The 112,362-nt window shown below is 71.4% G+C and carries 106 protein-coding genes (1 of these 106 only partly in view); 53 read left to right on the top strand and 53 right to left on the bottom strand.

What is annotated here, in order from left to right:
- A protein-coding gene (locus ACZ45E_RS13730) for a hypothetical protein (protein ID WP_468220281.1) crosses the window boundary here: on the bottom strand, positions 1-94 show its start. The gene continues 845 nt to the left of window position 1, outside the view; only the first 94 of its 939 coding nucleotides appear in the window; the start codon lies at positions 92-94; its stop codon lies off the left edge, out of view.
- A gap of 285 nt (positions 95-379) precedes the next feature.
- Between ACZ45E_RS13730 and ACZ45E_RS13725 the strand changes: the two genes are divergently transcribed.
- From ACZ45E_RS13725 to ACZ45E_RS13705, 5 genes are all read left to right on the top strand, one after another.
- Positions 380-1,372, top strand: a complete 993-nt coding sequence (locus ACZ45E_RS13725) for a chitinase (RefSeq protein WP_468220280.1) — start codon at positions 380-382, stop codon at positions 1,370-1,372.
- Between the two features lie 452 nt (positions 1,373-1,824).
- Positions 1,825-1,980 carry a hypothetical protein gene (locus ACZ45E_RS13720; RefSeq protein ID WP_468220277.1) on the top strand — a complete coding sequence of 52 codons (156 nt, stop codon included), beginning with the start codon at positions 1,825-1,827 and terminating at the stop codon, positions 1,978-1,980.
- Positions 1,977-2,672 (top strand): hypothetical protein, encoded by a 696-nt coding sequence (locus ACZ45E_RS13715; protein ID WP_468220276.1) that lies wholly within the window; start codon positions 1,977-1,979, stop codon positions 2,670-2,672. The genes ACZ45E_RS13720 and ACZ45E_RS13715 overlap by 4 nt, the downstream gene beginning before the upstream one ends.
- A complete protein-coding gene (locus ACZ45E_RS13710) occupies positions 2,672-7,444 on the top strand; it encodes a putative T7SS-secreted protein (RefSeq protein WP_468220274.1) in 4,773 nt (1,590 codons plus the stop codon). The genes ACZ45E_RS13715 and ACZ45E_RS13710 overlap by 1 nt, the downstream gene beginning before the upstream one ends.
- 16 nt (positions 7,445-7,460) lie before the next feature.
- The gene (locus ACZ45E_RS13705; protein WP_468220271.1) at positions 7,461-7,739 is read left to right on the top strand and encodes a hypothetical protein; all 279 of its coding nucleotides are present in this window, start codon (positions 7,461-7,463) and stop codon (positions 7,737-7,739) included.
- Positions 7,740-7,763: 24 nt separating this feature from the next.
- Here ACZ45E_RS13705 and ACZ45E_RS13700 read toward each other — a convergent pair whose 3' ends face one another.
- Positions 7,764-9,095: an Nramp family divalent metal transporter gene (locus ACZ45E_RS13700; protein WP_468220269.1), complete on the bottom strand. Its 1,332-nt coding sequence runs from the start codon at positions 9,093-9,095 to the stop codon at positions 7,764-7,766.
- A gap of 173 nt (positions 9,096-9,268) precedes the next feature.
- Here ACZ45E_RS13700 and ACZ45E_RS13695 point away from each other — a divergent pair, with 173 nt between their 5' ends.
- Entirely contained in the window at positions 9,269-10,555 is a 1,287-nt protein-coding gene (locus ACZ45E_RS13695) for a DUF1266 domain-containing protein (protein WP_468220267.1), read from the top strand.
- Between the two features lie 90 nt (positions 10,556-10,645).
- Here the strand turns inward: ACZ45E_RS13695 and ACZ45E_RS13690 are convergent, their stop codons facing one another.
- Positions 10,646-11,224 carry a hypothetical protein gene (locus tag ACZ45E_RS13690; RefSeq protein WP_468220266.1) on the bottom strand — a complete coding sequence of 193 codons (579 nt, stop codon included), beginning with the start codon at positions 11,222-11,224 and terminating at the stop codon, positions 10,646-10,648.
- A 154-nt stretch (positions 11,225-11,378) separates the two neighbouring features.
- Between ACZ45E_RS13690 and ACZ45E_RS13685 the strand changes: the two genes are divergently transcribed.
- The 3 genes from ACZ45E_RS13685 to ACZ45E_RS13675 are packed head-to-tail and all read left to right on the top strand — an operon-like array spanning position 11,379 to position 13,460.
- Complete coding sequence (locus tag ACZ45E_RS13685) at positions 11,379-11,825, top strand: hypothetical protein (protein ID WP_468220263.1); 447 nt, start codon at positions 11,379-11,381, stop codon at positions 11,823-11,825.
- Position 11,826: 1 nt separating this feature from the next.
- A complete protein-coding gene (locus ACZ45E_RS13680; RefSeq protein WP_468220261.1) occupies positions 11,827-13,089 on the top strand; it encodes an amidase domain-containing protein in 1,263 nt (420 codons plus the stop codon).
- Positions 13,089-13,460 carry a hypothetical protein gene (locus ACZ45E_RS13675; RefSeq protein WP_468220259.1) on the top strand — a complete coding sequence of 124 codons (372 nt, stop codon included), beginning with the start codon at positions 13,089-13,091 and terminating at the stop codon, positions 13,458-13,460. Before ACZ45E_RS13680 ends, ACZ45E_RS13675 begins: the two co-directional genes overlap by 1 nt.
- 72 nt (positions 13,461-13,532) lie before the next feature.
- On the opposite strand, the gene ACZ45E_RS13670 is transcribed toward ACZ45E_RS13675, so the two are convergent.
- The 4 genes from ACZ45E_RS13670 to ACZ45E_RS13655 all read right to left on the bottom strand — a co-directional run bounded on the left by ACZ45E_RS13670 (position 13,533) and on the right by ACZ45E_RS13655 (position 17,401).
- Complete coding sequence (locus ACZ45E_RS13670; protein WP_468220257.1) at positions 13,533-15,023, bottom strand: GntP family permease; 1,491 nt, start codon at positions 15,021-15,023, stop codon at positions 13,533-13,535.
- A 106-nt stretch (positions 15,024-15,129) separates the two neighbouring features.
- A complete protein-coding gene (locus ACZ45E_RS13665) occupies positions 15,130-15,540 on the bottom strand; it encodes a RidA family protein (protein ID WP_468220255.1) in 411 nt (136 codons plus the stop codon).
- A complete protein-coding gene (locus tag ACZ45E_RS13660) occupies positions 15,537-16,340 on the bottom strand; it encodes an IclR family transcriptional regulator (protein WP_468220253.1) in 804 nt (267 codons plus the stop codon). The genes ACZ45E_RS13665 and ACZ45E_RS13660 overlap by 4 nt, the downstream gene beginning before the upstream one ends.
- Positions 16,337-17,401, bottom strand: coding sequence for a sugar kinase (locus tag ACZ45E_RS13655; RefSeq protein ID WP_468220250.1), 1,065 nt, complete (start codon positions 17,399-17,401; stop codon positions 16,337-16,339). Before ACZ45E_RS13655 ends, ACZ45E_RS13660 begins: the two co-directional genes overlap by 4 nt.
- Positions 17,402-17,460: 59 nt before the next feature.
- On the opposite strand from ACZ45E_RS13655, the gene ACZ45E_RS13650 reads away from it, so the two are divergent.
- Together ACZ45E_RS13650 and ACZ45E_RS13645 are read left to right on the top strand one after the other, a co-directional pair.
- Positions 17,461-18,849: an amino acid deaminase gene (locus ACZ45E_RS13650; RefSeq protein ID WP_468220248.1), complete on the top strand. Its 1,389-nt coding sequence runs from the start codon at positions 17,461-17,463 to the stop codon at positions 18,847-18,849.
- A gap of 159 nt (positions 18,850-19,008) precedes the next feature.
- Positions 19,009-20,613, top strand: coding sequence for an N-acyl-D-amino-acid deacylase family protein (locus ACZ45E_RS13645; RefSeq protein ID WP_468220245.1), 1,605 nt, complete (start codon positions 19,009-19,011; stop codon positions 20,611-20,613).
- Between the two features lie 140 nt (positions 20,614-20,753).
- Here ACZ45E_RS13645 and ACZ45E_RS13640 read toward each other — a convergent pair whose 3' ends face one another.
- Positions 20,754-21,374: an alpha-ketoglutarate-dependent dioxygenase AlkB gene (locus ACZ45E_RS13640; protein ID WP_468220243.1), complete on the bottom strand. Its 621-nt coding sequence runs from the start codon at positions 21,372-21,374 to the stop codon at positions 20,754-20,756.
- 282 nt (positions 21,375-21,656) lie between these two features.
- On the opposite strand from ACZ45E_RS13640, the gene ACZ45E_RS13635 reads away from it, so the two are divergent.
- Together ACZ45E_RS13635 and ACZ45E_RS13630 are read left to right on the top strand one after the other, a co-directional pair.
- Positions 21,657-22,868 carry a pyridoxal phosphate-dependent aminotransferase gene (locus ACZ45E_RS13635; protein ID WP_468220240.1) on the top strand — a complete coding sequence of 404 codons (1,212 nt, stop codon included), beginning with the start codon at positions 21,657-21,659 and terminating at the stop codon, positions 22,866-22,868.
- Between the two features lie 109 nt (positions 22,869-22,977).
- Positions 22,978-23,385, top strand: a complete 408-nt coding sequence (locus ACZ45E_RS13630; protein WP_468220239.1) for an SCO4983 family protein — start codon at positions 22,978-22,980, stop codon at positions 23,383-23,385.
- A gap of 54 nt (positions 23,386-23,439) precedes the next feature.
- Here the strand turns inward: ACZ45E_RS13630 and ACZ45E_RS13625 are convergent, their stop codons facing one another.
- On the bottom strand, positions 23,440-25,299 hold the full coding sequence (locus ACZ45E_RS13625) for a phosphoenolpyruvate carboxykinase (GTP) (protein WP_468220238.1): 1,860 nt from the start codon (positions 25,297-25,299) through the stop codon (positions 23,440-23,442).
- 287 nt (positions 25,300-25,586) lie between these two features.
- Here ACZ45E_RS13625 and trhA point away from each other — a divergent pair, with 287 nt between their 5' ends.
- From trhA to ACZ45E_RS13610, 3 genes are all read left to right on the top strand, one after another.
- Positions 25,587-26,270, top strand: a complete 684-nt coding sequence (trhA, locus tag ACZ45E_RS13620) for a PAQR family membrane homeostasis protein TrhA (protein WP_468220235.1) — start codon at positions 25,587-25,589, stop codon at positions 26,268-26,270.
- 121 nt (positions 26,271-26,391) lie between these two features.
- Positions 26,392-27,957: a DHA2 family efflux MFS transporter permease subunit gene (locus ACZ45E_RS13615; protein WP_468220234.1), complete on the top strand. Its 1,566-nt coding sequence runs from the start codon at positions 26,392-26,394 to the stop codon at positions 27,955-27,957.
- Between the two features lie 5 nt (positions 27,958-27,962).
- Positions 27,963-28,571 carry a TetR/AcrR family transcriptional regulator gene (locus ACZ45E_RS13610; protein ID WP_468220232.1) on the top strand — a complete coding sequence of 203 codons (609 nt, stop codon included), beginning with the start codon at positions 27,963-27,965 and terminating at the stop codon, positions 28,569-28,571.
- A gap of 11 nt (positions 28,572-28,582) precedes the next feature.
- Here the strand turns inward: ACZ45E_RS13610 and ACZ45E_RS13605 are convergent, their stop codons facing one another.
- Positions 28,583-30,628 carry a thioredoxin domain-containing protein gene (locus ACZ45E_RS13605; RefSeq protein WP_468220230.1) on the bottom strand — a complete coding sequence of 682 codons (2,046 nt, stop codon included), beginning with the start codon at positions 30,626-30,628 and terminating at the stop codon, positions 28,583-28,585.
- Positions 30,629-30,848: 220 nt separating this feature from the next.
- Between ACZ45E_RS13605 and ACZ45E_RS13600 the strand changes: the two genes are divergently transcribed.
- Positions 30,849-34,058 carry a tetratricopeptide repeat protein gene (locus ACZ45E_RS13600; RefSeq protein WP_468220228.1) on the top strand — a complete coding sequence of 1,070 codons (3,210 nt, stop codon included), beginning with the start codon at positions 30,849-30,851 and terminating at the stop codon, positions 34,056-34,058.
- A gap of 9 nt (positions 34,059-34,067) precedes the next feature.
- On the opposite strand, the gene ACZ45E_RS13595 is transcribed toward ACZ45E_RS13600, so the two are convergent.
- From ACZ45E_RS13595 to mca, 3 genes are all read right to left on the bottom strand, one after another.
- On the bottom strand, positions 34,068-34,658 hold the full coding sequence (locus tag ACZ45E_RS13595) for a dihydrofolate reductase family protein (protein WP_468220761.1): 591 nt from the start codon (positions 34,656-34,658) through the stop codon (positions 34,068-34,070).
- 123 nt (positions 34,659-34,781) lie between these two features.
- Complete coding sequence (locus tag ACZ45E_RS13590) at positions 34,782-35,021, bottom strand: hypothetical protein (protein WP_404217141.1); 240 nt, start codon at positions 35,019-35,021, stop codon at positions 34,782-34,784.
- Positions 35,014-35,895, bottom strand: coding sequence for a mycothiol conjugate amidase Mca (mca, locus tag ACZ45E_RS13585; protein ID WP_468220225.1), 882 nt, complete (start codon positions 35,893-35,895; stop codon positions 35,014-35,016). The genes ACZ45E_RS13590 and mca overlap by 8 nt, the downstream gene beginning before the upstream one ends.
- 130 nt (positions 35,896-36,025) lie before the next feature.
- On the opposite strand from mca, the gene ACZ45E_RS13580 reads away from it, so the two are divergent.
- The gene (locus tag ACZ45E_RS13580) at positions 36,026-36,427 is read left to right on the top strand and encodes a DUF4307 domain-containing protein (protein WP_468220223.1); all 402 of its coding nucleotides are present in this window, start codon (positions 36,026-36,028) and stop codon (positions 36,425-36,427) included.
- Positions 36,428-36,605: 178 nt separating this feature from the next.
- Positions 36,606-37,103 carry a transcription elongation factor GreA gene (gene greA, locus ACZ45E_RS13575; RefSeq protein WP_468220221.1) on the top strand — a complete coding sequence of 166 codons (498 nt, stop codon included), beginning with the start codon at positions 36,606-36,608 and terminating at the stop codon, positions 37,101-37,103.
- 68 nt (positions 37,104-37,171) lie between these two features.
- Here the strand turns inward: greA and ACZ45E_RS13570 are convergent, their stop codons facing one another.
- The 3 genes from ACZ45E_RS13570 to ilvA all read right to left on the bottom strand — a co-directional run bounded on the left by ACZ45E_RS13570 (position 37,172) and on the right by ilvA (position 40,538).
- On the bottom strand, positions 37,172-38,029 hold the full coding sequence (locus ACZ45E_RS13570; protein ID WP_468220218.1) for an ABC transporter permease: 858 nt from the start codon (positions 38,027-38,029) through the stop codon (positions 37,172-37,174).
- Entirely contained in the window at positions 38,026-39,015 is a 990-nt protein-coding gene (locus ACZ45E_RS13565; protein WP_468220216.1) for an ATP-binding cassette domain-containing protein, read from the bottom strand. Before ACZ45E_RS13565 ends, ACZ45E_RS13570 begins: the two co-directional genes overlap by 4 nt.
- Before the next feature lie 278 nt (positions 39,016-39,293).
- On the bottom strand, positions 39,294-40,538 hold the full coding sequence (gene ilvA, locus ACZ45E_RS13560; protein ID WP_468220213.1) for a threonine ammonia-lyase: 1,245 nt from the start codon (positions 40,536-40,538) through the stop codon (positions 39,294-39,296).
- Positions 40,539-40,713: 175 nt separating this feature from the next.
- Here ilvA and ACZ45E_RS13555 point away from each other — a divergent pair, with 175 nt between their 5' ends.
- The 3 genes from ACZ45E_RS13555 to ACZ45E_RS13545 all read left to right on the top strand — a co-directional run bounded on the left by ACZ45E_RS13555 (position 40,714) and on the right by ACZ45E_RS13545 (position 42,022).
- On the top strand, positions 40,714-41,202 hold the full coding sequence (locus tag ACZ45E_RS13555) for a MarR family winged helix-turn-helix transcriptional regulator (RefSeq protein ID WP_468220211.1): 489 nt from the start codon (positions 40,714-40,716) through the stop codon (positions 41,200-41,202).
- Positions 41,203-41,279: 77 nt separating this feature from the next.
- A complete protein-coding gene (locus ACZ45E_RS13550) occupies positions 41,280-41,771 on the top strand; it encodes a sigma factor-like helix-turn-helix DNA-binding protein (RefSeq protein ID WP_468220208.1) in 492 nt (163 codons plus the stop codon).
- Complete coding sequence (locus ACZ45E_RS13545) at positions 41,768-42,022, top strand: hypothetical protein (protein ID WP_468220206.1); 255 nt, start codon at positions 41,768-41,770, stop codon at positions 42,020-42,022. Before ACZ45E_RS13550 ends, ACZ45E_RS13545 begins: the two co-directional genes overlap by 4 nt.
- A gap of 22 nt (positions 42,023-42,044) precedes the next feature.
- Here the strand turns inward: ACZ45E_RS13545 and ACZ45E_RS13540 are convergent, their stop codons facing one another.
- Positions 42,045-43,217 carry a cystathionine gamma-synthase gene (locus tag ACZ45E_RS13540; protein ID WP_468220205.1) on the bottom strand — a complete coding sequence of 391 codons (1,173 nt, stop codon included), beginning with the start codon at positions 43,215-43,217 and terminating at the stop codon, positions 42,045-42,047.
- A 57-nt stretch (positions 43,218-43,274) separates the two neighbouring features.
- Between ACZ45E_RS13540 and ACZ45E_RS13535 the strand changes: the two genes are divergently transcribed.
- Positions 43,275-44,375 carry a hypothetical protein gene (locus ACZ45E_RS13535; RefSeq protein ID WP_468220202.1) on the top strand — a complete coding sequence of 367 codons (1,101 nt, stop codon included), beginning with the start codon at positions 43,275-43,277 and terminating at the stop codon, positions 44,373-44,375.
- 141 nt (positions 44,376-44,516) lie between these two features.
- On the opposite strand, the gene ACZ45E_RS13530 is transcribed toward ACZ45E_RS13535, so the two are convergent.
- The 3 genes from ACZ45E_RS13530 to ACZ45E_RS13520 are packed head-to-tail and all read right to left on the bottom strand — an operon-like array spanning position 44,517 to position 45,762.
- The gene (locus tag ACZ45E_RS13530; protein WP_468220201.1) at positions 44,517-44,660 is read right to left on the bottom strand and encodes a hypothetical protein; all 144 of its coding nucleotides are present in this window, start codon (positions 44,658-44,660) and stop codon (positions 44,517-44,519) included.
- A gap of 33 nt (positions 44,661-44,693) precedes the next feature.
- Positions 44,694-44,909 (bottom strand): DUF397 domain-containing protein, encoded by a 216-nt coding sequence (locus ACZ45E_RS13525; RefSeq protein ID WP_468220200.1) that lies wholly within the window; start codon positions 44,907-44,909, stop codon positions 44,694-44,696.
- Position 44,910: 1 nt separating this feature from the next.
- Positions 44,911-45,762, bottom strand: a complete 852-nt coding sequence (locus ACZ45E_RS13520) for a helix-turn-helix domain-containing protein (RefSeq protein ID WP_468220197.1) — start codon at positions 45,760-45,762, stop codon at positions 44,911-44,913.
- Positions 45,763-45,888: 126 nt separating this feature from the next.
- Between ACZ45E_RS13520 and ACZ45E_RS13515 the strand changes: the two genes are divergently transcribed.
- Entirely contained in the window at positions 45,889-46,266 is a 378-nt protein-coding gene (locus ACZ45E_RS13515) for an ATP-binding protein (protein WP_468220196.1), read from the top strand.
- A 54-nt stretch (positions 46,267-46,320) separates the two neighbouring features.
- Here the strand turns inward: ACZ45E_RS13515 and ACZ45E_RS13510 are convergent, their stop codons facing one another.
- Positions 46,321-47,352 (bottom strand): GlxA family transcriptional regulator, encoded by a 1,032-nt coding sequence (locus ACZ45E_RS13510; protein WP_468220193.1) that lies wholly within the window; start codon positions 47,350-47,352, stop codon positions 46,321-46,323.
- Between the two features lie 129 nt (positions 47,353-47,481).
- Here ACZ45E_RS13510 and ACZ45E_RS13505 point away from each other — a divergent pair, with 129 nt between their 5' ends.
- On the top strand, positions 47,482-48,420 hold the full coding sequence (locus tag ACZ45E_RS13505) for an alpha/beta hydrolase (RefSeq protein WP_468220191.1): 939 nt from the start codon (positions 47,482-47,484) through the stop codon (positions 48,418-48,420).
- A gap of 81 nt (positions 48,421-48,501) precedes the next feature.
- Here ACZ45E_RS13505 and ACZ45E_RS13500 read toward each other — a convergent pair whose 3' ends face one another.
- A complete protein-coding gene (locus ACZ45E_RS13500) occupies positions 48,502-49,317 on the bottom strand; it encodes an SCO6745 family protein (protein WP_468220189.1) in 816 nt (271 codons plus the stop codon).
- Positions 49,318-49,496: 179 nt separating this feature from the next.
- Here ACZ45E_RS13500 and ACZ45E_RS13495 point away from each other — a divergent pair, with 179 nt between their 5' ends.
- Positions 49,497-50,189: a GntR family transcriptional regulator gene (locus tag ACZ45E_RS13495; RefSeq protein WP_468220186.1), complete on the top strand. Its 693-nt coding sequence runs from the start codon at positions 49,497-49,499 to the stop codon at positions 50,187-50,189.
- Positions 50,190-50,429: 240 nt separating this feature from the next.
- On the top strand, positions 50,430-53,279 hold the full coding sequence (locus ACZ45E_RS13490) for a family 43 glycosylhydrolase (RefSeq protein WP_468220184.1): 2,850 nt from the start codon (positions 50,430-50,432) through the stop codon (positions 53,277-53,279).
- 39 nt (positions 53,280-53,318) lie between these two features.
- Here ACZ45E_RS13490 and ACZ45E_RS13485 read toward each other — a convergent pair whose 3' ends face one another.
- Positions 53,319-53,660 (bottom strand): DUF1330 domain-containing protein, encoded by a 342-nt coding sequence (locus ACZ45E_RS13485; RefSeq protein ID WP_468220182.1) that lies wholly within the window; start codon positions 53,658-53,660, stop codon positions 53,319-53,321.
- Between the two features lie 89 nt (positions 53,661-53,749).
- Positions 53,750-54,793, bottom strand: coding sequence for an NAD(P)-dependent alcohol dehydrogenase (locus ACZ45E_RS13480; RefSeq protein WP_468220180.1), 1,044 nt, complete (start codon positions 54,791-54,793; stop codon positions 53,750-53,752).
- A gap of 118 nt (positions 54,794-54,911) precedes the next feature.
- Between ACZ45E_RS13480 and ACZ45E_RS13475 the strand changes: the two genes are divergently transcribed.
- On the top strand, positions 54,912-55,844 hold the full coding sequence (locus ACZ45E_RS13475; RefSeq protein WP_468220178.1) for a helix-turn-helix domain-containing protein: 933 nt from the start codon (positions 54,912-54,914) through the stop codon (positions 55,842-55,844).
- Between the two features lie 35 nt (positions 55,845-55,879).
- Here the strand turns inward: ACZ45E_RS13475 and ACZ45E_RS13470 are convergent, their stop codons facing one another.
- The 6 genes from ACZ45E_RS13470 to ACZ45E_RS13445 all read right to left on the bottom strand — a co-directional run bounded on the left by ACZ45E_RS13470 (position 55,880) and on the right by ACZ45E_RS13445 (position 64,466).
- The gene (locus ACZ45E_RS13470; RefSeq protein WP_468220176.1) at positions 55,880-56,650 is read right to left on the bottom strand and encodes a globin domain-containing protein; all 771 of its coding nucleotides are present in this window, start codon (positions 56,648-56,650) and stop codon (positions 55,880-55,882) included.
- A 93-nt stretch (positions 56,651-56,743) separates the two neighbouring features.
- A complete protein-coding gene (locus ACZ45E_RS13465; RefSeq protein ID WP_468220174.1) occupies positions 56,744-60,124 on the bottom strand; it encodes a S8 family peptidase in 3,381 nt (1,126 codons plus the stop codon).
- Positions 60,125-60,227: 103 nt separating this feature from the next.
- A complete protein-coding gene (locus ACZ45E_RS13460; RefSeq protein WP_468220172.1) occupies positions 60,228-60,914 on the bottom strand; it encodes an ABC transporter ATP-binding protein in 687 nt (228 codons plus the stop codon).
- A 53-nt stretch (positions 60,915-60,967) separates the two neighbouring features.
- Positions 60,968-62,437 (bottom strand): ABC transporter permease, encoded by a 1,470-nt coding sequence (locus tag ACZ45E_RS13455; protein WP_468220169.1) that lies wholly within the window; start codon positions 62,435-62,437, stop codon positions 60,968-60,970.
- A gap of 193 nt (positions 62,438-62,630) precedes the next feature.
- Positions 62,631-63,899, bottom strand: coding sequence for a L,D-transpeptidase (locus ACZ45E_RS13450; protein ID WP_468220168.1), 1,269 nt, complete (start codon positions 63,897-63,899; stop codon positions 62,631-62,633).
- Positions 63,900-64,094: 195 nt separating this feature from the next.
- The gene (locus ACZ45E_RS13445) at positions 64,095-64,466 is read right to left on the bottom strand and encodes a hypothetical protein (protein ID WP_468220166.1); all 372 of its coding nucleotides are present in this window, start codon (positions 64,464-64,466) and stop codon (positions 64,095-64,097) included.
- 109 nt (positions 64,467-64,575) lie between these two features.
- Between ACZ45E_RS13445 and ACZ45E_RS13440 the strand changes: the two genes are divergently transcribed.
- A complete protein-coding gene (locus ACZ45E_RS13440) occupies positions 64,576-64,878 on the top strand; it encodes a hypothetical protein (RefSeq protein ID WP_468220163.1) in 303 nt (100 codons plus the stop codon).
- A 52-nt stretch (positions 64,879-64,930) separates the two neighbouring features.
- Here the strand turns inward: ACZ45E_RS13440 and hutH are convergent, their stop codons facing one another.
- The 5 genes from hutH to ACZ45E_RS13415 form a co-directional block, all read right to left on the bottom strand.
- Positions 64,931-66,481 carry a histidine ammonia-lyase gene (gene hutH, locus ACZ45E_RS13435; RefSeq protein ID WP_468220758.1) on the bottom strand — a complete coding sequence of 517 codons (1,551 nt, stop codon included), beginning with the start codon at positions 66,479-66,481 and terminating at the stop codon, positions 64,931-64,933.
- A 141-nt stretch (positions 66,482-66,622) separates the two neighbouring features.
- Positions 66,623-67,780, bottom strand: a complete 1,158-nt coding sequence (locus ACZ45E_RS13430) for a GGDEF domain-containing protein (RefSeq protein ID WP_468220161.1) — start codon at positions 67,778-67,780, stop codon at positions 66,623-66,625.
- Between the two features lie 79 nt (positions 67,781-67,859).
- Positions 67,860-68,666, bottom strand: coding sequence for an enoyl-CoA hydratase/isomerase family protein (locus ACZ45E_RS13425; RefSeq protein WP_468220159.1), 807 nt, complete (start codon positions 68,664-68,666; stop codon positions 67,860-67,862).
- Positions 68,667-68,708: 42 nt separating this feature from the next.
- Positions 68,709-69,836 carry an adenylate/guanylate cyclase domain-containing protein gene (locus ACZ45E_RS13420; protein WP_468220158.1) on the bottom strand — a complete coding sequence of 376 codons (1,128 nt, stop codon included), beginning with the start codon at positions 69,834-69,836 and terminating at the stop codon, positions 68,709-68,711.
- Between the two features lie 323 nt (positions 69,837-70,159).
- Positions 70,160-71,032: a biotin--[acetyl-CoA-carboxylase] ligase gene (locus ACZ45E_RS13415; protein WP_468220156.1), complete on the bottom strand. Its 873-nt coding sequence runs from the start codon at positions 71,030-71,032 to the stop codon at positions 70,160-70,162.
- Positions 71,033-71,198: 166 nt separating this feature from the next.
- Here ACZ45E_RS13415 and ACZ45E_RS13410 point away from each other — a divergent pair, with 166 nt between their 5' ends.
- The 4 genes from ACZ45E_RS13410 to ACZ45E_RS13395 all read left to right on the top strand — a co-directional run bounded on the left by ACZ45E_RS13410 (position 71,199) and on the right by ACZ45E_RS13395 (position 73,884).
- Positions 71,199-72,785 (top strand): acyl-CoA carboxylase subunit beta, encoded by a 1,587-nt coding sequence (locus ACZ45E_RS13410; protein WP_468220153.1) that lies wholly within the window; start codon positions 71,199-71,201, stop codon positions 72,783-72,785.
- A gap of 26 nt (positions 72,786-72,811) precedes the next feature.
- Entirely contained in the window at positions 72,812-73,021 is a 210-nt protein-coding gene (locus tag ACZ45E_RS13405; RefSeq protein WP_468220151.1) for an acyl-CoA carboxylase epsilon subunit, read from the top strand.
- Positions 73,022-73,094: 73 nt separating this feature from the next.
- A complete protein-coding gene (mmpB, locus tag ACZ45E_RS13400; protein ID WP_468220149.1) occupies positions 73,095-73,229 on the top strand; it encodes a morphogenic membrane protein MmpB in 135 nt (44 codons plus the stop codon).
- A 43-nt stretch (positions 73,230-73,272) separates the two neighbouring features.
- Entirely contained in the window at positions 73,273-73,884 is a 612-nt protein-coding gene (locus ACZ45E_RS13395) for a nucleoside triphosphate pyrophosphatase (RefSeq protein WP_468220146.1), read from the top strand.
- Here the strand turns inward: ACZ45E_RS13395 and ACZ45E_RS13390 are convergent.
- On the bottom strand, positions 73,856-74,341 hold the full coding sequence (locus tag ACZ45E_RS13390) for a hypothetical protein (protein ID WP_468220145.1): 486 nt from the start codon (positions 74,339-74,341) through the stop codon (positions 73,856-73,858). The two genes, ACZ45E_RS13395 and ACZ45E_RS13390, sit on opposite strands and share 29 nt — an antisense overlap.
- Positions 74,342-74,693: 352 nt before the next feature.
- Between ACZ45E_RS13390 and ACZ45E_RS13385 the strand changes: the two genes are divergently transcribed.
- Both ACZ45E_RS13385 and ACZ45E_RS13380 read left to right on the top strand, forming a co-directional pair.
- Positions 74,694-76,466: an acetyl/propionyl/methylcrotonyl-CoA carboxylase subunit alpha gene (locus ACZ45E_RS13385; RefSeq protein WP_468220144.1), complete on the top strand. Its 1,773-nt coding sequence runs from the start codon at positions 74,694-74,696 to the stop codon at positions 76,464-76,466.
- Positions 76,467-76,604: 138 nt separating this feature from the next.
- Positions 76,605-77,186, top strand: a complete 582-nt coding sequence (locus ACZ45E_RS13380; RefSeq protein WP_468220141.1) for a TetR/AcrR family transcriptional regulator — start codon at positions 76,605-76,607, stop codon at positions 77,184-77,186.
- Positions 77,187-77,281: 95 nt separating this feature from the next.
- Here the strand turns inward: ACZ45E_RS13380 and ACZ45E_RS13375 are convergent, their stop codons facing one another.
- Both ACZ45E_RS13375 and ACZ45E_RS13370 read right to left on the bottom strand, forming a co-directional pair.
- Positions 77,282-78,241 (bottom strand): DeoR/GlpR family DNA-binding transcription regulator, encoded by a 960-nt coding sequence (locus ACZ45E_RS13375; RefSeq protein WP_468220139.1) that lies wholly within the window; start codon positions 78,239-78,241, stop codon positions 77,282-77,284.
- A gap of 187 nt (positions 78,242-78,428) precedes the next feature.
- The gene (locus ACZ45E_RS13370) at positions 78,429-79,877 is read right to left on the bottom strand and encodes an NAD(P)H-quinone dehydrogenase (RefSeq protein WP_468220137.1); all 1,449 of its coding nucleotides are present in this window, start codon (positions 79,875-79,877) and stop codon (positions 78,429-78,431) included.
- A gap of 104 nt (positions 79,878-79,981) precedes the next feature.
- Between ACZ45E_RS13370 and ACZ45E_RS13365 the strand changes: the two genes are divergently transcribed.
- From ACZ45E_RS13365 to ACZ45E_RS13350, 4 genes are all read left to right on the top strand, one after another.
- The gene (locus ACZ45E_RS13365; protein ID WP_468220135.1) at positions 79,982-80,419 is read left to right on the top strand and encodes a gamma-glutamylcyclotransferase family protein; all 438 of its coding nucleotides are present in this window, start codon (positions 79,982-79,984) and stop codon (positions 80,417-80,419) included.
- A gap of 109 nt (positions 80,420-80,528) precedes the next feature.
- Entirely contained in the window at positions 80,529-81,365 is an 837-nt protein-coding gene (locus tag ACZ45E_RS13360) for a purine-nucleoside phosphorylase (RefSeq protein WP_468220133.1), read from the top strand.
- 55 nt (positions 81,366-81,420) lie between these two features.
- A complete protein-coding gene (locus ACZ45E_RS13355) occupies positions 81,421-83,085 on the top strand; it encodes a phospho-sugar mutase (RefSeq protein WP_468220131.1) in 1,665 nt (554 codons plus the stop codon).
- Positions 83,086-83,232: 147 nt separating this feature from the next.
- Complete coding sequence (locus ACZ45E_RS13350) at positions 83,233-84,429, top strand: hypothetical protein (protein ID WP_468220129.1); 1,197 nt, start codon at positions 83,233-83,235, stop codon at positions 84,427-84,429.
- Between the two features lie 9 nt (positions 84,430-84,438).
- Here ACZ45E_RS13350 and ACZ45E_RS13345 read toward each other — a convergent pair whose 3' ends face one another.
- Positions 84,439-85,056 carry a PH domain-containing protein gene (locus tag ACZ45E_RS13345; protein WP_468220126.1) on the bottom strand — a complete coding sequence of 206 codons (618 nt, stop codon included), beginning with the start codon at positions 85,054-85,056 and terminating at the stop codon, positions 84,439-84,441.
- Between the two features lie 237 nt (positions 85,057-85,293).
- On the opposite strand from ACZ45E_RS13345, the gene deoC reads away from it, so the two are divergent.
- Genes deoC through ACZ45E_RS13330 form a run of 3 tightly spaced genes read left to right on the top strand, consistent with a single transcriptional unit; the run spans position 85,294 to position 88,597 of the window.
- On the top strand, positions 85,294-86,256 hold the full coding sequence (gene deoC / locus ACZ45E_RS13340; protein ID WP_468220756.1) for a deoxyribose-phosphate aldolase: 963 nt from the start codon (positions 85,294-85,296) through the stop codon (positions 86,254-86,256).
- A 6-nt stretch (positions 86,257-86,262) separates the two neighbouring features.
- Positions 86,263-87,699 carry an aldehyde dehydrogenase family protein gene (locus ACZ45E_RS13335; RefSeq protein WP_468220125.1) on the top strand — a complete coding sequence of 479 codons (1,437 nt, stop codon included), beginning with the start codon at positions 86,263-86,265 and terminating at the stop codon, positions 87,697-87,699.
- Positions 87,692-88,597 carry an aldehyde dehydrogenase family protein gene (locus ACZ45E_RS13330; protein ID WP_468220123.1) on the top strand — a complete coding sequence of 302 codons (906 nt, stop codon included), beginning with the start codon at positions 87,692-87,694 and terminating at the stop codon, positions 88,595-88,597. Before ACZ45E_RS13335 ends, ACZ45E_RS13330 begins: the two co-directional genes overlap by 8 nt.
- A 79-nt stretch (positions 88,598-88,676) precedes the next feature.
- Here the strand turns inward: ACZ45E_RS13330 and ACZ45E_RS13325 are convergent, their stop codons facing one another.
- Positions 88,677-89,435: a TetR/AcrR family transcriptional regulator gene (locus ACZ45E_RS13325; RefSeq protein WP_468220120.1), complete on the bottom strand. Its 759-nt coding sequence runs from the start codon at positions 89,433-89,435 to the stop codon at positions 88,677-88,679.
- A gap of 113 nt (positions 89,436-89,548) precedes the next feature.
- Between ACZ45E_RS13325 and ACZ45E_RS13320 the strand changes: the two genes are divergently transcribed.
- Together ACZ45E_RS13320 and ACZ45E_RS13315 are read left to right on the top strand one after the other, a co-directional pair.
- A complete protein-coding gene (locus tag ACZ45E_RS13320) occupies positions 89,549-90,142 on the top strand; it encodes an NADPH-dependent FMN reductase (RefSeq protein WP_468220118.1) in 594 nt (197 codons plus the stop codon).
- A gap of 38 nt (positions 90,143-90,180) precedes the next feature.
- Positions 90,181-91,650, top strand: a complete 1,470-nt coding sequence (locus ACZ45E_RS13315) for an MDR family MFS transporter (protein ID WP_468220116.1) — start codon at positions 90,181-90,183, stop codon at positions 91,648-91,650.
- Positions 91,651-91,657: 7 nt separating this feature from the next.
- Here ACZ45E_RS13315 and ACZ45E_RS13310 read toward each other — a convergent pair whose 3' ends face one another.
- On the bottom strand, positions 91,658-92,059 hold the full coding sequence (locus ACZ45E_RS13310) for a hypothetical protein (protein WP_468220113.1): 402 nt from the start codon (positions 92,057-92,059) through the stop codon (positions 91,658-91,660).
- Positions 92,060-92,204: 145 nt separating this feature from the next.
- Here ACZ45E_RS13310 and ACZ45E_RS13305 point away from each other — a divergent pair, with 145 nt between their 5' ends.
- Entirely contained in the window at positions 92,205-92,840 is a 636-nt protein-coding gene (locus ACZ45E_RS13305; protein ID WP_468220111.1) for an ATP-binding protein, read from the top strand.
- A 165-nt stretch (positions 92,841-93,005) separates the two neighbouring features.
- Here the strand turns inward: ACZ45E_RS13305 and ACZ45E_RS13300 are convergent, their stop codons facing one another.
- On the bottom strand, positions 93,006-93,764 hold the full coding sequence (locus ACZ45E_RS13300) for a SigE family RNA polymerase sigma factor (RefSeq protein WP_468220108.1): 759 nt from the start codon (positions 93,762-93,764) through the stop codon (positions 93,006-93,008).
- 215 nt (positions 93,765-93,979) lie between these two features.
- Here ACZ45E_RS13300 and afsQ1 point away from each other — a divergent pair, with 215 nt between their 5' ends.
- From afsQ1 to ACZ45E_RS13275, 5 genes are all read left to right on the top strand, one after another.
- A complete protein-coding gene (gene afsQ1, locus ACZ45E_RS13295; protein ID WP_161300939.1) occupies positions 93,980-94,657 on the top strand; it encodes a two-component system response regulator AfsQ1 in 678 nt (225 codons plus the stop codon).
- Positions 94,654-96,288, top strand: a complete 1,635-nt coding sequence (locus tag ACZ45E_RS13290) for an ATP-binding protein (RefSeq protein ID WP_468220106.1) — start codon at positions 94,654-94,656, stop codon at positions 96,286-96,288. Before afsQ1 ends, ACZ45E_RS13290 begins: the two co-directional genes overlap by 4 nt.
- Positions 96,285-96,887, top strand: coding sequence for a hypothetical protein (locus ACZ45E_RS13285; protein ID WP_468220105.1), 603 nt, complete (start codon positions 96,285-96,287; stop codon positions 96,885-96,887). The genes ACZ45E_RS13290 and ACZ45E_RS13285 overlap by 4 nt, the downstream gene beginning before the upstream one ends.
- 83 nt (positions 96,888-96,970) lie before the next feature.
- On the top strand, positions 96,971-97,513 hold the full coding sequence (locus ACZ45E_RS13280; RefSeq protein ID WP_468220103.1) for a VanZ family protein: 543 nt from the start codon (positions 96,971-96,973) through the stop codon (positions 97,511-97,513).
- 91 nt (positions 97,514-97,604) lie between these two features.
- Entirely contained in the window at positions 97,605-97,805 is a 201-nt protein-coding gene (locus ACZ45E_RS13275) for a PspC domain-containing protein (RefSeq protein WP_468220100.1), read from the top strand.
- A gap of 73 nt (positions 97,806-97,878) precedes the next feature.
- Here ACZ45E_RS13275 and ACZ45E_RS13270 read toward each other — a convergent pair whose 3' ends face one another.
- Positions 97,879-98,238: an ATP-binding protein gene (locus ACZ45E_RS13270; protein WP_468220098.1), complete on the bottom strand. Its 360-nt coding sequence runs from the start codon at positions 98,236-98,238 to the stop codon at positions 97,879-97,881.
- Between the two features lie 210 nt (positions 98,239-98,448).
- Positions 98,449-99,582, bottom strand: coding sequence for an adenosine deaminase (locus tag ACZ45E_RS13265; RefSeq protein ID WP_468220096.1), 1,134 nt, complete (start codon positions 99,580-99,582; stop codon positions 98,449-98,451).
- A gap of 124 nt (positions 99,583-99,706) precedes the next feature.
- Here ACZ45E_RS13265 and ACZ45E_RS13260 point away from each other — a divergent pair, with 124 nt between their 5' ends.
- Positions 99,707-100,465, top strand: a complete 759-nt coding sequence (locus tag ACZ45E_RS13260; RefSeq protein WP_468220094.1) for an alpha/beta fold hydrolase — start codon at positions 99,707-99,709, stop codon at positions 100,463-100,465.
- Between the two features lie 45 nt (positions 100,466-100,510).
- On the opposite strand, the gene ACZ45E_RS13255 is transcribed toward ACZ45E_RS13260, so the two are convergent.
- Entirely contained in the window at positions 100,511-101,494 is a 984-nt protein-coding gene (locus ACZ45E_RS13255) for a LysR family transcriptional regulator (protein WP_468220091.1), read from the bottom strand.
- A gap of 62 nt (positions 101,495-101,556) precedes the next feature.
- On the opposite strand from ACZ45E_RS13255, the gene ACZ45E_RS13250 reads away from it, so the two are divergent.
- On the top strand, positions 101,557-102,891 hold the full coding sequence (locus tag ACZ45E_RS13250; protein ID WP_468220090.1) for an MFS transporter: 1,335 nt from the start codon (positions 101,557-101,559) through the stop codon (positions 102,889-102,891).
- A gap of 171 nt (positions 102,892-103,062) precedes the next feature.
- Positions 103,063-104,043, top strand: a complete 981-nt coding sequence (locus tag ACZ45E_RS13245; protein WP_468220088.1) for a sigma-70 family RNA polymerase sigma factor — start codon at positions 103,063-103,065, stop codon at positions 104,041-104,043.
- Here the strand turns inward: ACZ45E_RS13245 and ACZ45E_RS13240 are convergent.
- From ACZ45E_RS13240 to ACZ45E_RS13205, 8 genes are all read right to left on the bottom strand, one after another.
- Entirely contained in the window at positions 103,951-104,334 is a 384-nt protein-coding gene (locus tag ACZ45E_RS13240; protein ID WP_468220085.1) for an STAS domain-containing protein, read from the bottom strand. The two genes, ACZ45E_RS13245 and ACZ45E_RS13240, sit on opposite strands and share 93 nt — an antisense overlap.
- A gap of 116 nt (positions 104,335-104,450) precedes the next feature.
- The gene (locus ACZ45E_RS13235) at positions 104,451-105,035 is read right to left on the bottom strand and encodes a Uma2 family endonuclease (RefSeq protein ID WP_468220083.1); all 585 of its coding nucleotides are present in this window, start codon (positions 105,033-105,035) and stop codon (positions 104,451-104,453) included.
- Between the two features lie 96 nt (positions 105,036-105,131).
- Positions 105,132-106,409 (bottom strand): thymidine phosphorylase, encoded by a 1,278-nt coding sequence (locus ACZ45E_RS13230; RefSeq protein WP_468220080.1) that lies wholly within the window; start codon positions 106,407-106,409, stop codon positions 105,132-105,134.
- 51 nt (positions 106,410-106,460) lie between these two features.
- A complete protein-coding gene (locus ACZ45E_RS13225; protein ID WP_468220754.1) occupies positions 106,461-106,850 on the bottom strand; it encodes a cytidine deaminase in 390 nt (129 codons plus the stop codon).
- Positions 106,850-108,115, bottom strand: a complete 1,266-nt coding sequence (locus ACZ45E_RS13220; RefSeq protein ID WP_468220078.1) for an ABC transporter permease — start codon at positions 108,113-108,115, stop codon at positions 106,850-106,852. Before ACZ45E_RS13220 ends, ACZ45E_RS13225 begins: the two co-directional genes overlap by 1 nt.
- On the bottom strand, positions 108,112-109,239 hold the full coding sequence (locus ACZ45E_RS13215) for an ABC transporter permease (RefSeq protein ID WP_468220077.1): 1,128 nt from the start codon (positions 109,237-109,239) through the stop codon (positions 108,112-108,114). Before ACZ45E_RS13215 ends, ACZ45E_RS13220 begins: the two co-directional genes overlap by 4 nt.
- 5 nt (positions 109,240-109,244) lie before the next feature.
- Positions 109,245-110,828 carry an ABC transporter ATP-binding protein gene (locus ACZ45E_RS13210; protein ID WP_468220752.1) on the bottom strand — a complete coding sequence of 528 codons (1,584 nt, stop codon included), beginning with the start codon at positions 110,826-110,828 and terminating at the stop codon, positions 109,245-109,247.
- A 224-nt stretch (positions 110,829-111,052) separates the two neighbouring features.
- The gene (locus tag ACZ45E_RS13205) at positions 111,053-112,108 is read right to left on the bottom strand and encodes a BMP family lipoprotein (RefSeq protein WP_468220074.1); all 1,056 of its coding nucleotides are present in this window, start codon (positions 112,106-112,108) and stop codon (positions 111,053-111,055) included.
- Positions 112,109-112,362: the final 254 nt, after the last annotated feature.

The following is a 112,362-nucleotide window of genomic DNA, read 5'->3' as shown; positions in this document are numbered from 1 at the left end:
CCCCGCCCACGGGCAGCACGACGGCGGTCGGCGTGTGCCGGTCGGGTGAGGCGAGCACCAGGTCGGGGTCGGTCACGGCTATGGCGGTCGGCACGCGTGAACCCCCCGGTCGCTCTGCGCTCCTCCAGACACTGCAGTGCTCCTGCCTGCAGCAGTTCCTGCCTGAGCACCATATCCACGCGGGCGCCCGGCAACACCCCACTTCGCACTGTTCACGGAGCGCTGCCCACGAGTTGGCGGGGAAGCGGCGGCTCAAACCCTTGACATCCCTATTGGTCTGGACCAGTTTTGTCGTCCAGCAGCTGCTTCCCCCTCTTCCTCTCTCTCCCCGCCGCCCCCACGCCGGTGCGGGAGACCTCCCCCCACATGGAGGCAGAAAATGAAGCGATTCGGCGCGCTCATAGGCGCGTTCACGGCGGCGACGCTGGCCGTGACCGGGCTCCTCGCGACGACGGGCACGGCCGACGCGGCCCCGGCCGGGGCCACCGCGGTCCCGGCCCACGCGGTGACCGGCTACTGGCAGAACTTCGACAACGGCGCCACCGTCCAGAAGCTCGGCGACGTCCCCGCCGCCTACGACATCATCGCGGTCGCCTTCGCGGACGCCACGACAACGCCGGGAGCGGTCGACTTCACGCTCGACTCGGCGGGCCTGGGCGGTTACACGGAGGACGCGTTCAAGGCGGACATCAAGGCGAAGCAGGCCGCGGGCAAGTCGGTGGTCATCTCCATCGGCGGCCAGAACGGCACGGTGTCGGTCAGCGACTCCGCCTCGGCGACGAACTTCGCGGACTCGGTCCACGGCCTCATGCAGGAGTACGGCTTCGACGGCGTCGACATCGACCTGGAGAACGGCCTCAACTCCACGTACATGTCACAGGCGTTGGAGTCCCTCGCGTCGAAGGCGGGCAGCGGCTTCGTGCTGACGATGGCGCCGCAGACGATCGACATGCAGTCCACGTCTGCGGAGTACTTCAAGACGGCACTCGCGGTGAAGGACATCCTCACGGTCGTCAACATGCAGTACTACAACAGCGGTTCGATGCTCGGCTGCGACGGCAAGGTCTACAGCCAGGGCTCGGTGGACTTCCTCACGGCGCTCGCCTGCATCCAGCTGGAGGGCGGCCTCGACCCGTCGCAGGTCGGCATCGGCGCCCCCGCGTCGGCCGCGGCGGCGGGCAGCGGCTACGTGGCCCCCTCGGTCGTGAACGCCGCCCTGGACTGCCTCACCAAGGGCACGGACTGCGGCTCGTTCAAGCCCTCGAAGACGTATCCCGGGCTGCGTGGCGCGATGACCTGGTCCACGAACTGGGACGCGACGTCCAGCAACGCCTGGTCCTCGGCGGTGGGCCCGCACGTCCACGCCCTCTGACCCGGCCCCCTCAGTACCGGCAGCGCCGCCGCTCCCCCGGCGGCGCTGCCCGCGCGTCGGCTCGCGGGGCCGCTCTATCGAGGCAGGCGCGGCGGACCCCCTGCTTCGAGCCAGTTCCGGCATCAATGACAGACGTGTGACACAACGGGCGTTGCGATGAGCAATGTGCGGTTGTGATGATGGAACGCATGTCTGAAAACGGGGGCGGGGTCGCGGACCAGCCAGAGGCACCCAGATTACGGCTGACCGAGTACGCGGAAATGAGCGACCGCCGGTCGCCGGCCGGGTCCGGAGGCAGGCCGGTGCGGGAAGGGCCTGTGCAGGACGGGCCGACGCGGGACGAGTCGCGGCCGCCAGAGACCCGGGCGGCGCCACAAGAAACGGCGGCCTCCCACGCTGGAGCGGCCGAACGGCGGCACGCATGCGCGGCGCTACTGGGTGACGGCGCGAAGTTGCTGGACGTCGCGGTACCGGCCGCGGGTGTCCCGCGCGGGGTGGCTCTGGACTGCGCGGGCGGGCCCGACGAGATGGTGTTCCCGCCGGCGAAGGGCATGGTGCCGGGCGCGGTGGCCGTCGACCGTGACGAGCGCGAGGGGGTGGCGGCGTGACCGGCGGAGGCGGCAGCGGCGGCGGCGGCGGCAAGGATCTACAGGCCGAGGGGTTGGGCCTGGTCGCGAAAGGGTTGACCGACGCGTTGGGAGAGCTGAAGGAGCTCGGCATGGTCGGCGCGGCCGGTGCGGGCCGGGGTTTCAGCGACATAGGTCTGTCCGGACTCGAACTGGGTCATGAGGGCGTGACGGAACGCTTCAAGTCGTTCTGCGAGCGGTGGGAATGGGGCGTGCGCGCGCTCATCCACGAGGGAAACGAATTCGCCAAAGGTGTGGGCCTGTCGGCGGGCATGTATTACGAGACCGATCAGTACGTGCAGGGTGCGTTCAAGGTCGGTGTGAACTCCCTCATGGGCAATCCGTACGCCACCGAGGAGGAAGTCACCCAGAAGGACTGGGGGCAGGTCTTCTCCGAGAACCCGCTCTCGATGTGGCAGAACCGGGACTACAGCGCGGAGTCCTGGGACGAGGCGAACGCGAACGTGGAGCAGGGTCTCAAGGACACCGGCCGCGACCTCATGACCTCGAAGGGCCTGACCTCGCTGGGGCTCAGCCCGAACAACCTGCACGGCGCCGCCGGTATCTCGGACGGCGAGTACGACCAATGGCTGGACGACACCTTCGGCCCCTCCCCCGAGGAGCGCGCCCGGGCGGCCGGGCAGCAGGGCGGCCAGGCCGGAGGTGACCAGTAGTGGGCGGCATCCTCGGAGACCTCGGTGACGGCCTCAACGCCGGCCTCAAGGCCGGCGGCGACCTCATCGACTCGGGCAAGAAGAAGCTCGGCGAGGCCGTCGACTACGGCAGCGACAAGCTCGGCGACGGACTCGACTACGTCGGTCTGGACAAGGCGGGCGACGTCGTCCACGACGTCGGCGACCGCGTGGCCGCGGGCCTGGGCGCCACCCCCACCGAACAGGGCCTCGGCCACACCGACGATCCCACCCAGCTCGTCCACGGAAACCCTGGCAAGATCCGCGAGTCCGCCAAGCACCTGAAGGACTTCCACAAGGCCTTCGACAGGGTCGGCGACGGCTTGCGGAAGGTCGACGCCTCCGGGTGGAAGGGCGAGGCCAAAGACGCCTTCCACCGCAAGATCTCCATTCACCCCACCAAGTGGGCGCAGGCCGCCGAGGCGTGCGGCACGGCCGCCGAGGCCCTGGACTCCTACGCGGACACGATCAAGTGGGCGCAGGGCAAGGCGCAGGACGCCATCGACGCCTACAAACGCGGGCAGCGCGCCAGTGAGACGTCCGCGAAGGCGTACAACTCCAAGGTCGACGCCTACAACACCAAGGTCGACGCGGGCGAGGACCCGGGCCCCCGGCCCGACCCCTGGAAGGACCCCGGCGAGGCGGACCGCGCGAAAGCCGAGCACATACTCGAAGACGCCCGCAGGGCGCGCAACGAGGCCGCCGCACATGCGGACGCGGCGTTGGCGAGGGCGCTGGCCCACGCCCCCGCCGAACCCCCGCCGCTGACCCAGCTGGGCAACAACCTCGGCGACCTCAGCGACGCGGTCGACACCGAACTGACGCACGTGGTCGGCGGAGTCGTCAAAGGCGGCGCGGGCCTGATCAACTTCGCCCGCGGCCTGAACCCCACCGATCCCTACAACCTCACGCATCCGGCCGCGTACTACCAGAACGTCACCATGACGCTCGCCGGCCTCGCCTCCACCGCCGCCCATCCCGAGCGCATCGTCACCGCCGCCATCGACGGTTTCAAGAACGACCCGTCGGAATTCATCGGCCGCCTCATCCCGGAGGCGCTCGGCACCAAGGGGGCGGGGTTGGCCAAGTCCGGGGTGCGGCTGGGACTCCGTACCGGCGAGAAGGCAGCGGTGCGGGAGGGCGAGAGCGCGGCGCGCAAGGCTCTGCGCAAGGACCCCGACGGCCCGACGGAGAACCCGAAGCACAAGGCCGAGGACGACAACACCGACCCCATCGACCTGGTCACCGGCAAGATGTACCTGCCGCAGACCGACATCGTCCTGCCCGGCACCCTCCCCCTGGTCTTCACCCGGCGCGTGGAGTCCGGCTCCCGGCTCGGCCGCTGGTTCGGCCCGTCCTGGACCTCGACCCTCGACCAGCGCCTGGAGATCGACACCGAGGGCGTCGTCTTCGTCACCGAGGACGGCCTGCTCCTCAGCTACCCTCACCCGGCCCCGGGCGTCCCGACTCTGCCCACCCACGGCAGCCGCCGCTGGCCGCTGGACCGGGTGGACGGCGGCTACACGATCACGGACCCGCGCGCCGGGCACACCTGGCACTTCGCCGACCATGGCGAGGACCGGGCGGTGCTGGAACAGATCGACGACCGCAACGGCAACTGGCTCACCTTCGAGTACGACACCGAAGGCACCCCGCTCGGCATCGCGTCATCCGGCGGCTACCACCTCAGGATCACCGCACAGGACGACCGCGTCACGGGCCTGCTCCTGGCCGGCGGAGGACCGGACGGCACCGACCAGGAGATCAAGCGCTACGGCTACTGCCCCGACGGTCACCTGACCCAGGTCATCAACTCGTCCGGCCTGCCGCTGCGGTTCACGTACGACGAGCGCGGCCGTGTCACCTCGTGGACCGACACGAACGACCGCTCGTACACGTACGAGTACGACGACCAGGACCGCTGCGTCGCCGAGGGCGGCACGGACGGGCACATGACCCTGCGGGTGTCCTACGACGGCATCGACGAGGCCACCGGCCATCGCGTCACCACGACGACCACCGGCGAGGGCCACACCCGGCGTTACCTCGTCAACGACGCCGGGCAGGTGGTCACCGAAGTCGACCCGTCGGGCGCGGCCACCCACTTCGTACGGGACCGCCACAACCGTCTGCTGTCCCGCACCGACGCACTCGGCCACGCCACCACTTACCGCTATGACGACGCGGGCAACCCGGTGTCCGTGGTGCGTCCGGACGGCCGCGAGTCCACAGCCGACCACAACGAGTTCGGCCTCCCCACACGCGTCCGGGGTACCGACGGCAACGCGAGTCGTCACAGCTACGACGAGCGCGGCAATCGCACCTCGGTGACGGGCCCTGCCGGCCAGGTCACCACCTTCGCGTACGACGAGGCGGACCGTCTCGTATCGGTGACGGACCCGCTCGGCCACGTGACAGCGGTCCGCTGCGACCGGGCGGGCCTGCCGGTCGAGATCACGGACCCGCTGGGCGCCGTCACGCAGTACGAACGCGACGCCTTCGGCCGCCCGGTGGCCCTCACCGACCCCACCGGTGCGACGACCCGACTGCGCTGGACCGTCGAGGGCCGGCTCGCTCACCACATCGCGCCGGACGGCACCACCGAATCCTGGACCTACGACGGTGAGGGCAACTGCACCAGCCACACCGACCCGCTCGGCGGTGTCACCCGCTTCGCCTACACACACTTCGACCTGCTCACCGCCCGTGTCACACCTGACGGGGTGCGGTACGAGTTCGCCCACGACAGTGAGCTGCGCCTGACCCGGGTCACCAATCCCCAGGGGCTGACGTGGGACTACACCTACGACGCGGCCGGCCGACTCATATCCGAGACAGACTTCGACGACCGCGCGCTCACCTACACGCACGACGCGTCCGGCCGACTCGTCAGTCGCACCGACGCACTCGGCCGGACCACCGTCTTCGAACGCAACGCCCTCGGCCAGATCACGCGCAAGGAGACCGAGGGCCAGGTCACGACGTTCGCGTACGACCTCACGGACCAACTCGCCCGGGCCATCGCCCCGGACGGCACGGAACTGACGATCCTGCGCGACCAGTACGGCAGGGTCCGCACGGAGACGGTCGACGGCCGGGAGTTGACGTACAGCTACGACGAGCTGGGACGCCGCACGGGTCGCAGGACCCCCGCCGGGGCGGTGACGACCTGGACGTACGACGCTGCGGGCCGCCGCACCGACCTGGTCGCGTCGGGCCGTTCCATCGACGTCACGTACGACGCGGCCGGCCGCGAACTGAGCCGGCACATCGGCGACGCCATCACGCTGGCCCACACCTTCGACCCGCTGGGCCGCCTGACCACCCAGTCGGTCACAGGCCCGGCGGGCGTCACCCTGCAACACCGGGCCTACTCGTACCGCGCCGACGGCAACCTCACCGCCATCGACGACCTCCTCAACGGTCCGCGCCACTTCGACCTCGACGCGGTCGGGCGCGTCACCGCGGTGCACGCCGCGAACTGGACGGAGACCTACACCTACGACGACGCGGGCAACCAGACCTCGGCGTCCTGGCCCGCCGACCACCCCGGCCATGAAGCCACCGGCGACCGGGCCTACACCGGTACCCGCCTCGAACGCGCCGGACGCGTCCGGTACGAACACGACGCCCTCGGCCGCATCACGCTGCGCAGCAAGACCCGCCTGTCCCGCAAGCCGGACACCTGGCGGTACGTCTGGGACGCGGAGGATCGCCTCACCCAGGTCACCACGCCGGACGGCACGCTGTGGCGCTACAGGTACGACCCGCTGGGCCGCCGGACGGCGAAGCTCCGTTACGCCTCCGACAGCGAGACGGTCATCGAGCGCACGGTCTTCACCTGGGACGGCACCCAGCTCTGCGAACAGACCACAACAGCGCCGGAGTTGCCTCACCCGGTAGCCCTCACCTGGGACCACCAGGGCCTACGCCCGATAGCCCAGACCGAACGCATCCTGACGCCGGACTCCGCCCAGGACGAGGTCGACTCCCGCTTCTTCGCCATCGTCACCGACCTCGTAGGCACCCCGAACGAACTCATCGCCGAAACCGGCGAGATCGCCTACCGCACCCGCGCCACGCTCTGGGGCACCACAGCCTGGAACACGGATGCCACGACCTACACCCCGCTCCGGTTCCCCGGCCAGTACTACGACCCTGAGACGGGCCTGCACTACAACTACTTCCGGCATTACGACCCGGAGACCGGGCGATATCTGACAGCGGACCCCCTTGGCCTGTACCCGTCTCCAAACCCCGTCGGGTACGTTTCGAACCCCGCCACTTCTTCCGACCCCTTGGGACTAGCGCCCACAGGATGCCCCGAAGAGGAGCACCTGTTCCGAGGAACAACCAAGGGTTACGATGCCAGCAGTGGAACGCAAGCGAGCGGCTTCACACCGACTTCGACCGATCCCGGCGTAGCTGCCACATTCGCCAGGCATTCCGAGCAATTCGGTGAAGCCGTGGTGCACCTTATTCCACGGAGCGCCTTGGAAGATGTAGCAACGGCTCCTGGGTACATTGCTGCGGAGGCCGAAGTAGGAGTTGAGCTGTCAGCGTCTGCTCTGGCCCAGCGCGCCAGCATCGAGCTGCCCATAGAGACGGCCCGTAAAATTCTTGAGGACATAGGAATTCACATACCTAAGGTGAACTCCTACGGCGGAATATCAGATGCACTGGAATGGGACGTCCCGAAACTTTCACCGGATCAGATATCCCAATTCGTCAGAGAGGCATACAGGCATGGTTGAACCGCACAGCAGCAGGATGCAGATCATCGCGGTGGAGTCCCGTGGAGATGGTGAGGCTGTCTGTGTGGCACGCTGCGTAGGCGGGACAGCTCGGATCGGTCAGCGCTTCTCGCTCGCGTCGGACGAATTGGCGGAGGAGGGAACCCGCGATCTTTCTTGGCGCTTGACAAGGATCGACCGATACGGACGCGAAGTCGAGTTCTTCGATCCCCCGCATGGCGCCAAGGTGTATCTGTCGGGCGGCGACGTGAACCATCTGCGGGACCGCGTCACGTTGATGTCGCTCGAGTCCTGAGAGAACAGGACCCGAGCCGACGCGTCAGAAGAACTCCGACCAAGGCTGGTCCCACACCTGCTTCACGCACAGGACCACGAACAACAACCCCGCCACCACCAGCATCCCGTTGCTCACCCACCCGTTCCGCCACTGCGACGGCGTTCGGGGCGTGTTGAGGAGCCAGATCAGGGTCAGCGCCAGGAACGGCATGAACGCCGCGCCCAGGACGCCGTAGAGGATGACCAGGCGGAACGGCTGGCCCTGGAAGAGGAGGATGATCGGGGGGAAGGTCAGCCACAGGAGGTACGCGCGGAAGGGCCAGCCGCGTTGGCGGTCGCCGCTGGCCACCTCCTCGCCCGTGACGCGCTCCCGGCGATACCGCTCGACGAAGTCCGCGAACATCAGGCTCACCCCGTGCCACACGCCGATGAGCGACGTGAAGGACGTGGCGAAGAAGCCGATCAGGAAGAGTTTGGCCGTCGCCGTGCCGTACTGGGCGTCGAGGATCTCCGTCAGGTCCAGGAGACCCTTGTCGCCGCTGGCGATCGACGTGTGCGAGGCGTGCAGCAGCTCCGCGCCGACGAAGAGCATCGCCACCACGAAGACGCCCGTCGTGATGTACGCGACCCGGTTGTCCAGGCGCATCACCTTCATCCAGGAAGCGTTCGCCCAGCCCTTCGCGTTGATCCAGTAGCCGTACGCGGCAAGGGTGATGGTGCCGCCTACGCCGCCGATCAGGCCGAGCGTGTTGAGGACCGAGTCCTTCTCGTCGGGCAGGACCGGGAGCAGGCCCGCGAAGGCGGCACCGAGGTTCGGGGTGACGCGGATCGCGAGGTAGACCGTGACGGCGAACATGACGCCCACCAGGACCGTCATGACCTTCTCGAAGACGGCGTACTTGTTGAACCAGACGAAGACCAGGCCGACGAGCCCGCAGAGGATCGCCCACGGCTTGATCGACCAGTCCGCCGGGAACACGTCAGGGAAGAGGGCTTGCAGCGGCAGCGCGCTCGAACTCATCGCCGCCGCGCCGTAGACGAAGCCCCAGATGACCACGTAGATCACGAAGAACCACGTCGTCCAGCGGCCCAGGCTCGCCCAGCCGTCGAAGAGCGTGCGGCCCGTGGCCAGGTGCCAGCGGCCCGCCGCCTCGGCCAGGCTGATCTTGACGAGGCAGCCGAGGACCGCCGCCCACAGCAGGGTGTAGCCGAAGTTGCTGCCCGCGACGAGCGTCGCGACGAGGTCGCCGGCGCCGACACCGGTCGCGGCGACGACGATGCCGGGGCCGATGTACTTCCAGCTGGATTTGCGCGGGTGGTCGGAGTCGAGGGGGGTGGGGTGGGTGCCCGTGCTGTTGCCCGTGGTGTCCGCCATGAGTAACAAGAGTGCGGACAAGAGGCGGATGAGCAAGGGGGCGTGCGCGACCACGACCGGTTCGGACCCCGTCCAGGGGCGTCCACCGGCCTGAATTAGCCTGACCTCGCCCCGCCGACCCACAGCCCCGCCAGCTACGCCGCCCCGAGCCGAGGAAGCCGAGGAAACCACCCATGACGTTCGGTCCGCCGCCCGCCGAGTTCGGCTCGCCCCCTGTCGACTTCGGCCCGCCCGCGCCGCCCGCCTGGACCGCGCCCTCGCCCCTGGAACGGCAGTTGTACGAGGCCCGGCAGCGCGGCGACTGGACGGCGTACTACGAACTGATCGCCTCGGTCGAGCTGTACGTCGAGCTGCGGCCGGACAAGGCCGACGTGCCCGACTCCGTCCACCCCCTCTTCCACCGCGACCCGCGCACCGGCGGCGAGTGGCTGGAGCTGTACACGACCGGCATGCTGCCCGTGCCCGAACCGCACCGGCTCTTCGAGTGGCAGTCCCTCGACTGGTTCGCCACCGCGTCCTGGGCGACCGGCACCCACCCGGTGACCATGGTCATCAACCCGCGCACCCCGTGCGAGGCCGTACTCCCGCCGCTGCCGCCGCACGACGCGGCCTGGAAGCAGGCCGCCGCCCGCGCCGGAACTCCCCACATCCACCAGCGACTTCGGGCCCTGCATGTGGGCGGCGCGCTGCACGGGCCGGTCGCGCACGGGCTCGCGCTCGGCGCGCTGCTCTCCGTGAACAACGGCGAGTTCTGGAACACCATGGCCCACCACGGCGAGGGGTACCGCACCGAACGGCGCCGGCTGCGCGAGTGGTGGGATGTGAGTGACCGCGCGGGCTGGCTGGAGCAGGTGCGGCTGCTGCTCGCCGCCGAGAACCACAGCACCGTATGGGAGTTCGCGCTCGGCCTGCGGCACAGCATCGCCCGCGACTTCGGCGGCCATGTCGACACCGCGTACTGGAAGCAGGCCGTGAGCAAAGTGCTGCGGGCCCGCGGCGAGGCCCGCACCGTGCTCACCGAGGAGGGCGTGACCACCACCGAGCCGCGCCCCGCCGACGAGATCGCCGCGCAGACCGAGGGGGTGCACCGGCTCATCGGGCGCATCACCCGGTACGAGGCCCGGATGCGCGCCGACGGCGTACTCGCCGAGGGGCGGTACGTGACCTCCGTGGACGCCTGGGACCTGGGGCGTGCCCCGAACATGGCGCGCTGGGGGCTCGCCTCCCGGTACGGCACCCTGGAGGAGGCCGAGTCGGCGGTGCGCGCGGCCGGTGCGGCCGCCGCCCGTTCCTACCGGTCCTGGCAGGACTTCTCCGCCGCCTACGTCCTCGGCCGGTGCCTGCACTTCGACGACGAGGAGTTCGGCAGCTGGTACGGGGACATGGTCGACGCCCACCGGATCCTGATGAGCGAGGAGGGCAGCCCCTGGCTCAACCTGCCGTTCCGGCCCACCACTTGAGCCGCCCGCACCGGAGGATCAGCCCTCGAAGCCTGAACCGCCCGCGCCGGCGGATCAGCCCTCGAAGCCCGAACCGCCCGCGCCGGCGGATCAGTCCTCGAAGTACGCGTCCAGCGCCTTGTCCAGCTGCTCGGTCCACTGCGTGAGGCGGGACTTGTCCGGGGCCTCGACGTCGTTGGGGTACCAGCGGCTGTTGGGGGTGTGGACGGTCACCGTGAGGCGCTTGCGGGACGTGCCGTACTCGACGGCGCTGATCTCGTCCCAGGTGAAGTCGGCCTCCTGGTCGTCGAGCGTGAACCGGACCCCGGTCGCGTCGACGGTGATCGAGCCCCGGCGGTCCTTCGCCTCGAGGACCGGGCCGTCCGCACCGCCCTTGCCGGCCCCGGCATCGGCGTCGTCACCGGCCCCGGCGTCGTCACCGGCCTCACCCGGCACGGGCTTCCCGACAGAGACCCCGGCGTCCTCGGCCTCCGTCGCGACCTCGTCGTCCGAGGTCACGGCCCCCTCCGGCCCGGCCTCGGGTTCCTTCCGCGTCACCTCCCGTGCCGGCTCGTCGGTATCCGTGACCGCGTCCTCGGCAACCGCCTCCGGGCCGGGAGACGTCAGGCCGGGAACGTACGCCGGGTCGAAACCGGCACCGGTGACGGGCGTGACCTTCTGACTCTCCATACGCTGCTCCACGGGCGGAAGTATGGCGGACGAGGCTGTGCGGCGCCTCCCCCGGGCCCCTGCGAGCTGTATCTAATTCGGATCATCTGCTTGACGTGACCCTTACCAACCCCTGTTACCTTCGGGAGAAATCACGCGACACGGGGGTGTACGCATGGCGTGGGACGAGTGGGAACAGCTCAAGGCCGCGGCGGCCGAGCGCCGCCGCGACGGGACCGGCGGACCGGCGCCCATGCGGTTGAACCAGCTGGCGCCCGACGGCGGCGGGGGCGGCGGCGCGCCGGACATCGACATCAGGACCAAGGGTGTCCATGGCGCCGCGGACGACACCGAGACGCTGTCGCGCCAGGCCATGACGCGCCTGAGCCACTCGCTCGACGGCAGTGACGCGGTGTACGGCGCACATCTGGGCAACGGGTGGCTGAGCCCCGTCCAGCTTCAGGTCTGCGCCCTGAACTGGGAGGAGCACTTGGTCGGGCTCGTCCGGCAACTGGGTCGGCTGAGCGCCGAGTTGAAGGATTCGGCGCACGGCTACGACAGTGCGGACGCCGAGGCCGAGGCCCGGCTGCGTGCGGCCGTCCAGGATCTCGGGAAGGCGTGACATGGTCTCCTACGAGGGCATCAACAGCGCCAGCCCGGCCACGTGGAAGTCGGCGTCCGACGAGTGGCACGCGCTGGCCAAGTACGCCCTGGACGCCGCGAAGGACCTGCGGGACTACGGGGTCAAGCCGCTCGCGGAGAACTGGACCGACGAGGTCGGCAAGGCGGCCGCGGGCAAGTTCGAGAAGCTTGCGAACCAGTTCGAGGTGGCCTACGACATCCTGCTCGCCGTCGACATGATCACCGACGGGGTGACCACCGCCATCGAGACCGCCCACAGCACCATGCGGGAGGCGCGGGAACTCGCCGGTCACTACGGGCTGACGATCGGCGCGGACGGGACGATCACCGGGCCGCCCGTGCGCAACCGTACGGAGGCCGAGGAGATGGGCCCCTACCGCACGCAGGTGAAGGACCTCATCGACCAGGCCGTCGCGCAGGTGACGACCGCCGACAAACTGGCCGCGTCGAAGTTCGCCGAGCTGGCCGGGCAGACCGGGCTCACCGACCCCGACAAGGCGCTCAACGAGTTCCAGACGGGGGCTTCGCACGCCCAGATGCAGATGCTGGCCGCCGACATCCCGACCGGCCAGGACCCGGCGACCGTACGGCAGTGGTGGGACGGGCTGACGCCGCAGCAGCGCAAGGACATGATGCTGGCCCAGCCGGTCCTCGTCGCCAACCTCGACGGCATTCCGGAGGATGTCCGCACGGAGCTGCGCGGCAACGGTAAGTACGACCGGGTGAAGCTGGTGCAGTACGCCCTGGACAACTGGGACAAGGCCGACCCCACCGACTTCGGCAACAACTGCACCAACTTCGTCTCCAACGCGCTGCTCGCGTCGGGGATGAAGGAGAAGGAGTCGTTCTGGCTCGGCACCACGGACGACGACAGCTGGATGATCGGCAACCGGACGGGGGTGGACGCGGTCGACAAGCGCCTCGCGTACTCCGACAACTGGGCCGCCGCCGAGAACAACCAGAACTTCATGCTGAACCACGGCGGGCACGAGGTCGCGCGCGCCGACGTGAAGCCCGGCGACATCATCTACTACGAGCAGTCCGGCCCCAACGACTCGATCGGGAAGGGCAACACGCACCACGCGGCGATCGTCACCGGGGTGATGCCGGACGGTGAGATCAAGTACACCCAGCACAGCGACTCGTACCAGAACGTGAGTCTGGAAGGGCGCATCACCGCCACCGAGAAGCACGAGGGTGCCCAGAACCTCCGTATTGTCCGTCCCGACCCCGACTGGTACTGATGGCAACGATGAACCGCACCACCCCGGCCCCCGCCCGAGGCGGCCTCCTGGTCGCCGCCGCCGTGCTGGCCGTCGTCTCGGCCGGGCTGCTGGCCGCCCATTTCTCCTTCGACGGGGACACGTTCCAGGACTGCGCGTACCTGGGGCCCTCGACGCGGATGTACGTGACCGCGTGGGCGGGGCCGCTGTGCAGCGTCGCCGCGCTGGTGCTGACCTGGCGCCGCGGCCGCCGTTTCACCGGCGTCCAGGTGGCGCTCGTGTGCGTGGTGGCGCTGCTGCTGCTCGTCCAGCTCTCCGCGCTGTACTGGGTGTACGCGCCCGACCCGGCCGGGGGCACCGGCTGTTCGGGGCTCTCCCTGCTCGCCCCCTGAGACGCCTGCGTACGAGGGCGTCGGGCCGGAGAACACCTCCCGGCCCGGCGCCCGTCCGCGTGCGGAGTCCCGCTAGACGAAGAGGCTGACCACGCCCGCCACCACGAACCCGGCCACCGAGAGGACCGACTCCAGGATCGTCCAGGTCCGCAGGGTGTCCCGCTCGGAGATGCCGAAGTACTTGGCGACCATCCAGAAGCCGCCGTCGTTGACGTGCGAGGCGAAGATGGAGCCCGCCGAGATCGCCATGATGACCAGGGCGGTGAACGCCTGGGAGTAGTCGCCCTCGGAGAGCAGGGGGGCCACGATGCCCGCCGTGGTGACGATGGCGACGGTCGCCGAGCCCTGGGCGACGCGGAGCACCAGCGAGATCAGGTAGGCGAGGACGATCACCGGGAGGCCGACGTCGTTGAACGTGTCGGCGAGGGCCTGGGCGATGCCGCTGGCCTTGAGGACGGCGCCGAAGATGCCGCCCGCGCCGACGACCAGCAGGATGTTGCCGACCGGCTTCAGGGACGCGGTCGACACCGTCTCCAGCGACTTGCGGGACCAGCCGCGCCGGATGCCGAGCAGGTAGTAGGCGAGGAGCAGGGCGATGGTGAGCGCCACGAAGGGGTGGCCGAAGAACTCGATGACCGAGCGGCCCGTGGAGGGGTCGAAGGCGATCGAGGAGAAGGTCGCGAGGAGGATCAGGACGAGCGGCGTGCCGATGATGGCGAAGACGACGCCGAGGGCGACCGGCTTCTCGGTCGGGGTGACGCCGGAGGCGCGCTGCTCGGCCGTGAGGGCGGCCTTGGCCTCCTCCGCTGCCTCGACCATGTCCTGCGGTACGGGCACGAAGATCCGCTTGCCGATCCAGGCGGCCCAGCCCCAGGCGGCGAGCACGGCGGGGATGCCGCAGACGATGCCCATGAGGATGACCCAGCCGAGGTCGACGTGGAGGAGACCGGCGGCGGCGACGGGGCCCGGGTGCGGGGGCAGGAAGGCGTGGGTCATCGACAGGCCGGCGAGGAGCGGCATGCAGTAGAGGACGATCGACTTGCCGCCGCGCTTGGCCGCCGCGTAGACGATCGGCGCGAGGACGAAGATGCCGACGTCGAAGAAGACGGGGATGCCGAAGATGAGGCCGGTGAGGCCCATCGCGAGGGGGGCGCGCTTCTCACCGAAGAGGTTCAGGAGGCGGGATGCCAGGACCTCGGCGCCGCCGGAGACTTCGAGGACCGCGCCGAGCATGGTCCCGAGTCCGATGATGATCGCGACGTGGCCGAGGGTGCCGCCCATGCCGGACTCGATGGTGGAGACGGCGTCGGACTTCTGGACGGTGCCGAAGAGTTCGGTGACGGAGAGGCCCGCGCCGAGGCCGACCGCGATGGAGACCGCGAGGAGGGCCACGAAGGGCTGGAGCCGCGCCTTGATGATCAGGAAGAGGAGCAGGACGATGCCGAGCGCGGCGATCGTCAGCAGTCCGGCGGTGCCGTCGATGATCGTGAGGATGCCGCCGGTGTGGGGTGGTGGCTCGGTGGCGGCGGCCGCGAGCGGGGCGGCGGTGGATATGGGGAGCATGGTGGTCCTCTTAAGAGCATGAATGTTTCTGGGCAGGGGGGATCACGGTGCGGCGCGTTCGTGGGGCGCGCCGCACCGTGCCGACGTACGGAGGGAGGGACGGTGCTCAGCTCAGGACGGCGAGCGCGTCGATCTCGATGAGCAGGCCCGCCGGGAGGCCGACGTAGACCGTGGTGCGGGCGGAGGCGGGGGCCTTGAGGCCCTGCTCCTCGAAGTACTCGTTGTAGATCTTGTTCATCTCGGCGAAGTGGTCGACGTCAGTGAGGTAGACGCGCATCATCATGACGTCGTCCCAGGTGGCGCCGCCCTCTTCGAGGATCGCCTTGACGTTGGCGAACGTCTGGAGGGTCTGCTCGCGCAGGGTCGGGCCCGCGGGGGTGGGGGCCTTGCCCTCCTCGGCGGGGAGGAAGCCGACCTGGCCGGCGACCTGGAGGAGGTTGCCCTTCTTGACGCCGTGCGAGAACTTCGCGGGCGGGGTGGTGTGCGTGGCGGGGGTGAGGGCGATCTTCTCGGTCATCGTGAACTTGCTTCCTTCGTGGGGGTGTTACCAGGGGTGTTAGCAGGGGTGTTGCCGGGACCCGTGCCTGAGTAGTCCCGGCTGATGGCTTCCGCCGTGCGGCGCACCAGCGGGAGCAGGGTGAGGAGTTCCTCGGCGGTGACGACGACGTTCGGCGCGGAGACCGACATGGCGGCGACGACGCGGCCGTCCGCGCCGCGGACGGGGGCCCCGACGCAGTTGATGGACTCCTCGTGGCCACCGAGGTCGGTGGCCCAGCCCTGTTCGCCCACTTTCTCCAACTCCCGCAGGAACGCGGTGGAGTTGGGGGTCGAACGGGACGTGTACAGGGGGTAGTCGAGCCGCTCGGCGACGGCGCGGCGCTCGGCCTCGGGCAGGTCGGCGAGGAGCAGTTTGGCGACGGCGGCGACGGTGATGGCGACCGGCTTGCCGATGCGCGAGTACATGCGCACGGGGTAGCGGCTCTCGACCTTGTCGATGTAGAGGACCTCGTGCTCCTCGTAGACGGCGAGGTGGACCGTGTGGCCGCACTTCTCGTTGAGGCCGACGAGGTGGGGGTGGGCGATCTCGCGGACGTCGAGGTTCTCGACGGCTTCCTGGGCGAGCGCGAAGAGGCGGGCGCCGAGCCGGTAGCGCTGGTCGGACTGGCGGTGGACGAGTCCGTGTTCGTGCAGGGTGCGCAGCAGGCGCAGGGCGGTGGACTTGTGGACGCCGAGCCGGTCGGCGACCTGGCCCAGGTCGGCGGGTCCCTCGGCGAGCAGCGGCAGGATGCTGAGCGCGCGGTCGACGGTCTGGCTCATGGCGTACGTACCTCCTCGGCGGCCTCGGGCGTGGCTGAGGTCCACCCGGGGCCGAGGTGCAGTGTCCCCCACGCGGCGGCGTCGAGGGCGACCAGCCGGTCGGCGTGGGCGCGGCTCGGGGGTGCGGCGAGGTCGCCGGGGACGGTGAGGGCGGCGGCGGCCCAGAGGTGGCCGTGGCGCAGCCGGTCGGCGGCGGGCAGGCCGCGCAGGGTCGCGGAGAGGAACCCGGCGGCGAAGGCGTCGCCCGCGCCGACGGCGGCGACGACGTCGACGCGGGGGGCGGGTTCGAAGTGCCGGCCGCCGTCCCGGTCGTAAGCGAGGGCGCCGTCGGCTCCGCGCTTGACGACGAGCAGGTCAGGCTCGGGCAGCGCGGCGCGGACCGCGTCGGGGCCGCCGGTGACGCCGAAGGCGTCCTCGGCCTCGTCCTCGCCGACGAAGACCAGGTCCGCGTGGCGGGCGAGGTCGAGCAGGACGCGGGCTTCCCCGGGCGTGGCCCACAGGCCGGGGCGGTGGTTGACGTCGAAGGAGACGAGCGGCCCATCGGGTTCCCCGGGCATGAGCGTCCGGAGAAGGCCGAGGCAGTCCGCGGAGAGGGCGGCGGTGATGCCGGACAGGTGCAGGATGCGGCCTGCGCGGAGCGCGTCCAGGTCCATGGTCGCGGGGGACATGGCGGAGGCGGCGGACCCGGCGCGGTAGTAGGCGACCTCGTGGGCGTCGGTGGCCCGGTCGCCCGCGGTGCGGAAGTAGATGCCGGTGGGGCGGGCGGGGTCGCGGCGTACGCCGGAGACGTCGACGCCGTACGCGCCGATGGCCTCGACGAGGTGGTCGCCGAAGCCGTCGGCGCCGAGCCGGCTGATCCAGCGGGCGCGGTGCCCGCCGGCGGCGAGGACGCAGGCCAGGTTGGACTCGGCGCCGCCGATGCCGCGCTCGAAGGAGGGCACGTCGGCGAGGCGCCCCGGGGCGGAGGGGACGAACGTGACCATGGACTCGCCGAGCGCGACGACGTCGGGTGCGACGACCTCGGGTGCGCTGTGCGGGGCTGCGGGTCCGGTGACGGTCACGGGGGTCGGTCTCCTCACGGCTGGGGGTCAACAGCTCCGTTGACCCGGCGTTGGCTCGGATGTTAGACAGCAGTAAGCGACATACGCAATGGCCGTTGCACATATTGCAACCGCCCGGAGGAGGCACCGTGACCGCCAGGAACGCCGACAACGCCGTCGAGCGCCGCGAGGACCGTCCTGCCCGTTCGGAGGAGCTCGCGCGCGAGCGGGTGGACTTCCGCTTCAAGGGCCTGCCGCCCCAGGCCGAGGGGCTGACCGTCGCCGAACTGGCCGAGCGCCGCCTGAACCTCTTCACGGACGGCTTCACCACCCCGGTCCTCGCCCTCTCCGCCGAGCGCCTGGAGCACAATCTCGCGCTGATGGAGACGTACGCCACGCGGCACGGCCTCGCCTTCGCGCCGCACGGCAAGACGTCGATGGCCCCGCAACTCTTCCAGCGGCAGATCGAGCACGGCGCGTGGGGCATCACCCTCGCCGTGCCCCACCAGGTGCGCGTGGCACGGGAGTTCGGCATCGACCGGATCTTCCTGGCGAACGAGCTCGTCGACGCGGCCGCGCTGCGGTGGCTCGCCTCCGAGCTGAACGCCTCGGCCGGCTTCCGCTTCATCTGCTACGTCGATTCCGTACGCGGCGTCGAGCTGATGGACGCCGCGCTGCGCGAGGCCGGCGCGGGGCGGCCCGTCGACGTGGTCGTGGAGCTGGGCGCGGGCGAGGGCGCGCGCACCGGCGCCCGGACGGAGGCACAGTGCGCGGCCGTGGCCGACGCGGTGGCCGCCACCTCGACGCTGCGGCTCGTCGGTGTCGCCGGGTACGAGGGCGAGGTCCCCGAGGCCGACGGCGAGCGGGTCCGCGCCTGGCTGCGCCGCCTCGTGGCGCTCGCGGCCGGCTTCGACGCGGCCGGGCGGTTCGCGGGGCTCGACGAGATCGTGGTGAGCGCGGGCGGCAGCGCGTGGTTCGACGCGGTGGCCGACGTGTTCGCGCGGATCCCCGAACTGAGCGCGCCCGTCCTGAAGTTGCTGCGCTCCGGCGCCTATGTCTCGCACGACGACGGGCACTACCGCCACCTGACCCCGTTCAACCGGGTCCCGGAGGAGGGCGCGCTGCACCCGGCGTTCCGGCTGTGGGCGCAGGTCGTGTCGCGGCCGACGCCGGAGCAGGCGTTCACCAACGCGGGCAAGCGGGACGCCGCCTACGACCTGGACCTGCCCGAGGCGCAGGTCGTGCGGGACGCGCGTACGGGGGCGGTGCGGGACGCGGCCGGGGTCACGGTGACGGGGCTCTCGGACCAGCACGGGTGGGTGCGTACGGAGCCCGGCACGGACCTGGAGGTCGGCGACTGGCTCGGCATGGGGCTCTCCCACCCCTGCACCTCCTTCGACAAGTGGCAGCTGATCCCGGTGGTGGAGGCGGACGGCACGGTCGTGGAGTACGTACGGACGTTCTTCTAGGCGCCGCAGCTACGCCGGTCCGCCTTCCGAGCGCGGGCTGGTCGCGCCCCGATGGAGCTGCGGCGGAGCCGCATGCTTCAGGGGCGCGGGGAACTGCGCGACCAGCCACGACGCCATCCGCACCCGACGAGAACCCATCCGCCAGAGAGGCACCCCGCAATGGACCTGGTCATCAAGGACACCCGCGTCATCGACGGCACCGGAGGCGCCTCGTACCGCGCCGACGTGAGGATCGACGACGGCCGGATCGCCGAGATCACCCGCGAGGGGGAGGGCCCGCGCCCCACGGGCCCCCGGACCCTGGACGGCGCGGGCCTCGCCCTCTCCCCCGGTTTCATCGACATGCACGCGCACAGCGACCTCGCCCTGCTCCGCGACCCGGACCACAGCGCGAAGGCCGCCCAGGGCGTCACCCTCGAAGTCCTCGGCCAGGACGGCCTCTCCTACGCGCCCGTCGACGACCGGACCCTCGCCCAGGTCCGCCAGGTGATCACCGGCTGGAACGGGGGCGGCCCCGACGACACCTCCGTCGACTTCGACTGGCGGACCGTCGGCGAGTACCTGGACCGCCTCGACCGGGGCATCGCGGTCAACGCCGCCTACCTCGTCCCCCAGGGCACGGTCCGGATGTATGCCGTCGGCTGGGACGACCGCGACGCCACCGACGCCGAGCTCGACCACATGCGGCGGCTGGTCGCCGAGGGCATGGAGCAGGGCGCCGTCGGCATGTCGTCCGGGCTCACGTACACCCCCGGCATGTACGCCAAGGACGCCGAACTCACCGAGTTGTGCCGGGTGGTGGCCTCCTACGGCGGCTACTACTGCCCGCATCACCGCAGTTACGGGGCCGGCGCCCTGGACGCGTACCGGGAGATGGTCGACCTCACCCGCACCGCCGACTGCTCCCTGCACCTCGCGCACGCCACCATGAACTTCGGCGTGAACAAGGGCAAGGGCGCCGACCTGCTCACCCTCCTCGACGACGCGATCGCGGGCGGCGCCGACATCAGCCTCGACACGTACCCGTACACCCCGGGCGCGACCACGCTCGTGGCGATGCTGCCCAGCTGGGCCAATGAGGGCGGCCCCGACGCGACCCTCGCGCGGCTGCGCGACGACGGGACCGCCGAGCGCATCCGCCACCACGTGGAGGAGCTGGGCTCCGACGGCTGTCACGGCGTGCCGATGGAGTGGGACACGATCGAGATCTCGGGTGTCGCCGATCCCGCGCTCGCCGCGTACGTCGGCAGGACGGTCGCCGCGGCCGCCGCCGAGCGCGGCGAGGCGCCCTGGGTCACGGCCCGCCGTCTGCTCGTCGAGGACGGTCTCGGCACGACGATCCTCCAGCACGTCGGCCACGAGGACAACGTGCGGACGATCATGCGGCACCCGGTGCACACCGGCGGCAGCGACGGCATCCTCCAGGGCGAGAAGCCGCATCCGCGCGCGTACGGCACGTTCCCGCACTACCTGGGCCACTACGCCCGCGACCTCGGCGTCATGTCGCTGGAGGAGACGGTCGCGCACCTGACGTCCCGCCCGGCCGCCCGGCTGCGGCTGGCCGACCGCGGCCTGGTCCGTGAGGGCTACCGCGCCGACCTGGTCCTGTTCGACCCGGAGACGGTGGCGGCGGGCTCGTCGTTCGAGGCGCCGCGGACGCTGCCCGTGGGCATCCCGCACGTCCTGATCGACGGCCGCTTCGTCATCGAGGACGGCCGCCGTACGGACGTGCTGGCGGGCCGCTCGGTGCGCCGGACCGCCTAGAGCTCCGCTTCCCCGGGGCGAGCGGTCCTCGCCTCCAGGGGCGCGGGGAAGTGCGCGACCAGCCACGACGAGAGCCGCACCCGACGATGCCGGCCGGACCCCTGCTCCCGGACCCCGGCCCGCCCCCCTGAGCACCGGCGTCAGCGAACTCCGTGCGGCCGGAACTGAATGCTGATCCGGGGCCCGGTCGCCCGCGCCGACTTGGGGATCGCGTGCTCCCAGGTCCGCTGGCAGGAGCCGCCCATCACGATGAGGTCGCCGTGCCCGAGCGGCCTGCGCACGGTCGGGGCGCCGCCGCCGAGCGGCCGGAGCAGCAGGTCGCGGGGTGCCCCGACGGAGACGATGGCGACCATGGTGTCCTCGCGGTCCCCGCGCCCGATCCGGTCCCCGTGCCAGGCGACGCTGTCCCGGCCGTCCCGGTAGAAGCAGAGCCCGGCCGTGGTGAAGGGCTCGCCCAGCTCCTCGGCGTAGTGGGCGGAGAGCGCGTCGCGCGCGGTGGCGAGCACAGGGTGCGGCAGCTCGTCGGCCGCGCGGTAGAACCTCAGCAGCCGGGGCACGTCGACGACCCGCTCGTACATCTGGCGCCGCTCCGCCTTCCACGGGACGGCCGCCGCCAGATGTTCGAAGAGCGCGTCGGCGCCGCCCAGCCAGCCCGGCAGCACGTCGATCCAGGCCCCGGACCCGAGGACGGTGCGCCGCACCCCGGTGAGGGCGCCGGGCGCGGTCTCCTCGGCCTGGTCGAAGAGGGATCCCTGAAGCATGGCTCCACTGTACCGAACGAATAGAACAAACGATCGAACATGACACGCCGCCCGCCTCCCCCGGACGCTCAGCGGCCCTCCTAGGGCGCCCAGGGGCCCTCCAAGTGGCCCATTTCACGCACCCCGCGAGGCCGCGCTTCCAAGCCCCGCCCTGCCCCGCACCCCGCATTCCGGAGGCAGGCGGCACGGAGTGCCACGGCATCCCAGACCGGCCCCGGCCGCGCCGCCCACCGGTCGGCGAACAGAGCGCGCCGCCCCGAAACACGGCCGTAAAGTCTGAGCATGCAGCTCATCCAGTCGACCAAGCTCTCCAACGTCTGCTACGAGATCCGGGGCCCGGTGCTCGAGGAGGCGATGCGGCTGGAAGCGGCAGGCCACCGGATCCTGAAGCTGAACACGGGCAACCCGGCGGCGTTCGGGTTCGAGTGCCCGCCGGAGATCCTGGAGGACATGCTCCGCAACCTCGGCGACGCCCACGGCTACGGCGACGCCAAGGGTCTGCTGGCCGCCCGCCGCGCGGTGATGATGCACTACCAGACCCTGGGCGTGGAGACCGACGTCGAGCACGTCTTCATCGGCAACGGCGTCTCCGAGCTGATCGTGATGGCGATGCAGGGCCTCCTCGACGACGGCGACGAGGTGCTCGTCCCCGCCCCCGACTACCCGCTGTGGACCGCGGCCGTCTCGCTCTCCGGCGGCACCGCCGTGCACTACCGCTGCGACGAGCAGTCGGACTGGATGCCGGACCTCGCCGACATCGAGCGCAAGGTGACCGACCGCACCAAGGCGCTCGTCATCATCAACCCGAACAACCCGACGGGCGCCGTATACAGCGACGAGGTGCTGCGCGGCCTCACCGACATCGCCCGCCGCCACAATCTGCTCGTCTGCTCCGACGAGATCTACGACAAGATCCTCTACGACGACGCGACGCACACCCCGACCGCAGCTATCGCCCCCGACCTGCTCACCCTCACCTTCAACGGCATGTCGAAGGCGTACCGGGTGGCCGGTTACCGCGTCGGCTGGATGGCGATCTCCGGCCCGCGCGCGCACGCGGAGTCCTACATCGAGGGCCTGACGATCCTCGCGAACATGCGCCTGTGCGCCAACATGCCGGGCCAGCACGGGGTCGTCGCCGCGCTCAGCGGCCGCCAGACGATCAAGGACCTGGTGCTTCCCGGCGGCCGGCTGAAGGAGCAGAGCGACGTCGCCTACGACCTGCTCACCCAGATCCCGGGCGTGACCTGCGTCAGGCCCAAGGGCGCGCTCTACCTCTTCCCGCGCCTCGACCCCAAGGTCTTCAAGATCAAGGACGACCGGCAGATGGTGCTCGACCTGCTGCGCGCCGAGAAGATCATGGTGGTCCACGGCACCGGCTTCAACTGGCCCGAGCCGGACCACTTCCGCGTCGTGACGCTGCCCTCGACGCGTCAGCTGACCGAGGCGATGACCCGGATCGGGAACTTCCTGGACGGCTACGGCCAGCGGTGAAGCCCGCCGTGACGCTACTTTGGACAGGTTCTAACTTAGACACGTTCTAAGGTACGATGGAGGCCAAGTTACCGCCTGTCCGGTGGTCCCGGTTGCCTGGAGGCCCCCCATGTACGAGCCGATCCGCACCAAGTCGGTCCACACGACGACGGCCGACAGCGACTTTCCGCACCGCTCCCGCGAGGAGGAGCTGGACATCCAGCTCGCCGGGCACCTGTCCGCACTGCTCGCCCTGACCGACGAGCTCCGGCTCGCCGCCGGGGACCCGGAGCTGGACGAGGCCGCGGCCGAGCTGGCCGCCCAGATCAGCCGCCTCCGGGGCGGGCATCCGCCGGTGCGGTCGTCCGTGGCCGCCGCGGTGCACGAGCCGCATGCGGCCGCCCTGCACCAGCGGGCGCACGCCCTCGCCGGGCGGGCGCTGGTGGTCGCGGCCTCCCGCGCGGACACCGCCGCCGCGATCCTTGCGGCCCGGCGCATGGAGTATCACGCGGGCGCCGACCGCTTGATAGCCGCCTGAGGGACGAATCGGGCCCCCGCACGCCATTGTGCGGGGGCCCGATCCAAGTGCGGCCTAGCCGAGTCGCTGAACCAGCTTCCGGTACTCGTCCCACAGCTCCTTCGGCGTGTGAGCGCCGAAGGTGTTGAGGTGCTCGGGTACCAGCGCAGCTTCCTCGCGCCAGACCTCCTTGTCGACGGTGAGCAGGTACTCCAGGTCGGCCTCGGAAAGATCCAGGCCGTCCGTGTCGAGGGAGCCCTTGGCCGGAAGAACGCCGATCGGGGTGTCGACGCCTTCCGCCCGGCCGTCGAGGCGGTCCACGATCCACTTCAGGACACGGCTGTTCTCACCGAACCCGGGCCACACGAAGCGCCCGTTCGTGTCCTTGCGGAACCAGTTGACGTAGTAGATCTTCGGGAGTTTCGCCTGGTCCTTGTCTGCGGCGACCTTGACCCAGTGGGCCATGTAGTCGCCCATGTTGTAGCCGCAGAAGGGCAGCATCGCGAACGGGTCGCGGCGCAGCTCGCCCACCTTGCCCTCGGCGGCGGCGGTCTTCTCCGAGGCCACGTTGGCGCCGAGGAAGACGCCGTGGTTCCAGTCGAAGGACTCGGTCACCAGCGGGACCGCGGACGCGCGCCGGCCGCCGAAGAGGATCGCCGAGATCGGTACGCCCTTGGGGTCCTCCCACTCGGGCGCGATGATCGGGCACTGCGCGGCCGGGGTGGTGAACCGGGCGTTGGGGTGGGCCGCCGGGACGCCTGATGCGGGCGTCCAGTCGTTGCCCTTCCAGTCGGTGAGGTGGGCCGGGGTCTCCTCCGTCATGCCCTCCCACCAGACGTCGTTGTCGTCGGTGAGCGCGACGTTGGTGAAGACGGAGTTGCCCCAGAGCGTCTTCATCGCGTTGGCGTTGGTGTGCTCGCCGGTGCCGGGCGCGACGCCGAAGAAACCGGCCTCGGGGTTGATCGCGTAGAGCCGGCCGTCCTCGCCGAACCGCATCCAGGCGATGTCGTCGCCGATCGTCTCGACGGTCCAGCCGGAGATCGTGGGCTCCAGCATGGCGAGGTTGGTCTTGCCGCACGCGGACGGGAACGCGGCGGCGACGTACTTGGACTCACCGTGCGGCGGGGTCAGCTTGAGGATCAGCATGTGCTCGGCGAGCCAGCCCTCGTCGCGGGCCATCACGGAGGCGATGCGCAGCGCGTAGCACTTCTTGCCGAGCAGGGCGTTGCCGCCGTAGCCGGAGCCGTAGGACCAGATCTCGCGGTCCTCGGGGAAGTGCGAGATGTACTTCGTGGAGTTGCACGGCCACGCCACGTCCGCCTCGCCGTCGGCCAACGGGGCGCCCAGCGTGTGGACGGCCTTCACGAAGAAGCCGTAGGTGCCGAGCTCCTCCAGGACCGGCTGCCCCATCCGGGTCATGGTGCGCATGGAGACGGCGACGTACGCCGAATCGGTGATCTCGACGCCGATCGCGGAGAGCGGCGAGCCGAGCGGGCCCATGCAGAAGGGGACGACGTACATCGTCCGGCCCTTCATGGAGCCGCGGAAGATCCCCCCGTTGCCCTCGTTGCCCCGGAAGATCTCCCGCATCTCGGCCGGGGCCTTCCAGTGGTTGGTCGGGCCCGCGTCCGCCTCCTTCTCGGAGCAGATGAACGTCCGGTCCTCGACCCGCGCGACATCGGTCGGGTCGGACGCGGCGTAGTAGGAGTTGGGGCGCTTGATCGGGTCGAGCTTCTTGAACGTCCCCTTGGCGACCAGCTCCTCGGCGAGCCGCTCGTACTCGGCCTCGGAGCCGTCGCACCAGACCACACTGTCCGGCTGTGTCAGTTCGGCGATCTCGTTGACCCACGAGATCAGTTCCTGGTGGTCGGTCGGAAGGGTGAGAACCGGGGCTGTATCGGTCCGGGAGGTGGGAGCCGCGATGTCGCGCGCCACGATCGCTCCTAAATGAGGGTGTTGTGTTGGTTGCCCCGTGGGGGCCTCGACCCGGACGCTGCGCCTCCCGTCCACCGGTTTCCCAGTGAGCGCTCATCCGGTGCCGACCGCACTCATTTGATCATCCGACCGTTTCGCCCATCTGTCCAGGGGGCCTCACACTTGAGCGACGTGAGCATCGCCACTCGGTCCCGGGGGCGTAGCGATCAGGACTTCGGGTTAACCCCCGGTGACATCTGCCGTCACCCATATCCACCACCTACGGTCCCGTAGGTACGATGAAGGCCATGAGCGTCACCGCAGAGCAGCACGGACTCCCCACCCCGGAGGCTTCCCTGCTGAAGCCGAGACTGCGTGGCTGGCTGCACGCGGGCATGTTCCCCGCTGTGATCGTCGCCGGTCTCTTCCTCACGGCCCTGGCCGACTCGACGCGCGGGCGCGTCGCCTGCGGCATCTACACCCTCACGGCCTGCCTGCTGTTCGGTGTGAGCGCGCTCTACCACCGGGGCAACTGGGGGCCGCGGGCGGACGGCGTGCTGCGCCGGCTCGACCACGCCAACATCTTTCTGATCATCGCGGGCACCTATACGCCGCTGACCATGCTGCTGCTGCCCGGCTCCAAGGGCGACGCGCTGCTGTGCGGCATCTGGGTGGCGGCCGCGGCGGGCATCGCCTTCCGCGTCTTCTGGGTCGGCGCCCCGCGCTGGCTCTACACACCCTGTTACATCGCGATGGGCTGGGCGGCGGTCTTCTTCCTGCCCGACTTCATGCGGACCGGCGGCGTCGCGGTGCTCGTCCTGGTGATCGTGGGCGGGCTGCTCTACAGCGCCGGCGGCGTCATCTACGGCATCAAGCGGCCGAACCCCTCACCCCGCTACTTCGGTTTCCACGAGGTCTTCCACTCGCTGACCCTCGCGGCGTTCGTCGTGCACTACATCGGCATCTCGCTGGTCGCCTACCAGCACGCCTGACGCCCCCACCCTCCCCTCTTCCTGGCCGCGGCTTCCGAGCCGCGGCCATTTTTCATGCCTCCACAACCAGAAAGTTACCGCCTATTGACACATACTAGGAAATGAGAGCTACTCTCATTTCATGGCTACTGTCACTCAGCACGACACAGCGCGCCCCGATCCCCGGCGCTGGTGGGCCCTGGCGGCCCTGGTCGCGAGCATGCTCGTCCTCGGTTTCGACATGACGATCCTGAACGTGGCCCTCCCGACGATCACCGGACAGCTGGGCGCCACCACCGGTGAGCAGCAGTGGATGGCGGACGCGTACATCGTGGTCTTCGCCGCGCTGATGCTCCCTGCCGGACTCCTCGGCGACCGCTTCGGGCGGCGCCGGATACTCGTCACCGGGCTCGGTGTCTTCCTCGCGGCGTCCGTCGTCGGCGCGCTCGCCTCCGACGTGACCTGGGTGATCTTGGCCCGCGCCCTCATGGGGGTCGGCGGCGCCATGGTGATGCCGCTCGCCATCTCCGTACTGCCGTCGCTGTTCCCGCGCGAGGAGCAGACGAAGGCCATCGGCATCATCTCGGCGGCGTCCGCGCTCGGCATGCCCCTCGGACCGATCGTCGGCGGCTGGCTGCTGAACCACTTCTGGTGGGGCGCCGTCTTCGTGATCAACGTGCCGATGGTCGCCATCGGCATCACCGCCTGCCTGTTCCTGCTCCCGGAGACCAAGGACCCGGCCGCCCCCAGGATCGACCTCGCCTCGACCGTGCTCACCGCGCTCGGCCTCGGCACCCTGATCTACGCGATCATCGAGGGCCCCGCGAAGGGCTGGACCGACCCGGCCGTCCTCGGCGGCTTCGCCGCGGCCGTCGTCCTGCTCGGCGCGCTCGTCCTGCGCGAACGCCGCAGCCCGCGCCCCATGCTCGACCTCACGCTCCTGTCCCACCGCGGCTTCCTCACCCACACGCTCGTGGCGACGCTCGGCATGTTCGTGCTCGCCGGCCTCATGTTCGTGCTGCCGCAGTACCTGCAGGCCGTGCTCGGCACCGACGCGCTCGGCACCGGGCTGCGGACGGTCCCGCTGATGGCCGGGATGCTGGTCGCCGCGAAGCTCGCCCAGCCGCTCGTCGCCAGGTTCGGGGCACGGTCGGTGATCTGCGTCGCCCTGGTGGTCCTCGCCTTCGCCGGGTTCCTGGGGGCGCGCACCACCACCGGCTCCGGGTACGGCTTCACGGCCCTGTGGCTGACGATCGCCGGGATCGGATTCTCCTTCGCCATGATCCCCGCGATGGGCGGCGCGCTCGGCGCCCTCCCCCGGGACCAGGCGGGCCGCGGCTCCGGGCTGCTGAGCACCGTGCGCCAGACCGGCAGCGCGCTCGGCGTCGCCCTGCTCGGCGCCCTCATCGCCGGCGCGTACACGACGAGGCTGAGCACGGGCGGGCTGCCCGGGGCGGCGGCGGACGCGGCACGCGACTCGGTCATCGGCGCGCACCTGGTCGCGGAGCGGCTCGGCGACCGGGCCCTCGCGGCCTCCGCCGACGCCGCCTACGTCCACGGCATGAACCTCGCCCTGACCGTCATCGGCATCACGGCGCTGGTCTCCGCGGTCCTCACCGCGGCCCTGATGCCCGGCCGCGTCCCGCCCGCCGCGAGCGCCCCGTCCGGTACGGAGGTGGCCCCCGTCAGCGCGGATGCCGGACAATGACGGTCATGGCCGCCTCAGCACAGACCCCGGAAGCCCGGCTCGGGCTCCGGGAACGCAAGAAGCTCAAGACCCGTACGGCGATCCGCGCGGCGACGTACCGCCTGATCATGGAGCGGGGGTACGACGCGACGACCGTCGAGCAGATCGCCGAGGCCGCCGAGGTGTCGCCGTCCACCGTCTTCCGCTACTTCCCCACCAAGGAAGACATCGTCCTGACCGACGAGTTCGACCCGATCCTGGAGCGGGAGCTGCGGGCCCGGCCGGCCGACGAGTCGATCGTCGAGTCCCTGCGGCACGTCATCGACCGCAGCCTGGACCTCGCCTGGGACAGCGAGGACCCCGAGGTGGCCCGGCTGCGCACCCGCCTCCAGGTGGAGGTGCCCGCGGTGCGCAGCCGGATGATGGAGTCGATGTCGGTCACCGGGCAGATGGTGTGCCGCGTCCTCGCCGAGCGCACCGGGCGCGACGCGGGCGACCTGGAGGTGCGGGTCTACGCGATGGCCGTGGTCGGCGCCCTCATGGAGGCCACGATGTACTGGGCCGAGCACGGCCACCAGGGCGAGCTGCGCGAGCTGGCGACGCGGGCCCTGGACACCTTGCGGAACGGGCTGTAGGCCCGCGTCCCTCACTCCCCCCGGTCCGCCGGGTCCGCCGGTCCGTTCAGGGTCCGGCTCAGCGCGTCGGTGTCCGTCACGGGGCTGTGGCACACGAAGTGCCGGCACACGTAGGCGCTCTCGCGGCCCTCGACCCGCGGCCGGTCCGCGAGCAGCGGCAGTTCGTCGCTGCCCTCCTCTCCCGCGGCGACGACCGCGCCGGGCGCGGTCCCGGTGAGCGCGGCGTGGTGCATCCGGCCCCCGACCTCCCCGACGACGGCGATCTCGCGGGGCCCGTCGAGCAGCGCCTCCGCGACCGCGAGCCCGTTGCCGATGAACCGCGGCGCGCGCGGGCCGAGCGCCTTGACGACCCCGAGGGCCCGCTCCGCCGCCGACCGGTGGGGTTCGGAGCCGGTCTGCGCCGCGTACGACAGCAGGGCCCCGGCGGCGGCGCTCCAGCCGGACGGGGTGGCGTTGTCGGTGGGGTCCTGGGGCCGCCGGATCAGCTGCTCGGCGTCGACGGCGGTGTCGTAGAGGGCGCCGCTCTCCTGGTCCACGAACCGGTCCAGGACGTGATCGAGCAGGAACCCGGCGAACTCCAGCCACACCCCCTCCCCGGTCACGGACGCCAGCGCGAGGAACCCCTCGGCGACATCGGCGTAATCCTCCAGCACGCCGCTGTTCTGCCCGGCCCGGCCGTCCTTGCTGGTACGGGAGAGCCGGGCGAGGGGGTCCATGTGCAGCCGTACGAGCAGGTCGCCCGCGCCGACGGCGGCGTCCACCAGGTCCTGCCGGCCGAAGTAGGCGCCGGTCTCGGCGAGAGCGGCGATCGCCAGCCCGTTCCAGGCGGCGACGACCTTGTCGTCCCGGCCCGGTGCGGGACGCCGGGCCCGCGCCTCGCGCAGCCGCTGCCGGATCCCCTCGATCTGTCCGGCGTCGAACACCTCGTCCGCCTGCGGCAGTCGGAGCACGGAGGCGCCCTCCTCGAAGGTCCCCTCCCGAGTGACCCCGAAGTACCGGGCGGCGACGGCCCCGTCCTCCGCGCCCAGCACCTCGTTCAGCTGCTCGGGCGTCCACACGTAGTAGGCGCCCTCGACCTGCTTGCCGCTCGCCGGGTCCTCGCTGTCGGCGTCCAGCGCGGAGGCGAACCCGCCCTCGTTCGTCCGCAGGTCACGCACGAGGAAGTCGGCGGTCTCCAGGGCGACGCGCTTGGCGAGCTCCGAGCCCGTCGAACGCCACAGGTGGGCGTAGGCGCGGCAGAGCAGCGCGTTGTCGTACAGCATCTTCTCGAAGTGCGGCACCGTGAACTCGCGGTCCACGGAGTACCGCGCGAATCCGCCGCCGAGCTGGTCGTAGATCCCGCCGCGCGCCATCCGCTCGCACGTGTCGGCGGCCATCTGCAGCGCGCCTTCCGCGCCGGTCCTGGCGTGGTGGCGCAGCAGGAACTCGATCACCATGGACGGCGGGAACTTGGGCGCGCCGCCGAACCCGCCGTACGTCGCGTCGTACTCCCGCGTCAGCCCGAGCAGCGCCTGCGCCAGCTCGCCCTCGCCGGGGACCCGCGCGTCCCCGAAGGACAGTTCACGGCCCGCGAGATCCGCGGTGATCTTCGCGGCGACCTCGGTGACCTCGCCCCGCCGGTCCGCCCACGCGTCCCGGACGCCCCCGAGGACCTGGGTGAAGGACGGCATGCCGTGGCGGGGCTCGGGCGGGAAGTACGTGCCGAAGTAGAAGGGTTCGGCGTCCGGGGTGAGGAAGACGGTCATCGGCCAGCCGCCCTGGCCGGTGGCGGCCTGGACGGCCTCCATGTAGACGGCGTCGACGTCGGGCCGCTCCTCGCGGTCGACCTTGACGCTGACGAAGTGTTCGTTGATGACTGCCGCGGTGGCGTCGTCCTCGAAGGACTCGTGCGCCATGACGTGGCACCAGTGGCACGCCGAGTAGCCGACCGATAGCAGAACGGGTACGTCGCGTCGTCGCGCTTCCTCGAACGCCTCAGGCCCCCAGGGCCACCAGTCGACCGGATTGTCAGCGTGCTGCAGCAGATAAGGCGAGGTCACACCAGCTAGCCGGTTCATACGATCCAGGCTCTCACGCCGCCCGGCGCGAACGGCTCAGCCCGGGGCACTGCGCCCTGCCCAGCCGCCTCCGCGCGCTCGGCCGGGAACGGGAACCTCGCCGCCGGCGCCGCCCGGCAGCGACGTCACGGTCGTGTCTTTGATCGCCGGGCCTCTCGCGCCTTCACCCCGTACGCAGGACACTTGACCCTGAACTGACGCCACCGGAGGGGGACCGAAGATGCGAGACAGCCATCGGGCGGAGGCCGAGCGGCTGTTGGCCCGCGTCGTGGAGGAGGAGGTCAGGCGCTCCGGCGGGCGGACGGACGGGGGCGCGCTGCTCGCGCGCGCCCGGGGCGCGCTCGACGCCATGGGGCAGACAGCCGCCGAGGAGTACGCCGCGTACACCCGGGCCCTGGACGAGGCGGCGGCCGGGCAGAAGACGTTCGGGGAGCGGTTCGCCGAGGAGGGCGGGTCGACGCCGCTGATGGTGGCGGGGGTCGGGGCCGTCACCGCCGTGGTGGCCGATCTCGCGCTCGGCGCGGGCACCGGGGTCGCCATGGGCGCCGGGGCGGCGGTCGCCGTGCTCGGCGCGGCCGCGACCGTCGCCAAGGTGACCGCGGCGCATCTGCCCGCGGCGAGCCGCAGCGCGGGCGCCCTGAACCAGCCGGGCGGGCCCGAGCAGTTGCGGTTGCAGTGGCTGACGGCGCTCGAGGTGCGGGGCGTCCGGCCGTTCCTGGATCAGCAGCGGATGCTCGCGGCCAGTACCGGTACGTCGAAGAAGTCGGCGGCGCCGGGGTCGCGGCGGACCGACAAGAGCGCGGCGGCGCGCCGCAGAAGCGTCCTGGAGCAGTCCTTCGGTCAACTGCCCGTTCCGGACGGGCCGTTCGCGGGGCGGCGGGCCGCCATGGCGCGGATCGCGCAGTGGGTGCACGCGGCGCGGGCCAGCACGGAGACGCGGCCGACGGTGGTGGTGCTGCACGGGGCGCCGGGTTCGGGGCGTACGACGCTCGCGGTGCGGGCCGCGCACGAGCTGCGGGACCAGTTCCGCGGGGCGTGCGTCGTGGATCTGCGCGGGGACCGGGCGGACGCGTCGCCGCTGTCGACGCGGGACGCGCTGCTGCATCTGCTGAACCGGCTGGGCGCGCCGCGCGAGCAGTTGTTGTTCCGCGAGCGGTCCTCACCGAACCAGCAGGTCAAGCGGTTGAGCGAGCTGTACCACCAGCATCTGACGGGGTTGCCGGTGACGATCGTGCTGGACGACGCGGAGGACGCCGAGCAGGTGCGCACGCTGATCCCGGAGCGGTCGGACAGCCTGGTCGTGGTCACCGCGCGCAAGCCGCTGGAGCTCGGCGGGTCGATCCCGGCGTGGGTGCACCAGTTGCCGGTGGAGGCGCTGGACGCCGCGGGCGCGGAGGAGTTGCTGCGGGAGGCCGCGGAGGACGCGAGCGGCCCGTACGACGCCGAATCGACCGATGAGGTACGCGAGTTGTGCGGCGGGCTGCCGCTGGCGCTGCGGGTCGCGGGGTCCTCGATCGGCCCGCGCACGACGCGTCAGCTGGCGGCGGACCTGAGCGCCTACGGGCCGGTGGAGCCGGTCGAGCGCGTGCTGTGGCTGCGCTACACCGACCAGTCGGACGCGGGCCGCCGGCTGCTGCGGCGCCTCGCGCTCGCCGGGCGGGCCTCGCTCGGCGCGGCGGCCGCGGCGGCGCTGCTGGCCACGGACGAGGCGGAGGCATCGCGCCATCTGACGGCGTTGTCGCGCGCGGGGCTGATCGACCACGTCCGGGGCAGCCGTTACCGGCTGCACGATCTGGTGCGGTCGTTCGCGCAGGCCCGGCTCTCGGACGAGGAGGAGCCGGCCGAGCGGGTGGCGGCGCAGGAGCGCCTCATCCAGAACTACGCGGAGCTCGCCGACTCGGTGATCCGTCTGGTGGACGGCAACATGTCCACGCGCGCCGGTCAGCCGGGCCCGCACGGTTTCACGTCGCTCGACGCGGCGCTGCGCTGGCTGGACGACGAGTCGAGCTTCATCACGGCGGCGCTGCGGCACGCGGAGGACGTCGACCAGCAGGCGGTCCTGGGTCTGCTGGGCGCGCTCTGCGACTACTGCCTCCTGCGCGGTGACCTCTACCGCCTCGGCGAGATCAGCGAGTTGACGCAGGCCATCGACCAGGGGCTGCTCGTGCGCTCGGTCCAGTGGCGTACGGGCATCGCGGCGCGTCAGCTCGGCGAGCTGGACAAGGCGCGTACGACGCTGACGTCGGTGGTCGACCTGTACCGCGAGGCCCATCATCAGGCGGGCGAGGCACGCGCGCTGTGCTCGCTCGGCATCACCCTGCACCACCAGGGTCAACTCACGGACGCGTCGGCCAAGTTGCGGGAAGCGCTGGATCTCCAGACGACGCCGGAGACGCGGGGCGACCGCGGCTGGACGCTGCACGCGCTCGCGGCGGTCGAGCGCGACCGCGCCCACGTACGCGAGTCCTTGGCGCTGCTCACCGACGCGCTCGCCCTGCACCGGGAGAACGAGTCGCTGCACGGTGAGGCGTGGGCGCACTTCCAGCTCGGGCAGTTGTGCCTGCGCATGGGCGAGGTGCCGCGGGCCGACGAGGAGCTGCGGGCCGCCCTGGATCTGTACCGGCGTACGCGTGACAGCCGCGGCGAGGCGTGGGCGCTGACGCAGCTGGCGCGGGCCCGGCTGGTCGACGGTGAGGCGTCGGCCGCGGTCGACGGTCTGCGCCAGGCGTTGTCCCGGCACCGCGACAACGAGGACGCGCGCGGTGAGGCGTGGACCGCCTACTACCTGGGCCAGGCCCTGGAGGAGACGGGCAACCTCGACCAAGCGGTGCGCGAGCTGGAACGTTCACGCACGATGTTCTCCCGGATGCGCGACGTGTACGGCCTGGCGTGCGCCCGTCACCACTCGGCGCGGGTCACCCGCGACCAGCGGGCGGCGCAGACGGGGTCGCTGCGCAACTCCGGGTTCGCGCGGCAGCTCCTGGTCGACGCCCGCGCCGACTTCCAGCGCATCGGTGTCGCGCACGGCGAGGCGTGGACGTGCCTGGAGCTGGCGGTCGTCGACGCGGGCAACGCGCGGCTCCAGCAGGCGGTGACGCTCTGCGAGCAGGCGGCCGCGCTGTTCGCCTCCTACGGCGACCGGCGCGGCGAGGACTGGGCCGCGTTCCTGCGGTGCACGCTGCTCCCCTACGCCTCGCCGGGTGGCTCGGAGATCGGCGCGGCGGTCGCCCAGGAGGAGCTGGCGCAGCTGGCCCGTACGCCCAATCCGGTCCGTGACGGCAAGCTCGACGACTACGTGGGCGCGTTCGGGCTGCTGCTCGAACGGGGGGTGGAGCTGGACGCGGGCTGGCAGGCCTGGCGCCTCGGCATGGTGCCGAACCGGCACGCCCGGGATGTGATGGGGGTGATCGCGCAGCCGTCGCGGCCCTGAGCCGCGCGCCTACGGGAGCCGCGGCGCCTTCGGTGCCTCGCGCACCCGGTACTGGAGGTGCAGCACCCGGTCCCCCTGGACCAGCACGTGCGGGTCGTCGAGGAGGCGCTGTCCTTCGGCGGAGCCGAAGTAGCGCTTGCCCGAGCCGAGGAAGACCGGGGCGACGTCCATGGCCACGACGTCGACGAGGCCGAGGGCGAACGCCTGGCCGCCGATGTCGCCGGCGGTGACGGCCACGGCCCGGCCGTCCGCGAGCTCCTTGGCCAGGGTGACGGCCTCGGCCACGTCGCCCACGAAGTGGTAGTGGGACGCCTCGGGGTGCCAGCCCTCGGGGCGGGGCCGGTGCGAGACCACGACGACGTGCTCGCCGGCCGGCGGCTTCGCGTCCCACCCGTCGGTGAGGTCGAAGAGGTGACGGCCCATGATCGTCACGCCGATGCTGTCCCACATGGGCTGCGTGTACGCGGCGGAGGCCCGGGAGACCCGGAAGCCGTCGCCGTCACCGAGCGGCGTGTCGCCGTTGCCGTACCAGTCGAAGAGCGCTCCGACCTGGTCCTCGGCGTCGGCGATGAAACCGTCCACGGAGACGACCGCGTGCATCAGTACAGGGGCCGGTACAGGGGTCGGTACAGGGCTCACAGGGTTCATACCTGTACGACCCGGCGCACCCGCGAAACTCATCGCGGGCGCGCCCGGAGAGCCGCGCCCGGAAGCCGAAAGGCTCTAGGAGCGCTCGGGCGCCTTGCCGGCGTCGGCGGCGACCGGCTCGGCGCCCGCCTTCTCCTTGAAGTCGACCTTGCCCATGTGCCGGTTCATCGACTTCATCAGGCCCCAGACGGCGAGGGCCATCACCGCGAAGACGATGAAGCCGAGCACACCCGGAGTCACCTTGTTCTCGTCGACCTCCTGCGCGGCAAGAGGGACGAGATGGGTCATTGCCAGATTCGATGTCACATCAGGCATTGTGACGGACGCCCGCGAAGAGGTCGTCCTCGGGGAGGGAGGTATCGACGAGGGACTTCGCCAGCTCGTACTCCTCGGTGGGCCAGACCTCCTTCTGGACGTCCATCGGCACGCGGAACCAGCCGCCGTCCGGATCGATCTGCGTGGCGTGCGCGATCAGCGCCTTGTCACGGATCTCGAAGAACTCGGCGCACGGAACATGCGTGGTCAGCGTGCGCTCGACCCGCTCGAACTCGTCCCAGCGCTTCAGCCAGTCCGCGTACGGCGACTCCAGGCCGCGCTCGATCATGGCGTGGTGCAGCGCTTCGGTGCGCGGCCGGTTGAAGCCCTGGTTGTAGTAGAGCTTGCTCGGCTGGAAGACCGGGCCGAACTCGGCCTCGGGGTACTTCTCGGCGTCGGCCGCACCGTCGAAGGCCACCATCGAGATCTTGTGGGTCATGATGTGGTCGGGGTGCGGATACCCGCCGTTCTCGTCGTACGTCGTGATGACCTGGGGACGGAAGGACCGGATCTGGCGCACCAGGCGCCCGGCCGCGTAGTCCACGTCCTCCAGGGCGAAGCAGCCCTCGGGCAGCGGCGGCAGCGGGTCCCCCTCGGGCAGTCCGGAGTCGACGAAACCCAGCCAGTCCTGCTTGACGCCGAGGATCTCGCGGGCCTCCTCCATCTCCTTCTTGCGTACTTCGTGGATGTGCTCCTCGATGTACGTGTCGCCCTGGAGCTTCGGGTTGAGGATGGAGCCGCGCTCGCCTCCCGTGCAGGTCACGACATGCACGTCCACCCCCTCGGACACGTACTTGGCCATGGTGGCCGCGCCCTTCGACGACTCGTCGTCGGGGTGGGCGTGAACGGCCATCAGTCGCAGCTGCTCAGTCAAGACAAGATCCTTGGTGAATTAAGGCGCCCTGATGTGAATCGGCGCAATGGGCGCTTCTATAGTGACCGAACCGGGGGGCGGAAAATTCCGGTGCCCGGATGTTGGCGGGCGAGGCGAGAGGAACTGGCCGATGAGCGCCGTGCAGCAGCTGCCGGAGGGCCGCTACGGGGCATCGCGCGCGGCCGACGCCCGCGCGGACCGGAAGCTGAAGATCGCCGCGATCGTCCTGGGGGCACTGTTCGCCGCGATGATGTGCTGGTTCGGCTGGTACTACGTCGTGGGCAACAAGTTCAGCGGTGAGGTCATCGCCTTCAAGTCGTCCCCGGAGGGCGTCCAGGTCCATCTGGAGATCCGTAAGGACGCCGACGCGAGCGGCTACTGCACGGTCCGCTCGCAGAGCGCGGACGGCGCCGAGGTGGGCCGGGCCGACTTCCGCTTCGCCCAGCACGAGGAGCGGATCGACAAGGTCGTCACGCTGCGCACGGCCGGCCGGGGCACGACCGCGGAGCTCATCGGCTGCCACGCCGAATGACGCGCCTCTCTTCCGGGCCAGTACGTCGGCGTTGACCTGCGGCGACGTAAATCTGCGACCATATGTTCTCCCCCTTCGACCGCTGAATTGTTAGGCTCGTGGTTTCGCCCACCCGTGAGGGAACATCCTTCTGGGTAGGGCGATGCTTTGTATTCCCAGTACCTACGAGGAGCGACCTGTGACCCAGACCAGCGAAGACGTCACCTGGCTGACGCAGGAGGCGTACACCAAGCTCAGGGACGAGCTGGCGTATCTGTCTGGTCCCGCGCGCGAGGAAGTCACCGCGAAGATCGCGGCGGCGCGCGAGGAGGGCGACCTGCGGGAGAACGGCGGGTACCACGCCGCCAAGGAGGAGCAGGGCAAGCAGGAGCTCCGCATCCGCCAGCTGACCCAGCTCCTGGAGAAGGCCAAGGTCGGTGAGGCGCCCGCCGCGACCGGCGTCGTCGCGCCCGGCATGGTCGTCACGATCGCTTTCGACGGCGACGAGGACGACACCATGACCTTCCTGCTCGCCTCCCGCGAGTACGCCAGCTCCGACATCGAGACGTACTCGCCGCAGTCGCCGCTGGGCACGGGCGTCAACGGCAAGAAGGTCGGGGAGGACGCCCAGTACGAACTGCCGAACGGCAAGCTCGCCTCCGTCAAGATCCTCACGGCGGAGCCGTACAACGGCTGACGCCTCTGGTGATACGTGACGAGGCCCCCGGAGCAGCCGTCCGCTCCGGGGGCCTCGCCATGTGCGCATCAGGCCGTCGCGTTGCGGTACTTGCGGACCGCGAACGTGCGGAAGACGACGACGATCAGGACGGACCAGATCAGCGACGCCCACACCGGGTGCTGCATGGGCCAGGCGCTGGACTGTGACACGCCGGGGCTGCCGAAGAGCACGCGGCACGCCTGCACGGTCGCGCTGAACGGGTTCCAGTCGGCAACGTGCCGCAGCCAGGGCGTCATCATGCCGGTGTCCACGAACGCGTTCGAGATGAACGTCACCGGGAAGAGCCAGATGATCCCTCCCGAGGTCGCCGCCTCCGGGGTCCGCACCGAGAGGCCGATCAGCGCGCCGATCCAGGTGAACGCGTAGCCGAGGAGGAGCAGCAGGGCGAAGCCGCCCAGGATCCTCCCGGCGTTGGTCGGCTCCTGCGAGCCGGTGCGCCAGCCGACGAGCAGGGCGACGACCGCGAGGACGAGCAGGGTGATGGAGGTCTGGACGAGGTCGGCGACGGTGCGGCCGGTCAGGACCGCGCCGCGGGCCATGGGCAGCGAGCGGAAGCGGTCGACGAGCCCCTTCTGGTTGTCGTCGGCGATGCCCGCGGCGGCTCCGGCCGTGGCGAAGGTGACCGTCTGGGCGAAGATGCCCGCCATCAGGAAGTTCTTGTAGACGTCGGGGTCGGTGGAGCCGCCGACGCTCATGGAGCCGCCGAAGACGTAGGTGAAGAGGACCACGAACATCACGGGCTGGATGACGCCGAAGAGGAGCATCTCGGGGATGCGTGTCATCCGGATCAGGTTGCGCTTGGCGACGACCAGTGAGTCCCGGACGGACTGGCCGATGCCGCCCGCCGCGCGCGGGGTGCGCACGGGGTCGGTGACGGTGCTCACGTGCGGGCCTCCTTCTCCTTCTCGGGGTCCTCGGCCTCGGTCGGTTCCTCCGCCGTGTGTCCGGTCAGGGAGATGAACACGTCGTCCAGGGTGGGGCGGCGCAGGCCGATGTCGTCGATCTCGATGCCGCGCGCGTCGAGCTCGCGGATCACCTCGGCGAGCAGCTTGGCGCCGCCGGTCACCGGGACGGTCAGCTTGCGGGTGTGCTCCTCGACGGTGGCGTCGCCCTTGCCGAAGCCGGTCAGGACCTGGCGGGCGGTGTCGATGTGATCGCGCTCGTGCACGACGACCTCGACGCGCTCGCCGCCGGTCTGGGCCTTGAGCTGGTCGGAGGTGCCGCGGGCGATGACCCGGCCGTGGTCGACCACGCAGATGTCGTGCGCCAGGTGGTCGGCCTCTTCCAGGTACTGGGTGGTCAGCAGCAGCGTCGTGCCGCCGGCGACCAGCTCCTGGATGACCTCCCACAGCTGCTGCCGGTTGCGCGGGTCGAGGCCGGTGGTCGGCTCGTCCATGAACATCACCGGGGGCGAGACGACGAGCGCGGCCGCGAGGTCGAGGCGGCGGCGCATGCCGCCGGAGTACGTCTTGGAGGGGCGGTCGGCGGCGTCGGTGAGGTGGAACCTCTCCAGGAGCTGGACCGCGCGCGCCTTCGCCTCCTTGGCCTTCATCTGGTAGAGCTGGCCGACCATCTGGAGGTTCTCCCGGCCCGTCAGATACTCGTCGACCGCGGCGAACTGACCGGACAGGCCGATCGAGCGCCGTACCTCGTTCGGATTCTTCAGTACGTCGATGCCCGCGACGACCGCTCTGCCACTGTCCGGCGTGAGCAGCGTCGTGAGGCAGCGCACCGCTGTCGTCTTGCCCGCTCCGTTGGGTCCGAGCAGGCCCAGGACCGTGCCTTCTGGTACGTCCAGATCGACACCGTCCAGGGCCCTTACGTCACCGAAGGTCTTCACCAGACCTTCGGCGTAGATGGCGCCTGGCATTGGTTCCCCCATAACCCCGTGGATGGATGAGTGACCGGTCTACCGGGTGGTGCCTGCGGTGGTGCCCTGTGCGTCGCGCGATGTGCGGAAAGTCTAGTTTTTCCGGGATGGCGATGCCCGACGAACGAGTGATGCGAGCCACACCGTATCGCGATGTATCGCGTCTCCTCAACCGGTTTCCCGGTTCTCGCCGTCCGGGCAGCGGGACGGCGGCAGGACGGAAGGGCGGAGAGGCGGCGGGACGGAGAGACGGCGGGGCGGCGGGGCGACGGGCGGCCTCAGTCGATGACTGTGTAGCCCGCCTCCCGCAGCGCCGTGCCGACCTCGGCGCAGTGCGCGGGGCCCTTGGTCTCCAGGTGCAGCTCCACCTCCGCCTCGGTGAGCCCCAGCCGGGGATCGGTCCGTACGTGGCCCACGTCGAGGACGTTGGCGTCCGCCGCCGACAGCACCTGGAGGATCGAGGCCAGGGCGCCGGGGCGGTCGGTCAGCCGCAGGCGCAGCGAGAGGTAGCGGCCCGCCGCCGCCATGCCGTGGGTGAGGACCCGCTGCATCAGGAGCGGGTCGACGTTGCCCCCGGAGAGCAGCGCGACCACCGGGCCCTCGAAGGCGTCCGGCTCGCTCAGGAGCGCCGCCACGGGGCTGGCCCCCGCGGGTTCGACGACCATCTTGGCGCGCTCCAGGCACAGCAGCAGCGCGCTCGCCAGGGCGTCCTCCGACACCGTGCGGACCTCGTCGACCAGGCCGCGCACGAGCGCGAAGGGGACGTCGCCGGGCCGGCCCACCTTGATGCCGTCGGCCATGGTCGCCGCCGGCTGCGGCAGGGAGACGGGGCGGCCGGCCCGGAGCGAGAGCGGGTAAGCGGCCGCGCCCTCCGCCTGCACGCCGATCACCCGCACGTCGGGCCTGACCGCCTTCACCGCGACGGCGACGCCCGCCGCGAGCCCGCCGCCGCCGATGCCCACGACGATGGTGCGCACCTCCGGGCACTGCTCCAGGATCTCCAGACCGAGCGTGCCCTGGCCCGCGACGATGTCCGGGTGGTCGAAGGGGTGGATGAAGACGGCGCCGGTCTCGCGCGCGTACTCCTGCGCCGCGGCCAGCGTCTCGTCGACCACCTGCCCGTGCAGCAGCACCTGCGCGCCGTAGTCGCGGGTCGCGGCGACCTTCGGCAGGGGCGCGCCGACCGGCATGAACACCGTGGAGCGCACGCCCAGGAGCGAGGAGGCGAGGGCCACGCCCTGCGCGTGGTTGCCCGCGCTCGCGGCGACGACCCCCGCGGCCCGCTCCTCGGGGAGCAGCCCGGCGATGCGCACGTACGCGCCCCGCAGCTTGAAGGAACCGGTCCGCTGGAGGTTCTCGCACTTGAGGTGGACCGGGGTGCCGAGCAGCTGCGAGAGGTGGTGGCTGTGCGCCATGGACGTCATCCGCGCCACTCCGGAGAGCATCTTCTGGGCGCCGCGTACATCATCGAGGGTCACGGCGGGCAGAGGGTGCGGCAAGGAGTCAGACGCGTTGTAGCTCATGACTGAAGTCTCGCAGCTCACGGCGTACGTCTCTCGGGATGTTCACGCTCCGAGACCGGATTGCGCAGCGCAGGTACGGCCAGCGCTTTCGCCGCGTACCCTGTGCCCCAATCCAGTGCAATCCACCATCCACGCATGAAGTGAGCCCCCGGCCATGCCCACACCACAGGAAACGATGGACATGACGACCGCCGGCGACACCGGCCTCCTCGAAACGCTCCAGCACGAGGTGGCGGTCTTCGCCCGCCGCGCCGAGCAGACCCGGCTCGGCGGGGTCGGGCAGGTGCGCAATTCGATGGACCGCGCCGCGTATCTGCTGCTCAACCGCCTCGACAAGGAAGGCCCGATGGGCGTCAAGGCGCTCGCGTCGAGCATGGGGATCGACTCCTCGACGGTGACCCGGCAGGTCGCCCCGCTCGTCGACACGGGTCTCGTCAAGCGCACGTCCCACCCGGAGGACGGCCGCGCCGTCGTGCTCCAGCTGTCGCCGCGCGGTCTGTCCCGTCTCGACGAGGTCCGCTCGTCCCGGCGGGAACTGATGGCCCAGCTGACGGAGGAGTGGGAGCCACAGGAGCGCGAGCAGTTCTGCGCGCTGCTCACGCGCTTCAACAGCGCGCTGTCCGCACGCCAGTCGGGCCAGCCGGCCCCCTCTGCCGACTCCTGAGGCCCGTCCGGCACTCACGTGCGGCGCCGCGGCTCCCGCCTCTTGACCAGGGGGCCGCGGCGGGCCTCATATGAAGCGTGCGCGAACGGCAGGCGTCGAGGAACGCCCGCCGGGCCCGGGAGTTCGAGGCGTTCGTCGCGGGCGCGGCAGGGCGGCTGCTGCATGCCGCGACCCTGCTCACCGCCGAACGGCACGACGACAACCCGCGCGCGCGGAAGCTGCTCACAGTCGCCCTCGCCCGTACGTACGCCTCCTGGGACCGTCTTCGGGGTGAGGATCCCTACGACTGTGTCCGCACGGAGCTAGGCGTCCGCTTCGCGCGCGGTGCGTGGCGCGAGACATGGCACCGGCACCGCGGGCACGGTGGTGTGCTGGGTCATCTGACGCCGCAGGAGCGGCTGGTGCTCGTGCTGCGGCTGTTCGAAGGGGTCGGCGAGGAGCAGGTGGCGGCGCTGCTCGGGCTGCCCGTGGAGCGCGTACGGGCGCTGCACGCGCGCGCGATGGCCCTCGCTCTGCATCCGCCGCGCGGGCCCGCGCCCGCCGAGCTGCCCGGGACGGCACCGGCATGAGTCTTCAGGAACGCAAGGAGGCGACGGTCCGCGCGGTACTCGACGCGGCGCCCCCGCCGGCGGTCCCGGCCGACCTGTGCGCGGAGGCGATGCGCAGGGGCGGCCGTTCGCTGCGGCGCCGACGGATCGCGTGGCGCCTCGTGTGGGCCGTCCTGTGCGCCGCGCTGGTGGCGTTCGTGGTGTGGGCGACGATGGCCCGGCCGTGGGTGGAGCCGCCCGCGAAGACGACCCCACCCCTGACCGGCTGGTGAACCCCCTTGTGCCGTAAGGGAGTTACTTGCCGCCGAGCGCCTGCTGGAGGTCGGCCAGCAGATCGTCGACGGACTCGATGCCCACGGAGAGGCGGACGAGGTCGGCGGGCACTTCGAGGGCCGAACCCGCGACGGACGCGTGCGTCATGCGGCCCGGGTGCTCGATGAGGGACTCGACCCCGCCGAGGGACTCACCGAGCGTGAACAGCTTCGCGCGGTTGCAGACCTCGACGGCCGCCTCCTCCCCGCCCTCGACCCGGAACGACACCATGCCGCCGAACGCCTTCATCTGCTTGGCGGCGATCTCGTGGCCCGGGTGCTCGGGCAGGCCCGGGTAGAGGACCTTGGTGACGCGCGGGTGGCGGCCGAGCATCTCGGCGACGCGGGTGGCGTTCTCGCTGTGCCGGTCCATGCGCACGGGCAGCGTCTTGATGCCGCGCAGGACGAGCCAGGCGTCGAACGGGCCGCACACCGCGCCCATCGCGTTCTGGTGGTACGCGAGGTCGTCGGCGAGCGCCTGGTCGTTGACGACGAGGGCGCCGCCAACCACGTCCGAGTGGCCGCCCATGTACTTCGTCATGGAGTGCACGACGATGTCCGCGCCGAGCGCGAGGGGCTGCTGGAGGTAGGGGCTGGCGAAGGTGTTGTCGACGACGAGGCGGGCGCCCGCCGCACGGGCCACCTGGGCGACGGCGGCGATGTCGGTGATGCCGAGCAGCGGGTTCGAGGGCGTCTCGACCCAGACGGCCTTGGTCCGCGGGGTGATCGCGGCGCGCACGGAGTCGACGTCGCTGGTGTCGGCGACGGACCACTGCACGCCCCAGCGTGAGGCGACCTTGTCGAACAGCCGGAACGTGCCGCCGTACGCGTCGTTCGGGATGACCACGTGGTCGCCCGGGCTCAGCAGCGCGCGGAGCAGGCAGTCCTCGGCGGCGAGCCCCGAGGCGAAGGCGAGGCCGCGCCGGCCGCCTTCGAGTGCGGCGAGGTTCTCCTCCAGGGCGGTGCGGGTCGGGTTGGCGCTGCGGCTGTACTCGTAGCCGCCGCGCAGGCCGCCGACGCCGTCCTGCTTGTACGTGGAAACCTGGTAGATCGGCGGGACGACTGCGCCGGTGACGGGGTCGGCCGTGTTGCCGGCGTGGATGGCGGTCGTCTCGAACCCGCGGGGGGCGCCGTTGTGGCTGTGGGTGTCGCTCATGTGCCCCGAGCGTAGTGCCGAGGCGGCCCCGGAGCCGCCTCGGTTAACTTTGAAGGCATGGGAATTCTCTGGATCCTGATGGCCGTGCTGATGATCGCCTGGGTGGTGATGCTGCGGCGGCGCGGCGGCGGTGGCGGTATCCGTCAGGTCGCCCCGGGGTCCCCCGACGCCGCGGATCCGGCGAACTACGGCTTCGTACGCCAGGAGGAGCTGGACGTCCGCCTGCCCGGCCCCGACCAGGACCTCCTGAACGTGATGGCCGTCGTCCAGCGCAACCAGGATTTCACGGCCGCTTCGCAATTGCTCGCCGGTACCGGCAAGGAGACCGAGGCCAGGTGGGAGCGGGTGCAGGCGATCGCCGGGGCCGCCGCCATCGAGCTGGCGCAGACGCCCCGCCTGGGTGCCGGGTGGCTGCACGCGTGGCGGGCGCAGCAGCCCAAGGACGCGGGCGGGGCACAGGTCTTCGCCGAGTTCCTGGTGCAGCAGGCCTGGCGCAACGGCGGGACGCCGGACGAGCAGCGGATCATCCTGGAGGAGGCGCGGGGCGCCTGCGAACAGGCGGCGCTGCTGGCCCCCGGTGACCCGGTCCCGCACATCACGCACCTCGCGGTCGCGCGGGGCCTCGGCTACTCGCGGTCCGAGTTCGAGCAGCTGTGGCTGAAGATCCTCGACACGACTCCCGGGCACATGGGCGCACATCTGGCGGGCCTGCGCTACTGGACGGAGAAGTGGCACGGCTCGCGCGACGACGCGTTCGCGTTCGCCGAGGCGGCCGCCGCCCGCGCCCCGCGCGGTTCGCTGCTCGCCGCGCTCCCCCTCTTCGCGCTGTACGAGCACATGCCCGACCTGAACCTGGTGCGCGGCTTCTACGAGAGCGAGGTCGTCGCCAAGGCCCTGCACGGCGCCCTCTTCGCGATCTCCGCCGCCCGCCCCGACGACCCGATGCTCGCGCACGTACGCCACCTGCTGGTCTTCTTCCTGGTCCGCGCCGAGCGCTGGTCGGAGGCGATGCAGCAGCTGATCCGCGTGGACGGCCACGTGGGCGCCATCCCGTGGACCTCGGAGGAGGACCCGGCGTCGTCGTACGCGGTGTACCGGGCGCTGGCCGTGGCCGGGTACGAGGCGAACGGGGGGAGCCCGGCGAGTTTGCGGCACTGACGCTGGGCCGCGGGGCTAGGTGGCCGGACGGGGGCCCGGCCGGGCGGGTCGAAGGGAGCGTGGGCGCGGGGTGGGCCCCGGCCCCCGGCCGCCCCTTGAGCCGCACGAGGTCTCCGGTGGTCACACGGGGGCTGATGCTTTTCAGGGCGGGGTCAGCCGGACCTCGGCACGAAGGGCCTGCTTGCCCTTCTCCATCTCCGCCTCCTCCTCAGGAGTGAAGGCGAAGGATGCGCGCAGGTCCTCCCAGTCGGCGCCCTTGGTGACCTCGGGCGGTTCGTTGCCCACAGGCTCTCCTCCAGACAGTCGGCGCCCGTGCGCTCAGCGCGTGCGCACCTCGGCGATGAACGCCGACCAGGCGGTACCGGTGATCACGATGACGGGGCCGGCGGGGTTTTTGCTGTCCCGGACCGGGACGATGCCGGGGGTGCCATCGGCGACCTCTACGCAGTGACCGCCGTCCCCGTTGCTGTAGCTGGACTTGCGCCAGCGGGCGGCACCGGGGAAGTCGCGGGGATGCCGTGTCGCAGCGTCCATATCAAGTTGGAAACTTGCCATTTCGGTAGTCCTCTGCCGCAGATTCGATGAGTTTCAGGGACGCCTCCGGCGGCAGCGCAGCTGCCCTGAGCCGTCCGTACGCCTTTGCATACTGCTGCACGAGCCCCGGGTCGTCGATCAGCTGACCGCTGTACATCCCCTCGGTGTACATGACGGGTGGCGCATCAGCGAAGGTCATGAACCTAGCCGTACCCATCAAAAAGGGGTGCGCTCCTGGGTTCCGCAACAGGATCTGCGGACACGACCGGCGTCTACGCGCAACCTCCGCGATGTGTGCCAACTGTTCCGCCATGCCATCGGGCTCGATCATCGGCTGTCGAAGGATCGACTCGTCCAGCACCAGCCAGGTCTCGGGAGCATCCTGTCCCTCGAAAAGCCAGGCGCGTTCGCGCCGGTCGGCGACTTTCGCAGCCAGCTCCGCCTCGGGGGCTGTCGGGTAGGCGGCCAGGACAACGGCCCGAATGTACGGCTCCAGTTGAAGCGGCCCCGGAATCAGTAGGGGACCCCACTCCTCGATCTCCAGGGCGCGCTGCTCCAACTCCAGCACGTCAGCGAAGTACTCGGCATGCGTTCCCCGGCGCGCCTTCCGCACATCCTCGCAACCCCGCGCGAAGAACCCATCCGTACCCAGCACTTGGTCCACATGCTGCGCCAGCTCCAGCGGCATCCTGCGCTCCCCGCGCTCAATGTCGCTCAGCAGCGACTTCCCGTAGAAGCTGCCCTCGACCAGTTCCTCCAGGGAAAGCCCGGCGGCCTCCCTCTTCCAGCGCAACTCCTTGCCGTAGAAGGTCGGGACGCTCATCGAGCCGTCGATGTCCTTGCGTCGTGCCATCGCTCACCGCCATGTGGGGGGCTTCCGCAGTTCGGGCTGCGTACTTGAAACCCTGTTCACGGTACGGAGCCCAGCACCACAGTGTGAGCGAACCGTCACGGAACGCTCAAGAAGGTGACCCCGCTCGTGCCCGAACCCCGCACAGCCCTCGCTCTCGACCTGCTGGCCACCCCGAGATCCGTACCGGAAGTACGCCAGCACCTCCGCGCCCATCCGTACGAAGTCAGGCTCTGCGCGAGCGAGTTGCTGACCAACGTCGTCGACCATCTCGGCGACGGCACACCGGTCACCGTAAAAGTGCACGCCACCGCCGACGGCAACACCCGCGTCGAGGTCACCGACCCCGACCCGCGCGCCCTGCCCGTACTCCTGCACGCCTCGCTGACGGACGAGTGCGGGCGCGGCCTCACGCTCGTCGGGGCGCTCGCGCTGCGGTGGGGCGTGGAACAGGGGGCCGGCGGCAAGACCGTCTGGTGCGAACTGGCCACCGAAGAGGCGCCGTGAACGCCATGACGGGCCTCCTTCGGACGTCAGTCATGCCCCTCTGGTCCGCCCCTACTACCGCGCCGCCGAGAAGGAACTCCTGTCCTCCGAGAAGGGCGGCGCGAAGGCAGCACCGGCCGAGCGGAACGCCCTCCGGTAGGCGGACGGGGTGACGTCCAGAGCGGCGCGCATATGCTGCCGCAGATTGGTGCCGCTGCCCAGGCCGGCCCTGGCGGCGATGTCGTCGACAGGCAGTTCGGTCGACTCCAGCAGATGGCGTACGTGTGCCAGGCGGGCCGAGGCGAGCCATTCGGCCGGGGAGAGTCCCGTCTCCTGCCGGAAGCGCCTGGTGAAGGTCCGTACGCTCATGTGGCAGTGGGCCGCGAGGTCTTTGAGGGACAGCCGCCGGTCCAGGTGCTCCGTCATCAGCGTCCGCGCCCCTGCCGTCGAGGTGCCCGCGTCGTCCCGGACCGGGTGTTCGATGTACTGGGCCTGCCCTCCGTCCCTCATGGGCGCGACGACGTTGTACCGCGCCACCCGGTTCGCCACGGAGCTGCCGTGGTCCTCCCGGACCAGGTGCAGGCACAGGTCGATCGCGGCCGCGCCGCCCGCTGACGTCAGGATTCCGCGATCGGCGATGTAGAGCGGGTCGGTGTCGAGGTCGACCGCGGGAAAGAGCCGCCTGAACTGCTGCGCGTAACGCCAGTGGGTCGCGGCCCGGCGGCCTTCCAGCAGACCGGCGGCCGCGAGTACGAACGAGCCGGTGCACAGGGACACCAGCCGGGCGCGGAGCCGGGCCGCACGGCGCAGTGCTTCGGCGACGGAGGCGTCCACCGCGCCGGCGTCCAGTACCTCCGGGCAGCGGGTGCCGGCGACGATCACCGTGTCGGCATGCTCCAGCAGGGACAGGTCGCCCTGCGGCATGACGCCGTACCCGTTCACCGTCGGTACCGGGGAGCCGTCCGGGGTGAGGGTGCGCACCTCGTAGGCCGCGGTGCCCGCGCGGGTTTCGACCGCGGCCAGCATCTGGGCCGGGATGCTCAGATCGAAGGCCACCACCGGCGCGAGGGCCAGGACGGCCACATGGTGCGGTGCCGCGACAGTCATGGCCCAATAGTTGCACATAGTGACTCTCGGGCCACTTCTGTGCCGCTCTTGATCGACAGAGACTGAGATCAGTTCCGCACGACAGACCGGGCAGCACCCGGTCGAACACCCGAAAGGTGCCCGTCAGCCATGACTTCCCCCGCGGTCGATCCCGAGATCCAGACCCTGCTCGACACCGCCGACACCGGCGTCTTCCCCGTCCACGGCCTGGACGCCGTCCTCGCCGACCCCGAGCGCTACGCACTGCTGCGCGCACGCCCCGACACCCCCGTCGACGACCAGGTCACGGTGCGAGACCTGTACATCCCCGGCCCCGCCGGGGATCTGCGACTGCGCGTCTACCGCCCCGACACCACCGAAGACCTGCCGATGATCCTCTACATACACGGCGGCGCCTTCACCTACGGATCTCCCGAGGCCGAAGAGGGACGCTCCCTGCGCTACGCCCGCGACGCCCACGCCGTCGTCGTCTCCGTCGACTACCGCCTCGCCCCCGAGCACCCCTATCCGGCCGCGGCCGACGACGCCTACGCCGCGCTGACCTGGATCGCCGACAACGCGGCCGAACTCGGCGGAGACCGCACACGCATCGCGGTGGCCGGTGGCAGCGCCGGCGGGAACATCGCCGCCTCCACCGTGCTCCGCGCCCGCGACCAGGCGGGCCCCCACCTGCTCTTCCAGTCCCTGACCTACCCCAGCCTGGACGGCAGTCTCACCAGCGCCTCGGCACGGGAGTTCACCGATACGCCGGTCTTCGCCCGCGGCGCGCTGGAACTGGCCGTGCGGTACTACGCGGAGGACAGCCACACCGACCCGTACGCCTTCCCGCTCCGCGCCACCGATCTCAGCGGCCTGCCGCCCACCTACATCGCTGTGGCCGAGATCGACCCGCTGCGCGACGAGGGCCGCGACTACGCCGCACGCCTGTCCGCCGCCGGCGTCACCACCGAACTCGTCCAGGTCCCCGGCGCCGTCCACGGCTTCGACCTCCTCTTCCCCCAGGCCCGCATCAGCGAGCACAACCTCACCGACCAGGTACGCACCCTGCGCGCGGCCCTCCACCCCTGAGAGCGTCCCCGCCGGTTCGAGCAGGAGGCGGACGAGCAGCGTCACGTCCCCGCCGGTTCGGCAGGAGGCGTACGAGCAGCGTCACGTCCCCGCCGCGGCGAACGCGTCGGCGATCGGTGCGATGAGCGAGGCGAAGCGGCGGGCACCCGCGTCACCTATCGGCGCCCACAGCGCGGCGCAGTGCTGGTCCGTCTCCGCCTCCATCCGCTCGCGCGCCGCGCCACCCGCCTCGGTGAGCGTGGTGTCGGGGTTCAGCCAGCCGCGCGCGACCAGGCGCGCCGTCGCCGCGGCCCACTCCTCGTCGTCCCACTGGCGGGTCGCCCGCACGACCGCCGTCGGGAGCTGGCCCGTCGCCGTGTGCAGGACGAGGCAGTCGCAGGGCCCGAGGCCGTTGTCGGCGAGCACGACGAGGTGCGCGTCGCCCCGCCACTCGCGCACCACCGCGATCTGCTGCCACAGCGCGACGAGCGGGTCGGACGGCAGCGCGACCGACGCGTTCGCGGCGGCCAGCACCTTGCCCGCGTAGTCGGCGCGGGCGACGACCGGGTCGATCAGTGAGCGCGCCTCGGCGAGCCGGTCGGCCGCGAGGTGCACGCCGACGCGTCGCATCGCCCGCTCCGCGACCTCGAAGCGGGCGGCCTGCCAGCGCTCGGGCGGCGCCGCGTCCCACACGCCGGTCATGGCCCGGACCGCCCGGGGGCTGAAGTTGTAGAAGGCCGCGAGCGTGACCTGCCACGAGACCGCGCCCATCGCGGCCGAACGGAACGCCAGGTACACCGGCCCGCGGTCGGTCACGCCGAACCCGGCCGCTTCCTGGGCGGCTTCGGGGGCGAAGTAGATGGGCAGGTGCGCCGCGCTGACGGCACGGCTGACTTCGCGGACGGCAGTCAGATCCATCGGGCCGCCCGCGGGGCGAAGGGAGGCAGAAAGGTCAAGGTCGTCGAGGTGCTGCATCGCGGTGCGTTTCCTTTCACGGTCACGGCCGAGCGGTGGGGACATGGACTGCCCCCATCCGCCGACTGAATCGACAGTAGCAGCAATAATCGATTATCTAACGGATCGTCTACGCTGAGGTCATGACCGATACGTCTCCCCGCCCGGCCTCCTCCGGAAAGCGGATGCTCTCCGAGCAGGCCTACGCACACCTGCGGGACGCGATCATGCGCGGGGAGTTCGCCCCGGGTGACGCCCTCAAGCCGCAGGACCTCGCCAGGGCGCAGGGCGTGAGCCTGGCCGTCATGCGGGAGGCGCTCGTGCGGCTGGTCGGCGAGGGGTTCGCCGACCGGCTGCCCAACCGCGGATTCGCGGTCCCGTCCTTCTCCGACCACCGCTGGCAGGAGATCGCGGAGGCCCGCCGGACCATCGAGCCGGCCGTCCTGCGCATGTCCGTCGAGCGCGGCGACGTCGACTGGGAGGCCCGCGTACGGGCCGCCCACCACCGCCTGGTCCGCACCCCGGCGTACGCGCCGGACGAGGGCGAGCACTACACCGAGGCCTGGTCCGAGGCCCACCGGATCTTCCACCGCACGCTCCTCGAAGGGTGCGGAAACCTCGCCCTGCTGGAGACCTTCGACCGGCTGTGGACCGCGAGCGAGCTGACCCGCCGCTGGTCGGCGCAGCGCGATCCCGGCCGGGACGGCGCGGAGGAGCACCGCATGCTGGAGGAGGCGGCGCTGGCCCGCGACGCCGACACCGCGGCCGCGGTCCTGGCGCGGCACCTCACGATGACCGCCGCCGCCCTGACCGACGACTCGGCCCAGGCCGGCTGAGCCCGCGCCAGCACTCCCATTCGCCCGTTCGCCCCTGCGCTGGATTGCCCGGCTTTGAGGCTCATTGCGGTTCATTGACGTTCGATATACCGGTCACCCTTCGGGTTTTCGGACCGATCTGCGTCCAGGATCTTGACCGGGCCGCCCCGGACTTCTTCACTGGCCACCGCTGACCCCTCCGACCCGTCGCTCGCCCTCGCCTCCCCCACGGACTCCCCCGCACCCCGAGGACCGGTACGCATGCCCCGTAACGGAACAGCCCGTCCCTCCGCCGTCGCCCTGTCGCGGCGGCACCTTCTCGTCGCCGGAGCGCTCACCGTGGCCGCCGCCGCGCTTCCCTCCCCGGCACGCGCGGACACCCGCGCCGCGAGCGCCTACGCCGGATACCTCTTCGTCTACTTCACCGGCGAGGGCACCGCCGACGGCGAGCAGATCCATCTCGCGCTCAGCCGGGGCAACGACCCTTTGCACTGGCGGGAGTTGAACGGCGGGCAGCCCGTGCTCACCTCCTCGCTCGGCGACAAGGGCGTACGCGACCCCTTCGTGATCCGGGCGCCCGAGGGGGACAGGTTCTTCCTCATCGCCACCGATCTGAAGATCAACGGCGGTGCGGGCTGGGACGAGGTCCAGCGGCACGGCAGCCGGTCCGTCATCGTGTGGGACTCCGCCGACCTGGTGGACTGGGGTGAGCCGAGGTCGGTGCGGGTGTCACCGGAGCGGGCGGGCAACACCTGGGCGCCCGAAGCCTTCTGGAGTGCGGAGCTCGGGGCGTACGTCGTCTTCTGGGCCTCGAAGCTGTACGCCGAGGACGACCCGGAGCACGCCGGGGACACGTACAACCGGATGCTCTACGCCACGACCACGGACTTCGTGACCTTCAGCGAGGCGAAGGTGTGGAACGACCCCGGGTACTCCGTCATCGACTCCACCGTCATCGCGCACGACGGGACGTACTACCGGTTCACGAAGGACGAGCGCTCGGCGTCCCAGTCGGTCTGCGGGAAGTTCATTCTTCAGGAGAAGGCGGCCGATCTGCTCGACACGGAGTGGGAGACGGTCGCCGAGTGCATCGGCAGCGGGGCCATGACGCAGGGCGAGGGGCCGCTCGTCTTCAAGTCCAACAGTGAAGAGAAGTGGTACCTGTTCGTCGACGACTACACCGGGGGCGGTCACCTCCCCTTCGAGACCGACGACCTGGCCGGTGGCGCCTGGGCCGAGTCCGCCGACTACCGGCTGCCGTCGGCGCCACGGCACGGCACCGTCCTCCCCGTCACCCGTGCCGAGTACGACCGGATCGAGGCGAAGTGGGGCGTCGCGCCCGTGCTCGCCGACGAGGACGGGCTCGTCGCCCACTGGCCGCTCGGGGCGAACGCCGAGGACGTGTCCGGGCACGGCTACCACGGCACCGCGGCCGGTGACGCGCGCTGGGCGGAGGGCGCCCTCGTGCTCGGCGGGGCGGGCGGGCACGTCGCGCTCCCCGACAACATGCTGGCCGGGGTCGACGCGGTGACCGTGGCCGCCGACATCTGGGTGGACGAGGACCAGCGGACGCCGTACTTCCTGTACGGGTTCGGGAACACCGGCGCGGACGGCAAGGGCGACGGGTATCTCTTCGCGACCGGCGGGAGCGCCGACGACGGACTCCGTGCCGCCCTCTCCGACGGCAACTGGAGCAGGGAGCAGAGCGCCGACGCCAACAGGGGTTTCCCGCGCGGGCGTTGGGCGCACCTCACGTACACCGTCGACGGCACGACGGCGCTCCTCTACCTCGACGGCGAGATCGTCGCGCGCAATACGGCCGTCACCCTGCTGCCCTCGGACATCGGTGGCGGCCGCACCACGGCGAACCGCCTGGGCGGGTCGCAGTACACCTCGGACCGCACACTGAAGGGCCGGCTGCGGGACGTCCGGCTGTACAACCGGGCACTGTCCGCCGACGAGATCGCCGCGCTGCCGTCCAACGCGACCCGTATCCGGGGTGCAGAGGTCCCGGAGCTCAAGGTTCCCGCCGTCGTCGAAGGGGTCGGCGGGACCGTCGTCCTGCCGGTCGAGCCCGGCACCGATCTCCGGCGCCTGCGCCCGGTGTTCACGCTCGCGCCCGGCGCGCGGATCAGCCCGGCGAGCGGCAGGCGCACGGACCTGCGCGAACCGGTCACGTACACGGTCACCTCCGCGGACGGCACGAAGAGGCGATGGAAGGTGTCGGCCGTCGAGCTGCGCACGCCCGTGCTGCCCGGTTTCCACGCCGACCCCAACATCGTTGCTTTCGGCGGCACTTACTACCTCTACGGGACCACGGACGGGTTCGACGGATGGAGCGGCACCCGGTTCGGCGTCTGGTCGTCCAGGAACCTCGTCGACTGGACGGACCGGGGCGTCATTTTCGACCTCGGCAAGGATGTCGGCTGGGCGGAGTCCCGCGCCTGGGCGCCCACCATCGCCGAGCGCGACGGCCGGTACTTCTTCTACTACTGCGCCGAGGCGAAGATCGGCGTCGCGACGGCCACCTCTCCCACCGGCCCGTTCACCGACAGCGGCACGCCTCTGATCGCGGCCAACCCGGACGGGCGGGGGCAGGCCATCGACCCCGCCGTCTTCACGGACGACGACGGGCAGGCGTACCTGTACTGGGGCAACAGCTCGGCGTGGGTGGTCCCGCTCAACGACGACATGGTGTCCTACGCACCGTCAGCGGTCCGCGAAATCAGGGGACTTGTCGATTTCCGTGAAGGTCTGTTCATGGTCCGGCGCAAGGGCACGTACCACCTGACCTACTCGATCGACGACACCCGCAGCGAGAACTACCGGGTCGGCTACGCCACCTCCACCAGCCCGTACGGCCCGTTCACCTACCGCGGCGTGGTGCTGGCGAAGGACCCGTCCCAGGGCATCCTCGGCACCGGCCACAACTCGCTGCTCCAGGTGCCCGGCACCGACGACTGGTACATCTGCTACCACCGCTTCGCCCTCCCCGACGGCGACGGCACGCACCGGGAGACCACCCTCGACCGGGTGACGTTCGGGCCGGACGGGCTGATGCGGCCGGTCACCCCGACCCTGACGGGCGTACGACCGCGGCGCATCCCCTGACAGCTCCCCACGGGCACGGGTCCTTACGGGGACGGGTCCTTACGACGCGTCGCGCATCGCCGCCGCCGTGCGCGCCGCGTCGTAGCCGGCCGGGACGCCCTCCAGGAAGATCATCTCGCCGGGGATGTGGGCCGTGCGCAGGGGCAGGATCTCCTGGTAGGCGGGGGACGCGTACCAGTCGTGGGCGTGGGTCAGGTCGGGGAACTCGACCATGACCAGGTCACCGAGGCGCTCGCCCTCCACGTACTCGCTCGTCCTGCCGTGCGAGAGGAAGCGGCCGCCGTACGGGGCGAACGTGCCCTGCACGCGCTCGATGTACGTGAGGACGTCCGGGTGGACCGGGGCCGTGGGGCGCAGTACGGCGATGGCGTAGGCGGTCATGGAGAAGCCCTCCTCGGGTCCGGTGGAGTGGATACGTACGTGATCCTGCCGGAGCCCGGGGAGGGCGTCGATGACCTCGGAGGTAAGGCTCAGATGGTGGCCGCGTCGATCACGAAGCGGTAGCGCACGTCCGAGTTGAGGACGCGCTCGTACGCCTCGTTCACCTGGCTGGCCTCGATCAGCTCGATCTCCGCGCCCAGGCCGTGCTCGGCGCAGAAGTCGAGCATCTCCTGGGTCTCGGCGATGCCGCCGATCATCGAACCGGCGAGGGTCTTGTTGCCGCCGATGAGGGAGAAGAGGTTGAGGGAGATCGGCTCCTCGGGGGCGCCGACGTTCACCAGGGCGCCGCCCGTCTTGAGCAGGCTCAGGTACGCGCCGAAGTCCACCTGCGCCGACACCGTGGAGAGGATGACGTCGAAGGTGCCCGCGAGCTCCTCGAAGGTCTTCTCGTCACTGGTCGCGTAGTAGTGGTCGGCGCCCAGCTTCAGGCCGTCGTCCTTCTTGCGCAGCGACTGCGACAGGACGGTGACCTCCGCGCCGAGCGCGTGCGCGATCTTGACGCCCATGTGGCCGAGGCCGCCGAGACCGACCACGGCGACCTTCTTGCCGGGTCCCGCGCCCCAGTGCTTGAGCGGGGAGTACGTGGTGATGCCGGCGCAGAGCAGCGGGGCCGCCACGTCGAGGGGGAGGGCGTCGGGGATGCGGACGGTGAACGCCTCGTCGACGACGACCTTCTGCGAGTAGCCGCCGTAGGTGGGCTCGCCGTCCTTGCCGATGGCGTTGTACGTGCCTACGTTCCCGCGGACACAGTGCTGCTCCTGGCCGCTCAGGCAGGGCTCGCACTCGCGGCAGGAGTCGACCATGCAGCCGACGCCGACGCGGTCGCCGACCTTGAACTTCGTGACACCGGAGCCGACCTCGGAGACGACACCGGCGATCTCGTGACCGGGGACCATCGGGAAGATGGCCTCGCCCCAGCCCTCGCGGGCCTGGTGGATGTCGGAGTGGCAGATACCGGCGAACTTGATGTCGATGAGTACGTCGTGCTCGCCGACCGTGCGGCGCTCGATGGTGGTGCGCTCCAGCGGAGCCTTGGAGCTGGGCGCGGCGTATGCGGCAACAGTCGTGGTCATGCTCTCCAGCGTGCCTGCTCCGAGCCTGTTCGCCCAGGTCACCGCTTTGCGTACGACCAGTGGTCCTACTACTGACGGGGTCAGGCTCCCGGGCGTACGACCGGGAATACTTGACAGCATGGACGACAACCCGGACCACTCGGACCACCCCGCGGGCCGCGCCCCGGCCGACGGACTCGACCAGCGGGCCGAGCTGAGCGAGTTCCTGCGCACCCGGCGGGCCCGGCTCCAGCCGGAGGACGTGGGGATCGCCTCCATGGGGCGGCACCGGCGGGTGCCGGGGCTGCGCCGGGAGGAGCTGGCACAGCTGGCCGGGGTCTCGGTGGCGTACTACACACGTCTGGAGCAGGGCAACGGGCGCAACGTGTCGGCGGAGGTGCTCGACGCGATCGGGCGCGCCCTGCGGCTGAGCGACGCCGAGCAGGCGCATCTGACCCGGCTGGCCAAGCCGCGGCAGCAGCGCAGGAGGAACCGGGTGCCGCGGCGGCAGACGGTGCGGTCGGGGCTGCGCCAGCTGCTCGACTCGATGGAGGGTGTGCCCGCGTACGTGGCCGGGGCGCGGTCGGAGATCCTGGCGTGGAACCGGATGGCGGCGGCGCTCTTCGGCGACTGGGGCAAGCTCGCCCCGGCCGAGCGCAACTGGGCGCGGCTGACGTTCCTCGACCCCGGCTACCGGGACCTGTTCCGCGACTGGGACTCCAAGGCGTCGGACATGGTCAGCTATCTGCGGTTGTACGCGGGCCAGCACCCGGACGACCCGGACCTGTCGGCGCTGGTGGGTGAACTGTCGGTGAAGTCCGACGAGTTCAGGCGGCTGTGGGCCACGCACGACGTCAAGGAGAAGGGGCACGGCGTGAAGCGGATGCGGCATCCGCTGGTCGGCGAGCTGACCCTGTCCTACGAGACGCTGCACCTCCCGGACGACGACGAGCAGTACCTGTGCGTGTACCACGCGGAGCCGAATTCGCCGGCCGCGCAGGCGCTGCGCCTGCTGGCGAGCTGGGGCACGGATTCGGTCCCCTCGCAGGACGAGGCCCCGCTGCCGGAGTGAGCGCGGCCGGGCGGGTCCGTCTCAAAGACAGGCTCTCAGCCCTGGTAGGGCGGCGCCGCGCCCCACGTCCACCGCGGTACCGGCTGCTCGGGCGGGCGGCTCGCGTCCGGCGCCGAGTACTGCACGGCGAGCCGCGTGCCCCACTCGATGTACGCGCTGAACGCGGAGCGGAACGCGGCGTCCGTGGGCAGGCCCGCCTTGTCCGCCGCGTCCTGGACGAGGTCGACCCAGCGGCGCCGCTGCGGCTCCGTGATGCCCTTGCCGACGTGCTTGGCGACCATGTGGCTGTGCCCGCCCTGCTGCTCCGTGTAGGCGGCGGGGCCGCCGAGGACCTCGCCCAGCCAGAGCGCGACGTGTTCGGCGTGCTCGGCGGGCAGGTCCGCGAAGAGCGGGCCGAGCAGGTCGTCCTTGAGGACCTCGGCGTAGAAGAGTTCGGTGAGCCGGTGCAGCGCCTCGGCGCCGCCCGCCCAGGCGTAGAGGGTGGGCTCGGCGGAGCCCGCGCCCCGCACCGAGGTCGGCTTGTAGTGGCGCATCTCGTCGATGTCCCCGACGTACGGGCGGATCTCGGCGAGGAAGTCGGGGAACAGCTCCGATGTGCGGAACCCCTCGACGTGGTCCTCGGTGGAGGTCCAGACGATGCGCAGGACGAAGTGCTCGAAGTCCTCGTCGCAGCGCGCGAGTTCGTAGGACACGCAGTGCGGGGAGGCGGCGAGCTGCCGGGCCGCGCGCGTGTACGCCGCCAGGAACTGCGCCGAGCGGTCCCCGGGGATGCGGTAGCGGATGTACTCGACCGTCTGAGTCGTCATGGCAGCCAGCGAAACACGGGCGGCCCGCCCCGGCCATGAGCCGGAACGGGCCGTCCGCGATATCAGCGCTGGGCGTAACGCCCGGGCTTCTGGCTAGGGCTGCCTGGGTACTGTCTGGTAGCCCTTGCCGTAGTACGCGTCGTAGACCGAGATCGCCGAGGTGTTGCCCTTCTTGTCGACGATGTCGGCGCGGAACGAGATCGACTTGCCCGCGGCGGGGTTCTTGACGGTGATCGTCCCCCGCTTCACGTCGGTCTTCTTCCAGGTCTGTCCGCCGTCGTAGGAGACGTACACGGCGAGGGACTTGAGGTTGCTGCCCGCCGCCGCGCCCTGGACCGTCACAGGGAAGGTCTGGGGACGGTCCGCGGCGCCCTTGCTGTCGAGGCCGACGGAGGCGCCGAAGCGGACGCCGGACGCCGGGAGCTGGACGAAGGCGCCGGCGTTCTTGGAGCGGAACGTCCAGGTCGCGTCGATCCGGCTGGAGGCGGCCGCCACCTTGGCGTCGCGCCGTACCGAGGTCGTCAGCTTGTACGCGGCGTCGCCCGCCGGGACCTTGTAGCTCCGGTCGCCGAAGAGCGGGTCGGCGCCCGAGGCGATCTTGGTGCCGTCGCGGTAGAGCGTCGTGACGACCGAGGTGAAGTCCGACGAGCCCGCGTGCGTCTGGCCGTCGGCGAACAGCGGGAGGTACCCGTAGAGGTCGTTCCCCTCGCGGAACAGTCCGAATTCACCGCCGACGTGCGGCCCGAACACGGCCGTGTTGAACGTCTTCTCGTAGCTCGCGCCCGCCTTGAAGGTCTGCGGGTTGCCGAGCGTGTAGGAGGCGTCGGCGACCGGGAAGCCGTCGGCGTCCTTGCCCGCGTACTGCGTGAAGTCCAGGCCCCATTGGACGCTGTCGCCGGTCGACAGGTGCAGGGTGCGGGTGCCGGGCAGCTTCTGCTCGACGGGCTGGCCGAACACGGCGTCCTCGGGGAACATGCCGCTGACGCCGAGCGCGCCCGTCTTGCCGTCGGCGGGGGCGCCCAGCCTGTTGGTGACCGTGGCCAGTTCGGACGCCTTGAAGTGCTTGACCTTGGCGCCCTCGACCTGCTTGACCGAGGCGGTGGTGGCCACGTCGTACTCGGCACCCTCGCCCTTGGTCCACTGCCCGAACCAGCTCTGGCTCAGGCCGCTGGGCACGGTGCCGCCCAGCGAGGCCACGCGGAGGTTCGCGAACGAGTCGAGCATGACGGAGAAGCCGGTCATGGCCGGGTCGTAGGAGTAGCCGATCATCGCGCTCAGCGGCTTCGCCCCGGCGTCCGGCACCGTGATGTCGGCCGTCCTCGTCCTGCGGGCGTCCAGCGTCAGCGACAGGTTCTTGGTGACGTCGAGCTTCGGCTGCACGATCCAGTCGACGCCGCCCTTGAACTCCTCCAGGTCCTTGGCGAGCAGACCGTCCAGCAGATAGGTGCCCTTGGGCACGCGCAACGTCGCCGTGCCCGACTCGGTCTGCGGCGCGGAGAACATCTGGTCCGTGCCCGAGCCCGCGTAGCCGAGCAGATCGGTCAGGTACGTCGACTGGGGCTTCCCGTCCCGGCCGATGTGCTTGAGCGTCACGTCGTAGGACTCGATCTCGCGCTGCACCGCGGCCGCCGTGCGCACGGACTGGCCGCCGCCGCTCGCCACGATGTACGCGGAGTACGCGCCGTCGACGGTGCCGCCGAGCTTGGTGTTCGCCGTCATGGAGACGTCGGCGGTGCCGCCCGCGGGGACGGTCACCTTCGAGGCGGACAGCGTGAAGAAGCCGGCCGGGGCGGCCTGCCCCTTGGGGTTGGTGGCAGACACGGCGAGCGAGAGGGTGACGTCCGACGTGCCGGTGTTGCGGTACGTCACCTTCTTGGTGAGCGCCTTGTCGTCGGTGTGCGGCCACTGCGCGACACCGAAGCCCACCGAGACGTTCTCGGCGAACACGGTCTGCTTGATGGCCCGGTCGACCTGGATGCGGCCGCTGCCCTGCTCGAACGGCGTGTACGCGCCGCCCTTCGCCGAGCCGACGAGCGCGCCCTTCAGCTGCTGGTAGCCCCAGTCCGGGTGCTCCTGCTTGAGGATCGCGGCGGCGCCCGCGACGTGCGGCGTCGCCATCGACGTACCGGAGATGGTGAGATACCCGGCGGGCTTCTCGCCGACCTCCTTGTCGATGACGCTGCCGGGGGCCGCGGCGGCCGTGATGTCGACGCCCGGCGCGGTCACGTCCGGCTTGATCGCGCCGTCGCCGACGCGCGGGCCGGTCGACGAGAAGTCCGCCAGCTTGTCCTTGTCGTCGACGGCACCGACGGTGAGCGCCGCGTCCGCGCTGCCGGGCGAGCCGATGGACTGCGGCCCGGCGTTGCCCGCGGCGATGGCGAAGAGGACGCCCTTCTCCGCCGACAACTTGTTCACCTCGGCTTCCAGCGGGTCGATCTCGGAGGTGTCGCCGCCGCCGAGGCTGAGGTTGACGACGTCGGCGCCCTGCGCGGCGGCCCACTCCATCCCGGCGAGGATGCCGGAGTCCTCCCCGAACCCGTCGTCGTCGAGCACCTTGCCGTTGAGGATCTTGGCGCCCGGCGCGACACCCTTGTACGCGCCGCCGGACTTGGCTCCCGTGCCGGCCGCGATGGAGGCGACGTGCGTGCCGTGGCCGTAGTGGTCGGTGGCGTCGGCGGCCGTCGAGAAGTTCTTCTCCTCGACGACCTGGCCCTGGAGGTCGGGGTGGGTGGCGGCGACACCCGTGTCCAGGACGGCGATCTTCACGCCCTTGCCGTCGTACCCGGCGGCCCACGCGGCGGGCGCGCCGATCTGCGGCACCGACTTGTCGAGGCTCGCCCGGCGCACGCCGTCGAGCCAGATGCGGCTGACGCCGGCGGCGGTGTCGCCCTTGCCGTCGGTCACCGCGTCCCACAGCTTGCCCGCGTCGTCCTTGGGCGTGCTGACGGCGTCCGCGTTGAGCGTCTTGAGGCGGTGCCGGACGGTGGTGTCCCCGGCGTCGCGCACCTCGGCCCTGGCCGCCGCGGCGGCCCCCCGGTAGCCGACGATGACCTGGAGGCCACCGCGGCGCGCCTTGGTGTACGCGGCCTTCGACAGCTCGGTGACGTCGAAGAGCCGCTGATCGAGGCGGCCGTCGGCGATGAGCTGCCGCGCGTCGGCCGGCACGACGTACGTGTGCCCGGCGAACGTGCGGGTCTGCACGGGTATGCGGTCCCGGCCCCCGGCCCGCTCGAACCCGACGGGCTTGCCCTTCGCGTCGAGCGCGACACGGTCGCCGGTGATGAGCGTGACGTGCGTCCGCGGCTTGAGACTCTGCCGGCTCTGCCGGTCCTGCGCGGCGGCGGAGGCGGGCGCGGCCGCCGAGGGGACGGTCAGCCCGGCGGCCAGTGCGACGACGGCGGTCGCGGAGACGACGGCCGCGGCGTGCCGCGCGCGACGCCGACGGCTCTGGCGGGTTTGTTCCTGTCTGTGCAACTTTCCCCCTGGTGAAGGTGGTTCACCGGTCAGGGGTCCGCGGTCGGCCCCCTGCGTAGAGAGGTCGCAGGGGGGCCACAGGTTGCGTCGGGGTGCGGTTCCGTCAGCGGGCGGGGCTGTTCTCGGTCACGGTGATACGGCCCTTGCGGATCGTCACGAGGCGGGGCGCCTTCCGTGCGATCGCCGAGTCGTGGGTGACCATGATGAACGTCAGCCCGTGCTCCTTCCACCGCTCTTCCAGTACGTCCATGATCTCGTCCCGCATGGACTCGTCGAGGTTGCCGGTCGGCTCGTCGGCGAGCAGTACCTTCGGGTTCTTCACCAGGGCCCGCGCGATGGCGACCCGCTGCTGCTGGCCGCCGGACATCTCCGACGGCAGATGCCCGAGCCGCTCCCCGAGGCCGACCGACTTCAGCGCCTCCGCGGCCCGCTCACGCCGCTCGGCGCCCTTGAGGCCGAGCGGCACGAGCGCCGTCTCCACGTTCTCCTGCGCCGTCAGCGTCGGGATGAGGTTGAAGGACTGGAACACGAACCCGATGGATTCGGCGCGGACGTTGGTGAGCCGGGCCTCGGGCAGCCTGGCCAGATCGGTGCCGTCCAGCTCGACGCTGCCCGCGGTGGGCCGGTCGAGGCCGCCGAGCATCTGGAGCAGCGTCGACTTGCCGCCGCCCGTGGGGCCCTGGATGACGAGCCGGTCGCCGTCGCCGATGGTCAGGTCGATGCCGGCGAGCGCGTGGACGGTGTCCTTGGCGCGCCGGTACTGCTTGGTGACGCCTCTGAGCTGATACATGGTGCAACTCCTGCGGTACGGAAGGGGGTTGGGTGCCCGTGGCAGGGCTGCTGCTACTCGACGCGGCGCAGCGCGTCGGCCGGCCGGAGCCGGGAGGCGCGCCAGCCGCCGAACGCGCCGGCGACCAGTCCGCCGGCGACGGCGAGGCCGACGGCGAGGGCGATGGTGGTCGCGGAGACGGGGGCGCTGAGCGCGATGTCGAGGGTCTTGCCGCCGGTGGCCTGGCGCATCATGCCGCCGCCGAACCCGCCACCGCCCCCGGGGCCGCCGCCCGTGCCGCCGCCGCTCGTGCCGCCGCCGAGCTGCGCGGAGAGCGTCGGGCTGATGGCGGTGACGGCGTAGGCGCCCGCGAGGCCGACGGCGATGCCGAGGACACCGCCGATGAGCCCGTTGACGACGGCCTCACCGATGACCTGGCGCGTCACCCGGCCCGACTTCCAGCCGAGCGCCTTGAGCGTGCCGAACTCCCGCACCCGGCGCGACACGGCCGACGATGTGAGCAGTCCTGCCACCAGGAACGCGGCCACGAGCACGGCGATCGACAGCCACTTGCCGACGTTCGAGGCGAGATCGGAGGCGGTGGACAGGGAGCCGGAGACCGTGTCGGCGAGGTCCGCCGACGTGGTGACCGTGGTGCCCGAGAGGTTCTTCTGGATCGTCGACTTGACCGCGTCGATCTGCTGCGAGTCGGTCGCCTTGACGTAGACCGTCGTCACCTTGTCCTTGGCGCCGGCGAGCGTCTGGGCCTGCTTCAGCGGCAGGTACAGGTTGGCTGCGGCGTCCCCGCTGTCGGGCGTCGCGACCCCGATGACCTTGTACTTCGTGCCCTTGACCGTGACGGTGTCGTCGACGGCGAGCTTCTTCTCCTTGGCGTAGGAGGCGTCGGCGACGACGACCTCGGCGTCGGTCTCCGACGTCTTGAACGTCCGCCCCTTGGTGATCTTCGAGGAGGTCAGCGGGCCGAGGTCCTGCTTGGTGACGTCGGTGCCGAACACCGAGTAGGAGTTGACGTCGAAGTTCGCGCCACCGCCCTCGACCCGGCCCTGCGGCTGACCGCTGCCGCCGCCGGGCCCGCCCTGGCCCTGCTGCTGGTCCTGTTTGAACTGGCCGCGGGTGAACTGCCCGCTGACCTTCATCACTTGCAGGCTGAGCCCGCCCACGGTGTCGGCGACGCCCTGCTGCCGCGCGACCTTCGTGACCGTCGTCGAGGCGAGGGTCTGGAACCCCTGCACCATCACGCGGTCGGTGCTCTGCTCCTTGTCGGAGTCGCTGTCCTTGGCGTCGAAGTCGAAGCGCGGGCGGCCGGTCTCCCCCTCCTTCGGCGCGGCGGCGGCCTTGGTGACGGTCATGTCCGTACCCAGCCCGTACAGGGACTGCAGGACCTTGTCCTGGGCCTGACTCATGCCGGAGGAGACGGAGTTGACCACGATGACGAGCGCGATACCGAGTGCGAGTCCGGAGGCGACGACAAGTGCCGCCTTTCTGCGCCGGCGCAGCTCGCGCCTGAGATAGGTGAAGAACATCGAAGCCTCGCCGGTGACGGCCCCGACCCGGGGCGCTGACAGGAACCAGCGAAACGTATGAGGGCGCTGTAAGGGTTGCGTGAGGTGAGGATGAGAACCGGATGAGACCCCGTTTCGGCCCGCGGGAACGGCGCGACCCCCGGCGCGCGGTGCGCACCGGGGGTCGTGGAGCCAGGCGGGGATCAGACAGGGATCAGGCGGCCGAGCCGGCCTTCCAGTCGGCCCAGCTCAGGTTCCAGCCGTTGAGACCGTTGTCCGGGGCGACGGTCTTGTCACCGGTGTTCTTCACGATGACGACGTCACCGATCATGGAGTGGTCGTAGAACCAGGCGCCGGGCGTGCTGGAGTCGTTGGCGCCCTTGGCGTCGGAGAGGCCGACGCAGCCGTGGCTGGTGTTGGCCGAGCCGAAGATCGACTTGGCGCCCCAGTAGTTGCCGTGGATGAACGTGCCGGAGTTCGACAGACGCATCGCGTGCGGCACGTCCTTGATGTCGTACTCGCCCTTGCCGTCGTCGTCGGTGAAACCGACCGACGCCCCGTTCATCCGGGTCTCCTTGAACTTCTCGGAGATCACCATCTGACCCTGGTACGTCTTGTTCTCGGGCGAACCGGCGGAGATCGGGATGGTCTTGACCGTCTTCCCGTTCTGGGTGATGGTCATCATCTTGGTCTTCGCGTCGACCGTGGAGACCTGGTTGCGCCCGACCTTGAAGGTGACGGTCTTCTGCTGGACACCGGTCACGCCGTCGGCCCCCTCGACCCCGTCGAGGTCGAGCTTCAGGGTGACGGTGGAGCCGCCCTGCCAGTAGTCCTCGGGGCGGAAGTCGAGCCGGTTGGCGTTGAACCAGTGGCCGACGACCTCCTGGCCGCTGCTCGACGAGACGGAGATGTGGGACTGCACGTCCGACTTGTTCGTGATCGCCTTGTCGAAGTTGATCGACACCGGCATGCCGACGCCGACGGTCGAGCCGTCCTCCGGCGTGAAGTTGCCGATGAAGCTGTTGGTCGGCGAGACCGTGGTGAACGACGCGTTCTCGTGCGCGGTGCGGTTCTCCGCGTCGTTCGCCGTCGCGGAGATCTTGTACGTGGTCGCCCGGTCGAGCTGGTTCGTCGGCTTCCAGCTCTTCTTGTCCGCGGATATCTGGCCCGCGACCGCCGTGCCGTCCGCGGTCTCCATGGTGACCTCGGTGAGCGTGCCCTTGCTCACGGTGACCTTCGCCGCGTTGTTGATGCTCGCGTTGTCGGAGCCGTCCTTCGGGGCGATCTCGATCTCGGCCTGGGAGGTCTTCTTCGCCGCCGCCTCGTCCGCCTGGGCCTGCGACTCCTTCTTGCCACTCGACGAGCCGGCCGAACCACCGTCGCCCCCGCCGCACGCAGAGAGCATCAACACACTGCCGAGCACAGCGGACGCGGCCATCAGGCCCTTGCGCCGCTTACCGTCCGTCATCACACGCTTCTCCATAGTCGCCGAATTCCGACTTCCCCGGCTACCCCGACAGCCCCGAGTCCGGTCACGGGGAACACAGGGGTTCCCCTTCACCTTGGGACAACGCCGAGAGTGCCCTGTGCCGTTCCCGAAAACACCCCGATGTGGGGGACGCCACGTGCAAACCCCGGGTGGCGCTCGCCACCCGGGGCTCCCACCACCATTCAGCCGCTACCGGCGCCCCACGCCGTCCCCGTCGTCATCACCGTCCTCGCCGTCCTCGCCGTTCTCGTCCTCCTCGTCGTCCAGGTCCCAGTCCGGCGAATCGGGGTCGTAGTCGACCTGTTCGCTGGACCACGACGCCTGGACGAGTTCGGCGCCCGGCACGTCGCCGACCAGGTCGAACGGGTCCACGAGGTAGGCGACGGCCTCCGCCTCGTCGTCCTGGACAGCGCTCTCGGCGTGCGTACGCTCCTCCGCGGGCATCGCCTCGTCCTCGGCGACCCGCTGGAGGGCGGCCCCGGTCAGCGCCTCCCCGTCGGCGATCTCCAGGACCAATTCCACCTTCAGGCGAACAAAACGTGACGTCTCATCAGTACTCATACGCCGGAGCGTACGACCCGCTCCACCCGTGACTTTCCCGTGACCCGCCCCTTTCACTAACATCGGCCCACACGGCCAATTCGCCAGCGCCACAAGGGGGATCGCTTCCGTGTCCGCCGCACGTCGATCGTTGTTCACCGCCACCGCCGCCGGGACCCTCCTGGCCGCCCTGTGGTTCGTCCCGAATGCCACAGCCAACCCGGAGCACGCCCCCGAGCACGCCACCAGCACCGACCCGAGCAGAACCGCCACCGCGGTCGACACCCGGTCCGAGCAGCAGCTCCGGCTGGCCGACACCGGCACGTTCGACACGACGCCGTACGTGGTCGGCGGCTCGGCCTTCCTCGGCCTCGGCGTCGGGTTCGTGGCGTACTCGGTCCGCCGGGGCCGTTCCCTGGAGGCGCCCATCTGACGCCCCCCCGGGCCACGGCCCCGTTCGGTCCGCCGAACGGGGCCCGCCTGCCTTACGCGAGCGGCCCCGTCACCGCCTCGACGGCCGCCACCAGCGCGCCGCCGCGCACGAACGCGTCCGCCGCGGCGAGATCCGGCGCCAGGAACCGGTCGGGGCCCGGCCCCTCGACCCCGGCCTTGCGTACGGCCTCGATGACCGCCCGCGACGCGGGCGCCGGGGTGAGGCCCTCCCGCAGCTCGATGGCGCGCGTGGCCGCGTACAGCTCCACGGCGACGATCCGCGTGAGGTTGTCGACGGCCGTGCGCAGCTTCCGCGCGGCCGACCAGCCCATCGAGACGTGGTCCTCCTGCATCGCCGACGACGGGATGGAGTCCGCGGAGGCCGGCACCGCGAGCCGCTTCATCTCGCTGACCAGCGCCGCCTGCGTGTACTGGGCGATCATCAGGCCCGAGTCGACCCCGGGGTCGTCGGCGAGGAACGGGGGCAGGCCGTGCGAGCGGTTCTTGTCGAGCAGCCGGTCCGTGCGCCGCTCCGCGATCGACCCCAGGTCGGCCGCGGCGATCGCCAGGAAGTCGAGGACGTAGGCCACCGGGGCGCCGTGGAAGTTGCCGTTGGACTCGACGCGCCCGCCCCCGGCGCCGTCGGACAGCACCACCGGGTTGTCGACGGCCGCCGCCAGCTCCCGCTCGGCCACCAGGCGGGCGTGCGCCAGGGTGTCCCGGCCGGCCCCCGCGACCTGCGGGGCGCACCGCACGGAGTACGCGTCCTGCACCCGCGGCGCGTCGTCCTGGTGATGCCCCGTCAGGCCCGAACCGGCCAGCACGGCGAGCATGTTGGCGGCGCTCGCGGCCTGGCCGGGGTGCGGCCGGACGGCGTGCAGCTCGGGCGCGAGGACCTTGTCCGTGCCGAGCAGCGCCTCCAGGGTCAGGGCCGCGGTCACGTCGGCGGCCTTGTAGAGGTTGTCGAGGTCGTCGAGGGCCATGAAGAGCATGCCGAGCATGCCGTCCGTGCCGTTGAGGAGGGCGAGCCCCTCCTTCTCGCGCAGCTCGACCGGTGCGATGCCGTGCGCGGCGAGCAGTTCACCGGCGGGCCGCACGACCCCGTCGGGGCCTTCCGCGTCGCCCTCGCCGAGCAGGGTCAGCGCGCAGTGGCTGAGGGGCGCGAGGTCGCCTGAGCAGCCGAGCGACCCGTACTCGTGCACGACCGGGGTGATCCCGGCGTTCAGCACGTCGGCCATGGTCTGCGCGACCTCGGGCCGTACGCCGGTATGGCCCGAGCAGACGGTCTTCAGGCGCAGGAACATCAGCGCCCGCACCACCTCGCGCTCCACGCGCGGGCCCATCCCGGCCGCGTGCGAGCGCACGATGTTGCGCTGCAGCTGGGCGCGGAGCTCGGGGCCGATGTGCCGGGTGGCGAGCGCGCCGAAGCCGGTGGAGACGCCGTAGACGGGATCGGGTTTCGCGGCCAGCGCCTCCACGATCTCGCGCGCCGCGGCCAGCGCGTCGACGGCTTCCTCGGAGAGTTCGATCCGGGCGCCGCCGCGCGCCACGGCGACCACGTCGGCCGCGGTGACCCCGGCCGCCCCCACCACCACAGTGTGCATATCCATATTCAGGAACGTACACAGTGAATCCGAAGTTGTCACGACCGAGCCCGTCGAGAGCCCCTTACCTGGATCCGAGAGCCCCTTGCCCGGCGAGCCCCTCACCTCGCGCGTGGTCTCCCGCCTCACGGACCCTTCGCCTCACGGCGGGAGCTCCGGCTCCCTGCCGCGGATCCGGCGCCGCTCCTCCCCCGCGACCGGCGGCGGCGAGTCGGCGAGCCGCACGACGGGGTCGTCGGGCCCGCCGTCCCGCCCGGCCACCACGGGCTTCGCGGCGCGCAGCGCCTTCGCCCGGTACTGCGCCGCGTCCGCGAGCCGGAACAGCCGCCGGGCGCTGGTCACCTCCCCGATCGGGTCACCGGTCGAGGCGATGCCGCACGCCACCCCGTCCCCGATCTCCATCTCCGCGGCACGGGAGCAGACCTCCTCCCCCACACGGACGACCTCGTCGGCGGCGGGGCCCACGGCCAGCAGGCAGAACTCGTCCCCGCCGAGCCGCGCGGAGAGGGCGCCCGGCAGCATCGCCCCGCAGAGCGAGAGCACCGAGCCGAACCGCTCCAGGAGCCGGTCACCGACGGCGTGCCCGAGGGTGTCGTTGACCCGCTTGAGCCCGTTCAGATCGCAGACGACGAGACTGACGACGACGCCCTCCCTGGCATGCAGGTCCACCGCCTGGTCGAGCCGTATGTCGACGAGGCGCCGGTTGGCGAGGCCGGTCAGGGCGTCGGTGAAGGCGAGCCGCCGCGCCTCCTCCAGGCGTTCGGTCTGCGCGATCCCGGCCGCGACCACGGAGGCAAGGACGGTCGCGAAGTCGGCGTCCCCCGGCCCGAAGACCGGGGCCCCGGCCTGGCGCGCCACATACAGCTCGCCCCAGGCCCGGCCGTGCAGCACGATCGGCGCGACGACACAGCAGCCGCGCCCGCGCCGGCGCAGCGCCGCGACCCGCTGGTGGCAGTACCCGGCCCGCTCGACCGGGCCGTCCGCCGTCTCGACCCAGGCGTCCGGCTCGCCGCCGCCCGCCCACCGTTCGTGCAGGAACTCGGCGATCTCCGGGAACCGGTGCACCGGGTACGCCTCGCTCTCAGGGAACTCCTCCTCCCCCTCCGCCCGCTCCCCGACGTTGGCCAGGACCCGGAGCCGCCCGCGCTCGCGCTCCCACACCGACAGGGCGGCGAAACTCCCGGACAGCGCGTGACAGGCGCCGAGGGCCGCCGCCCGCCAGGACTCGCGCGGACTCTGCGCAGCGGCCATGCCCTGCGCGAGCATCACGACGGCGCGCAGTCGGACATCGTCACCCATTAGTCCAGGTTAGGGACTTTTCCGGCATCACGGTGAGTTCAGTACGCCCGTCCCGGGGGCCACGGCGCCCACCGGTCCGTCATTCGCCGGGCCACCGCGGTGCGCGCTTCTCGTTGAACGCGGCGACGCCCTCGGCCCGGTCCCCCGAGAACGCCACCGACCGCCAGGCCGCGTCCTCCACCTCGAGACCGGCCCGCAGATCGAGCCCGTGGCCGAGCCGCAGGGCGCGCTTGGCGGCCCGCAGCCCGACCGGTGAGTTCGCGGCGATCCGCGCGGCGAGCGCCAGCGCCTCCGCGCGGTCCTGCCCGGCCGCCACCACCTGGTCCACGAGCCCGAGCGCGCCCGCCTCCGCGGCCTCCACGCGGCGCGCGGAGAAGATCAGCTCGGCGGCCCGGGCGGCCCCGACCCGGCGCGGCAGCAGCTGCGTACCGCCGCCGCCGGGGATCACTCCGACCGACACCTCGGGCAGGCCCACCACCGCGCTCTCGTCGGCCACGATCAGGTCGCAGGCCAGCGCCAGCTCGAAGCCGCCGCCGAGCGCGAACCCGTGCACGGCGGCGATCGTCGGCACGGGCAGGTCGAGCACGCCCGTGTACGCGGCCCTGGCCACCGGCCGCTGGCGCACCAGCTCGGCGTCGGAGAAGGAGTTGCGCTCCTTCAGATCGGCGCCGACACAGAAGGCCCGCTCACTGCTGGACGTCACGACGACGACCCGCACGTCGCGGTCGCCGCCCAGCGCCTCGCACGCGGCGCCGATCGAGCGCGCCATGTCGCTGGAGACGGCGTTCATGGCCTTGGGCCGGTCGAGCACCAACTCGGCGACCGTGCCGCCCTCGTGGCGCCGTACGGCCACGAACTCCCCGAACCGCTGCTGCTCATCACCCATGACACGCGCCCTTCGGTTAACTGACGTTAACCGTGCAGGGTGTCAGGTGCGCCGGGTCAGCGTCCAGGGCTCCACGACACCGAGCCCGCGCACGGGCCGCTGCCACATCGGCTGGAGCGCGAACCGGTACGTCGGCGGCTCCTCGCCCTGCTCCTCGGCCTTCTCGGCGGCGGCCGCTGCCTCGGCCTCGGACGCGGGCGCCTCCGCGGTGCGGATCAGCTCCTCGGCGAAGGCGCCGTCCACCAGGACGTTGTCCCGGGGCGCTATCGACGTGAGGCGGCTGGCCAGGTTCACGGTCGTGCCGAACACATCGCCCATCCGCGTCGCGACCGTGCCGAAGGCCATGCCGACGCGCAGCTCCGGCATCGTCTCGTCGTTGCTCATCGTCTCGATGAGCCGCAGCGCGATCTCGCCCGCGGTGCCCGCGTCGTCCGCGGCGAAGAGCACCTCGTCGCCGAGCGTCTTGATGAGCCGTCCGCCGTGCGCGGCCACCAGATCGGCGGCGGTGGTCTCGAAGGCCTCGACGAGTTCGCCGAGCTCCTCCTCCTCCATGCGCCGGGTCAGCCGCGTGAACCCGACCAGGTCCGCGAACCCGACCGCGAGCCGCCGGTCCACCATCTCCTCGTCGTCACCGGCCTGCACCACGCGCCCCGTGGCCGCGGCCAGCTGCCGCCGCCACACATAGACGAGGAACTCCTCCAGCTCGGGCAGGAGCAGCTCTATCAGCGGATACGTGACCTCGGTGCGGGTCATGCCGGGCTCCGGGGGCTCGGTCAGGCCCTCCAGGAACGAGTCGATCTGCCACTCGGCGAGCCGCGCGGTGGTCTGCCCCGTCGAACGGGCGACCTGCACGGCCATCGCCTCGCTGAGCAGCCCCGCCTCCACGAGACCGGCCAGCCGCCGGAGCGCCAGCACGTCGGCCTCGGTCAGCGCCCTGGCCTGCCCGATGTCCGCGAAGCCCATGGCCCGCCAGAACCGGGAGGCCAGCTCCATGGAGACGCCCGCGCTGCGGGCCGCCTGGAACGGGGTGTAGCGGCGCTCGGCCCCGAGAATCAGCTGTTCGAGCCGGAGCGCGAGGGGGTCCGCCGCGTCCTGCTCGTCCCCTTCCCCCTCCGGCTTCTCGGGGTCGGGTGGGGTGCCCGTGCCGGAGCCCGAGTCGTCGACGGTCACGCCTGCTGCCCTTCCGATCTGCCACGGCCAGGTATCGACCGGGCTCAACTCTACGGCAGGCACCTGTGCGCCATGTCACTCCACCCGTACCGGGTGTGGCGGCACCGCGGCGGACCATCACCCCGGCCCGGGGGTGCCTCTTGGGGCGTCGCCGGGTGCGGGGCCGGTGGGGGCTGGTCGCGCAGTTCCATGCGCCTCATGGGGCTGCGGCGAAGCCGCATGCTCCAGGGGCGCGGGGAACTGCGCGAGAAGCCCCACCGGCCCGCACCCGACGGAGAAAAACGGCCCCGCACAAGAAGACCCCGCCCCGCCCCGAACCCAGGTCACGCGGGACGCAGATGCACGATGTCACCGGCCCCGACAGCCTCCCGTCCACCCGAGGCCCCGGCGATCACCAGCCGCCCGTCCCCGTCCACGGCGACCGCCTCCCCCACCAGCTCCCGCTCCCCCGGCAGGATCGCCCGCACCGAGCGCCCCAGCGTGGCGCAGCCCGCCGCGTACGTCTCCTGGAGCCGGGACAGCGCCGGGTCCCCCTCGGCCGCGCACCACTCCAGGTACCACCGCTCGAAGGACCGCAGCACGGCCCGGAGCACCGGCTCCCGGTCCTGGACCTTCGCCCCGGCCAGCGCCAGCGACCCCGCGCCGGGCACCGGCAACTCGTCCGCCCGAAGCGACACGTTGAGGCCGACGCCGATGACGACGCCGCCCCCGCCGGCGGCCTCCGCGAGGATGCCGCCCGCCTTGCGCTCCTCGCCGTCGACGGTGACGAGCAGGTCGTTGGGCCACTTCAGCGCCGTGTCGACGCCGGCGGCGGAGGACAGGGCGGTGGCGACGGCGACGCCGGTGAGCAGCGGCAGCCAGCCCCAGCGCGCCACCGGCACCTCGTGCTCGCCGGGCTCGACGAGGACGGAGAAGAACAGGCCCGAGCGCGGCGGCGCCGACCAGCGCCGGTCCAGGCGCCCGCGCCCCGCGCTCTGCTCCTCGGCGACGAGCACGGCGCCCTCCCGCGCGGCGCCGGACGCGGCCCGCTCCACCAGGTCCGTGTTGGTCGACCCCGTACGGGGCACCACCTCCACGGACGACCAGAGCCCGTCGCCCCGGACGAGGGAGCGGCGCAGCCCGGCCGCTCCCAGGGGCGGCCTGTCCAGGTCGGACCAGCGGTTGTCGTGCGCGTCTGAACCATCTCGCGGCGTCATGCAACCCAGCCTAGGTGTGGCAAACACCGCACTGCCGAACGGTATTCACGCCACTACGCTACGAGTCAGTAGCCCCACTTGCTTTCCCGCTACACCCATCCCCGTACACCTGTCCCCGTACCCGTCCCCGTGAGCAGCGCCGAGCCAGGCAGGGAGCCGCATCCCGATGTCCGAGTTGGAAGAGACACCCGACATCCACACGACCGCAGGCAAGATCGAGGATCTGCGGCGCCGGATCGACGAGGCGACGCACGCGGGTTCGGCGCGCGCCGTGGAGAAGCAGCACGCCAAGGGCAAGCTGACGGCGCGTGAACGGATCGGTCTCCTGCTCGACGAGGACTCGTTCGTCGAGCTGGACGAGTTCGCGCGGCACCGCTCGACCGACTTCGGCCTGGACGCCAACAAGCCGTACGGCGACGGTGTGGTGACCGGTTACGGCACGGTGGACGGGCGCCCGGTCGCGGTCTTCTCGCAGGACTTCACCGTCTTCGGCGGCGCGCTCGGCGAGGTCTTCGGGCAGAAGATCATGAAGGTGATGGACTTCGCCCTCAAGACGGGCTGCCCGGTCATCGGCATCAACGACTCGGGCGGCGCCCGCATCCAGGAGGGCGTCATGGCCCTCGGGATGTACGGGGAGATCTTCCGCCGCAACACGCACGCCTCCGGTGTCATCCCGCAGATCTCGCTCGTCGTCGGCCCGTGCGCGGGCGGCGCGGTCTACTCCCCGGCGATCACCGACTTCACGGTGATGGTCGACCAGACCAGCCACATGTTCATCACCGGGCCCGACGTCATCAAGACGGTCACCGGCGAGGACGTCGGCTTCGAGGACCTGGGCGGCGCCCGTACCCACAACGCGCGGTCCGGTGTCGCGCACCACATGGCGGGCGACGAGAAGGACGCGATCGAGTACGTCAAGTCGCTGCTGTCCTACCTGCCGTCGAACAACCTGAGCGAGCCGCCCGCCTTCCCCGAGGAGGCGGACCTGGCGCTCACGGACGAGGACCGCGAGCTCGACACCCTCGTGCCGGACAGCGCGAACCAGCCGTACGACATGCACACGGTGGTCGAACACGTCCTGGACGACGCCGAGTTCTTCGAGACGCAGTCGCTGTTCGCGCCGAACATCCTGACCGGGTTCGGCCGGGTCGAGGGCCACCCGGTGGGCATCGTCGCCAACCAGCCGATGCAGTTCGCCGGCTGCCTCGACATCGACGCGAGCGAGAAGGCCGCCCGCTTCGTGCGCACCTGCGACGCGTTCAACGTGCCCGTCCTCACCTTCGTCGACGTGCCCGGCTTCCTGCCCGGCGTCGAGCAGGAACACGAGGGCATCATCCGGCGCGGCGCCAAGCTGATCTACGCGTACGCCGAGGCGACGGTGCCGCTGATCACGATCATCACGCGCAAGGCGTTCGGCGGCGCGTACGACGTCATGGGCTCCAAGCACCTGGGCGCCGACCTGAACCTGGCCTGGCCCACCGCGCAGATCGCCGTCATGGGCGCGCAGGGCGCGGTGAACATCCTGCACAGGAAGACGCTGGCCGCCGCGGATGACGTGGAGGCGACGCGGGCGCGGCTGATCCAGGAGTACGAGGACGCGCTGCTCAACCCCTACACGGCGGCCGAGCGCGGTTACGTCGACGCCGTGGTGATGCCGTCCGAGACCCGTGCCCACATCGTCAGGGGCCTGCGTCAGCTGCGTACGAAGCGCGAGTCGCTGCCGCCGAAGAAGCACGGCAACATCCCCCTGTAGGCCCGACCCCGCGAGGAGCCCGGCTCATGATGATCAAGGTCGTACGGGGAAATCCGACCCCCGAGGAGCTGGCCGCCGCACTGGCGGTGGTGCAGGCCCGCGCCGCGGCCGCGACCGACGACGCCCCGGCCGCCGCGGCGCGGCGGGACGCCTGGGCCGATCCGGCCCGCGTCGCCCGGCGCCGCCTGCCGGCCCCGGGCCCGGGGAGCTGGTCCCGCACCTACTGGCCCGGGTGACCGGTCCACGCGCGCGAGGCGTTTGAGTACCCGTACTCAGGCGCATCGCGCGCGTGCGCCGCAGTATCGAAGGGTGCTGTGGTCGGATCCCGAGAACGAGCCGCCGAAGGAGCTGCGCGAAACGCAGGAGATGCTGCGCCGCGCGGGTGTCGTGGTGGCTCTCGCCATGTTCGTGGCCATGGTGATGGTGGGGCTCGGCGTTCTGTAGGAAGGCGTTCTGAGCGGCCGTCCGGTTCGCCTACGCTGGCCGTATGACAGCCGCGCGTCGCCTCATCCTCGCCTCCCAGTCCCCCGCCCGCCTGGGTCTGCTGCGGCAGGCCGGTTTCGCGCCGGAGGTGATCGTCAGCGGGGTCGACGAGGACGCCGTGACGGCTCCCACCCCGGCCGAGCTCGCGCTCGCCCTCGCGGAGGCCAAGGCGTCCGTGGTGGCCGCGCTGCCCGAGGCGGCGGGCGCCCTGGTGATCGGCTGCGACTCGGTGCTCGACCTGGACGGCGAGGCGCTCGGCAAGCCGGCCGACGCCGAGGAGGCCACGGCCCGCTGGAAGGCGATGCGCGGCCGTGCGGGCACCTTGCAGACCGGCCACTGCGTGTACGACACGGCATCCGGCCGGTACACCTCAGGCACCGCCTCCACCGTGGTCCGGTTCGGCGAGCCGAGCGACGCGGAGATCGCCGCGTACGTGGCGACCGGCGAACCCCTCTACGTGGCGGGCGCCTTCACGCTCGACGGCCGCTCGGCCCCGTTCATCGACGGCATCGACGGCGACCACGGCAACGTGATCGGTCTTTCGCTGCCGCTGCTGCGCCGCCTCCTCGCCGAACTGGGGACCGGCGTCACGGAGTTGTGGGCTCCGGCGAGCTAGCGGGCGGGAGCGGCGGGCTCACGGCGCCGTTGCCCTCGCCCGCCGCGCCGGCGTGGTCCCTGCGGTCGTACGCCACCAGCGTCAGCACGATCAGCGCCAGTACGGCCATCATCATCGCGAAGGCGGGCCAGCCCACGAGGCCGACGGAGAACGCGCCGAGCAGGCCGTGCACGACGGCCGCGCTGATCAGCAGGATCCGCCCGAAGGTGCCCGGCGACCGGTCGGTGGCGGCGGCGCGGGCCAGCATGAACGCGCACAGCACCAGGTAGATCCCGAAGATCCCGCCCGCGATCCAGGTGCCCACGGACATCGCCCGCGGGTCGAGCCCGGCGAGCGACATGTCCTGCCGGTCGACGACGAGCCCCAGGACCCAGTTCACCCACACGATCCCGAGCGCCTCCGCGAGCAACACGATCGCGGCCACCCACGCCACCGGTCTGCGTGCCACCGGTCCCACCCACTTTCGCGTACGACTGCCCGTTACCCCGAGTACGTTCGAGACATCGCGAACGCTACTAACGGGTAAACCTCCGGACAAGGGGTCAGGCCCGGGCAAAGAATCATTGGGCCATTCGTAGGGACTCCACAAAGAAAGACCATCGGCCGGGGTGCGGTCGCACAGAGACCTTGACCACATCCCCCGGCTAGGGTTGCCCCGAGGGATCCCGCACAGCCAGGCCGGACATGGGATTTCGCGGGCTGAGCGCGCCTCGGGTCACACTCCGTGTGGGCAAGCTCACCATCGGGGACGGGTCGTAACCGCGTGTCGGCAGTCCCTAAACTCGGCTTGTTTCAAGGAGGGAGCCATCGTGCGCAAGGTGCTCATCGCCAACCGTGGCGAAATCGCTGTCCGCGTGGCCCGGGCTTGCCGGGACGCAGGTATCGCGAGCGTTGCCGTATATGCCGAGCCGGACCGGGACGCATCGCATGTCCGCGCGGCCGACGAGGCCTTCGCGCTGGGTGGTGACACCCCGGCCACCAGCTATCTGGACATCGCCAAGGTGCTCCAGGCGGCCAAGGACTCGGGGGCGGACGCCATCCACCCCGGCTACGGATTCCTGTCGGAGAACGCGGAGTTCGCCCAGGCCGTGCTGGACGCGGACCTGATCTGGATCGGCCCGCCGCCGCAGGCCATCCGGGACCTCGGCGACAAGGTCGCCGCCCGGCACATCGCGCAGCGCGCCGGCGCCCCGCTGGTCGCCGGTACGCCGGACCCGGTCTCGGGCGCGGACGAGGTCGTGGACTTCGCCCGGGAGCACGGCCTGCCCATCGCGATCAAGGCCGCCTTCGGTGGCGGCGGTCGCGGCCTGAAGGTCGCCCGCACGCTGGAGGAGGTCCCGGAGCTGTACGACTCGGCGGTCCGCGAGGCCGTCGCGGCGTTCGGCCGCGGCGAGTGCTTCGTCGAGCGCTACCTGGACAAGCCGCGCCACGTCGAGACGCAGTGCCTGGCCGACACCCACGGCAACGTGGTGGTGGTCTCCACCCGTGACTGCTCGCTCCAGCGCCGCCACCAGAAGCTCGTCGAGGAGGCCCCCGCGCCCTTCCTGAGCGACGCTCAGGTCGAGCAGCTGTACACCGCCTCCAAGGCGATCCTGAAGGAAGCCGGCTACGTCGGCGCGGGCACCGTGGAGTTCCTCGTCGGCGCCGACGGCACGATCTCCTTCCTGGAGGTCAACACCCGGCTCCAGGTCGAGCACCCGGTCACCGAAGAGGTCGCCGGCATCGACCTGGTCCGCGAGATGTTCCGCATCGCCGACGGCGAGGAACTCGGCTACGGCGACCCGCAGTTGCGGGGTCACTCGTTCGAGTTCCGGATCAACGGCGAGGACCCGGGCCGTGGGTTCCTGCCCGCGCCCGGCACCGTGACGACCTTCGACGCGCCGTCAGGACCCGGTGTCCGCCTGGACGCGGGCGTCGAGGCGGGCTCGGTCATCGGCCCGGCCTGGGACTCGCTGCTCGCCAAGCTGATCGTCACCGGCCGCACCCGCAAGGAGGCCCTGCAGCGGTCCGCCCGCGCGCTGGCCGAGTTCCAGGTCGAGGGCATGGCCACGGCCATCCCGTTCCACCGCAAGGTCGTCACCGACCCGGCGTTCGCGCCGGAACTCACGGGCTCCGACGAGCCGTTCACCATCTTCACGCGGTGGATCGAGACCGAGTTCGTCAACGACATCCCGCCGTTCCAGCCGGGTGGCGCGGACGCCGAGGAGGAGGACGGCGACCGCGAGACGATCGTCGTCGAGGTCGGCGGCAAGCGCCTGGAGGTCTCCCTCCCCTCGTCGCTGGGCATGTCGCTGGCGCGTACGGGCCTCGCGGCGGGCGCCAAGCCGAAGCGCAGGGCCGCCAAGAAGTCCGGCCCGGCCGCTTCCGGCGACACCCTCGCCTCGCCCATGCAGGGCACCATCGTCAAGGTCGCCGTCGAGGAGGGCCAGGAGGTCCAGGAAGGTGACCTCGTCGTCGTCCTGGAGGCGATGAAGATGGAGCAGCCGCTGAACGCGCACAAGGCCGGCACCATCAAGGGGCTCTCCGCCGAGATCGGCGCGTCCCTCACCTCCGGTGCCGCGATCTGCGAGATCAAGGACTGACGCACCAGCGAGCCCGCACGAAGCGCCCGTCGGACCGGCCCCGGTCCACGGGCGCTTCGGCGTTCCGCACGGGGCCGTGCGGGGCCCGCCGGGCCATCAGGCATCCTTGGAAGCCCCGCGCACGCCCAGGGAGGCCCGATGACGTCCGGCACCGAGTACGAGCGCGCCCGCCCCATGCGCGCGGACGCGCGCCGCAACTACGAGCGGCTGCTCACCCAGGCCCGCAAGGCGTTCGCCGAGCACGGCACGGGGGCGTCCCTGGAGGATGTGGCCCGGGGCGCGGGGGTCGGCATCGGCACGCTGTACCGGCACTTCCCGAACCGGTACGCACTGGTGAGCGCCGTCTTCGAGGAGGCGGTGAACGATCTGCTGGCCCGCTCACGGGCGCTCCTGGACGCCCCGCAGCCCTGCTCGGCACTGGTGACGTGGCTGCGCGAGATCATCACGCACGCGAGTGAGTACCGGGGGCTCTCCCGGGCGCTCATGTCGGCGTCCCAGGACGACAGTTCGGCGCTGGCGCGGTGCAGTTCGCCGATGCGGGACGCGGGGCAGGCCCTGCTGACCCGGGCTCAGCGGGCCGGGGCGGTGCGGCAGGACGTGTCGATCTCGGATCTGCTGCAACTGACCAACGCGATTGCGCTGGCCGCCGAGGAGACCCCCTCCGACCCGGACTTGGCCGACCGCCTCTTGAGACTGACCCTGCGAGGCATCACAGCGTAGGCCCGTCGCCGCGTGCGGCACCCTCGTGGCTGGGCGCGCAGTTCCCCGCGCCCCTGGCCGCGTCCGGAGAACGGTGTCGTACCAGCGGCCGCGTATCAGCGACGGCGAAGGTCCGCCACCCTGGCGCTACGCTCCGGAGCCGCTTCCAACCCGGCCGCGCTCCGCAGCGGATGGCCTCCGCCAGGGACCTGCTGGCGGCGCTGGCCCGGCAGGGGGACATCCCGGCGCGATGGCCGCGCCGGGACGGGATCACCACCCCCGGCCGACGCCGGGCCCGCCCCGGCGACAGCGATCTGCACGCCCTGGTCGGCGAGCGCCTGGAGCTCCGTGGCGGCCCGGTCGTCGTGCGCGGGCGGCTCGTCGGTCACCAGCCGCGTGATCACGTCCGTCGGCACCGTCTGGAACATCGTGTCGGTACCGAGCTTGGAGTGGTCGGCGAGCACGACGACCTCCGCCGCGGCCTGCACGAGGGCCCGGTCCACCGACGCCGAGAGCATGTTGGACGTGGAGAGTCCGCGCTCGGCCGTCAGACCGCTGCCGCTCAGGAAGGCCCGGGACACTCTCAGCCCCTGCAGGGACTGCTCGGCCCCGCTGCCCACCAGTGCGTAGTTGGAACCCCGCAGCGTGCCACCGGTCATGACGACCTCGACGCGGTTGGCATGTGCCAGCGCCTGGGCCACCAGGAGGGAGTTGGTGACGACGGTCAGCCCCGGCACACGCGCGAGCCGGCGGGCCAGCTCCTGCGTGGTCGTCCCCGCGCCCACCACGATGGCTTCGCCTTCTTCGACGAGGCCCGCGGCGAGATCGGCGATGGCCGTCTTCTCTGCGGTCGCGAGATGTGATTTCTGCGGAAAGCCGGACTCCCGCGTGAATCCGCCCGGCAATACCGCACCGCCGTGTCGGCGGTCGAGGAGTCCTTCTGCCTCCAGTGCGCGCACGTCCCGCCGCACGGTCACTTCAGAGGTCTGGACGACGCGGGCGAGCTCCCGGAGCGATACCGCTCCATTGGCCCGCACCATTTCGAGGATCAATTGACGACGTTCTGCAGCGAACACGAAACTGACAGTAACCCCAACGACCGTCTGCTTTCAGCAGTTTGCGCCGAATTACAGATTCTGTTCGCACGGCTACCCTGGGAGTGGTATAGGCACGACAAGGGTGCCTATCCGCCCCGCCTATGCCATCCGCATGGGCCGCAACTCACCGTGACCTGCGGCCGGTTGATCCCCGCCGAGGGCGGTCTCAACCCTCTTCGGCGACCTTGCGCGTGTGCAGCTGACGCGCCACTTCGGCGATCGAGCCCGAAAGAGACGGGTACACGGTGAACGCGTTCGCGATCTGTTCGACGGTCAGATTGTTGTCGACCGCGATCGAGATGGGATGGATCAGTTCCGAGGCGCGCGGCGCCACGACGACCCCGCCCACCACGATCCCCGTCCCCGGACGGCAGAAGATCTTGACGAAGCCGTCCCGGATGCCCTGCATCTTCGCGCGCGGGTTGCGCAGCAGCGGCAGCTTCACGGCGCGGGCGTCGATCTTGCCCGCATCGACGTCGGCCTGCGAGTAGCCGACCGTCGCGATCTCCGGGTCGGTGAAGACGTTCGAGGAGACCGTCTTGAGGTTCAGCGGCGTCACCGCGTCGCCGAGGAAGTGGTACATGGCGATGCGGCCCTGCATGGCGGCGACCGACGCGAGGGCGAAGATGCCGGTCACGTCCCCGGCCGCGTACACACCGGGAGCGGTCGTGCGCGAGACCTTGTCGGTCCAGATGTGGCCCGACTCCTTCAGCTTGACCCCGGCGTCCTCCAGGCCCATGCCGCTGCTGTTCGGGATGGCGCCGACCGCCATCAGACAGTGCGTGCCGGAGATGGTCCGGCCGTCGGCCAGGGTGACCTCGACGCGGTCGCCGACGCGCTTGGCGGAGGCGGCGCGGGAGCGCGCCATCACGTTCATGCCGCGGCGCCGGAACACGTCCTCCAGGACGGCGGCGGCGTCCGGGTCCTCGCCCGGCAGCACGCGGTCGCGGGAGGAGACGAGCGTGACGCGGGAGCCGAGCGCCTGGTAGGCGCCGGCGAACTCGGCGCCGGTGACACCGGAACCGACCACGATGAGCTCCTCGGGAAGCTCCTCCAGGTCGTAGACCTGCGTCCAGTTGAGGATGCGCTCCCCGTCCGGCTGCGCGTCGGGCACCTCGCGCGGGTGGCCGCCGGTGGCGATGAGCACGGCGTCGGCGGTGAGGGTCTCCTCGGTGCCGTCGGCGGCCGTCACGATCACCTTGCGGGAGCCGTCCAGGTCCTGCTGGCCGTCGAGGCGGCCACGGCCGCGCAGCACGCGCGCGCCCGCACGCGTGACAGAAGCGGTGATGTCGTGGGACTGGGCCAGCGCGAGCCGCTTGACGCGCCGGTTGACCTTGCCGAGGTCGACGCCGACGACGCGGGCCGGGCTGTCCGGGTCCGGGGTGTCGTCCTCGACGATGATCCCCAGCTCCTCGTACGAGGAGTCGAAGGTCGTCATCACCTCGGCCGTGGCGATCAGGGTCTTCGACGGCACGCAGTCGGTCAGCACCGACGCACCGCCCAGACCGTCGCAGTCGACGACGGTCACCTCCGCGCCGAGCGAGGCGGCCACCAGGGCCGCTTCGTATCCGCCAGGTCCGCCACCGATGATCACGATCCGAGTCACGTACCCCATTGTCCCGCACCGCCATGGGGGACGCCCGGCCGGGGGGTGCACCGCCGGGGCCCGGCGGGCACTTCGCTCCGAGCACAGGGGACAACTGCCGTACCCTCGGACCCATGTCGCTCTACGCCGCGTACGCCGGCAATCTCGACCCGCGGCTCATGACGCGCCGCGCCCCCCACTCGCCGCTGCGCGCCACCGGGTGGCTCCAGGGCTGGCGGCTGACGTTCGGGGGCGAACACATGGGCTGGGAGGGCGCGCTGGCCACGATCGTGGAGGCGCCCCGCTCACAGGTCTTCGTCGCGCTGTACGACATCGCCCCGATGGACGAGGAGTCCATGGACCGCTGGGAGGGTGTCGGGCTCGACATCTACCGCCGGATGCGCGTGCGCGTGGACACCCTGGAGGGCAAGGAGCCCGCCTGGCTGTACGTGCTCAACGGATACGAGGGCGGCCTCCCCTCCGCCCGCTACCTGGGCGAGATCGCGGACGCGGCGGAGTCGGCGGGCGCCCCGCACGACTACGTGATGGAGATGCGCAAGCGGCCCTGTTAGGGCCTTCCCGGCCCGGGCCGGTTTTCGTCGGAAACGACAAGACAACGATCGCAATACCGTGAGGCCCGGCATCTACGCGCGTAGGACTTGAGCGGCTACCCTCAAGCGCGTGAACGCATCTGTTACTCCGGACAACCTCCAGGGCGCCGGCCCGGTGGACCCCATGGTCGCCGCCGACGCCGCCGCCTCGCGCCTGCGCGAGCTCACCGGCGCCGAGACCCACGACGTCGCCCTCGTGATGGGCTCGGGCTGGGCGCCGGCCGCCGAGGCGCTGGGCGCGCCCGCCGCCGAGTTCCCCTTCACCGCGCTGCCCGGGTTCACCGGCGCCGCCGTGGCGGGTCACGGTGGCAAGGTCCGCTCGTACCGGATCGGCGAGAAGCGCGCCCTGGTCTACCTGGGCCGCACCCACTTCTACGAGGGCCACGGGGTCGCGTCCGTCGCGCACGGCGTGCGCACCGCCGCCGCCGCGGGCTGCAAGACCATCGTGCTGACCAACGGTTGCGGCGGCCTGCGCCAGGGCATGCGCCCCGGCCAGCCGGTCCTCATCTCCGACCACCTCAATCTGACGGCCACGTCACCGATCGTCGGCGCCAACTTCGTGGATCTGACCGACCTGTACTCGCCGCGGCTGCGCGCGCTGTGCCAGGAGATCGACCCGACGCTGGAAGAGGGCGTCTACGCCCAGTTCCCCGGCCCGCACTACGAGACCCCGGCCGAGGTCCGGATGGCCGGCATCCTCGGCGCCGACCTCGTCGGCATGTCCACCGTCCTGGAGGCCATCGCGGCCCGTGAGGCGGGTGTCGAGGTGCTCGGTATCTCCCTGGTCACCAACCTGGCCGCGGGTCTGTCCGGCGAGCCGCTCAACCACGCGGAGGTCCTCCAGGCGGGCCGCGACTCCGCCGCCCGCATGGGCGAGCTGCTGACCAAGGTCCTCGCCAAGATCTGAGCCCCGTCCGCGCACGTCCCACCCCCGTACGTCTGACGTCTGAAGGAAGCGAACCGTGACCGTACAAGGCAGCGAACTGCTCGAACGGGCGAAGACCTGGCTGGCGGAGGACCCCGACCGGGAGACCCGCGAGGAGCTGGCGAAGCTCATCGACAGCGGCGACCTGGGGGCGCTCGGCGAGCGGTTCGCCGGGACGCTGCAGTTCGGCACGGCGGGCCTGCGCGGCGAGCTGGGCGCGGGCCCGATGCGGATGAACCGCGCGGTGGTCATCCGCGCGGCCGCGGGCCTCGCCGCGTATCTGAAGGCCAAGGGGCAGACCGACGGCGTGGTCGTCGTCGGGTACGACGCCCGCCACAAGTCGGCGGACTTCGCGCGCGACACGGCGGCGGTCATGACGGGCGCGGGTCTGCGGGCCGCGGTGCTGCCGCGCCCACTGCCCACCCCCGTGCTCGCCTTCGCCATACGGCACTTGGGCGCGGTCGCGGGCGTGGAGGTCACGGCCTCCCACAACCCGCCGCGGGACAACGGCTACAAGGTCTACCTCGGCGACGGTTCGCAGATCGTGCCGCCGGCCGACGCGGAGATCGCCGCCGAGATCGACGCGGTGGCGTCGCTGCACGACGTCCCGCGCCCGGAGTCCGGCTGGCAGACGCTCGGCGACGAGGTCCTCCAGGCGTACCTGGAGCGCACGGACGCCGTCCTCGCCGCCGGGTCGGCGCGCACCGCCCGCACGGTCTACACGGCGATGCACGGCGTCGGCAAGGAGACCCTGCTGGCCGCCTTCGCGCGCGCGGGCTTCCCCGAGCCGGTGCTCGTGCCCGAGCAGGCCGAGCCCGACCCGGACTTCCCGACGGTGGCGTTCCCGAATCCGGAGGAGCCGGGCGCGATGGACCTCTCCTTCGCGACGGCCCGCTCCCTGCCCGAGGCCCCCGACCTGGTCATCGCCAACGACCCGGACGCGGACCGCTGCGCCGTCGCCGTGCCCGACGCCGCCGCCGGGGGCGGCTGGCGGATGCTGCGCGGCGACGAGGTGGGCGCGCTGCTCGCGGCGCACCTCGTGCGGCGCGGTGTGCGCGGCGACGCCCGCGTCTTCGCCGAGTCGATCGTCTCGTCGTCGCTGCTCGGCCGGATCGCCGAGGCGGCCTCCCTGCCGTACGAGGAGACGCTGACGGGCTTCAAGTGGATCGCCCGCGTCGAGGGGCTGCGCTACGGCTACGAGGAGGCGCTCGGCTACTGCGTCGACCCCGAGGGCGTGCGCGACAAGGACGGCATCACGGCCGCGCTGCTCGTGACCGAGCTGGCGAGCGAGCTCAAGGAGCAGGGCCGTACGCTCCTGGACGCGCTGGACGACCTGGCCCTGGCCCACGGTCTGCACGCCACGGACCAGCTGAGCGTGCGCGTCGAGGACGTCTCGGTCATCGCGGCCGCCATGCGGCGCCTGCGCGAGCAGCCGCCGTCGGCGCTGGCCGGGCTCGCGGTGACCCGGGCCGAGGACCTCGCCGCCGGTGCGGGCGGGCTGCCGCCCACGGACGGGCTGCGCTACACGCTGGACGGCGCGCGGGTCATCGTCCGCCCGTCCGGCACGGAGCCCAAGCTGAAGTGCTACCTGGAGGTCGTGGTGCCGGTGGCCGACCGGGCGGCGCTGCCCGCGGCCCGGGCGACCGCCGCCGACCTGCTCGCCGCGGTCAAGCGGGACCTCTCGGCGGCTGCGGGCATCTGACCCCCCGCAGGCCGGTGACCGGGCCCGTCGGGGGCACTCGAACGAGTGATACCTGCGGTTCAGTTGACGGTACCCGGGGCGACAGCGGCCGGGGGTGACGGGAACGTTGCCCCCGCAGACCGCCCCCGTCCCGCTGGAGCCGCCGACGTGACCCCGACCGCCGCAACCGAGGCCGCCCTCCTCCTCGAGGCACGCTCCGCCCGCCCGGCCCCGGGATCCGCGACGGATCTGCGCGACCGGGCCGGCCGTGCCCTGCGGCGGGCGGCACCGGCCCTGATCGCGTACGCGGCCGTCCGCACCTTCGTGCTGCTCGTCTTCGGTGTCTGGGCCCACAAGGAGGGGCACGGCATCTGGCCCGCGCTCGCCGCGGACTGGGACTCCCAGTGGTACCTGGGCATCGCCGACCACGGCTACGCACACCGGCTCGGCACCAAGTACGACGCCAACAACCTCGCCTTCTTCCCGCTCTACCCGTACCTGGTGAAGGCGCTGGCCGTCGTGACACCCGGCTCGCGGGCGACCGTGGGGCTGGCCCTGGCGGTCGTCTGCTCCTTCCCCGCCGCGTGGGGGATCTTCGCCGTCGGTGACCGGCTGCACGGGCGCCGGGTGGGCGTCCTGCTCACCCTCCTGTGGGCGTGCTACCCGGTCGGCATCGTCCAGTGGATGGGCTACACCGAGTCGCTGTTCACCGCGTTCGTGGCGTGGTCGCTGTACGCGGTGCTGACCGGCCGCTGGGTGTGGGCGGGGGCCCTGGCGGCCCTCTCCGGGCTCACCCGGCCGACCGGTGTCGCCCTCGCCGCGGCCGTCGGCGTGTGCGGCCTGCTGGCACTGCGCCGGCGCTTCTCGTGGCGGACCCTGGCGGGCGTACTGCTCGCCCCGCTGGGCTGGCTCGGGTACGTGGGCTGGGTCGGGCTGCGCCTCGGGCGCTGGGACGGTTACTTCGCCGTACAGCGGCTGTGGCACAACGAGCTCGACGGCGGCCTCGTCACCCTGCGCCGCTTCCGCGATCTCCTCGCCTACGACTCGACGCCCGAGCTCTTCCTGGTGATGGTGACGGTGACACTCCTCGCGTCCGTCGTCCTCTACGCGTTCTCGCTCTGGGACCGCCAGCCGCTGCCCCTGCTGATCCTCACCGGGGTGCTGCTCGTGATCGTGCTCGGCAGCGGCGGCGTCTACTTCTCCCGGGCCCGCTTCCTGGCGCCCGGCTTCCCGCTGCTGCTCCCGGTGGCCCTGGCGCTGGCACGGGCGTCCCGGCGGTTCCTGGCGCTCGGGGTGGCGGGGGCGGTGCTGGGCGCGGCGTACTGCGGCGGGTACATGCTCCTGGTCTGGCCCAGCGCGCCGTGAGGCGGCGGCTCAGCCGAGCGCGACGAGGATGACGAGCAGCACGGCTCCGGCCACGGCCGGGGCGATGATCTCGTAGGCCCAGCGGACCGAAGGCTCGCCCTGCGACGTGGCCGCCTGCGCGCGGGACTGCCACAGCTCGCGCAGCTCGTCCATGGACTTGTCGGCGGCGGCGCGGCGCTCGGTGGCCGGGGCCGGCTCCACGGCCTGCTGCGCGCCGCGACCGGCCGTCCGGGGCCGCGCGGGGCGGTGCTGGGCCTTGCGGCGGGCGCGCAGCGAGACGGGGATCGACCAGAGCTGGTACTTGGTCCCCGCCTCGTCGAACACCTCGTTGGAGTAGCCGGAGCGGAAGTTCGCGACGGTGGCCCAGGGCAGAGTGACGCAGCGGAACGGGTTGCGCACGCGCAGCCGGTCCTCGTTGCCGAAGACGGCGGGGCGGATCGTGAAGGCGACGACGAGGGGCACGGCGAACAGCAGCCCGGCGAGCGCCAGCCACGGCGTGCGGCCCTCCCCGCCGAACACGGCGTCGGCACCGAGCCAGACGCCGAGGGCGAGCAGCACGACGCCGCCCGCGATGGCGGCGGGCGACCGGTAGATACGGTCCGGGTTGGTGACGGGGCGGCTGCTCATACCCTGATTCTGCCTGACGCCCCAAAAACCTCCCCCGCCCCTTCCCCTTACAAGCCCCGCCGGCCCCTGGCACCCCTTCCAAGCCCCTCCGGCGATTGAGGAGCGGGGTCCGGGGCAGAGCCCCGGGGCCCAGCCCCGTCGCCGGGCGACACCTCCGAGGGGGCCGTGCCCGGACCCAGGACCGACCCCGCGCACCTATACATCCGCTACGCGCGTAGATATGCTCCCCTCGTGACCATGCCCACTGCACCCGCACCCGCCGGAGAACACGCGTTGTCCGACGCTGTCGCTTCCGAGGCCACTCTGCGCCGATTCCTCCAGGGACTGCCTGGTGTCGACGCGGTGGGCCTGGAGGGCCGCGCCGCCGCGCTCGGGACCCGTTCCATCAAGACCACGGCGAAGGCGTACGCCATCGACCTGGCCATCTCGATGATCGATCTGACGACCCTGGAAGGCGCCGACACCCCGGGCAAGGTCCGGGCGCTCGGCGCCAAGGCCGTCAACCCCGACCCGACCGACAGGACCGCCCCGCGCACCGCCGCGGTCTGCGTCTACCCGGACCGCGTGGCCGTCGCCAAGGAGGCCGTCGCGGGCACGGACGTCAAGGTCGCGTCGGTCGCCACCGCCTTCCCGGCCGGCCGCGCCGCCCTCGACGTCAAGCTCGGCGACGTCCGCGAGGCCGTCGCCGCGGGCGCCGACGAGATCGACATGGTCATCGACCGCGGCGCCTTCCTCGCGGGCAAGTACATGAAGGTCTACGAGGAGATCCTCGCCGTGAAGGAGGCCGCGGGGGCGGCCCGGCTGAAGGTCATCTTCGAGACCGGCGAGCTGTCGACGTACGACAACATCCGGCGCGCGAGCTGGATCGGCATGCTGGCCGGCGCCGACTTCATCAAGACCTCGACCGGCAAGGTGGGGGTCAACGCCACCCCCGCCAACACGCTGCTGATGCTGGAGGCGGTGCGCGACTTCCGCGAGGCCACCGGCGTCCAGATCGGCGTGAAGCCCGCCGGCGGCATCCGCACCTCCAAGGACGCCGTCAAGTTCCTCGTGATCGTGAACGAGACCGTGGGCGAGGACTGGCTCGACAACCACTGGTTCCGGTTCGGCGCCTCCAGCCTGCTGAGCGATCTGCTGATGCAGCGCCAGAAGCTGGCGACAGGCCGCTACTCCGGTCCCGACTACGTGACGGTGGACTGATCACCCATGGCATCTGTATTCGAGTACGCACCCGCGCCCGAGTCCCGCTCGGTCGTCGACATCGCCCCCTCCTACGGTCTTTTCATCGACGGCGAGTTCACCGAGGCCGCCGACGGCAAGGTCTTCAAGACCGTCTCCCCCTCCACCGAAGAGGTCCTCTCCGAGGTCGCCCAGGCCGGCGAGGCCGACGTGGAGCGGGCCGTGCGGGCCGCGCGGAAGGCGTTCGGCACGTGGTCGGCGCTGCCCGGCGCCGAGCGCGGCAAGTACCTCTTCCGCATCGCCCGCATCATCCAGGAGCGCTCCCGCGAGCTGGCCGTCCTGGAGACGCTGGACAACGGCAAGCCCATCAAGGAGACGAGGGACGCCGACCTCCCCCTGGTCGCCGCGCACTTCTTCTACTACGCGGGCTGGGCGGACAAGCTCGACCACGCGGGCTACGGCCAAGCCCCGAAGGCGCTCGGCGTCGCGGGCCAGGTCATCCCGTGGAACTTCCCGCTGCTGATGCTCGCCTGGAAGATCGCCCCGGCGCTCGCCACCGGCAACACGGTCGTCCTCAAGCCCGCAGAGACGACCCCGCTGTCCGCCCTGTTCTTCGCGGACATCTGCCGCCAGGCCGGCCTGCCCAGGGGCGTCGTCAACATCCTTCCCGGGTACGGCGACGCGGGCGCGGCGCTGGTCGCGCACCCCGACGTGAACAAGGTGGCCTTCACCGGCTCCACGGCCGTCGGCAAGCAGATCGCCCGCACCGTCGCCGGTACGGACAAGAAGGTCACGCTCGAACTCGGCGGCAAGGGCGCCAACATCGTCTTCGACGACGCCCCGATCGACCAGGCCGTCGAGGGCATCGTCACCGGCATCTTCTTCAACCAGGGCCAGGTCTGCTGCGCGGGTTCGCGCCTGCTGGTGCAGGAGTCGATCCAGGACGAGCTGCTCGACCGCCTGAAGCGGCGCCTGTCGACGCTGCGGCTCGGCGACCCGCTCGACAAGAACACCGACATCGGCGCGATCAACTCCGCCGAGCAGCTGGCCCGGATCACCACGCTCGCCGAGACCGGCGAGGCCGAGGGCGCCGAGCGCTGGTCGGCCCCGTGCGAACTGCCCTCCGCCGGTTACTGGTTCGCGCCGACGCTCTTCACCAACGTCACGCAGGCGCACACCGTCGCCCGGGACGAGATCTTCGGCCCGGTCCTGTCGGTGCTCTCCTTCCGTACGCCGGAGGAGGCCGTCGCCAAGGCCAACAACACGCAGTACGGCCTCTCGGCGGGCATCTGGACCGAGAAGGGTTCGCGGATCCTGGCCGTGGCGGGCAAGCTGCGGGCCGGGGTCGTCTGGGCCAACACGTTCAACAAGTTCGATCCGACCTCGCCGTTCGGCGGTTACAAGGAGTCGGGCTTCGGCCGCGAAGGCGGCCGTCACGGCCTGGAGGCTTACCTCGATGTCTGACAAGTCCGAGTCGACGCGACTGTCCGTCCTCAAGACCTACAAGCTGTACGTGGGCGGGAAGTTCCCGCGTTCCGAGAGCGGCCGGGTGTACGAAGTGACCGACTCCAAGAGCGGCAAGTGGCTGGCGAACGCGCCGCTCTCGTCCCGCAAGGACGGCCGCGACGCCGTGGTCGCCGCCCGCAAGGCGTTCGGCGGCTGGTCGGGCGCGACCGCGTACAACCGCGGGCAGGTCCTCTACCGCGTCGCCGAGATGCTGGAGGGCCGCCGCGAGCAGTTCGTGCGCGAGGTCGCCGAGGCCGAGGGGCTCTCCCGGTCGAAGGCGGCGGCCGTGGTCGACCAGGCCATCGACCGCTGGGTCTGGTACGCGGGCTGGACCGACAAGATCTCCCAGGTCGTCGGCGGCGCCAACCCGGTGGCCGGGCCGTTCTTCAACCTCTCGACGCCGGAGCCGACCGGTGTCGTGGTGGTCGTCGCGCCGCAGGAGTCCTCGTTCCTCGGGCTCGTCTCGGTACTCGCGCCGGTCATCGCGACCGGCAACACCGCGGTGGTCATCGCCGCCGAGCGGGCCCCGCTCCCGGCGCTCTCCCTCGGCGAGGTGCTGGCCACCTCCGACGTGCCCGGCGGCGTGGTGAACCTCCTCTCCGGCAAGGCGTCGGAGATCGCCCCGGCGCTCGCCGCGCACCAGGACGTGAACGGCATCGACCTCACCGGCGCCGACCCGGCCCTCGCCAAGGAGCTGGAGGTCGCGGCCGCGGACAATCTGAAGCGGGTGCGCCGTCCCCAGCCTGTGGAGGACTTCTCCGCGGACCCGGGCACGGAGCGTCTGACGCGGTTCCTGGAGACCAAGACCGTCTGGCACCCCACGGGTTCGCTGGGCGCGTCCGGCTCCTCGTACTAGCCCCGCGCGACCCGTACGCGGACAGAGGCCCCGGCATCACCTTTCGAGAGGTGGCGCCGGGGCCTCCCGCGTTCGGGGCTCAGATCCCGAGGCGCCGGGCGATGCCGTCGAGGACACAGTCCAGGCCGAACTCGAACTCCCAGGCGGGGTCGTCCTTGCGCGTCGCGGCCAGGCCGTACTTGGCGTAGGTGGGGTAACGGCCGGTGCCCATCAGGTAGTTCATCTGCGGGGCGAGCGCCTGCCGGGTCTCGTCACCGCTCCGCCAGCCGTGCTCCTCCTTGTACTGGCGCAGCGCGTTCTCGGCCTGCGTCGAGCCGTGCACGAACGCGTTGACCGCGCGGAACGCGGCCATCATCGAGTCGGCGTCCAGGCCGCGCCCGTCCAACGCCGTCAACTGCCGTTCCGCCAGGGCCATCCGGGCCGGGGTGAGCTGGATCAGCGGCAGCGGCGCGTGCCCGAGCCAGGGGTGCCGGAGCATCAGCTCCCGCGTCTGCAGGGCGAGCGAGCGCAGCACGGGGCGCCAGTCGGTCACGTCGTCGGGCACGGAGAGCTCGGCCGAGATCCGGTCGAACATGAGCGCCCACAGGTCCTCCTTGCCCGAGACGTGGCGGTACGCGGCCATGGGTGCGACGCCGAGTTTGGTGGCGAGGCGGCGCATGGTGACGGCGGCCCCGCCCTCCTCGTCGGCCAGTTCGACGGCCGCCGCGGCGATCGCCTCCAGCGTCAGCGAGGTGCGCCGGGTGGGCGCGGGCCGCTCCAGGCGCTCCCAGAGCGAGGGCTCGACCAGCCCGCTCCCGCTCTCGCCGTCACGCCCGTCCGCTTCCTTCCGTGCCACCACGGCCGACCCCTCTCGCTCGATGCCGCGTACAGCGTATCCCCAGTAGACGCCGTACACATTGCTGTGTACGTTGTACGCGTAACGATACGCCGTACACAAACAGGGGGTCCACCATGTCCGGCAGCACTCCGCTCCGCGTCGCCGTCCTCGTCGGCTCCACCCGTGAGGGCCGCTTCGCGCCCGTGGTCGTCAAGTGGCTCACCGGCCACCTCGGACAGCGCGAGGACCTGCGCGCCGACGTCGTCGACCTCACCGAGACGCCGCTGCCCACCGTGCTGCCCGCCTTCGGCCAGGACGCCCCGGCGGGCACCACGGAGGCGCTCGCCCTCGTCTCGCCGCGCCTCGCCGCCGCCGACGCGTTCGTCTTCGTCACGCCCGAGTACAACCACAGCTTCCCCGCGGCCCTGAAGAACGCGATCGACTGGCACAACGAGCAGTGGCACGGCAAGCCGATCGCGTTCGTGTCGTACGGCGGCCTGTCCGGCGGGCTGCGCGCGGTCGAGCAGCTCCGCGTCGTCATGGCCGAGCTGAACGCCACCACCATCCGCAACACGGTCAGCTTCCACAACGCCTACGGCGCGTTCGCGGCGGACGGCCGCGTCGACGACCCGGCGGTGGACACGGCCGCGAAGGCGATGCTCGACCAGCTCACCTGGTGGGGCCACGCCCTCCGGGATGCCAAGGCGGCCCGCCCGTACCCGGCCTGACGGCCGGTCACCCACGGACCGCGCCCGAAGGGGGAGCCATGCGTACACGTACGGAACGGACCACGCCGCCCGTGGAGTCACGGGCCGGAAGCCCGCCGTCCCGGCTGGTCATCACCGGTCTGCTGCTGGGCATCGTGCTCGCCACGCTCGACGGCACCATCGTCGGCACGGCCCTGCCGATCATCGTCGGCGACCTGGGCGGCCTGACACACCTGTCCTGGGTGGTGACGGCGTACCTGCTGGCCGCCGCCGTCTCCACGCCCCTGTGGGGCAAGCTCGGCGACCTCTACGGCCGCAAGGGCGGCTACCTCTCCTCCATCACCCTCTTCCTCCTCGGCTCCGCGCTGTGCGGACTCGCGCAGGACATGGGGCAGCTGATCGCCTTCCGCGCCTTGCAGGGGATCGGCGCGGGCGGCCTGTTCGTGGGCGCGCTCGCGCTCATCGGGACACTGCTGACCCCGGCCGAGGCGGGCCGCGCGCAGTCGCTCATCGGCGTACTGCTGCCCGCCGCCATGATCGGCGGCCCGCTGCTCGGCGGCTTCCTCACCGACCAGCTCGACTGGCGCTGGGTCTTCTACGTCAACCTCCCCGTCGGCGCCGTCGCCCTCGCGGTCATCGGGACCGGCGTCCGGGTGCGTACCGAACGGATCCGGGCCCGGATCGACGTCGCCGGCGCCGCGCTGCTCACCGCGGCGATCCTCGCCCTGACCCTGCTGGCGAGCTGGGCCGGCACGACGTACGCGTGGACGTCACCGCAGATCCTGGGGCTCGCGCTGCTCTCGGCGGCGGCCCTCGCGGCGTTCGTCCGGGCGGAGCGGCGCGCGGACGAGCCGGTGATCCCGCCGCGCCTGTTCCGGGACCGGAACTTCACGGTCGCCCAGGTGCTGAGCTTCACCTCGGGGGCCGCCATGCTCGCCGCCGCCAGTTATCTGCCGCAGTACATGCAGCTCGTCCGTGGCAGGTCCGCGACGCAGAGCGGACTGCTGCTGCTCCCGCTGATGCTCTCCATCATGGCCGCCCAGCTGCTGATCGGCCGCCGGGTGGGCGAGGGCGGCCGCTACCGGCCCTACCCCATCGCGGGCGGCGCGCTGGCGGTCGTGGGCGCGCTGGCCCTGCTGCCGCTCGACACGGGCACCGCGGCGTGGGCGGCGTCCGCGCCGACCCTGCTCCTCGGCGCCGGCCTCGGCTGCCTGATGCAGCCCGCGCTGCTGATCACCATGAACAGCGCGGAGCCACGGGACCTCGGGGCGGCGAGCGGCACCCAGACGCTGCTGCGGACGGTCGGCGGTTCGCTCGGGGTGGCGGTGCTCGGCTCGGTGTTCGCCGGGCGGGTGCGGGAGGGCGCCGCTCCGGCCGTGTTCCGGTCGAGCGTCGTCGACGGGCTGCACGGGGTGCTGCTCGGCACGGCGGCGCTGTGCGCGGTGGCGTTCGCCGCCGCGTGGGCGGTGCGCGAGGCGCCGCTGCGGACGCGCACCGGGCCCACACCTGCGCCCGCGTCCGGCGGCTGACCCCGGGTCAGCCGGGCAGTACGCCCGTCGCCGCACCCACGACCGGCAGCTCGGCCAGCGAGTCGCCGGTCGCCAGCGGGGCGGTGAGCGGCGCCGTGCTGACCGGCTTGAAGTCCGCGATCTGGGTGCCCACCACGTTGTCCAGCGGGTCGGAGCCGGTGCCGGCCAGCGGGTTGAGGGGCAGGTCCTTGACGGGGCCGAGCCCGTGCGTGGTCGCCGAGTTGAGCGCCTGCGCGAGGACCTGGACCGGGGCGCCCGCGTCGCCGCTTTCGGCCGGGGCGGCGCTCGCGGTCACGGCCCCCGCGGCGACGGCCGCACCGGCGGCGGTCACGGTCAGGCCCGCGCACAGCAGGGCGCGGCGGGCGCCGGAGGTCAGCATCGGGTTCTTGCGGGCTGCGTGGAGAGCCATGATCTTTACGCCTGGGCCTTTCGGTTCGGATGACAACACGACGTCGGGTAACAACAGAACCACAAAGCGTAGTTGACGTGGTGCGTACCACATCGCCACCACGCGGGCTCGGCGCGGGCGCGTCCATGCCGCACACTGGTCTCTCGTGAGTTCGCATCCCCCGATACCGACCCGGGTCGTCCTGCTGTCAGGGCCCTCCGGCTCCGGAAAGTCGTCGTTCGCCGCCCGCTCCGGGCTTCCCGTGCTGTGCCTCGACGATTTCTACAAGGAGTGTGACGACCCGACGCTGCCGCTGGTACCCGGCACTTCGGACATCGACTGGGACTCGACGGCCTCCTGGGACACGGAGGCGGCGCTCGCCGCGATCGTCGACCTGTGCGAGAAGGGGCGTACGAACGTTCCCGTCTACTCCATCGCCACCAGCGCACGGGTGGGCGAAGCGGCGCTCGACATCGAGCGCACGCCCCTGTTCATCGCGGAGGGCATCTTCGCGGCGGACATCGTGGAGCGCTGCCGGGAGCTCGGTGTCCTGGCCGACGCGCTCTGCCTGCGGGGCCGGCCCTCGACGACGTTCCGCCGCCGACTCCTTCGCGACCTGCGGGAGGGCCGCAAGTCGGTCCCGTTCCTGCTGCGCCGGGGCTGGCGGCTGATGCGCGAGGAGCGCTCGATCGTGGCCCGCCACGTGGCACTCGGCGCGCACGCCTGCGCCAAGGAAGAGGCCCTGGGCCGCCTGGCGGCGGCAGCTGCGGGCCGTTGCGTGAAGGCGCGGGCCACCTCGTAGGGCGCGGGGCCCGCACACACGAACGGGACCAGGAAGCCCCCCCGGCCTCCTGGTCCCGCTCTTTCCCCCGTGGCGATCCCCCGTGATCCCCCCGGATACCGCTCCCCCCATGACAGCCCCGCTCCCCCGAGCAGGACTGCCGTCTTCCTCCCCCGTGGAGGTGCCTCAGGCGACGAGCTCCCCGAAGCACTCCTCCTGGTCCCGGCCGAAGCTCAGGACCTCGTCATCCCGCAGCCGCCGCAGCGACCGCCAGATGCTCGACTTCACCGTGCCGACGCTGATGTCGAGGATCTCCGCGATCTCGGGGTCGGTACGGCCCTCGTAGTAGCGGAGCACGAGCATCGTGCGCTGCAGTTCGGGAAGGCGGGCCAGCGCCTGCCACAGCACCGCGCGCAGCTCCGTGCCGCGCATCGCGTCCGTGTCGCCCACCGTCTCCGGCAGCTCCTCGGTCGGGTACTCGTTCAGCTTGCGGCGGCGCCACGCGCTGATGTGCAGGTTGGTCATGGTGCGGCGGAGGTAGCCCCCGACCGCGGCCTTGTCGCTGATCCGGTCCCAGGCCCGGTACGTCGAGAACAGCGCGCTCTGCAGCAGGTCCTCGGCCTCGAACCGGTCACCGGTCAGGTGGTAGGCGGTGGCGTACAGGGAGGCGCGGCGCTCCTGGACGTAGGCCGTGAACTCGGCCTCCGACAGGGACACCCGCTGCTCCCCCGATCCCTCCCTGTACGCGGCTCCCCCGTGAGCGACCCCCTCGGTCACCGCCTCGTGTGCGTCAACCACCGTCATGTACACGGTGTGCTGACGCCCGGTGCCGCGAGCGCACCCCCGCCCGCTCACGGCACCGGACTTCTCGTGACGCTCGGTACGGCCCAGGTCGTGCAGACGCGTGATCACTGCGTTTGATGTGGTGCTGTGCAGCGTGTTCATCTCGCGCCCCCCGTCGTGGAGTCCGGTACTTCCGTCATTCGTTCCCTGCGTCATCGCGGTCGTTCTCCGCGATGACCAAAAGCTTGCCGGGGCGACTTCATGACGGTGTCCGTCGACTGTCACAGCCCTGTCACAGCGGCTCCGGCTGTGCGGGTCAGGTGTGGGACCGCTCGCGCGGTCGAACTAAAGCCCTCCGATGGGCCAGAATGGCGCTCGTGCCTTCCCTGTTGCTGATCGAGGACGACGACGCCATCCGCACGGCCCTGGAGCTGTCTCTTACCCGCCAGGGTCATCGGGTGGCCACCGCTGCCACCGGCGAGGACGGTCTGAAGCTGTTGCGCGAGCAGCGGCCGGATCTGATCGTCCTCGATGTGATGCTGCCCGGCATCGACGGGTTCGAGGTGTGCCGGCGCATCCGGCGCACGGACCAGTTGCCGATCATCCTGCTCACCGCGCGCAGCGACGACATCGACGTGGTCGTGGGCCTGGAGTCGGGCGCCGACGACTACGTGGTCAAACCCGTCCAGGGCCGGGTCCTGGACGCCCGTATCCGCGCGGTGCTGCGCCGCGGTGAGCGCGAGGCCAACGACGCGGCGTCGTTCGGTTCCCTGGTCATCGACCGTGCCGCGATGACCGTCACCAAGAACGGCGAGGACCTCCAGCTGACCCCGACCGAGCTGCGGCTGCTCCTGGAGCTGAGCCGGCGGCCCGGACAGGCGCTCTCCCGGCAGCAGTTGCTGCGCCTGGTGTGGGAGCACGACTACCTGGGCGACTCGCGGCTCGTGGACGCCTGCGTGCAGCGGCTGCGCGCGAAGGTCGAGGACGTGCCGTCGTCGCCGACGCTGATCCGTACCGTGCGCGGCGTGGGCTACCGGCTGGACTCCCCTCAGTGACCGAGCCGCACGACAAGCACCGCGGCTGGGCCGCGGCGAAGAGGGCGATACCGGCCGGCCTGCGCTTCACCAGCCTGCGGCTGCGGCTCGTCGTGGTCTTCGCGCTGGTCGCCCTGACGGCCGCGGTGTCCGCGTCCGGGATCGCGTACTGGCTCAACCGCGAGGCCGTGCTGACGCGGACCCAGGACTCGGCGCTCAGCGACTTCCAGCAGGAGATGCAGAACCGGGCCGCCGTGCTGCCCGCGCACCCCACGCAGGGCGAGTTGCAGCACGCGGCGGACCTGATGGCCGACAGCAGCCAGCACTTCAGCGTGCTGCTCATCGGCACGGACGAGAACGGCCGCCGGGTGGTGGGCAATTCGGACCTCGACGCCTTCACCGTCGCCGACGTGCCGCGTTCGCTGCGCAACGCGGTCGACAAGAAGCAGCGGATCACCGAGAACAACAAGCACGCGCACCACCTGTACTGGCAGCGGACCACACGGGACGACACCCCGTACCTGGTAGGCGGCGCGCAGGTGGACGGCGGGCCGACCGGTTACATGCTCAAGTCGCTCGAACCGGAGGCCAAGGATCTCAGCTCCCTGGCCTGGTCGCTCGGGATCGCCACCGCGCTCGCACTGATCGGCTCCGCGCTGCTCGCCCAGGCCGCCGCGACGACCGTGCTGAAGCCGGTGCACCGTCTCGGGGTGGCCGCGCGCCGGCTCGGCGAGGGCAAGCTCGACACCCGGCTGCGCGTCTCGGGCACCGATGAACTGGCCGAGCTGTCCAGGACGTTCAACAAGACCGCCGAGAACCTGGAGAAGAAGGTCGCCGACATGACCTCGCGCGACGACGCCTCGCGCCGGTTCGTCGCCGACATGTCGCACGAGCTCCGTACGCCGCTGACCGCGATCACCGCCGTCACCGAGGTGCTGGAGGAGGAGCTGGACGCGGAGACCGGGTCCGTCGACCCGATGATCGAGCCCGCCGTCCGGCTCGTCGTCAGCGAGACCCGGCGCCTCAACGACCTCGTGGAGAACCTCATGGAGGTGACCCGCTTCGACGCGGGCACCGCCCGGCTCGTCGTCGACACCGTCGACATCGCCGACCAGATCACCGCCTGCATCGACGCCCGCGCCTGGCTGGACGCCGTCGAGCTGGACGCCGAGCGCGGCAACCTGGTCCGCCTCGACCCGCGCCGCCTCGACGTGATCCTCGCCAACCTCATCGGCAACGCCCTCAAGCACGGTGGCTCCCCGGTGTGCGTCTCGGTGACGACGGAGCCGCACGAGGGCGGTGAGCTCGTCATCGCCGTACGCGACCACGGGCCCGGCATCCCCGAGGACGTCCTGCCGCACGTCTTCGACCGGTTCTACAAGGCGAGCGCCTCGCGGCCGCGGTCGGAGGGCAGCGGTCTCGGGCTGTCCATCGCCCTGGAGAACGCGCATGTCCACGGCGGCGAGATCACCGCCGCCAACTCGCCCGAGGGCGGCGCCGTATTCACGCTGCGGCTGCCGGTGGACGCCGCGCCGCTGCCCGAGCCCGCGGACAGTGACCCCGACTACCCAGAAGATGCCGCCGATGCCGCCGACGGCACTGCCGGCGCTGTCGCCGCCAAGGGCTCCCAGGAAGGCGGTGCCGTCAGTTGAGACGTCATGGACGGCTGTGGGGGCTGCTCGGGCTCACGGCGGTGCTGCTGTCCGGGTGCGGGATCCGTTCCACGGAGGTGCCCACCGACTTCGGTGCGGCGCCCACGCGTGTGGGCTGTTCCCTCCCGGGCGGGAACGGTGTGGAGGCCCGCGAGGCCGGTGAGTTCGGCGTGCAGGTGTTCCTCGTCTGTACGTCACAGCTGGTGACGGTCGACAGGACCGTCACCGTGCCGCGCGACCGGACCTCCGACCGGGTCGGCGTCGCCGGGGAACTCCTCGCGCAGCTGGCCAAGCCGCTGACGGCCGAGGAGAAGCGGGCCGGCTACACCACGGACGTCGGCACCGGCACGAAGGTCTCGGGCCCGCGCGACGGCGACCCCGCGGACGCGCTGCGCCTGAACACCCCGCCGGACGATCTGTCGCCGTACGCCCTGGCCCAGATCGTCTGCACGTTCGCGAACAGCAAGGTGACGACGGACGGCGAGGACCACGTGGCCCTCGGCGGCCCCGGCGACGACCCGCTGCGCGCCTACGAGTGCTCGGACGCGGTGCAGGCCCGCCCGGGCATCGCCCCGGCCCCGGCGCAGACGGTGGGCTAGGACAGGAGACTTACGGGGGGCGTGACCCACCTCATCCCGGGCCCCCCGGAACCGATCGTCCCGCCCCGGGCGTCTACGGGGTCGTGCAGCGCCACAGCTCGGACGGCCACGGGCCCGTCATCCGCTTCCGTACGGCAGGACTCGTCCTCCTGGCCGTGCATCTTCTCCTCGTTGCATGGGTGACGCTGCGGCCCCTCGACGTGCCCTGGGTCAGCGCCGCGAACCTGCACCCGCTGGCCGGCATCCGTGCCGACGTGGCGCTCGGCTGGCGGGAAGGCGGCAGGCGCATCGCCGAGGGCCTCGCGCTGCTCGCCCCGCTCGGTGTGCTGATGCCTCTCGCGGGTGGCCGTCTCGCCGTGTCGCGCTGGGGCTCGCTGGTGCGCACGGTCGCGGCGGGCGCGCTGATCTCGCTCGGCATCGAGCTGCTGCAGACCGGGGTGCCGGGGCAGGTCGTGGATGTCGACTCGCTGCTGCTGAACACCCTGGGCGTCGCCCTCGCGCACCTCGCCGTGGTGCCCGTGCTGCGGGCCAGGCTCCGCCGCAGGACCGATCCCGCGCCCCTCCTCCAGCAGGAGCCGGTCCAGGGTCCGACCCCGACGATTCCCAGGGTCGGCGTCGCCCCGTGAGCTGATGCCTTCCCCGGTTCGCGCCCGTACCTTCGAATACGTAAGCACCTCGGACGAGCGTGACAGACGAAGGTTCGCGAAGGAGCCCACCATGACCGCCCTGGCCCGCCCCACCAACGGACGGATGATCGGCGGAGTGTGCGCAGCGCTGGCACGGCGCTTCGGCACCTCCGCGACCACAATGCGCGTGATCTTCCTGCTGTCGTGCCTGCTGCCCGGTCCGCAGTTCCTGCTCTACATCGCGCTGTGGGCCCTGCTGCCGAGTGAGAACAAGGCGCGCCAGGCCTGGTGACCGGCGCGCCGTCGGGGCAGGAAAAAGGGGCGCACCCGCGGATCGCGGGTGCGCCCCTTCGTCGTGCCCCGGGTCAGCCGAGGACCGGCAGGCCGCCGTCGGCCAGCGGCAGGCCCTTGGTCGGCAGCGGGTCGACCGGCAGACCGCCCATCAGACCGCCGACCGGGTCGCCGCTCTCGGTGAGCTTCTCGACGACCGGCTGGGCGGCGGTCAGGCCGTTGCCCAGGGCGTTCTGCGCGCCGCTCAGCGCCTGGGGACCACCGGCAGGCAGCGTGCTGAGCGTCTGCTCGAGGGGGAGGCCCGAGGTCACGGAGGAGAGGGCCCCTGCGGCGTCGGGAACGGCCGGAGCGGCGCTCGCGGCACCGGCGCCGGCGGCGGCGAAGGCGACGCCGAGGGCGGCGACACCGAGGGTCTTGGCAGCAGACTGCTTCATGGGGTCTTTTGTTCCTTGTCCCTGGGAAATGCGGTTCCGTTCCCGGCAAACACGCGAGATCACCGCGGAGTTACTACCGCCCCCGGCTCCACCCTCCGGGGCCTGCCCCGGCGCGGAGCAAGGAACCGCAGGTCAGACGGGGAAGGCGGGCCCGGTGAAGGCGGGACGGTGACCCTCCGCCCGCCGTCAACCCCATGTTGACCGGACTCTCTAACGGAAGAGCCACTCCGCGCGCAGCTCGGCGTAGCGCGGCTTGACGACGTCGTTGATCATCGCCAGGCGTTCGTCGAACGGGATGAAGGCCGACTTGAGCGCGTTCACCGTGAACCATTCGAAGTCCGTCAGCGTGTAGCCGAACGCGTCGGCCAGGTGCTCGAACTCGCGGCTCATCGAGGTGCCGGACATGAGGCGGTTGTCCGTGTTGACCGTGACGCGGAAACGCAGCCGGCGCAGCAGACCGATCGGGTGCTCGCCGTACGAACTGGCCGCGCCCGTCTGCAGGTTGGACGTCGGGCACATCTCCAGGGGGACGCGCTTGTCGCGTACGTAGCTCGCGAGACGGCCGAGCTTGACCGTGCCGTCGCCTGCGACCTGGATGTCGTCGATGATGCGCACGCCGTGGCCGAGCCGGTCGGCACCGCACCACTGGAGGGCCTGCCAGATGGAGGGCAGGCCGAACGCCTCGCCGGCGTGGATCGTGAAGTGGTTGTTCTCGCGCTTGAGGTACTCGAACGCGTCGAGGTGGCGGGTGGGAGGGAAGCCCGCCTCGGCGCCCGCGATGTCGAAGCCGACCACGCCCAGGTCGCGGTAGCGGTTGGCGAGTTCGGCGATCTCCAGGGAGCGGGCCGCGTGCCGCATCGCGGTGAGCAGGGCGCCGACGCGGATGCGGTGGCCGTTCTCCCGCGCGCGGCGCTCGCCCTCGCGGAAGCCCTCGTTGACCGCCTCGACGACCTCTTCGAGGGTGAGGCCCTGCTCCAGGTGCTGCTCGGGCGCGTAGCGGATCTCGGCGTAGACGACGCCGTCCTCGGCGAGGTCCTCGGCGCATTCGGCGGCGACCCGGACGAGGGCTTCGCGCGTCTGCATGACGGCGCAGGTGTGGGCGAACGTCTCCAGGTACCGCTCCAGGGAGCCGGAGTCGGCCGCCTCGCGGAACCAGATGCCGAGCTTGTCGGGGTCGGTCTCCGGCAGGTCCGCGTACCCCTGCTCACGGGCCAGGTCGACGATCGTGCCGGGGCGCAGGCCGCCGTCGAGGTGGTCGTGCAGGAGCACCTTGGGGGCGCGGCGGATCTGCTCCGAGGTCGGGACCCGGGGGCTGTTGAGGTGCGCGGTGGGCTGGCTCGTCATTTCGGCACTCTAACTCCTACGCGCGTAGATAGCGCCGGTCCGTGAAGAGAAAGTGATCCGTCGATACGTAACAGTGACCCTGCGGACGGGTGGCGTACATCCGCGCTTCTGACACTGTTCTGTCATGCAGCAGCAAGCGACGGCGGTCCGCGAGGCGAGGCTCGGCAAGGCGGTCGGGCCCGTGCCCATGGCGGTCGGCGGCGTGGTGCTGCTGCTGCCCGCGGGCGAGGAGAGGTCCGCCCGCAGACCGTCCCCGCTGGCGGCCCCGGCACTGCGCCCGCTGGCCCGCCGCCTCGCCCGCTCCGGCCGGCCCGAGGGCTTGGTGACGCATGTCGTGCACTACCGCTGCCGCGGCTGGAACGGGGCGCGGGCCGACACCGCGCGGGACGCCGAGTGGGCCGCGGACGAGGTCGTGCGCCGCTACGGCGACGTGCCGATCTGCCTCGCCGGGGTCGACATGGGCGGCCGGGCGGCCCTGCGCTCGGGCGGCCACACGGCCGTCCACTCCGTTCTCGCGCTCGCCCCCTGGCTGCCGGAGGACGACGTCGCCGCCACCCCCGAACCGGTGAAACAGCTCGCCGGGCGGCAGGTGCTGATCGTGCACGGCACCGACGACCGGCGCACCGACCCGGAGCTGTCGTTCCGGTTCGCCGGGCGGGCGAAGAAGGCCAACCGCGACGTGTGCCGCTTCGAGGTGCACTCCGATGGGCACCGGCTCGCACAGCACCGCTCCGAAGTCATGGCGCTGACCGTCGACTTCGCGCTCGGCACCCTGTTCGGCCGGCCGTTCTCCCGCCCCTTGCAGGACGCGCTCGCGGCGCCTCCGCCGCTGGGGCTGCGGATGCCGCTGGCCTCGGGGTTCGGTGAGTCGCTCAACAGGTGACACCCGGGCCGCCGGGGGCGGCGCGCCTCGCCCCCGCGGCGCCGGTCATCCGGTGGACGCCTGCTCGGGCAGGAGCCTCCCGCGCCGTGACAGCAGGAACTTCTTGAACGCCGCCACGGGAGGTGTGTCCGGGTGGCCCTCCAGCCAGGCCACGCCGATCTCGCGGACCGCGCGCTGCCCGGTGACCGTCAGCTCCACCACCCCCGGGCGCGGCACGGCCGGTGGCGGCAGCAGGGCCACGCCGAGGCCCGCGGCGACGAGGCCGCGCAGCGTCTCGGCCTCCTCGCCCTCGAACGCGATCCGGGGCGTGAAGCCCGCCTCCGCGCAGAGGTCGTCGGTGATGCGGCGCAGCCCGTAGCCGGGTTCCAGGGTCACGAAGGACTCCTCTGCGGCCTCCCCGAGCCGGATCCGCTTGCGGGCGGCGAGCCGGTGGTCCTCGGGGACGACGAGGCGCAGCCGCTGCTCGTCGAGGCGGCGGGCGACCAGGCCCGGCGCGTCCGGCACCGGCGAGGTGAGACAGAGGTCGAGCTCACCGGCGCGCAGCCGCTCCAGCATCGCCTCGCCGTAGTTCTGGACGAGGCTGAAGCGGATGCGGGGGTGGTCGGCGCGGAAGGCGCGCAGCAGCCCCGGCACCGTCTCGGTCCCCATGGTGTGCAGGAAGCCGAAGGCGACCTTGCCCGACTCGGGGTCGGCGTCGGCGCGTACCGACTCGGCGGCCTTCTCGACCTCGCCGAGCGCGCGCTCGACCGAGGCGAGGAAGGTGCGGCCCGCGGGGGTGAGGGAGACGGTGCGGCCGTGGCGGGCGAACAGGTCGACGCCCAGGTCGTGTTCGAGCCGCACCATGGCGCGCGACAGCGTCGACTGCGGGACCTGCATCTCGTGCGCGGCGCGGGTGACGTGCTCGGTGCGGGCGACCCCGGCGAAGTAGGCGAGGCGCGGGGCGAGCAGCCGTACGATCTCGTCGCCCGACATGACTTGTGTGTCACTGGTGCGTGACAGTGTCGAGCGTGACCTGTGCTGATGCTCCATGGGAACGATTATGGCGCGTTCATGCATTGGACGCATGAATCATGGAGTTCTACGTTCGGGGCATGCCCGCAGCCAGTAGCCGGGCGATCGCCCCCACCGACGCGATCGCCGCCACCCGTCCCCTCGCCGAGTCCGCCGAGTCCGCTCGGTCTGCCGAGGCCGCTCGGCCTGCCGACACGCGCATGAGCCCGGGCGGGCCCGGCTACCGCCGGATGAGCTTCGCCCTCTTCCTCGCGGGCGTCGCCACCTTCGCGCTGCTCTACTCGACGCAGGCCCTGCTCCCGCTCGTCTCCGGCGACTTCGGGGCGAGCGCGAGCGCGGCGAGCTGGACCGTGTCCGGGGCGACGGGCGCGCTCGCGCTGTGCGTGCTGCCGCTGAGCGCCCTGTCCGAGCGGTTCGGGCGGCGCACGCTGATGACGGCCTCCCTGACGGTGGCCGTCGCGGTCGGCCTGCTCGTCCCCTTCGCCCCCAGCCTCGGCGTACTGATCGGGCTGCGCGTGCTCCAGGGCGCGGCGCTCGCCGGTCTGCCCGCCTCCGCGATGGCCTATCTCGCCGAGGAGGTACGGCCGAAGGCGCTGGTCACGGCCATCGGCCTGTTCGTCGCGGGCAACTCCATCGGCGGCATGAGCGGGCGGGTCATCGGCGGCTGGATCGCGCAGGAGTGGGGGTGGCGGGCGGCCGTCGGCACCATCGGCGTCATCGCGGTGGTGTGCGCCGCCGCGTTCCGGATGCTGCTGCCCGCACCGCGCCACTTCACGCCGGGCTCGCTGCGGCCCCGCGCCCTGGCCAGGACCGTCGGCAGCCATCTCGCCAACCCGTTGCTGCGCCGCCTGTACGTGATCGGCGCGCTGTTCATGCTGGTGTTCGGCGCGGTGTACACGGTGATCGGCTACCGGCTCACGGCCGCCCCCTTCTCCCTGCCGCAGGGCATCGTCGGCTCCATCTTCCTCGTGTACCTCGTCGGCACGGTCTCGTCGGCGGCGGCCGGCAGGCTGGTCGCGCGGCTCGGCCGGCGCGGCACGCTGTACCTGGCCGCGGGCACGACGACCGCGGGCCTGCTCCTCGCCCTGGTCCCGCAACTGCCGGTCGTCCTGCTCGGGTTGGTGCTGATCACGGCGGGCTTCTTCGCCGGGCACGCGACGGCGTCCTCGTCCGTCAGCCACACCGCGACGCACGGCCGGGCGCAGGCGTCCGCGCTCTACCAGTCCGCGTACTACATCGGCTCCAGCGTCGGCTCGGCCGTCGGCGCCGTCGCCTTCCACGCGGGTGGCTGGGCGGGCACGGTGGGGCTGGGCGTCGTGGCCGTGCTCGGGGTCGTCGCGATCACGCTGTGGGGCACGTACGCGGCCCGCGCCCAGGGCCGGCGGACGGCGCCGGGCGCGGTGACCGCGCGGTAGCGGCCTGTCCGAGGCGCGCGCCGGTCTTCGGCCCCGCTACCGGAACCTTCGCTTCACGGGTTGTCTCATCACCCCCGGACCTGCGCCTTTCGCCGGTCCGGGGGCCGATGTCAGTGGGCTGCGGTAGCTTTCGGAGTGCTGGACTCACAGCGGCGATGGGGGCGTTGGACGATGAGTGACACCGCGACGAAGGCCGGACTCGACGACCTGGAGAAGCACCGGGTCGAGCTGACCGGGTACTGCTACCGGATGCTGGGCTCCGCGTTCGAGGCCGAGGACGCCGTGCAGGACACGATGGTGCGTGCCTGGCGCAGCTTCGACAAGTTCGAGGGCCGCTCCTCGCTCCGCTCCTGGCTCTACCGCATCGCGACGAACGTGTGCCTGGACTCGCTGAGCGCGGGGAACAAGCGGGCCCGTCCGATGGACCTGACGGCGGCGGCGCCGCTCGCGCAGGCCGCGCTGACCCCGCGCCCCGACAATGTGTGGCTGGAGCCGATGCCGGACGCCCGCACCCTGCCGACCGTCCACGATCCTGCGGAGGCGGCGGTGGCCCGGGAGTCGGTGCGGCTGGCGTTCGTCGCCGCTCTCCAGCAACTGCCCGCCAAGCAGCGGGCGGTGCTGATCCTGCGCGAGGTCCTCGCGTGGAAGGCGAGCGAGGTCGCCGAGCTCCTCGACACCTCGGTCGCCTCGGTCAACAGCGCGCTCCAGCGGGCCCGTGCGACCCTCGCGGAGGCGCCGCCCGCCGACTCGGCGACGACGAACCCCCTCGACGACGAGCAGCGCAAGCTCCTGGAGCGGTACGTGGCCGCGTTCGAGGGGTACGACATGAAGGCGCTGACCGAGCTGCTCGCCGAGGACGCCGTCATGACGATGCCGCCGTTCGACCTGTGGCTGCGCGGCACGGACGACATCACGGGCTTCATGACGACGATCGGCAGCGAGTGCGAGGGCTCCCGCCTGCTGCCGGTCCTGGCGAACGGGACGCCGGCGTTCGCCCACTACAAGCCGGACCCCGACGGCGACGGGTTCGTTCCCTGGGCGATCCAGGTCCTGGAGATCTCAGACGGCCGGATCGCCGGTTTCCACTGCTTCCTGGATCTCAGCAAGCGATGGTTCCCGCTGTTCGGGGTCCCGGAGCGGCTGCCCGCCTGAGCCGAGCGCCTCGGCGAGCCCGGTGAGCGTCAGCAGCAGGGCGAGTTTCGGGGACGGATCGCGAAGGCGGATCCGTCCTCCCGCCCGGCGGGCCGCGAGCTGCATGCGGGCGAGCGCGTCGACGGTGGCGACATCGGTGCCGGTAACGGCGGAGATGTCGCAGATCGCGGTCGGCCCACCGCCCGGGGCGCTCCGCAGAGCGGCGCGGACACGGTCGCACAACCGAGGGACGTCGCCGGGGCGGATCGGCCCGGCGACGACCACGACAGGAGAGGACGAGGAAGCAGCCACGTAAGGGAAGACCGTGCGCCCGGGCGGAACTCATCGCCGCTTGTGGGCCGCGGCGGCGTGGGCCGCCTCACGTTGCCATGGATCACCGGTGACCGGCGTCGGCGTGGGTGTCGGCGTCAGGGCGCCGGGAACTCGCCCGTGTCGATGGTCAGGTCGAAGGGGGCGGGAAGCGTGAGAGGGTCCCCGAACTTCACGACGCTCAGCGGCCGGTACACGTCCGCCTGCGGTTCACCGAAGAGCGTCGCGGTGGCACCCTCGGGGGCCCAGCGGTCGACCAGCAGGTAGAACGGGATGCCCGCGGCGGCGTAGGCGGCACATTTGCTGACGCGCTCGTTCCGGGCGTTGGACCGTGAGGTGACCTCCACGACCAGTTCGGCCAGCGCCGCCGGGATGTGCGAGTCCGACTCCACGTCTTCCAGCCCCGGCGCCACGAGAAGGTCCGGGATGAGCATTCCCATGCGTGACGGCAGGGCAAGGGCGAGAGTCTGGAAGATTCCCCACTCTGCGGGGATCACGGAATACAGGCGCCGCTGAATGCGCGCCGCGATCAGATTGTGCTGGTAAGCGGGCGAAGGTGACACGGTGATGGTCCCGTCAATGATCTCGACCTTGCTGCCCTCAGGCCATTCCATCTCCGCCCAGAACCGGACCAGTTCGTCCCAGCTCTGTTCGGGGTCATGGCGGACGGTGAGTGCGCTCATGCTGGTCTCCTATCGGTGCGTCACCGAGTACAGCATGCCGAAAACGGGACCGGCGGCAGTCCACCGGTCCCGTTCACCCGTACGGAAAACCGCAGGTCAGGCGATACGTTCCAGCACGATCGGCGCTGCTGAGAAGGGCGTCCCCGCAGGTGCGATGTCGTACGCGCCCTCCAGGGATTCCAGGGCGTAGGCGAACCGCTCGGGTGTCTCCGTGTGCAGGGTCAGGAGGGGCTGGCCCGCCGTGACCGTGTCGCCCGGCTTCGCGTGGAGTTCGACGCCCGCGGCGGCCTGGACCGGGTCCTCCTTGCGGGAGCGGCCCGCGCCGAGGCGCCAGGCGGCGAGGCCGACGCCCATCGCGTCGAGGCGGGTGAGGACGCCCGCGGACGGAGCCGTCACCACGTGCGTCTCGCGGGCCGTGGGCAGTGCGGCGTCCGGGTCGCCGCCCTGGGCCGCGATCATCCGGCGCCACGCGTCCATCGCCGAGCCGTCGGCGAGGGCCTTCGCCGGGTCGGCGTCCTTGAGGCCCGCCGCGTCGAGCATCTCGCGGGCCAGGGCCAGGGTGAGTTCGACGACGTCGGCCGGGCCGCCGCCGGCCAGCACCTCGACGGATTCCCGGACTTCGAGCGCGTTGCCCGCGGTCAGGCCGAGCGGGGTGTTCATGTCCGTCACCAGGGCCACCGTCGGCAGCCCGTGGTCGAGGCCCAACCCGACCATGGTGCGGGCCAGTTCGCGCGCCGAGGCGATGTCCTGCATGAAGGCGCCCGTGCCCACCTTCACGTCCAGAACCAGCGAACCCGTCCCCTCCGCGATCTTCTTCGACATGATCGAGGAGGCGATGAGCGGGATGCAGTCGACGGTCGCGGTGACGTCACGCAGCGCGTAGAGCTTCTTGTCGGCGGGGGCCAGCCCGCTGCCCGGCGCGCAGATGACGGCGCCGACGTCCTTGAGGGTGCGCATCATCTCCTCGTTGGTGATGTTCGCGCGCCAGCCGGGGATCGACTCCAGCTTGTCCAGGGTGCCGCCGGTGTGGCCGAGACCCCGGCCCGAGAGCTGCGGGACGGCCGCGCCGCACGCCGCGACCAGGGGCGCGAGCGGCAGGGTGATCTTGTCGCCGACGCCGCCGGTGGAGTGCTTGTCGGCGGCCGGCCGGGGCAGCACGGAGAAGTCCATCCGCTCCCCGGAGTTGATCATCGCCGCGGTCCAGCGGGCGATCTCCGCGCGGTCCATGCCGTTCAGGTAGATGGCCATGGCCAGTGCCGACATCTGCTCGTCGGCGACCTCGCCGCGCGTGTAGGCGTCGACGACCCAGTCGATCTGCGCGTCGGTGAGCCGTCCGCGGTCCCGCTTCGTCCGTATGACGGAGATGACGTCCATGGCACTCCTCCCGGCCCCGCCGGACCGGCGGGGCCATCAGGTGGTTCCGTTCTAGTTCAGGTGCTCGGGGCCGAACGCGTCCGGCAGCAGGTCCCCGAGCGGGCGCACTCCGGACGCCGTCTCCAGGAGCAGCTCCGCGCCCCCGAACTCGTACAGGAGCTGGCGGCAGCGGCCGCACGGCATCAGGGTCTCGCCCTTGCCGTCGACGCAGGTGAAGTGCGTCAGGCGGCCGCCGCCGGTCAGCTGGAGCTGTGAGATCAGGCCGCACTCGGCGCAGAGGCCGAGCCCGTACGAGGCGTTCTCGACATTGCAGCCCGAGACCGTGCGGCCGTCGTCGACGAGGGCCGCCGCGCCGACCGGGAAGCCCGAGTACGGCGCGTAGGCGCGGGACATGGCCTCGCGGGCCGCCTCCCGCAGCGCTTCCCAGTCGGCTTCGGAGATCACTTGCCCTGGCCCTTCCGGTACGGCTGGCCGTCCGCCTTCGGCATCCGCAGGCGCTGCGCGGAGAAGGAGAGGACGAGCAGCGTGACGACGTACGGCGTGGCGGTGACGAGCTGCGTCGGCACGTCGTCGGTAGTGGCGTACCACGCTGCCATGCCCGCGGCGGCGACGGCGCAGACCACACCGGCGACGTACTTCTTCTTCACCAGCATCCAGACGGCGCCGATCACCAGGAGCAGGGCGACCAGCAGGAGCAGCGCGTGCACGTTCTCGGTGCCGCCGCGCAGCTTGAGGCTGTCGGTGTAGCCGAACAGGCCGGCGCCGAGGGCGAGGCCGCCCGGCATCCAGTTGCCGAAGATCATCGCGGCGAGGCCGATGTACCCCTTACCGGCGGTCTGGCCCTCCAGGTAGAAGGGGTTGGCGACGATCGAGAGGAAGGCGCCGCCGAGTCCGGCGAGGCCGCCGGAGATGATGACCGCCAGGTACTTGTACTTGATCACGTTCACGCCGAGCGACTCGGCGGCGACCGGGTTCTCGCCGCAGGAGCGAAGGCGCAGGCCGAACGCCGTGCGCCACAGCACCCACCAGGTGAGGGGGATGAGCGCGACCGCGATGATCGTCAGCGGGGAGAGGTCCGTGACCAGGCCGCCGAGGAGCCCCGCGAGGTCGGAGACGAAGAACCAGTGCTTCTCGTTCAGGGTCGTCAGCCAGTCGGAGAGACCCGGGACGGTGATCGTGCCGAGCGAGTCGACCGGCGGGGACTGCTTCGTCGTGCCGCCCTCGACGCCCTCGAACGTGAAGTTGGAGAGGTAGCGGGTGGCGCCGAGCGCGAGGATGTTGATGGCCACACCGGAGACGATGTGGTTGACGTTGAAGGTGACGGTGACGGCCGCGTGCAGCAGACCGCCGATGGCGCCGCCGATGATGCCGACGAGCACGCCGACCCAGGGGCCCCACTGGTAACCGGCCCAGGCGCCGAACCACGTGCCGAGGATCAGCATGCCTTCGAGGCCGATGTTGACGACGCCCGCACGCTCGGCCCACAGGCCGCCGAGGCCCGCGAGTCCGATGGGCACGGCGAGCTGGAGGGCCGTCGCCATCTGGCTGACGTTGGTGATGCCGTCCGCGTCGGTGATCAGACGGACGATCGAGGTGAGGGCGAGGACGCCCGCGACGACGAGCATCAGGACGGGCAGGGAGAGGGTGCGGCGGCTGCCGGGTGCGGGCTGCGTCGCCGCCTTCTTGTCGACGGTGACCGTACTCATCGGGCAGCCACCTCCTTCTTGAGTTCGCTGGTGTTCTCACCGGCGGCGGCGGCGAGTTCGATGCCGACCCGGCGCTGCTGGCGGCGCTGACCCCAGACGCGTACGGCCTCGTAGGAGACGACGACGGCGATGGTGATGATGCCCTGCATGATCACCGCGATCTCCTTGTCGTAGCCGCGCAGGTCGAGTTCCTGCGAGGCCTTCTCCAGCCAGGAGATGAGGAGCGCGGCGAAGGCGATACCGACCGGTGAGTTACGGCCGAGCAGGGCGATCGTGATGCCCTGGAAGCCGATGGTGGTCGGGAAGGTCAGGGAGTACGTGTGGGTGTCGCCGAGGAGCAGCGGCAGGCCGGCGAGACCGGCGAGCGCGCCCGAGACGAGCATCGCGGTCAGCACCATGCGCTTGGCGTCGACGCCCGACGCGGCGGCGGCCGACTCGGAGGCGCCGGTGGCGCGCAGGTCGAAGCCGAAGCGGGTGCGGTTGAGGACGAACCAGTACGCGACGCCGAGCAGGGCGGCGATGACGACGAAGCCGTAGATCTCGCCGACGCCCTCGCCCATGCTGATGCCCGGGAACCAGCCGGACTCGTGCATGACGCCGGTCGTCTTGTTGTTGCCGACCTGCACGCCGAAGACGTCGGGCAGGTAGAGGTAGCCGATGACGCTGGACGCGATCGAGTTCAGCATGATCGTCGCGACGACCTCGCTGACCCCGCGGGTCACCTTCAGGATGCCCGCGATACCGGCCCACATGGCGCCGGTCAGCATCGCGACGACGATCAGCAGCGGGATCTGCGCGAAGCCGGGCAGTGCCACCTTCGCGCCGACGATCGCGGCGACGACGGCGGCGAGCCGGTACTGGCCGTCCACCCCGATGTTGAAGAGGTTCATGCGGAAGCCGATGGCGACCGCGAGCGCGGCGAGGTAGTACATGCCGGCCTGGTTGATGATCAGGACCTGCACGTCGGAGAAGGTCGCCTGCTCGAACATGATGCTGTACGGCTCGATCGGGGACTTGCCCGAGGCGAGGAGCACGATCGAGGTCAGGACGACGGCGGTCAGCAGGGCGATGAGCGGCCCCGAGACGCCGAGGAGCAGCCGCTCCTTGTCGAATTTGTTCTTCATGGCCATCAGGACTCGTCCTCCGCCTGCGGCGCCGCGGGCTGCTCGGCGGCGTCTTCTTCTACGTGTTCCAGGTGGCCGGAGGCCGCGCCGGTCATCGCCGAGCCCAACTCCTCCGGGGTGATCGTGGCCGGGTCGGCGTCGGCGACGAGCCGCCCGCGGTAGATCACGCGCAGGGTGTCGGAGAGGCCGATCAGCTCGTCCAGGTCGGCGGAGATCAGCAGCACGGCCAGGCCCTCACGGCGGGCCTCGCGGATCTGGTCCCAGATCTGGGCCTGCGCGCCGACATCGACGCCGCGTGTGGGGTGGGCGGCGATGAGGAAGCGCGGCTTGTGGCTCATCTCGCGGCCGACGATCAGCTTCTGCTGGTTGCCGCCGGACAGGGATGCGGCGGTGACGTCGATGCCGGGGGTGCGGACGTCGTACTCCTCGACGATGCGGCGGGTGTCCGCCTGCGCCGCCTTGAGGTCGAGCAGGACGCCGCGCGCGTTCGGCTTCTCGGTGACGTGGCCGAGGATCCGGTTCTCCCACAGCGGGGACTCCAGGAGCAGGCCGTGCCGGTGGCGGTCCTCGGGGATGTACCCGATGCCCTGCTCGCGGCGCTTGCGGGTGGCCCAGGAGGTGATCTCCTTGTCGGCCAGCTCGATGGTGCCGGAGTCGGCGCCCTTGAGGCCGATGAGCGCCTCGATCAGCTCGGTCTGGCCGTTGCCCTCGACGCCCGCGAGGCCCAGGACCTCACCGGCGTGGATGGTGAAGGAGATGTCGTCGAGCAGCGGCCGGCCGCCCTCGGCGTCGAGCCGGAGGCCCTTGACGGTGAGCACCGGCCGGTCGGTGACGGTCGACTCGGCGGTCTCGGGCGTGGGCAGTTCGGAGCCGACCATCAGCTCGGCGAGCTGGCGGGGCGTGGTCTCGGCGGGGACGGCCGTGCCGACCGTGGTGCCGCGCCGGATGACGGTGATCTCGTCGGCCACGGAGAGGACTTCGCCGAGCTTGTGCGAGATGAAGATGACGGAGAGGCCCTCGGCCTTGAGCTCGCGCAGGTTGTCGAAGAGCGCGTCGACCTCCTGCGGCACGAGCACGGCGGTCGGCTCGTCGAGGATCAGGGTGGTGGCGCCGCGGTAGAGCACCTTGAGGATCTCCACGCGCTGCCGGTCGGCGACGCCGAGGTCCTCGACGAGGACGTCCGGGCGCACACCGAGGCCGTACCGCTCGGATATCTCGATGATCTTGCGGCGGGCCCTGGCGCCGATCCCGTACAGCTTCTCGCTGCCGAGCGCCACGTTCTCCAGGACCGTGAGGTTGTCGGCGAGCATGAAGTGCTGGTGGACCATGCCGATACCGCGCGCGATGGCGTCGGCGGGCGAGGAGTACGAGACGGCCTCGCCGTCGATCGCGATGGTGCCCTCGTCCGGCTTCTGCATGCCGTAGAGGATCTTCATCAGCGTCGACTTGCCCGCACCGTTCTCACCGACGAGTGCGTGCACGGTGCCCTTGCGGACGGCGAGGTGGATGTCATGGTTGGCGACGACGCCGGGGAAGCGTTTGGTGATGCCGGTCAGTTCGACGGCCGGCGGGCTGCTGGACGCGGTGATGGCGCACTCTCCTGGGAGACGGGGGCCTTCTACACGCGTAGAGCCCCTACGGCAGTACGAAGTGGACGCGAGCCGGTCAATTCGGGCGGATCGCACGCGCGTTGTGCGGCCCGCCCGACGAGGAGGCCCGCCCGACACGGGAGGCGGCCCCGCCGCGAACGGGGTGCGGTCCCGCCTCGTCCCCGAGACTTCCCGCACCCCGTTCCCCACTCATGTCCGCGTGGTTACGGCTTGCTCTTGACCTTGATCTTGCCGCTGGTGATGCCCGTCTCGGCAGCCTTCAGCGCCTTCTGCATCGCATCGTTACCGGAGAACTTCGGGTTCGAGTCGGCCAGACCGACCTCGCCCGACTTGAGGTCACCGGTGATGACGCCGGTCTCGGGCTTGCCATCCTGGACCGACTTGGCCAGGTTGTACACGGCCGCTGCCACATTCTTCGTGGCCGAGGTCAGGATGTGGTCCTTGTACTTGGCCAGCGGCTTCTGGCTGTACTGGTCGGAGTCGACACCGATCGCCCAGACCTTCGCGGAGGCGGCGGCCTCGATGACGCCCTGACCGGAGAGACCGGCCGCGTGGTAGACCACGTCGGCGCCCTTCTCGATCTGCGCCTCCGCGGCCGTCCTGCCCTTGTCGGGGCTGGAGAAGCCACCCTCGTCGGCGGTCTCGGTCAGGTACTGCGTGACCACCTTGGCCTTGCTGTTGGTGGCCTTCACGCCCTGGACGTAACCGGCCTCGAACTTGTGGATGAGCGGCACGTCCACACCGCCCACGAAGCCCACCGTGTTCGACTTGGTCGCCTTGGCCGCCGCGACACCGGCCAGGTAGGAGGCCTCCTGCTCGCTGAAGACGAGGTCCGCGACGTTGTCCGCCTTGACCTGCGAGTCGTCCACGACGCCGAAGGTGGTCTTCGGGTACTTCGCGGCGGCGGCCTTCACGGCCGGCGCGTAGGCGAAGCCGATACCGACGACCGGGTTGTACCCGGACTTGGCAAGCGACACCAGACGCGCGGTCTTGTCCGCGTCCGTCTCACCGTCGGTGGGCTCCTGGTCCTCACCCTTGTAGCCGAACTCGTCCTCGGCCTTCTTCATGCCCTGGTACGCGGCGTCGTTGAACGACTGGTCGCCGCGGCCGCCGACGTCGTACGCGATGGCGATGCCCTTGGACTTGCCGCCGTTCTCCTTGCTTGCGGCGTCGCTGGAGGTGCCGCCACAGGCGGACAGGGAAGCGGCGAGAGCAACGGTCGCAGTGCCTGCGAGCGCTATTCGGGAAACCCGGCGCATGGGATGAGCTCCTTGTGTACAAGCACCGACGACGGACCGGACGGCGCTGGCTTCGCCGCAGATTAACGCGCGTAGAACGCGCATTGAACCCCCACCGGCAGACCGTTATCCGTCCGTACTGAAAGCAGCCGGAAGCGATCTTGTACGGACATACGGGCGCGGGGGGGGGGGGGGGGGGGGGGGGGGGGGGGGGGGGGGGGGGGGGGGGGGGGGGGGGGGGGGGGGGGGGGGGGGGGGGGGGGGGGGGGGGGGGG

This window comes from Streptomyces sp. NPDC030991 (assembly GCF_055571235.1).
This window is presented reverse-complemented; position numbering and strand designations above follow the sequence as displayed.

Bases quoted from the DNA above. Each gene is read 5' to 3' on its own strand.
- ACZ45E_RS13725 (WP_468220280.1), top strand. From the start codon at position 380: ATGAAGCGATTCGGCGCGCTCATAGGCGCGTTCACGGCGGCGACGCTG.
- ACZ45E_RS13705 (WP_468220271.1), top strand. From the start codon at position 7,461: ATGCAGATCATCGCGGTGGAGTCCCGTGGAGATGGTGAGGCTGTCTGT.
- ACZ45E_RS13700 (WP_468220269.1), bottom strand. From the start codon at position 9,095: ATGGCGGACACCACGGGCAACAGCACGGGCACCCACCCCACCCCCCTC.
- ACZ45E_RS13695 (WP_468220267.1), top strand. From the start codon at position 9,269: ATGACGTTCGGTCCGCCGCCCGCCGAGTTCGGCTCGCCCCCTGTCGAC.
- ACZ45E_RS13690 (WP_468220266.1), bottom strand. From the start codon at position 11,224: ATGGAGAGTCAGAAGGTCACGCCCGTCACCGGTGCCGGTTTCGACCCG.
- ACZ45E_RS13685 (WP_468220263.1), top strand. From the start codon at position 11,379: ATGGCGTGGGACGAGTGGGAACAGCTCAAGGCCGCGGCGGCCGAGCGC.
- ACZ45E_RS13680 (WP_468220261.1), top strand. From the start codon at position 11,827: ATGGTCTCCTACGAGGGCATCAACAGCGCCAGCCCGGCCACGTGGAAG.
- ACZ45E_RS13675 (WP_468220259.1), top strand. From the start codon at position 13,089: ATGGCAACGATGAACCGCACCACCCCGGCCCCCGCCCGAGGCGGCCTC.
- ACZ45E_RS13670 (WP_468220257.1), bottom strand. From the start codon at position 15,023: ATGCTCCCCATATCCACCGCCGCCCCGCTCGCGGCCGCCGCCACCGAG.
- ACZ45E_RS13665 (WP_468220255.1), bottom strand. From the start codon at position 15,540: ATGACCGAGAAGATCGCCCTCACCCCCGCCACGCACACCACCCCGCCC.
- ACZ45E_RS13660 (WP_468220253.1), bottom strand. From the start codon at position 16,340: ATGAGCCAGACCGTCGACCGCGCGCTCAGCATCCTGCCGCTGCTCGCC.
- ACZ45E_RS13650 (WP_468220248.1), top strand. From the start codon at position 17,461: ATGTTAGACAGCAGTAAGCGACATACGCAATGGCCGTTGCACATATTG.
- ACZ45E_RS13645 (WP_468220245.1), top strand. From the start codon at position 19,009: ATGGACCTGGTCATCAAGGACACCCGCGTCATCGACGGCACCGGAGGC.
- ACZ45E_RS13640 (WP_468220243.1), bottom strand. From the start codon at position 21,374: ATGCTTCAGGGATCCCTCTTCGACCAGGCCGAGGAGACCGCGCCCGGC.
- ACZ45E_RS13635 (WP_468220240.1), top strand. From the start codon at position 21,657: ATGCAGCTCATCCAGTCGACCAAGCTCTCCAACGTCTGCTACGAGATC.
- ACZ45E_RS13630 (WP_468220239.1), top strand. From the start codon at position 22,978: ATGTACGAGCCGATCCGCACCAAGTCGGTCCACACGACGACGGCCGAC.
- trhA (WP_468220235.1), top strand. From the start codon at position 25,587: ATGAGCGTCACCGCAGAGCAGCACGGACTCCCCACCCCGGAGGCTTCC.
- ACZ45E_RS13615 (WP_468220234.1), top strand. From the start codon at position 26,392: ATGGCTACTGTCACTCAGCACGACACAGCGCGCCCCGATCCCCGGCGC.
- ACZ45E_RS13610 (WP_468220232.1), top strand. From the start codon at position 27,963: ATGGCCGCCTCAGCACAGACCCCGGAAGCCCGGCTCGGGCTCCGGGAA.
- ACZ45E_RS13605 (WP_468220230.1), bottom strand. From the start codon at position 30,628: ATGAACCGGCTAGCTGGTGTGACCTCGCCTTATCTGCTGCAGCACGCT.
- ACZ45E_RS13600 (WP_468220228.1), top strand. From the start codon at position 30,849: ATGCGAGACAGCCATCGGGCGGAGGCCGAGCGGCTGTTGGCCCGCGTC.
- ACZ45E_RS13595 (WP_468220761.1), bottom strand. From the start codon at position 34,658: ATGCACGCGGTCGTCTCCGTGGACGGTTTCATCGCCGACGCCGAGGAC.
- ACZ45E_RS13590 (WP_404217141.1), bottom strand. From the start codon at position 35,021: ATGCCTGATGTGACATCGAATCTGGCAATGACCCATCTCGTCCCTCTT.
- ACZ45E_RS13580 (WP_468220223.1), top strand. From the start codon at position 36,026: ATGAGCGCCGTGCAGCAGCTGCCGGAGGGCCGCTACGGGGCATCGCGC.
- ACZ45E_RS13565 (WP_468220216.1), bottom strand. From the start codon at position 39,015: ATGCCAGGCGCCATCTACGCCGAAGGTCTGGTGAAGACCTTCGGTGAC.
- ilvA (WP_468220213.1), bottom strand. From the start codon at position 40,538: ATGAGCTACAACGCGTCTGACTCCTTGCCGCACCCTCTGCCCGCCGTG.
- ACZ45E_RS13555 (WP_468220211.1), top strand. From the start codon at position 40,714: ATGGACATGACGACCGCCGGCGACACCGGCCTCCTCGAAACGCTCCAG.
- ACZ45E_RS13545 (WP_468220206.1), top strand. From the start codon at position 41,768: ATGAGTCTTCAGGAACGCAAGGAGGCGACGGTCCGCGCGGTACTCGAC.
- ACZ45E_RS13540 (WP_468220205.1), bottom strand. From the start codon at position 43,217: ATGAGCGACACCCACAGCCACAACGGCGCCCCCCGCGGGTTCGAGACG.
- ACZ45E_RS13535 (WP_468220202.1), top strand. From the start codon at position 43,275: ATGGGAATTCTCTGGATCCTGATGGCCGTGCTGATGATCGCCTGGGTG.
- ACZ45E_RS13525 (WP_468220200.1), bottom strand. From the start codon at position 44,909: ATGGACGCTGCGACACGGCATCCCCGCGACTTCCCCGGTGCCGCCCGC.
- ACZ45E_RS13520 (WP_468220197.1), bottom strand. From the start codon at position 45,762: ATGGCACGACGCAAGGACATCGACGGCTCGATGAGCGTCCCGACCTTC.
- ACZ45E_RS13510 (WP_468220193.1), bottom strand. From the start codon at position 47,352: ATGACTGTCGCGGCACCGCACCATGTGGCCGTCCTGGCCCTCGCGCCG.
- ACZ45E_RS13505 (WP_468220191.1), top strand. From the start codon at position 47,482: ATGACTTCCCCCGCGGTCGATCCCGAGATCCAGACCCTGCTCGACACC.
- ACZ45E_RS13500 (WP_468220189.1), bottom strand. From the start codon at position 49,317: ATGGATCTGACTGCCGTCCGCGAAGTCAGCCGTGCCGTCAGCGCGGCG.
- ACZ45E_RS13495 (WP_468220186.1), top strand. From the start codon at position 49,497: ATGACCGATACGTCTCCCCGCCCGGCCTCCTCCGGAAAGCGGATGCTC.
- ACZ45E_RS13490 (WP_468220184.1), top strand. From the start codon at position 50,430: ATGCCCCGTAACGGAACAGCCCGTCCCTCCGCCGTCGCCCTGTCGCGG.
- ACZ45E_RS13485 (WP_468220182.1), bottom strand. From the start codon at position 53,660: ATGACCGCCTACGCCATCGCCGTACTGCGCCCCACGGCCCCGGTCCAC.
- ACZ45E_RS13480 (WP_468220180.1), bottom strand. From the start codon at position 54,793: ATGACCACGACTGTTGCCGCATACGCCGCGCCCAGCTCCAAGGCTCCG.
- ACZ45E_RS13475 (WP_468220178.1), top strand. From the start codon at position 54,912: ATGGACGACAACCCGGACCACTCGGACCACCCCGCGGGCCGCGCCCCG.
- ACZ45E_RS13470 (WP_468220176.1), bottom strand. From the start codon at position 56,650: ATGACGACTCAGACGGTCGAGTACATCCGCTACCGCATCCCCGGGGAC.
- ACZ45E_RS13460 (WP_468220172.1), bottom strand. From the start codon at position 60,914: ATGTATCAGCTCAGAGGCGTCACCAAGCAGTACCGGCGCGCCAAGGAC.
- ACZ45E_RS13455 (WP_468220169.1), bottom strand. From the start codon at position 62,437: ATGTTCTTCACCTATCTCAGGCGCGAGCTGCGCCGGCGCAGAAAGGCG.
- ACZ45E_RS13450 (WP_468220168.1), bottom strand. From the start codon at position 63,899: ATGGAGAAGCGTGTGATGACGGACGGTAAGCGGCGCAAGGGCCTGATG.
- ACZ45E_RS13445 (WP_468220166.1), bottom strand. From the start codon at position 64,466: ATGAGTACTGATGAGACGTCACGTTTTGTTCGCCTGAAGGTGGAATTG.
- hutH (WP_468220758.1), bottom strand. From the start codon at position 66,481: ATGCACACTGTGGTGGTGGGGGCGGCCGGGGTCACCGCGGCCGACGTG.
- ACZ45E_RS13430 (WP_468220161.1), bottom strand. From the start codon at position 67,780: ATGGGTGACGATGTCCGACTGCGCGCCGTCGTGATGCTCGCGCAGGGC.
- ACZ45E_RS13425 (WP_468220159.1), bottom strand. From the start codon at position 68,666: ATGGGTGATGAGCAGCAGCGGTTCGGGGAGTTCGTGGCCGTACGGCGC.
- ACZ45E_RS13415 (WP_468220156.1), bottom strand. From the start codon at position 71,032: ATGACGCCGCGAGATGGTTCAGACGCGCACGACAACCGCTGGTCCGAC.
- ACZ45E_RS13410 (WP_468220153.1), top strand. From the start codon at position 71,199: ATGTCCGAGTTGGAAGAGACACCCGACATCCACACGACCGCAGGCAAG.
- ACZ45E_RS13405 (WP_468220151.1), top strand. From the start codon at position 72,812: ATGATGATCAAGGTCGTACGGGGAAATCCGACCCCCGAGGAGCTGGCC.
- ACZ45E_RS13395 (WP_468220146.1), top strand. From the start codon at position 73,273: ATGACAGCCGCGCGTCGCCTCATCCTCGCCTCCCAGTCCCCCGCCCGC.
- ACZ45E_RS13380 (WP_468220141.1), top strand. From the start codon at position 76,605: ATGACGTCCGGCACCGAGTACGAGCGCGCCCGCCCCATGCGCGCGGAC.
- ACZ45E_RS13370 (WP_468220137.1), bottom strand. From the start codon at position 79,877: ATGGGGTACGTGACTCGGATCGTGATCATCGGTGGCGGACCTGGCGGA.
- ACZ45E_RS13365 (WP_468220135.1), top strand. From the start codon at position 79,982: ATGTCGCTCTACGCCGCGTACGCCGGCAATCTCGACCCGCGGCTCATG.
- ACZ45E_RS13345 (WP_468220126.1), bottom strand. From the start codon at position 85,056: ATGAGCAGCCGCCCCGTCACCAACCCGGACCGTATCTACCGGTCGCCC.
- deoC (WP_468220756.1), top strand. From the start codon at position 85,294: ATGCCCACTGCACCCGCACCCGCCGGAGAACACGCGTTGTCCGACGCT.
- ACZ45E_RS13335 (WP_468220125.1), top strand. From the start codon at position 86,263: ATGGCATCTGTATTCGAGTACGCACCCGCGCCCGAGTCCCGCTCGGTC.
- ACZ45E_RS13330 (WP_468220123.1), top strand. From the start codon at position 87,692: ATGTCTGACAAGTCCGAGTCGACGCGACTGTCCGTCCTCAAGACCTAC.
- ACZ45E_RS13320 (WP_468220118.1), top strand. From the start codon at position 89,549: ATGTCCGGCAGCACTCCGCTCCGCGTCGCCGTCCTCGTCGGCTCCACC.
- ACZ45E_RS13315 (WP_468220116.1), top strand. From the start codon at position 90,181: ATGCGTACACGTACGGAACGGACCACGCCGCCCGTGGAGTCACGGGCC.
- ACZ45E_RS13310 (WP_468220113.1), bottom strand. From the start codon at position 92,059: ATGGCTCTCCACGCAGCCCGCAAGAACCCGATGCTGACCTCCGGCGCC.
- ACZ45E_RS13300 (WP_468220108.1), bottom strand. From the start codon at position 93,764: ATGAACACGCTGCACAGCACCACATCAAACGCAGTGATCACGCGTCTG.
- ACZ45E_RS13275 (WP_468220100.1), top strand. From the start codon at position 97,605: ATGACCGCCCTGGCCCGCCCCACCAACGGACGGATGATCGGCGGAGTG.
- ACZ45E_RS13270 (WP_468220098.1), bottom strand. From the start codon at position 98,238: ATGAAGCAGTCTGCTGCCAAGACCCTCGGTGTCGCCGCCCTCGGCGTC.
- ACZ45E_RS13265 (WP_468220096.1), bottom strand. From the start codon at position 99,582: ATGACGAGCCAGCCCACCGCGCACCTCAACAGCCCCCGGGTCCCGACC.
- ACZ45E_RS13260 (WP_468220094.1), top strand. From the start codon at position 99,707: ATGCAGCAGCAAGCGACGGCGGTCCGCGAGGCGAGGCTCGGCAAGGCG.
- ACZ45E_RS13255 (WP_468220091.1), bottom strand. From the start codon at position 101,494: ATGGAGCATCAGCACAGGTCACGCTCGACACTGTCACGCACCAGTGAC.
- ACZ45E_RS13250 (WP_468220090.1), top strand. From the start codon at position 101,557: ATGCCCGCAGCCAGTAGCCGGGCGATCGCCCCCACCGACGCGATCGCC.
- ACZ45E_RS13245 (WP_468220088.1), top strand. From the start codon at position 103,063: ATGAGTGACACCGCGACGAAGGCCGGACTCGACGACCTGGAGAAGCAC.
- ACZ45E_RS13235 (WP_468220083.1), bottom strand. From the start codon at position 105,035: ATGAGCGCACTCACCGTCCGCCATGACCCCGAACAGAGCTGGGACGAA.
- ACZ45E_RS13230 (WP_468220080.1), bottom strand. From the start codon at position 106,409: ATGGACGTCATCTCCGTCATACGGACGAAGCGGGACCGCGGACGGCTC.
- ACZ45E_RS13220 (WP_468220078.1), bottom strand. From the start codon at position 108,115: ATGAGTACGGTCACCGTCGACAAGAAGGCGGCGACGCAGCCCGCACCC.
- ACZ45E_RS13215 (WP_468220077.1), bottom strand. From the start codon at position 109,239: ATGAAGAACAAATTCGACAAGGAGCGGCTGCTCCTCGGCGTCTCGGGG.
- ACZ45E_RS13205 (WP_468220074.1), bottom strand. From the start codon at position 112,108: ATGCGCCGGGTTTCCCGAATAGCGCTCGCAGGCACTGCGACCGTTGCT.